Here is a 115,343-nt window from a genome sequence, read left to right as displayed (position 1 = left end):
ATCGAGATCGTGCGGACGCGCCGGGGCGTCCGCTGGATCAACGACAGCAAGGCCACCAACGTGGACAGCACGGCCAAGGCCCTGGTCGGTTTCGCGCCCGGCTCCGTCATCCTGCTGGCGGGCGGCGAGGCCAAAACGGACGACTACAGCACGGTGGAGGGGCTGGTGAGGGAGCGGGTGCGCGAGCTGGTCGTCTTCGGCCGCGACGGCGGCATCATCGGAGACTGGTTCGCGGACAAGCTGGCCGTGCACCGTGAGGACAACCTGGCCGGCGCCGTGGCCCGGGCCGCGGCCTTGTCCCGCCCGGGCGACGTCGTCCTGCTAAGCCCCATGTGCGCCTCCTTCGACCAGTTCGTCAACTTCGAGGAGCGGGGGCGGCGCTTCCGGGACCTGGTCTGTGCGCTGCCCGAGCCGAAGGAGTAGCCGCCATGCCCTCCCCCCAGCCCATCGGCGTGTTCGACTCCGGCGTGGGCGGCCTCACCGTCGTCGCCCAGGTGCTGGCGCAGCTGCCCCGCGAGGATCTCATCTACTTCGGCGACACCGCCCGCGTCCCCTACGGCATCCGCAGCCCGCGGGTGATCCGCGAGTTCAGCCGCGAGATCGCCGCCTGGCTGCTGGCCAACCGGGTAAAGGCCATTGTCGTCGCCTGCAACACGGTGAGCGCCGTGGCCCTGCCCGACCTGCGCAACGCGCTTCCCGTCCCCGTCATCGGCGTGGTCGAGGCGGGCGCCCGCCAGGCGGTGGAGGCCACGCGCAATGGCGAAGTGGCGGTGGTGGGCACGGCCTCCACCGTGGCCAGCCGCGCTTATCCCGATGCCGTGGCGCGGCTGGACGCCTCGGTGCGCACCTTGAGCCGGGCCTGTCCGCTCTTCGTGCCCATGGTGGAGGACGGCATCGTGGACGGGCCGGTGGCCGAGGCGGTCATCCGCCACTATCTGGGGGACATCCGCCCCTCGCGCATCGACACCCTGGTGCTGGGCTGCACCCACTACCCGCTCCTTCAACCCGCGATGGCCCGCGTCCTGGGGGAGGGCCTGCGCATCGTCGACGCGGCGGAGGGCACGGCGCGGGAGCTGGCGGCCATCCTGGCGGAACGCGACCTGGCCACCCCCAACCTGGAGCCGGGCCACCGGCGCTTTGTCTTCAGCGATCGCACCGAGGCCTTCCAGGCCCTGGCCCGCCGCATCCTGCCTGACTTCGTGGGAGACATGGAGCTGGTGGACGTGGAGGGTCCGGCCTTCCGGGACGCCCTGCGCCTGCTGGGCACATCGCCTCTGCAGAAAGGGAATTGACACGTCATGACCGACGACACCGCGCGCCCGGATGCTGCTGCGCTGGCCCGCCGCCTCAACTTCTCCATCGTCCTGCCCGGCCGCCTGGCCGGTCTGGGCTGGCCCTTCCGCCGCGAGGCAGGGCCTGAGGCCGTCGCCGCCCTCCTGCGGGAGGCTGGCGTCGCCGCACTGGTCAACCTGACCGGCGAAGCCTATCCCGCCGCCGCCCGCGCCACCTTGGACGGGCTGCACCTGATCGACCTGCCGGTCGATGACTACACGGCTCCGTCCCTGGAACAAGCCGACGAGCTGGGGCGCCTCTTCTCCACCCTGCCGCCAGGGCAGGTCCTGGCCCTGCACTGCGCCGCCGGTGTTGGCCGCACGGGCACCCTGCTCGCCTGCCTGCTGGGTCGTGAGCTGGGACTGGACGGCGCGACCGCCCTGGCCCGCATCCGCCGCCTGCGTCCAGGCAGCGTGGAGACGGCGGAGCAGGAGGACCTGGTTGAGCGTTGGCTGGGAGCCAACCGCCGGCGAGAGTGAAGCCGGGCGCCCACCCTTCGTTGTGGCGCATCCACCTGGTGTCGCTTCTCTCCTCCCCTCCCTGCCTGTGCATGATCTTCGGTCCTGCCCCCAGCTGCTGCAATGCGGCTGGATGCACATACATCATGTGGCCAGGGCACAAAAAGGGGCGGACAAGAAGTCCGCCCCACCTGCGTCGCCGCATCCACTGCGTGCAGTGTGTGAGCTGCAGCCCCCCGGTTCAAGTCCCACAACCTGACGAGTGCGACGACGCCATTTCCTGCCGCCCGCGCCAGGGCGGTGACGTGGTGGAACCGACCACGGGCTGTTATTGGCAAAACATGTGCCAAGACGTGGATTGTGCAGCTTGCGAGCCTGTTCTGACCCGACTTACTTTCATGAATCACGGTTCTGTCCGATTAATGCGTATATAGTTGTGCGATCCACCGCTAGCAATTCAGCACATCGTGTAACATTGCCCTGGCAGAGGCGCAGCACTTGCTGGATGTACTCCCGCTGGATGTCCTGCCGCCATTGGCGCAAGGGTTGGATTTCCTCGACGCTCTGTGGGAGGAATCCAACAGAGTCCGTGGATGCTCCGCCCGGCCAGGCTCCGTCCCATGGTCCGGCGTGGCCATGGTCGTGGATGGTGGACAGGAGGGGACGGATCTCGTCCACATCCACCACCGGGTGGCGCGAACCCGCCAGCAGGCCATCCATCAGATTGCGCAACTCCCGCACGTTGCCCGGCCAGTCATGGTCCTGCAGCAGACCCAGGGCTGCCCGGCTCAAGCTCCTGGTGGGCAGGTTGTTGCGCCGGGCGACCGCATCCAGGAAGACGTGGGCCAGTTCCTCCACGTCCTCCCGCCGCTCCCTGAGGGAAGGCAGGTTCAGCTTCAGCACGTCCAGCCGGAATCTCAGGTCGGGGCGGAAACGCCCCTCCAGCGCCCGTTGGGACAGGTTCTGATGGCTCGCCGTCACCACCCGGGCCCGGACATGGGTGTAGTCTGTTTGACCCACGGCCTGGACCTCCCCGGATTCCAGGAAGCGGAGCAGGCGCTTCTGCGCGTCGTGGCTGAGTTCGCCCACCTCGTCCAGGAAGAGGGTGCTGCCTTCGGCCTGCTGGATGATGCCGGGGTGGTCGTGGATGGCGCCGGTGAAGGCCCCTTTGCGATGCCCGAAGAGGTGGCTCTCGATGATGGACTCAGGAATGGCGGCGCAGTTGACAATGGTCAGGGGGCGGTCGGCACGGCCGGGAGCCTCCTCGTGCAGCGCCTTGGCCACCAGCTCCTTGCCGCTGCCCGTCTCCCCCGAGATCATCACCGGCATGTCCAGCGGCGCGTAGTTCAGGATCTGCTCACGCAGCCGGCGCATGGGGAGACTGCTCCCCAGCAGGCGACCCACCCCGCGCCGCTCGTCGGCCGGGTCCGGGCGGGCGGCATCAAGGGCCTTGCGCACAGTGTCCAGCAGCATGGTCTCGTTCAGGTCGCTTTTGGAGAGGAATTGGACCACGCCCAGACGCCCGGCCTCCAGCAAGTTCTCCGTGGTGTCCTTGCCGGAAACGACCACGACCGGCAGGCGGGGCGCCCGCGGGCGCAGCTCACGCAGGAAGTCCAGGCCGCCTTGGTGGGCGCCGGACAGGCCGATGTCCAGCAGCAGCAGATCGGGCACCCGATCCTGTGTCTGGCGACGGGCCTGGGCGGCATCCTGGGCGAGCCCCACCACGTAGCCTTCACTGCAGAGGGACTCGCGCAAGGACTCCGCCACGTTGCGGTTGTCCTCGAGGATCAGGATGTGGGGCGCTCCCATCAGACGTCCTCCAGCTTGTCCGACGGCTCCAGCCCAGCGGGAGCCTGCGGCAGATCGATGCGGACCAGGGTGCCCCCCGCCGCCGAGGGGTCGAGGCTGATCTGGCCGCCCAGGTCCTGCAACAGGTGGCGGGCGAAGTAGAGGCCGTAGCCATAGCCCCCCCGCCTCGAACTGAAGCCCGGCTCCCAGATGCGGTGCCGGATCTCGGCGGGCACGCCGCGCCCCGTGTCCTCGATGAAGATCGTCCAACCGCTCGTGGCCATGTCGCTGGCCGGCACCAGGCCGATCATCAGGCGGCCCCGGTGCTCCATGGCTTCAACGGCGTTGTTGAACAGGCTGCCGAAGACGAGGGCCAGGGTTTCGGCGTCGCCCACCACCTCCGCCTTGTCGGGCAGGTGCCAGCTGCACTGGATTCCGGGCATGCCGGCCAATTCGGCGCGCCGGGCGCCCGCGGCCAGAGCCGCCACCAGGTCCACTCTCTCCCGATGGCGGCGCTCGCCGGAGATGGCGGTGAAGTGTCGGATCAACTGGCGCAAGCGATCCAACTCCGCCCGCATGCGGCCGATGATCCGCTGCAATCCCTCCGGCATGGGTTGCAGGGCGCGCTCAACCTCGCGCTGCAGCTGGTCCAGGCCCAGGCCGATGGGCGCGATGGGCGTCTTCAGCTCGTGGGTGATCAGACCGGTCAGGGACCGGTAGCGGCGCCCGTCCTCGGCGGCCACCAGGGCCGTTTCGTCGATGCCGAAGATGACGCTCCCCACCTCCTGCCTGCCGGGGCGGACGGGCCGCAGGAGCCAGCGCATCCAGCGCTCACCCGATTGATGCAACTCGCCGGTACCGGGACGGAGGCGTTTTGCCAGCGTACTCAAGGCGGGTCCCTGCTGTGGATCCGTCAGCAGACGACGCAACTCCTGGTTGGCGAAGGTGAGGCGTCCTTGGGGATCCAGCAGCCCCACCGGCTGGGAGTTGTCGTCCAGGATGCCGCGCAGCAGGTTGTCCTGGCGGCGCAAGCGCAAAACCAGCAGCAGCAGGAAGAAGAAAGCCGCCACCTCGGCCGACAGGCGCGTGGCCGGGCTGCGCAGCAGGCGGCTCCAGACCGGCACGGCGTGCAAGGTGAAAGAAGTGATGGAGGATCCCTGCACCACATGGGCCAGGGCGTCGTCCAGACTGGAACCGCGGGATTCCATGCGCAGGTGGCCGGATCCGGCGTAGCGCACTACGACCCGCTGGCGGCCATCCAGGCTGATCACCCTGCTGGTCCCCGCCCCCTCGTCGCCGACCAGCCAGCCGTCCCGGTAGGACGGCAAGGCCCATTCCGGCGGCCATTCCCACAGTGTCCTGGCCGAATCCGCCGCCGCCAACGCCACCACCCGGGTCCCGGCCAGGCCATGCAGCGCAGGACTGGCGCTCCTGTCTTCCCGGTCGTCCCCGGCCAGCCACAGGGCCTTCAGCGTTGGTATCCACCAGGTCCGCAGCACCCGCTCCGCCCAGCTGTCCAAAAGGAAGGCGTGCCCGCGGCGTCCATCCGGCAACTTGATCTCCTGGCGCGAATGAAAGACGAGATGCCGCTGGTCGGGCAGGACCTGGACCTGAAGCGAATTGTGTTTATCGCCCGTGTCGATCACGCGGAAGCGGCCGTCGTGCGGCGAGAAAAGCAGGAGGGCGGCGCATGTGTCGTTGATGCCACCCAGGTCGTTGCCGTTGTGGGGCGCGAAACTGCTCAGGGCCAGCCAGGACCGGCCCTCCTCATCCACCAGGGACGGTCCTGGCGGAAAGTGGATCTCCAGGCCGCAGGGGTGGCGCTCCACGGTGACGGCGCCGGATGTCAATTCCAGCCGCACCACGCCCCGCCATCCCTGGAAGGCCGCGCCCACGGAGAGCAGGGCGCACCCGCGGCCTTCCGACTGATGGAAGCGCATGCTGGTCAGGCGCGGCACATCCCGCCAGGAATGGGGGTGGTGGGCCGGGGAGAACAGCACGCCCTGCCAGAAGGGCTTGCTCTCCCCGGTCGAGTCGGCCCGGAACAGGTTGAGCAGGATCGTCGTGCTGTCGCCGCTGGTGGACAAGGCGGCGATCCACCGGCTGCCATCGGTCGCGCGGGCCGTCACGACGCCCCCCAGCATGACCTTGCCCGCCAGGTAGAGCTGGCGGTTCGGGCGGGCCTGCGTCGGCGTGGTCGAGACAATCTTGAGGGAGGGGGGTTCGGAGGACCGCGGCTCGCTGTTGAGAAGTCGGTCCAGGCCGTCGTCGCCGGTCAGCTCGGCCAGCTCCACCTTGCCGAAGTGGGTGCTCGTGTCAAAGGGCCTGGCCAGCCAGCCCACCCCGGGGGACAGCGCAAACTCCATCAGCGCTCCCGCCAGCAGGGCCACGGTGGCGATGCACAGCAGGCTGATAGCCATCAGGCGGAACAGGCCACCGAAGATGAAGAGCCGGCGCCGGGGCAGCTCCAGAAGAGCGACAGGGCCTGGATCGACCTTCCCGGGCGACGGGTTCCGGCTTGCGGCCCAGTCTTCTGTGGGAAGGTGGCCCACTTGCACCTCTGCTTCAACTCTGGAGCTTCTGTGCTGTCAGGGACATGGCCGGCTTGGCCTGAATGGTCCGTTCCATTCATCCCGTCGGAGCATGGCGAAGTCCCTGGTCTTGACGCCGGCCGGCCCGGCAAGACTGGAGTGGCGGGATCCAGCCATGCGCGAACTCCGTCCAGGATCCAAGCCCGAAAGAGATCCAGCGCGGGGGGGACGCTGGCATTCGAAGGTACTGAATGGGGGAAGGTCCGACCAGCGGAATCATGTGAAGGAAAGGGCCGTCACCATCGGCGCCGACCCTTGCCGCACACAGCATGAAAAGCACGCTCAGGGCAAGAGGAGCACACGTTGCACGACGTGGTGTCCTCCTTGTCGCGCCTCCACCAGATAGACGCCGCCCGCCAGGCCGCCGGCGTGAAAGCGGAACTGGCGGTGCCCGGCCGCCACCGGGCCGTTGTGGAGCCGTCGCACCAGCTCGCCCCGAAGGTTGTAGACGCTGAGCTGGAGTGGAGCGGCGCTGGGCAGCTCCAGCCGGATGATGGTCTCCGGATTGAAGGGATTGGGGGCGGCCGGCGCCATGGCCAGGGCGCGGGGGCGCTCCCCGGCTGGCAGGGCTGTCTCCTCGAAGCGCTCCGCGGTGGTGATGAGCAGGGCCGTCTGGCTGGTGACGGGCTGCCCGGCGGGCGGGTACTGGCCGTTGAAGGTGTACTGCAGCCCGGCCGCCTCGTCCGGGCGCTCCACCCCCACCGTGAAGATGTGTTCGCCGAAGGTGGTGACGATGTCCTGATACTGCAGCAGGATCTCGCCGTCGCTGGTGGGCGTGGGCCACCAGGCGGGATCCCGCAGCACGGCTTGGAACCAGTTGTCCTGGTAGGGATGGCCCGTGTGGTGGAAGTTGTTCCACTGGATCGTGAAGGTGTGCTCCGCTTCGTCGTGATGGCGGTAGCAGCGGCCGAAGCGGGAGCCGCCGTAGTAGTTGTAGAGGTCGGTCCAGAACACGGCGACCATGGCGGCCGGCCCCTGGGCCGCGGGGATGGGCGTGTTGAGGCCGATGATGTGATCCGGCTGCGCGCCCATGGCGATCCAGCCGTTGGAGCAGACCGTGATCGTGTCGTAGTCCACGCCGTAGAAGCGAAAGGGGAAGGGCAGGGGCAGCACGCGGCTGACTCCGTCCACGCCGTCATCGTTGAAGATGGCGCCCTCGTCGTTCATGGGAAGCTCGGTCCCCAGCTGTGTGATGTCGTGGTAGTCGTAGACGGGGGCCCGCGGCGAGCTGTCGCCGTGATGGTAGATGAGATAGCCGTGGTCGTCAGGGCCCACCGGATCCGTGGGGCCGGCCTCCCCCACGGCCAGGGTGATGGGCAGGCGGGCCGCCATGGAGTGGTCGGCGCGGAAGCAAACGAGTTCCAGGTTGAGTCGCGCCCCGGGCAGCACGCCGGACGCCAGCAGCAGGCGGAAGGAGGCGGCACCCTCGGCGCCCGGTTCCAGCGGGTCGAGGGCGGCGTCGGCGTCCAACATCGTGCAGGCGGTACTGGATGGAAAGAGGCGGCAGCTGTTGGCATCCAGGAGCAGCGGGCCCGCATTGCGGAAGGTCAGGAGCAGCTCCACCACCGCCCCCGGCACGGGCGTGGGCGGCAAGGTCTGCAACTGCAGCAGCTCGGGCCTCGCCCCCGCCGCCACGGCCACCAGCCTCCGTTCCCACAGGAGCTCGCCCGCCGCCTCGCGCAAGGTCAGGCGCATGGGCAGTTCCCGGCCATGCTCCACACTGGGGGCAAGCCGCAGGGCCATCCCTTCCGTTTCCAGGATCTCCCCGGAGGCCAGGGCGGGCAAGTCCATCTCGTCCACCAGCACGGTCAGTCCGTCGTCCAGCGCCTCGACGGAGAGCCGTCGCCCGGCCGGACTGCCGGCCACGCCGGCCTCACGCAGCCTCAGCGCCAGGGCGAACTCGTCGCCGGCCGCCAGCAGGCTATCCTCCGCCGCGGCGGACCAGTTCAGCAGGACCAGGTTGGATCCAGCCGGGGCGGGCGTGAACTCCAGATCGAGGGGGATCCAGTCATCCCCGTGGATGACGAGGTGGGAGGCCTCAACGGCCAGCGGCGCGAAATCCAGCACGGCCCGTCCGTCCGCATCCGTCCGCGCCAGGGCCAGACGGCGGTTGTCGGATCCGCTCAGGCAGACCCACAACTCGGCGCCGGGCTGTCCCTCCGTGTCGCTCACCATCAGCTCGAGCTGGGTGGAGCCCGCCGGCGGCGGCGTCCAGGCGGGTTGGGCCACTGTGCGCTGGCTGCCCAGCCGCAGGCGGGTGCCGGGGTCGCCCAACAGGTTGTAGCAGTAGAAGTAGAAGGGTGCGTTCGTCGTCTGGCTGGGGGAGCCGGGGTCGTGCCAGATCTGGGTGCGGTGGTTGGGAAAGCAGTGCCACAGCTCGGCCTTGCCGCGATCCATCAAGGCCCCCACGTCACGGATGCCCTCTTCGAGCAGGCCTTGGTAGATCCCCATGTTGATGGTGTTGTTCCACCTGGTGTGGGTGTCCTCCTCGGAGGGCCCGATGAAGGCCACGGCCCCTTTCGGCTCGGAGGTCGAGCCCACGCGCAGGAAGGCCTCGCCCAGGCAGGGGTCGTAATTGGCGCTGGCGAAATCCCCGCCCCCGCAGACGATGCTGGTCACCAGCGGCCACCGCCCGTAGTTGGACAACTGGTTGATGTTGCTCACGCCGAAGAGCGGCCCGTTCCAGGAATAGCGATAGCCGTAACCGCGGTAGTTCACCACCACCCGGCCGTCATTGATGGCATTGGTGACCAGGGTGGGCGATTGCGGATTTGTGTAGCGGTTGTTGCGGATGGTGTCCACGGGAGCAATTCCCCGCGCCATCAGGTGCTGTCGGATGGACAAGGAGGTCTCGCGCCGGCTGGCGGCGCCCGCCACGTCGTAGACCATGAGGGCCTTGCTCAGCCAGGCATCCCCCGACACCGTCGGCTGCTGGTCGTAGAGCAGGGCGCGGCTGGCCATGATTGAGACCTGGGTGGCGTTGTCGGCGGAGAAGCGCCCCACCAGCACGTCGGCGAAGTAGTCGTCCCCCTCCAGCAGGGCCAGGGTGTGATCGCTGACGATGCGCCGTCCCCAGTTCGTTTCCGCGTACTGGCCGCCGGGCACCAGGTCGCCGGGCAGATGATAGCCGGATTGGTCGATGTTCATGTCGCCGATCAGGAGCAGGTAATCCAACCCCTCGTCCGCGGCCATGGCCTGGGCCGCGTCGCGGATGGGCGCCCAGTAATTGCCGGTCACGCCCAGGGACTCGCTGGAGACAAGGGCGACCTCGAAGCCCTGCTGGCGGCGCCAGGCGGCCCAGTTCGCCATGTAGGTCAGGGACGCCTCCTTGCCCACCACCAGATAACGGCCCAGGGGCAGATCCGCCGTGCGTCCGGCCAGTTGACGCAGGGTCAAGCCCGGATTAAGCACCTGGCGTCCGGCCCGCTCCAGTTGCAGCCACGACCCGGCGCGGGGCACGGCGCCAGGCTGGGCGGCCTCTCCCCCCACGAAGCGGATGCGCAGGGTCATCTCGAGCAGCACGGTCCCGTCATCGGCCACGGGCTGGATGCCCAGGCTGGCCATGCGCTGTCCCAGACGCTGCACGGGCGCCGACAAATCGCAGCAGTCAAGCGATCCCGCCGGGCTTGCCCGGGACCAGAGCTGGGACACCGGCTCCACATCCGCCACGGCGGAGGCGGGCAGCGCGATCCAGCGGCCCAGGACGAGGGGCGGATCGTCCTCGCCCCGCGCCTCCGGCCGCAAGCGGCCATCCGCCAGCTCCTTGGCCAAGCTCTCCTCCAACTGAAGGCTGAGGGTCAAACCCTGGTCGTCCTCGGCCACCAGCTTCATGTGCCAGTCTTGCGCCCGGGCCTGCCAGCCCTCGGCCCGGACCCGGGCGGTACCGACCAGGACAAGCAGGAGGGCGAAAAATGGGATCAACCTGCAAGGCATAATGATCTCCCACCAGGGGCCGGGAGCCAGTCGGCCCCTCTCGACGCGGTTTCCTTGCGAGTAAGTGCCGTTACGCGACGCGATTCCCCCACCGTATGGTCCTCGACATGGGCGTGATCCCGTCGAAGGTCCAAGCCCGGCAGGCTTTTGGGTTCACTGAACGGACTCATGGAAGCAAAGGCGGTGCCAGCTCGTGTGACAGCTTTGTGGCACCCGCGCGGCAGAACCCGGCTTCTGGGTTAATGAACACAATGCCAGAAGTCATGATCGGCCGTGTGGCTGGCCCTGCCATCCCGATGATTGGCATGGAGCCCCTCCCGGCGCCAGCTTGGTGAATGGAGACGACATGATGGCCGATAAGGGATGCGTGGTCGTTGGGGCCATCCGTGCGGGACCATCGCGACCCTCCCCCGGAGGACAGGATCCCGCCTCCCTACAGCAGCCAGGAGACGCCCGTGCTTCCTGAACATTCTCCCGCCGCCGCCACCCGCTTGCATCGGCTGGTCCGTGAGCGCTTCCGGCTTCAACTGACGGATTGCCGACCTCCCCACGAAGTGGGCGGACTGTTGCGCCTCGCCCACAGCCGGGGCTACCCCGCCTTTGACGACTTCCTGGATCTGGTGGAAGAGGACCGGACCGGAAAGCTGGCCTTTGAGGTGGTCAACCGCCTTGGCGCCACCGTCGGCGAGTTCCAGCCCGCGCGCATCCACCTTGACCTGCTCCGGCGCGAATTGCTGCCCACCTGGGAAGAGGGGCGGAGGAAGGGGCGCGTCCTGCGCTTTTGGGTTCCGGGCTGCGGCACGGGAGGGGATGTCTGGCTGCTGGCCTGCGAATTGGATGAGCGCCTCGGCCCCGCCGCGGCGGAATGCGTCTCGATCCTGGGGACAGATTGTTCGGCGCAGGCCCTGACCACCGCCATGGAAGGCGTTTACGACGACGACAGCCTGCGGCGCCTCCCCTGCGACCTGCGCACCCGTTGCTTTGATGAGGCGGATTCACAGAACTGGTGCGTGGCCGACCGGTTGCGCGGCCTGGTCCGCTTCCGCCGGCACAGCTCGGCCGCGCGGCTGCCCATTGTCACGCACGGCCTCGATGCCGTCTTCTGCGCCGGCGCGCTGCGCTATCTCGACCCGGAGACGCGTCGCGCCGTGGTGCGACGTTACGCGGAGGTTCTGCGTCCCGGCGGGTGGCTGCTTACGGGGGGAGTGGATCTTTGCGGCGCGGTCCTGGACGGTCACCAAGTCCACCCGGGAGTCTACCGCCGCCCGCGGTGCGATTGATGGAGGCCTGCGCCCCGGCGCAAGTTCAGTTGGGATGGTTGGCTCAGGGTCCTGGCGGTGAGACGGGCGGCATGGTCCAGCCTCCCCGCGCAGGATCCGGGAAGTCCGGATCGATGTTGCGCGGCCCTTCCTCGGAGAAGGCTTGCACCATGCGGCGCTCCAGTTCCGCATAAAGCTTGGCGGCGCCGGAGAGGATCAGCTTGATCGCCTCCGGGTCGGCTCCCTCCTGCAACAAGACGCTGGCCGCATTGTTGAGGCGGATGAGCGCGTCCGCGTAGGTTCGATAGCGGATGAGATCCTGTTTTTCCACGCCGTCGTTCTTCATGAGCTCCCCGACAGCAAACCGCGTACCATTTCACAATCAGTCCAGATCGCCATAGCCCGCAATCGCTTGCCCTGATTGAAGATTCGGGCTACTTGTTAAGATTGTTCAAGATGTGAGCAGTGTCCTCCCCCGCCACGCCACCCTGTTCAATTGCGGCCCAAGCTGCCTACCTTGCTCCCCATGAAGGGTGTCAGATATTGCACGATCCTGTCACTTGGGTTGCTGCTCGCCATGGCGCCGGTTGTGGGACTGCAGGCGCAACCAGCGGGCGTCTCCGGCCAGGCCGATGGTCTTGAGCCCGATGCGAGGCGCCAGAACGAGTTGCAGGACCGGGCCAACCGCCTCATCCAGCAAGGGCAGTTCCAGCAGGCGCTCCTGATCCTCGAGAGTCTGTCCGGGCGGCGTTCCGACGCGGGACCCCTGCTGCAGATGCTGGACCTCCAAGTGCGGCTGAACGACGAGGAGGGGGCGCGACGCAGCATGGAAGAACTCGCCGCCCGCTTGCCGACCGGTGGGCGCTTGGTCAGCTACCCTGATTTCCAGATCGCCGGCGCTCTCGCCGGCGCCCACTATCGCCTGGGCCGCCCGGCCCGGGCCGCCGACCTGTGGAAGCAGATGAAAGAGCAGGCAAGCTCCGAGCCCCTGGCCCTGGCCGTGTTTCACAGTTATCGTCAGGTTCGTCTGATTGATGAGGCCCATGCCTGGGCCACCGAACAGCGCCGGCGCGCCTCCTCCGTGGACCTGTGGGCCCTGGAGCTGGCCCAGATGCACGAGGAATCGGGCCACCCCCGCGAAGCCTTCGACGAGCTGGCCCTCTGGGGCTGCCGCCAGCAGGCGGCGGGACGCGTGCTGGAGCCGCGCCTGCTGGCCCTGGCCGAGGGCGCGACGGACCGCCGGGTCCTGATCGAGCACATGTTGAAGCGGGTGGAAGGCGGCAAGGAGACCTGCCCCGCCCTGGGCGAAGCCGTGCTGGGGATCCTGGTCCAGCACCGCTGGGTCGGCAAGGCCGTGCCGCTTGCCTGGCGGCTGGACACGGACGGGACGGGGGCGGCGCCCTTCCGCCTGGCGGGCGATCTGGTGCGGGACGGCAGCCACAAGGCGGCCCTTGCTCTGCTCGAGGATCTGGCCCGCCGGGGTCGGCACCCCGCCACGCAGCCCGAGTTCCTGTTGCTCAAGGCCGAATGCCTGGCCGCGCTGGACAAGCCCGAGGAGGCGCTCGCCCTCTTCCGCCAGGCCGCTGGCACGGGCGGGGCCAAGGGTCTTCCCGCCGCCATGAGGGCGGCCGACCTGCTCCACCGCCCCTTGGGGCACTTGCCGGAAGCGGCGCGGGAATTGGAGGGCGTCCTCGCGCGTCAGCCCTCCCACCGCGAGGCGGGGCGTCGACTGGTCCTGCTGCTGGGCTGTCAGGGTGAGCACGAGCGGGCCCGCGACGCCTTGCGCCGCCTGCGGGCGCAACAAGGTCCCGGCGCTGAGGGCGCGTCGGAACTTGACTGGCTGGGCCTGAGCCTGGACTGGTGGGCCGGACGCCTGAGCGCCTGCCGCGAAGGCCTGGGCGCCTTCCTCAAGACGAGCACCCGGCAGGTAGTCTTCAACGACGCCATCGAGCTGATGGACCTGATGGCCTTCGCCACGACGGATTCGGCGAAGGTGGTGGAAGCGGCCCGGGCGGACCGCCTGGCCTACGCGGGCCGCTGGCGGGAGGCCCTGGATCTGCTCCATGCCACGGCGGAGAGCTCCACCGGCCGCCTGGCTGAGTGGCTGGACTGGCGGGCCTGCCTGCTGGCCACCAGGGAAATGCCGCCGACCGAGGCCCGGGCCGAGTACGCGCGCTACCGGCTACGGCAACCGGAGTCGGTCCGCCTGGACCGACTGGCCTGGATGGAACTGGAGGCGATGGAAGGGGAGGGCCAGCCCGTGGACAGCCTGCGCGCCCAGGCCCTGGACTTGTTGCGGACCTGGCCCCAGAGCCTGCTGCAGGACGCCGTGCGGCGTCGCCTGCGCGGCTGGGAGGGCGGAAGTCCGGGCGAAGGCGCCGCGGTCAGTCCAGCTGAGCCCGTCGGCGACGGCCGACCGCGTTGATCCTGGCTGTTGAAGGAAACGAAGGCACAAGCGGCATGAGACCCACCACCCGCATCGCCACCGCCCTGGCGGCCCTTGCCCTGGCGGGGGCGCCGGCCCTTGAAGGCAAGATCCTCGTCCCGATGGATCCGGCCCAGCGCGACCACCTGAAGGCCTACGGCGTGGCATGGTGGACGCTGAGCCAGGGCGTGGACGTGGAATGGCTGCTCAACTATCGCGGCGGCAGCTTCATGATGGATGAGTTCCCCGCCCTCGAGGAGCGCCTGCGCCTGACCGGCGTGAGCTGGGAGTCGGTGGGCGGCGCCGCGGCGGCGGCGATCCATGCCACCATCGAGCAGGAGAACATGGATCGCATCCTGCTCGAGAAGGCGCCCAAGGTGGCCATCTACGCCCCGCCCGACAGCCAGCCGTGGGATGACGCCGTGACCATGGCCCTCGAGTACGCTGAGATCGAGTTCGATCGCATCTGGGACGAGGAGGTGCTGACCGGCAAGCTGCCCGACTACGATTGGCTCCACCTCCACCACGAGGACTTCACCGGCCAGTACGGCAAGTTCTACGCGCAGTACCACAGCGCGGCGTGGTACATCAGGCAGCAGGCCGAGGCCGAGGCCCTGGCCCGCCGGCTCGGCTTCGCCAAGGTCTCGCGGGCGAAACTGGCCGTGGCCCTGGCCATCCGCGACTTCATGGAGCAGGGCGGCTTCATGTTCGCCATGTGCAGCGCCACCGACTCCTACGACGTCGCCCTCTCCGCCATGGACACGGACATCTGCGACGCGGTGTTCGATGGTGACGGGATCGATCCGGGCTGGGCCGGCAAGATCGACTACAGCCAGTGCGTGGCCTTCACCGACTTCCAGATCATCACCGACCCCATGGTCTACGAATTCTCCGACATCGACCTGGGACCGGTCACCGGTCGAAACATCCCCGAGGAGCAGGACTGGTTCAGCCTCTTCGAGTTCAGCGCCAAATGGGATCCAGTGCCCACCATGCTCACCCAGAACCACGTCTCCTGGGTGCGCGGCTTCATGGGCCAGACCACCGCCTTCCGCCGCGACCGTCTCAAGCCGCACGTGCTGGTGATGGGCGAGATCGAAGGCAGCAACGAGACCCGCTACATCCACGGCAACGTGGGCAAGGGCACCTTCACCTTCTATGGCGGCCACGACCCGGAGGACTACCGGCACATGGTGGGCGACCCCGAGACCCAGCTCAGCCTGCACCGCAACTCGCCCGGCTACCGTCTCATCCTCAACAACGTGCTCTTCCCCGCGGCCAAGAAGAAGAAGCAGAAAACCTGAGCCCCGACCATGCGGCGAACGCCAGCCCAGCCCTTCCCCGATCAACCCGGCGAGGCCGGTTCCTCCGCGCCCGCCGCCTCGCCATGAGCCGCCGCCATGCCTGAGCCCGTGCGCCACTTCTCCGTCCAGGCCCTTTGCGAACTGGCCGAGGGCGGCCGCAACGACGGCGGTGGCTGGATTCCCGGCCGCGCCCGCCAGGGGCAGCGCCTGCACATGCAGCACCAGACGCGCGCCATGGCCGAGGGCGCCCGCGTCGAGCTTCCCCTCTCCTGGCGGGGCCGTTTGCTGGACCAGGAGGTCGAGCTCCAGGGCCGCGCCGACCTGGTGGACGCCGAGGGCGTGGTGGAGGAGGTGAAGACCGTGCTCGCCTCGGCCGAACGCATGAGGCGCTTCCGGGCCGAGGACTTCCCCGGCCACGCCCTGCAGGCCCTCTTCTACGCCTGGATGCTGAAGCCCGCCGCCACCGTGCAGGCCCGCCTGCGGCTGGTCAACCTGGGGGACGGGTCCGAGCGCGTGCTGGAGCTGGAGCGCCCCGCCGCCCAACTGCTGGCCGTGCTGGAGACCCAGGTCGCCCTCGCCCTGGCCCGCGAGGAGGCGCAGGACGGGGCAAGCCAACAACGCCGGGCGCGCTCCCGGCGGCTGGACTTCCCCTTTCCCGCTCCCCGGCCCGGCCAGCGCGCCCTCATGCAGGACGTGGAGAACGCCCTGGTCCGGAGCCGCCTCCTGCTGCTGAACGCCCCCACGGGACTGGGCAAGTCCGTCTCCGTCCTGCTGCCGGCCTTGCGCACGGCCATGGCGGCGGGCCGCCGCGTCTTCTTCTGCACGGCGAAGAACACGGGCCGCGAGGCTGCCCTCCAGGTGGCGCGGGCGCTCAACCGGGGGCAGACCTGTGTCACGGCCGTGGCCATGTCCAGTCGCGAGGGCATGTGCCCGGCCGAGGTCTACTTCTGCCACGAGGAGCATTGTCCCCTGCTCAAGGGCATGGCGCCGCGCCTGGAGGAGGCCCTGCGCGAACTGGCGGAGGTGCCGCTGGTGGATCGGGAGGAGCTGGTGGCGGCCGGCCTGCGCCACCGTGTCTGCCCGCACGAGATCGCCCTGGCCCTGACCGAGACGCGCGACCTGGTGGTGGGCGACTACAACTATGTCTTCGACCCCCAGGTGCGCATCCGCCGTCTCTTTGTGGAGGGCGATCCCCAGGATTTCGTGCTCGTCATCGACGAGGCCCACAACCTGGCCCCCCGCGGCCGCTCCTGGTTCAGCGGCGAACTTTCCCGCGATGCCGTGGCCGCGCTGTCCCGCCACCTGCAGGTCGAGCTGGCGGGGGGCGACCTTTTCCAGGGCGGTCCCCTCCAGCGCCCGCTGAGGGGACTGGCAAAGGCCGCGCAGCGTCTGGAAGACTTCTTCGGACGGGTCGAGGAGATGGTGGATGGCGACTTCGAGTTCGCCTACGATGACGGCGTCCGGGCCTTGTCGGCCCGGTTCGACCATGAGGAGCTGGAGGCCGTGCTGGCCCTCTATGAGCGCCATCTGGTGGACCTGCTCCTCACCCGAGTGTTGATGGGCCTGGTGGTGGAGAAGGATCCGGCGGTGGAGTTCTACCGCGGGCTGGATCGCTTCGTCACCCTGGCGCGGGAGGAGAAGGATTCGCGGCGCTCCCTCGTCCTGGTCAGGCCATGCCCGGAAGGACCGCCCGGACTGGTGCTCGAGATCCGCTGCTCATGGGCCGGGGACTGGATCCAGGAGCAGGTGGCGCGCTTTCCCGCCGCCGTGCTCTTCTCCGCCACCTTGCGCCCGTGGGACTGGCACCTGGGCGAGCTGGGCCTGCGCGGCGAGAGCCGGCTGGAAACGATGGCCGCGCCCTCCCCCTTCCCTCCCGGGCATCGCAACCTGGTCATCTTCGAGGGCATGTCCAGCCGTTGGCGCGATCGCCGCCGCGGCCTGCCGCTGCTGGGCCGCCTCGTGGCGGATTGTTTCCGCCGCGTGGGCGGCAACACGGCCGTCTTCCTCCCCTCCTTCGCCTACCTGCGATCCCTGCGCCAGCAGCTTCCCCCCGGCCTGCCCCTGCTTGTCCATGACGGCGAGCTGGAGCAGACCGCCCGCCTGGCCCTGTTGCGCAAACTGGAGCGGCGGAGTCCACACCTGCTCTTGACCGTGATGGGCGGCATTTTCGCCGAGGCTGTCGATTATCCCGGCCGCATGCTGGAGGCCGCCTTGGTGATCAGCCCCGGCCTGCCCCAGCTTTCCCACGAGCGGGAGTTGGCCCGCCTCTGGTACGAATCCCGCGGGGAGTCGGGCTTCGACCAGGCCTACCGCCTGCCCGGCCTCTGCCGGGTGCTGCAGGCGGCCGGCCGGGTCATCCGCCGGCCCGACGACCGCGGCAGCATCGTCCTCTTCTGCGACCGCTTCAGCCAGGCGGACAACCTGGCCGTCATCGAGGAGTTCTACGACGCCCGCCCCTTGCAGCTGGAATTGCCCGGCGAGCTGCTGGACAACCTGGAGGGCTTCCATGGCACCGGCGCCACGGGCTGACCGTCATCAGATCGGCCGGCTGAGCAGGATGCGCCAATAGCTCTGACGATGACGGGAGGCGCGCAGCCAGTCCAGGTCCTCTCCGCCCACGCCCAGGCCGAGACTGGCGATGGTGAGCTTCTTCACGACCAACCCCAGCTGCAGCTCCAGGCCGCTCGTCCACAGCCAGAGGGCGGGCTGGCCGGGTTCCAGGCGGGCGCGGTCCGCCACATGGCCGACGTCGGCGAAGGGCGCCAGCGTCAGGCGCCCGTTGGCCAGGTCCAACACTTGGAAGAGGGGGGGCGCCCCCGGACTGAGGCGCAGCTCCAGGCTGGCCTGGAATACCCGGTCGCCGGCCACGGTGCGCGGCAGGGCCCGCAGGTGGGAGACCGGCCCGCTGGGCAATCCCGCCACCCCGGCCGTCGCATCGCCCAGGTCCAAGGCGTTCAGCAAGGGGTCGGGCGAGAAGCCCAGGGCGCGCCAAGTGTGGCGCTTGCCGGTGAAGGCGTCGAGGCGGGCGGAGGCGACCAGGCGCGCCGCGGGGTGGAACAATGGCTGGATGCGGTAGAGGCCGGCCCGCCAGTAGTCCAGCTGCTCGTCGCCCAGGATCCAGGGCCGGGCCAGGGCGCCGTGAAGCTGGAGGCCATGGCTCCAGCTGGGCCACCAGACCGCGTCGGCCTCCAGCGGGCGGCCGCTCCACGCCGCGGTGAGGGAGACTTGGCCGCGACGGCCGTCCACCGGCAGGAAGGGTGAACTCAGCGTGTCGCCGGTGTCGCCCGTGCGCCATCCGTCCTCCAGCCGCAGGCCGATGCTGAGCGCCACCTGCTCATAGGGTTTGGCGAAGAAGGGCCAACGGCGCCCCAGCCAGGTCGAGAGGTGGGAGCTGTTCACCTCCACCACCCGGTCGTCGACCAGGACGAGACCGTATCCCGTGTTCCATCCCGCCGCCAGGCCCAGGGTCCAGTCCAGCTGCCGGTTCTCCCAGCCCACCTGGGCCACGGGCAGGTCATCGCCCAGCACGCCGCCCGTCACGGTCACCATGTTCTTCATCAGGGGGTCGGCCAGGGCCGCCACACCCATGCCGCCGCCCGGCAGGGGCAGCAGTAGCGCGGCCAGGGGCTTCAGCGCCCATGGGTTGTAGCGCCGATCGGCCAGGATCACCGTCCGCTCCCCGCGCCGCCAGTCGGGGACGCGGATCTCCGGCATCTGGTGGCGCCAGGACGTGTACCGCGCGTGCAGCGGCAGCTCCGCCGGCACCGCCTGCCGGGCCGGATCCACCAGCAGGGGGCGGCTGACGCGGGCCGAATCCAGGGCGAGGGTCAGCAAGCAAACCTGGTCCGCGTGCCCCACGGCGCCCAGGCTGCGCAGGCCCTCTCCGCTGTCACTGACGCGCCGCAGGCCGCCGTGCAGATCCCGGACTGCGAGGTTGGCCCGGAAGTCCGCGAAGACCGTGATCGCCAGCAGGCTGTCGGAGATCCAGACGGGATCGCGTTCGTCCTCGAAATGCGGTTCCAGGTGGGTGGCCCCGCCCCTGGCCCGGTCCAGCAGCGTGATGCGTCGGCACGACTCCGGATCGTCGGTGGCCAGGGCCAACCGGCGGCCGTCGGGGGAGAAATCCGGCCGCATCATCTCCCAGCCCGGTCCGGGATCCCACAGGACCCGCGTCTCGCCATCCTCCTCCAGCATGAGGCGATGGCGGTCCCCTGAAGTGGCCAGCCAGGCCAGGGCGCCGTCGGTGGCCAGGGCCGGGTCCTGCGCCCGCGCGCCGCTCGTCAGCCGCTCCTCGCGGCCCGTGGCCAGATCCAGTGCCCAGAGGTCGGGGATCCAGGAACCGTGCCGGTTTTGCAGGCTGCGGGCGAACACGACCCGCCCTCCGTCCGGTGACAGGGCCGCCCGGTCCAGCAAGCGGCCCTGGGCCAGCCTTTCCGCCCGGCCCATGGAGTCGCAGGAGATCCGGTAGAGAGCCCGATCCCGGCGGGAGAGGCTGTCCCGTCCCACCGCGACCCAGGCGCTGGAGTCGGGCAGGAGGGCCATCCAGTCCACGCGGGCCAGGGGCGTCTCCACCCGCCGGCCGATTTCGTCCAGGGCCTCGCCCAGGGCCAGCTCCGTGTGGTAGAGGGCGAAGACCAGGCGCGACCACTCCTCCTCGAAGGCGCTGAGCGACTGGCCGGTGACCTCCTTGAAGGCCCGCCGGAAAGAGTGGGTGCGCAACCGGGGATGCCGCCAGCGCGTGATCTTCACCAGCGTGCTGTCCCCGTCCCGCCAGGCCAGGTAGAGCACTTTGGCGTAGCCGGCGTCGTGCGCTTCGCTCTCCTTGAGGCGCCTGTCCAAGGTGGCCCGGCGCAGCGCCTCGTCCGAGCGCAGCAGGTTCCAGTGCTCGGTGTAGTACTCGGCCAGTCCCTCCATCCACCAGGCCGGCGTGCCGGAGAGACCGAGGCCCGCCGCGCCCCGCCAGTCGCGCAGGGCCTCGAAGGCCACCGTGTGCTGGAATTCGTGGGCGATGACCTGGTGCAGCCACTCCCGCCGCTGGGAGAAGTGCTTGATGTAGTCGTTCTGGTGCACCCAGATGGCGATGCGGTCACGGAAGGCGAAGCCGTTGACCACGGCGTCGACGTCGGTGATGGCCAGCTCCGTCCGGCCACGCGGTTCCACGCCCAGTTGGCGGGTGATGGGGCCATAGACCTGCTCGGCGATGTCGGCGCAATCCCGCGCCGTCTGCTCCAGGCCCTGGTGGTAGTGGATGCGGAAATGCTCGGTGCTGAGGCTGCGCCAAGCCAGCTCCGCGTGGTTGGCGCCGGTCATCAAGTGGAACATGGCGCCGCCGGCATGGGGCAGCAGCAGGATCAGGATGAAGGGAAGCAATCCCCAGGCCGCTTTGTTCATGAGCTGAAGTCCCTGGCTGATATGGACCGGTGGCGGCCGCCCCCGCGGATGGCCGGCGCGGCCACCAGACCGCGGGCCGCGGGCGCAGGTTCCACGCGTCAAGATTCCTGGACGGAAGGTGGCGATCGGGTCAGCCGAATCCACCTGCCACCCGGGATGCGCTCGGCCCATCATTGACCGGCCGGGGTGCAGGCGCTTCCCTACCTTCCGCCATCCTTGCCGGAAGGACTTCTCATGCGTCTGATCGCCCTGGGCCACATCGTGCTGGACCACCTGCTGCTGGTGGACCACTATCCCGCCATGGACAGCAAAGTGACCGCCCGCCGCGGCCGCACCTGCACCGGGGGGCCGGCGGCGCGGGCGGCCATCACGGCGGCGGCGCTGGGGGCCGAGGTTCACTTCGCCGGCTGTGTGGGTGACGACGAGGCGGGCCAGCGCATCCGCCGGGACTTCGAAGCGGCGGGTGTGGATCTGGATGGTCTTCAGGTCTGCGCCGGACAGGCCACGCCGCGCGCCTCGATCTGGGTGGAGGCGCGCCACGGCAAGCGCACGGTCGTGCTGGACCGGGGCGGCCTGCCCGACTATCCGGCCACCCTGCTGGAGCGTCTGCCCTGGGGGGAGGGCTGCCTGCTCCTGGACGGCAAGGAACCCATCGCGCGGGAGGCCGCCCGCCGCGCCCGCGCCGGCGGCATGACCGTGCTGCTGGATCTGGGCGGCCCGCGGGAGGAGATTGCGCCGCTGGTGGCGGCGGCGGACGTGGTGGCCGTCTCCAAGGCCTTTGTCATGAGCAGGCACCCGGGGCTGGACCTGCTGAAGGCCGCCGCCCAATTGGCCGAGGCCGGGCCGCGTCTGGCCATCATCACCATGGGGGCGGGCGGGGCCATCGTGTGCGAGCGGGGCGGCGAGCCCGGCTGGGTGCCTGCCTGGTCTCCGGGAACCGTGGTGGACACCACCGGCGCCGGTGACGCCTATCACGGCACCCTGGCCTGGGCCTTGCTGAAGCGCTACCCCTTGCGCCAGGCCCTGGCCTGCGCCGCGGTGGCGGGCGGCCTGGCCTGCCGGGATCTGGGCGGGGAAATCAGCGGGCTGGACGCGGAGCTTCTCCTGCGGGAAGCGGAGGCTGTGGCGGAGCAGTTCGGGGGATAGATCCTGTCCCGGGTCCGCCTTTCCTACATTCTGCCATCCCACGCACCATCCACGCGCACGGCGGCCCATTGGCGGCGGGCGGGAGCGCGGCAGACCATGGAAAGTGACGCACGATGCCAGAGGCCCGTCCCAAACCCATCAAGATCCCGGAGCGACTGCCCGCCATTCCCCTGCGCGATGTGGTGCTCTTCCCCTACATGATCTTCCCGCTCCTCATCGGGCGGGAGACCTCGGTCAAGGCGGTGGAGGCGGCCATGGTGCGGGACCGTCTCCTCTTCGTGGTGGCGCAGCGCAACGCCCAGGACGAGGAGCCCCGCCGCGACGGCCTTTACCCGGTGGGCACCATGGTGAAGATCCTCCAGGTGCTGAAAATGCCCAACGGCGTGCTGCGCGTCCTGGTCGAGGGCGTCACCCGCGCCCGCATCAGCCGCTACACCCAGGCCAAGGGCGTGCGTTTCGTCGAGATCAAGGCCCTGGCCGGCGAGGAGAAGGCGGACACGCCGCAGTTGCAGGCTCTCTCTCGCGTGGCGGCCACCCTCTTCCGGCGCTATGTGAATCTCAACCCCAATCTCCCCGATGAGATCCTGGCCAGCATCGAGCAATTGCCCAACATCAGCCTGCTGATCGACTTCATCGCCGCCCACATCGTCCACGGCGTGGACAAGAAGCAGCCCATCCTCGAGGCGGAAGAGCTGGTGGACCGGCTGGAGTACATCACGGCGCTGCTGGAGAGTGAGAACAGCATCCTCGAGCTGGAGCGCACCATCGAGGGCCAGGTGCGCGACAAGATCAGCAAGCACCAGCGTGCCTACTACCTGCAGGAACAGCTTCGTGTCATCCGCGAGGAGCTGGGGGAGCAGTCCGACGACGAGGACGGCGTGGTGGGCCGCTACAAGGAGCAGCTGGGGAAGACGGAGCTGCCGGCCGAGGCAAGGCAGCGGGTGGAGGAGGAGCTGGACAAGCTCCGCCAGATGCCGTCCATGAGTCCGGAGGCCCATGTCATCCGCACCTACCTGGACTGGATCTTCGCCCTGCCCTGGACCGGGCGCACGGCGGACAACCTGGACATCGCCAACGCCGAGCGCACCTTGAACGAGGACCACTACGGCCTGGACAAACCCAAGGAGCGCATCCTGGAACACCTGGCCGTGCTGCGGCTGGTGAAGAAGATGCGCGGGCAGATCATCTGTTTCGTGGGACCGCCCGGCGTGGGCAAGACCAGCCTGGGCCGCAGCATCGCCAACGCCCTCAAGCGCAACTTCGTCCGCATGTCCCTGGGTGGCGTGCGGGACGAGGCGGAGATCCGCGGCCACCGGCGGACTTACATCGGCGCCATGCCCGGCCGGCTGATCCAGGGCATGAAGAAGGCGGGCAGCCACAACCCGGTCATCCTCCTCGACGAGATCGACAAGATGTCCATGGACTTCCGCGGCGATCCCTCGGCCGCGCTGCTGGAGGTGCTGGATCCGGAGCAGAACAACAGCTTCAACGACCACTACCTGGACCTGGACTTCGATCTGAGCGAGGTGATGTTCATCACCACGGCCAATGTGGCGGCGGACATTCCTCCCGCCCTGCGCGACCGCATGGAGATCATCAATCTGCCCGGCTACCTGCTGCATGAGAAACAGCGCATCGCCACCGACTTCCTGGTGCCGCGCCAGGTGGCCCTGCACGGCTTGGATCCGGCCCTGGTCCGCTTCGAGCAGACCGCGCTGGAGGCCCTCATCATGCAGTACACGCAGGAGGCGGGGGTGCGTACCCTGGAGCGCCGCATCGCCAAGATCTGCCGGCGCGTGGCGCGCGAACAGGTGAGCCGGGCCGACGCCGCCGGTCGCAAGCGTGTCCGGCGGCCGCCGACGGTGGTGGTGGACGAGGCTTCGCTGACGGGTTATCTGGGTCTGCCCAACATCATCGAGAAGCGGGCTCCGCAGGAGGCGATGCTGGGGCGCGCCGTCGGCCTGGCCTGGACGCCCGTGGGCGGCGATCTGCTGCAGATCGAGGTGGGGATCTATCCGGGGCGTGGCCGCCTGACCATGACCGGCAAGCTGGGCGACGTGATGAAGGAAAGCGCCATGGCGGCACTGACCTGGCTGCGCACGCACGCCGACGAGCTGGGCATCCGGCCGGGGTTTTTCGACAAGCAGGATCTCCATGTGCACATCCCGGAGGGCGCCATCGCCAAGGACGGGCCCTCGGCCGGCATCACCCTGGTGACGGCCATGGCCAGCGCGGCCACGGGTCGCCTGGTGCGGCCCGACACGGCGATGACGGGGGAGGTGACCCTGCATGGCGAGGTGCTGCCCATCGGCGGGCTGAATGAGAAGGCGATGGCGGCCCTGCGGGCCGGAATCGCCCGGGTGCTGATCCCGGCCGACAATGAACGGGACCTGGTGGACATGCACGCTGCCATCCGCGACAAGCTGGACTTCGTGCCGGTGCGGCGGATGGAGGAGGTGCTGAAGCTCATCCTGTTGCCGAAGGGGCGGCGGCGCTTTCGGGGCATCGCCCCGAAAGCATGACATGTTGCTCTTGATCGACAACCACGACTCCTTCACGCACAACCTGGCGCATCTGCTGGCGCTGGCCTGGAAGGAGCCGGTGGTGGCGCGCGTGGACAAGGTGGATCCCGGCGCGCTTCCGGGGCATCGCCCCGAAGCCCTCATCCTGTCCCCAGGTCCCGGCCGACCCCGGCAATGCCGCGGGCTATGGGAGATTCTGGCGGCCTGCGCCGGGCAGATGCCCATTCTGGGCATCTGCCTGGGTCATCAAGCCATCGGCGAGTGGCTGGGCATGAAGCTGGTCCGCGCCCCCCGCCCCGTGCATGGCCATGCCGTGCCGCTGCGGCATTCGGGCCTGGGCTTGTTCGCCGGTTGTCCGCCGGACTTGTCCGTGGCCCGTTACCACAGCCTGGTGCTGTCAGGTTGCGGGGCGATGCCCCTTCCGGCCGTGGCCGGTCCCGGCCTGCTGGTGGATGCCGTGTGCCAACCCGGACTCCTGATGTCCCTGCGCCATGAGCAGATGGGACTGTGGGGCCTGCAGTTTCATCCAGAGTCCTTCTTGAGTGACGCCGGACCGCTCATGATCCGCAACTTTCGCCGCCACGCGGCCTCCTTTCGCCCCATCGGGGCGAAAGCCATCCCCTCAGGTTCGTCTTGCGGCAGGGGGCCGAATCTGCCTCATTGAGTCCGTCCCGAGTTCTCCTGCCTGGTCTCTGGCCGGGCGAGGTGCCGACGAGCACACGACGACCGCGAGCAGATTGGCATGTTCAGCCCGGTTCAAGGTGGAAAGGTCCCATGAGCGACACGACGATGACGGATCAGATCGCCCAGATCCTGGAAGAGAAGATCGCACCCGCACTGGCCATGGACGGTGGCTTCTGCGAGCTGGTCGAAATCCGCGACAAGGTGGTCTTCCTGCGCCTGGGCGGCGCCTGCTCAGGCTGCCCCTCCTCCACGGTCACGCTCAAGGCGGGGATCGAGCGCATCCTGCGCCAGGAGGTTGACCCGGAGATCATTGTGGAGCAGGCCTGGTAGGCGCCCGGCGGCAACCGATCCACACATTGGCGGCGATCCACGCGAGAAGGGACGATTCACCCTTCCGCCGCATGCGGTATTCAACGGCACCTGATCATGGCTCCAGGTGCGTTGTCGAGGAGGAACTTCCCATGGCCAAGCGGCGCGCTTCTGCATTGTGCCTCCTGCTGCTCCTGGCGGGACTTGCCCACGCAAGCTTCAGCCCCTTCCGGGTGGAGACGCGAGATTTCCCGCCCCCCGTGCAGCGGGATGCCAGCCGGACGGACACGACACTTTACGAGGTGAACTTCATCACCGGCTTTGACGGTTGGACCAGCCAGGACTTGACCGACCAGGGCAGCACCTGGCACATGAGCAGCTTCAACAGTTTCGATGGCTCCTGGAACTGGTGGTCCGCCAGCGTCGACGTGGGCGGCTACCTGGACCACACCCTGCTCTTCCTGGAGCTGCCGCCCCTCAATTTGAGCGCCACCACCAGCCCGCAGCTTACCTTCAACCTCTTCTGGGCGCTGGAGAGCCCGGCCGGTGCCCCCGCCCCCTACGATGGGTGGGATGCCTGCCACGTGGAAGTGAAGATGGGCGCCGGACCCTGGCAGCTGCTCACGCCCTCGACGCCGGCCTACACGGTAAGCAACGCCTTCGCCTTCGGGGAAATCTTCGGCCATGGCATCCGGGCGGGCTGGGCCGGGCTGGGCAACACCTGGCGCAATGCCGTCTGCGACCTGACGCCCTATCGTTCCACCGCCACCCGCATCCGTTTCGCCTTCGCCAGCGACGACTACACATCCTTTCCGGATGACGATGCCCTGACCGGCATGCAGCTGGACAACATCCAGGTGGCGGACGGAGCCCTCATCCTGCTGCAGAACAATGCCGACGGCGTGGACACCCCCGGACCCACCCTTCATTACTCCGGCGTGCCGGCGGCGGGCGACCACTGGGCCGTCTCCACCACCTTCCACAGCAGTCCCTTCAGCGTGCATTGTCAAGTGGCCAACCAGGCAGTGCCCATCAGCAACGTGATCTACAGCCCCCCCATCTTCCTGCCGGCCAACTACACCATGCTCATCGACTTCTGGACCAAGGTCGACCTGCTGGACTACGATGGCGACGGCGACAGCAGCCTGGACGACTACTTCCTGCTGGAGTACAGCCTGGATGGTTTCGTCTGGCGCTCCCTTTTCTATGACTACTACGACACGGAAACGGGCAGCGGGCAGTGGTACCACTTCATGGATGGGGGCGGCCACGGACGCTCCACCAACGTGAGCTTCCTGGGCGGCAATCTCGTCTTCTTCCGCTTCCGGGTCCAGACGGACAACAACCACGACGGCGGCACCGGAACCGGCTTCTTCGTGGACGATTTCCGCGTGGTGGGATCTCCCCTGTTGCCCAATGACGTGGGTGTGACGGAGTTCCGCCTGCCGTACCCGCGGACCCTGGGGCGGCCCATTCCCGGCACCGCCACCTTCCAGAACTTCGGTCTCAACCAGGCGCAGGATGTCCAGTGGTCCCTCTACATGGACAACCTGCCGACAGCCCTGGGCGGCACCTTCAGCCTGGAACAGCACCAGCACGTGGACGTCGCCTTCTCGCTGACCCCGGACGCCACCAGCCTGCACTTTCCACAGATCCGCCTGATGACGCCGGACGGCTACGCCCCCAACGATCGCCTCAATCTGCCCAGTTACATCGTGCGGCCGACCGGCGTCCTGGAACTGGCCAACGATTACGGCTGGGATGTCACCAATCCTGAATTCCTCCACACCACCGGTTCTGGTGACGCCCTGGGCCTGGGCTACGCCCAGCGCTTCCAGCCACCCCAGATGGGCCCCAGCATGGGCTACGCCCTCGACAGCCTGCGCCTTCGCTTCGCCAGCTTCAACATCCCCCCCGAGGATGCCAGTGCCTGGCGCCTGAAGGTTTGGAGCGGCCTGCCCGTCAATGGGACGCTCCTCCATCAATCCGACCACAACTATGCGCCGAGCTACGCCGGCGGCGATGCCAGCGAGGACTGGATCGGCGTCAGCGTGGCCGGCCTGTTGGAGCCCTTCACCCAGCCTTTCTGGATCGAAGTCCTGCCCCTGGAACTGAAATCCTTCCAGACGCCGGGTGATCCTCGACCTGTGCCCAACCTGACACTGGTGCCCCGCACCTGGGAGGAGGTGTCCAGCTACCGGGTTGTGAACAACGCCCTGATTCCCCTCAATAATTTCCAGTTCAATTTCCATTGTTTCGGCCACGAGGAGCTGATCGATTCCCTGCCGGATGGCGGCGCGCGTCCGGCGACGGCCCGCCTCGCCGGCGCCTGGCCCAACCCCTTCAATCCAATGACGACCATCAGCTACCAGTTGGATCGACCCGGCCGGGCCAGCCTGTCCGTGTTCGATCTCCAGGGCCGTCTGGTTGCGCGTTTGATGGATGGTCCGGTCGCAGCGGGCGAGCATCGGGTCGTGTTCAACGGCGCGGCCATGGCAAGCGGACATTACTTGGTGGAGCTGGCGGTGGACGGCGCCCGCATCGGAGCCGAAAAGGTATTGCTGGTCAAGTAGTTCGTCATAGTCACTTCAGAAGAAGAGGGTCCTTTGGGACCCTCTTCCCATGTCTTCCGAGCACAATTCAAGGTTGACACTGGTTCAGATCCTTACCACCCACACCGATACAGTCGACGAAGGACGAAGGGTTCGAATCATCGCAAGCAGAAGGCCGACATGGATCATGTCTACTCCATTCCGGGCAAGTTGACGGTGCGCTATGATCCGTCGAGCAGGGCCATCATCGACACCTGGACCAACTATGGCGTGACCTTGGCGGAGTTCCGGGCGGCCGTGTTGGAGAAGGGCTTGTCCCACGCCCGGGCCAAGGGGGGAAAGGCCTGGATTGTCGACAGCAGCGCGGCGCGGGGGTCTTTCAGCCAAGAGATCCAGGATTGCATCGACCGTGAGGTCTTTCCCGCCTTTGCCCATGAAGGCATCAAGCACTTCATCAGCATCACCTCCCATAGCGCCGTGACGCGCATGTCGATCCTGACCTACCAATCCAAGGTGGGTCCCCACGGCATCATCCTGGTGGAAGCATCCTCGGAGGAGGACGCGGTGGCCTGGTTGCTGAAGAACGCCTGAACCATCCCCGCGGAGTTGTCCACCACTTATCCACCAAGTGGGCGACTATCGTCGCGCGGTGCACGTATCCTTGCCGGACAAGACAAAGGCGGACCATGTCCGCCTTGTCAGAAAGATTTCTGTTGGTTCCTACTTGACCAGGGTCAAGCGACGCACGACCCGGTGCGGACCCGCCTCCATCTTCAACAAATAGACACCGCTGGCCAGGCGCGAGCCGTCCACCAGCAAGTGGTGTTCCCCAGCCGGCTGCCGGCCGCTGAACACCAATCCCACCATCTGTCCGGCCACGTTGAAGAGGCGGGCCTCCACCAACAACGGTTCTGGCAATTGATAGCGGATGGTCGCCGTCGGGTTGAAGGGATTGGGCCAGGCCGCGTCCACACTGAAGGCCCGGGCCTGCTCCCGCCCCTTCTCCAGTTCCGTGTCCGCCACCATCAGAGTCACGGGGATGCTGAGGGAGGCCTGTTCCGGATCGTTGCACTGGAAGAGCACGGTGGCCACGTATTGGCCGCTGGGCAGGAGCAGCCCCTGCACATCGTTGCGGACCCTCAGGCGCAATTCGCCCTCGGCGCCCGGCGACACCATGCCTGCCACGTCCTCCAGCTCCAGCCAGAAGGGCGGCAGGATCTGGATGCTGATCCCGTCGCGGGTGATCTGCATGTGGCGGATGACGAAGCCCGTGGCCTGGTCCCACTGCACGCCGATGCTGCCGGAGTCGCTGTCCGGGTCGTCGGCCGCCATGTCGCCGTAGTTGCAGGTGATGCGCCCGTTGGCCTCCAGCACGACCTGGAAGGTGAAGGGTCCGCCGTAGGAGGCCTGGTTGAAGTGGGGGGCCTCCTGCCAGGTGACCACCAGGCTGTCCTGATCGTTGGTCCACCAGCGGATGAAGCCCTCATGCTCCGCGTTGTTGAGCAGATCGTCCCACCAGACGAGCAGGCTGCGATCGGGGGCGTCGGCATGGGGAATGCCGGCCAGGTTGTTCTGCCAGTACTGGCCGTCCGGCTCCTGGAATGAGACAAAGCCGTTGGCCGCCACCCAAAGCCGCGTTTGCGGAACACCATAAAAGGGGAAGGCGAAGGGCAGGTCGATGGGATCGCTGAAACCGTCGTCCGCCGTGTCGGGGCCGCCATTCAGGTTGAGCACGATCTCGTTGCCGGCCTCCCACATGTCCACCCATCCCGCCGGCGGACCGATGGCCTCGCCCGAGTCCCGCCAGGTGTAGCCGAAGGAGTCGGGCCCTCCCGCGTCGCGGCCGGCGGGCGCCTGCATGCCCTGGGGCGGCCAGGCCTCCGGCGGGAAGATGCGCGCTTGCCAGAGGAGCGGGGCTTGTCCGGTGTTGCCCAGGGTGATTTGGCCCGTGGTCGCTTCCACCTCCGAGCCGGACAGGTTGAAGGTCAGTTCCGTGTCGCTGATGTCCAGGTGGGCCGGTTCCACCGTGAGACCGATGGAGGTTGTGATGCGCACGGCCTTCCCGGCCGCGAAGGGTGAGGCGGTGGCCGGCCGCTGCCGGTAATTGAGCAGGGTCAGACCGACGGTGGCATCCTGGTTCTTCAGGCCGATGGTGCAGTAGGGGAAGTCCTGGCTGTTGCTCTGGTTGTCGCTGAAGGTGTGGTACTGGAAGACGACCTCGCCGTCGCCGGTGGGTGTGGGGTGCAGGGCGGGGTCAAAGAGCAGCAGTTGGAACGTGTTGATGATGTTGTTGGAATTGGTGCGCACGCGATACCACTCCACCACGAAGATCCCTTCCGCCGCCAGGTGCTGGACGCAAACCTGCGCATCGCCCGTCAGCTTGAAATCATCCCACATGGGCGCCAGCATGGGTTCCGGCCCCATGCCGCAGGGCAGGAAGTGGTTGCGGAAATCAGTCTGCAAATGGGCCAGGGGGCCGAACGCGACGAAGCCGTTGGAGCAGACCGCCATGCTGGAATAGCTCTGGCCATAGAGGGTGAAGGGGAAAGGCAGCTCCACGCGGCGGCTGTCGTCGCCCTCGTCGCTGTAGTCGTGCAGATTGACCACGCTGCCCGTGCCTCCACCGTTGGGGGCGATCTCGATCCAGTTGTAGACGGGAGCCTGCAGCCACTGGCTGTCCGTGCTCTCGAAGGCGTAGTAGCCCCAGCCGTCGGGGCCGGTGGGATCCCCCGCCTGCTGGTTGCCCAGCACGATGGGGGCGCGCAGCTCCCCCAAGGCTCCACTTCCCTCGTCCTGCCAGGTCACGATCAACGGGCTGGAGTAGCCGGGCACGAGACTGACTGAAGCTGTGATATCCAGGGTGAGCATGACTTGCTCATCCACGCGCAGGCTGTCCAGTTCGACCAAGGGCGGGTCCACGGATAGACCGCTGCCGGCCGCGAAGGAGAAGTTGAAGCCTACCTGGCCGGCGGGCCGGCTGCCCTTGTTGGAAAGGTGGAGGGTCAGCGGGACCGTCTGGCCTGGATACAGGCCGCCGGCAGGGAAGCTTGCGCCGGCGATCTCCGGCACCGGCGTGCTCAGGGGCAGGGTGGCGCGCGCCAGATAGCTTGCTGTTCCGCTCTCCAGGCGCAGGTTCAAGCGCACGGCCAATCCCTCTGTCCAGTTGGCGGCCGCACGCAATTGGATCAAACCGGTGGCCTGGACCGTGCCCTGGGCGGGCAGTGCGGGCACGGCGCCACTGGACGCCAGCAGCTGTGCCGCGCCGGCGTCGGCCAGCTCCGCCGAGAGGGAGAGGCCAGGCAGATCCTGGCTGGGGGAGGGGTTGTGGAAGCTCAGGTGCAGGGTGGCCACCTCCCCGGGCGTCCACTGGCCATCGCCATCCTCATCCTGGACAATGGCCTGCGCCAGGACCGGCATCGCCACCTGGTCGTCCAGATCGATGCTGGCGCGGGCGGGGACACAGAAGGCCTTGCTGGCCGTGATGGACAGCTCGCCGGGCACCAGGGCCGGCAGTTCGAGCACGACCCGGCCATCGGCATCGGTCAGGCCCAGGGCGCGGGCATCCACGCTCCGCCAGGCGCACACCGCCGCTCCGTCCACCGGTTGGCCGTCCCCGTCCTGCACGCGCAGCTCCAGGGCCTGGGCCCCGCTGCCCAACAGGGTCGGGGCGTGGTCGAAGGAGAGCACGGCGGGCACGCCGCACCATTGCTCCATCCCGGGATCGCCCATCAAGTTGGCCCAGTACGAGAAGCTGTTGATGTTGGAGTCCCCGGGCGGCAGGGTGTTGACCAGCTCCAGCTTGCCCCGGAACATGTTGGTTCCCACCTGGGGAATCCCGAAGTCCAGCAGGGCGCTCCAGGTGCCGCCACAGACCAGGTTGTTGTAGGCCGTGTGGGTGCCCAGCGTGCAGAAGCCCATGGCGGCCACGGCGGCCCCCGGCTGCGTGGCGTTGCCGCCGCGCAGGAAGGCCTCCGTGTAGGCAAGGCCGGTGGAGAAGTCCCCCGATCCGCAGGTGAAGACGTTGGCCACGGGCGTGTTGGAATTGGTCATGTTGAGGAGTGTGTTCGTGCTGAGGTTCTCCATCCCCACCCAGCCGCGGTAGGTGTAGTGGCTGACGCCCTGGTTGAACCAGTTGGCCACCCAGGTGGGGCTGTTGGCGCAGAAGGCCGTGTCCACCTGCATGTAGCCACGCTCCTGCATCAGCTGGAAGCCGAAGTCCCGCGCCATCTGGCTCATGGACTCGCCACAATGGCCGGAGCCCGTCAGCCAGCCGGCCCGCCTCAGCCAGTTGGTGCTGGCCAGATTGGGGCTTTGCTCATAGGTCAGGATCTTGTTGAAGACAGTGGCCATCTGGGTGGCGTTCTCCACGGAGACGCGCCCGACCACCACATCGGCCAGGATGTCGTTGCCGGAGATGGTGGCGTAGTAGTGGTCGTACTGGCTGCCGTGGGTGGGCAGGGCGTAGCTGCCGCCCGTGTCGCCGATGAGAGCCACGTAATGCGGCGGCGTGGGGCTGTTCTGGTACAGGTCGATGATGGCGTTGCGGATGCCTGTCGTCGTCCAGCTGGTGATCTCGGCCTCGCCCAAGATGGTCACGTGATGGCCCTTCTGGCGCTTCCAGGCCACCCAGCTCTGGAAATGCGGCTGGCTTTGCGCGGCGGCCTTGGCGATGACCAGGTAGTTCAAGGGCAGTTGCGGCGCATGCCAGGAGATGTCGGCCAGCGCTCCCTGGCCGCCCGACTCCGGGACGGAGGGATCGATCAGACGCCCGCCCAACATTTGTCGCAGGAACTGGTCTTCACCCTTGCGCCAGGAGTAGACCAGGCCTTCGCCGTCCTCGGACAGGCCCTCCTCCTCGGTCGGCCGCAGGGGAACATTGACGCTGCTTTGCCCGCTGAAGGTGAGGCGCAGGGTGAGAGACTCCAGGTGCTGCAGCTCCCGCGTCACCGGGTTCCAACGCACCGGCGCCACCGAGACCGTGACCAGCCGCGTCTCCCGCAGCAGCATGGGCTCGGAGAGATTGAGCCAGCTCTGGGGCCAGAGGCGCGCCTCGTGGAAGACCTGTTCGTCGCGGATCCAGGGCAGGGGCAGGTCCGCCTCGGTGTGCAGGCGTTCCTGCAAAGGGGCGACACTATGCCAACCCAGGCTGCTCCACTGCGCCGCCACCACCTCCAGCTGCACATTCTTGGTGGCGGGAATGCGCACATGACGGTTGGCCAGGGGCAGGTCCGGACAACCCGCCATGCCCAGCAGTCCCTCGCCCGGCATGCGGACGCTGAAGCCGCCCTCGGATGGGCTTAACACGGGCGCCGGGAACTCCAGCACCAGTTGCAGGCCTGCGTCGGCCGGCAGGGGCGTGGTTTGGCCGGAGGACGGGAAGGGGCTGGCCAGGGTCGGCAGTACCCACAGCAGCAAAGCAATGGCACGATGCATGGTTCGCCTTTCTGTCGTTTGGCCCTTGGTGTTCAGCAATCTTCGTGCCATGCCCAGGAAGGCGCTCTGCTTGATCAGCATGGACCTCGCATCATTCATTTGTTCGCGGCTGACATGCCCGCTTAACAAAGTGATGGGTGGATGTGTCAGGCGCCGTCAAAGGATGCCGGGACGGGCCGCCAAAATCGCCGGCGTTTCGTGGATAACTGGTGGATAAGCGGCAGGCGACCCGCCCGGGGCCACCCGCCTTTCAAGGATTGATCGTGCCGCGGGTTGCCGCTATCGGAGTGCGATCACCCGCAGCAGGCGCAGCGGTTGGGCCGGGTTGATGTTCACCTGCAGGTTGGTGTCCGGGGTGGTGGCCAGGGTCGTGAAGGCGCCGCCCAGGACATCAGCCGCCTCGACGCGGTAGGCCAGGGCTTCCTCGACCACCGTCCAGGTGAGGATGATCTGCCCGCCATCGTAGGCGATGGACAGAGCGGGTGGCACCAGTGCCGCTGGGTGGTTGTCCGTTCCAGGCGTGCCGCAGGGCTCGGCCGAAGCCGCCCAGTTCTCGCCCAGACTGTTGTCCAGGGCAGGATCGATGAGGCTGAGGGAGGGGCCGCTTCCAACGGGCGGGCCGGGCCAGGGCGCCGACACGCCGTAAGTCACGGCATCCACCAGGACCAGGTTCACATCGAAGAGGCGCACGGCGTCGCCACCGCTGCCCAGGCCGAAGGAGACATTGCCCACCACATTGGCGATGCCATGGTTGGACATGACCTGCGCCGCGTCCTGGGCCACCACCAGGTAGCCCCCGGCTGAAATCGTCGTCCCGCCGGGGATGGTGAAGATGTGATCGTCCTGATCGTCCTTCACGGTCCAGAAGCTGAGATCCAAGGGGGTGCCAGTGGTGTTGTGCAATTCGAACCAGTCCAGCCCGCCGTAACAGGCGTCCGTGTACTGGATCTCGTTGATGACGATATCGCTGTCGGTGGGATGGTGGTCGCTGATGAAGATGTGGTAGGCTTCCGGCCCCAACGGCGCAGGATGGACGGTGATCTGACCCGCCGTGTCTTCGGCCTCCACGATCACCTCCAGCAGGGTGCCCTCGGCGAAGGGGCCGATCTGGACGCTGTAGTGGCCACCGCCCTGATCCGCCAGGACGGCGGTCAGCTCCGGGCCGCCCGCCGTGTAGCGCAGAAGGGCCGTGGCAACCCCGGCGTCATCGGTGATGGACACGCTCACGGTGAGCGGGTCGGCGGTCCCGGGGGATTGCGGCAAGTGGCCCAGGTCCTGGACCTGGGGCGGCGTGTCGGCCGCGAAAACACTGTTCCGGGCGCCGGGCGTGCCATTGGCCACGGCGCTGGCTGCCCAGCTCTGGCAGAGCGAGTTGTCCAGCGCGTGATGGACCAGCTCCAGACTGGGGCCGTCCCCGTCGGGGGCGGTGGGCCAACAGCCGGCGTCGTCGTAGGGCACCTCATCCACCAGGTTCTGACCTGCGTCCGCCAGACGGAGTGTCTCGCCCCCATTGTCCAGGGCGCCGCTCGTCCACTGGACCACGCCGCTGATCCCGTACCAGGCTTCCAGGGAGGCGGCGTTGACGCCCACCACCAGATAGCCTCCCGCCGGGATCTGGATGCCGGCGGCAAAGGTGTGGGCGATGCCCGCGGTGAACTGCCACCCGGACAGGTCGACCGGTTCCGGAGCCGTGTTGTACAACTCGATGAACTCGTAGGCGGTGTCCGCCCCCTGCGCGGCGGCCGGGTTGTAGTGGATCTCGTTGATCACAACGCTGGCCTGGGCGGACAGGGCGGTCAACAGGGAGGCAAGGGCGAGGCGGTGCAACATGGGAGTCCTCATCTATTTCTGCGTGTCGCTATCGGATGTAGAGCAACTTGATCGTGTCGCCAGCCCCGCCGGCCTCGAGCTGCAACCAGTAGCTGCCACTGGCCAGGCCGGGTGCGGGAGTCCATTGCCAGGACCCTTCACCGGCCGGCTGGCGGCCCAGGTCGGCGGCGGCCACCTCCCGCCCGAGCAGGCAAAGCACGCGCAGGCGCGGCGCGGCCGGAGCAGCCAGCCGGTAGCGCACGGTGGTTGCGGGGTTGAAGGGATTGGGCTGCGCGCCCAGCAGTTCGAGACCCGCCGAGCGAGGGGCCGGCAAGGCCACCGCCGTCGGCTGATTGGACGCGCCGGAGGCGAGGAACTCGTTGATCGCCAGCGTCTGACCCAGCAAGGCCCGGGTCAAGAGCAGTGGCAGCACAAGCATGACCAAGCGCATGTCTTCTCCTTTGGCATGTGGCATGTCACGGGGTTGGCCCTATTCAGCTGTATGCGATAGAGCCTGGACAGGGCATCGGAGACAAGCCAAGCCGAGTCACCGGCCACGGCCACACCCTCCAAACGCTCAAAGCCAAGCTTGTATTCCACCAGCCCTTCGCCTTCGCGGAGAAAACACAGGGCACGGGATTCGTCGCTGAGCACCCACAAGCCCTGCCGCCCCTCATCCCAGCAAAGCCCTGAATAGTCCCGGGCAAAGTCCAGGTCCACGCCCGAGACCTTTCCGGTGGCCGGGTCCAGGACGAGCAGGCGGCCTGGATTCTTCTCGATCGCAAGCAGGACGCGCCCCTGGCCGTCCACCATGCGCCCTCGCAAGCGGAGTTCGTCCCCCCCGCCGAGCCGAGCTGGTGGCCCTCCCGCACCACGCCGGACCGCCTGGTTGCGGCGCTCCTCCGCCACCCAGAAGTTCCCGCTGGCGGGATCGATGGCAATGCCCTCCAGGTCCTCGCCCCCGAAGGCCAGGCTTTGCACCAGACGGCCCTCCAGGTCCAGGCGGTGGATCAGCCCCGTCTCGCCGCTGACGATCCAATGGTGCCGTCCGTCGGGATCCAGGCACAAGCCGGATGGCTCCGGCACCGCGAGCGCGTGGACCGACACCAACTCCCAATCCCCCTGCGCCAGCGACTCCCCCCGCTCGTAACAGCCGCACAGGAAGGTCAGGGCCGACAGGGCCAGGATCCAGGCGACAACCTTGGCATGGCGGGCATTGGTCATGGGGCTCCTTGCCATCAAAGTTGGGCCGGGTTGGGGGCGCCCGGAGTGGGCGTCGTGAAGGAGGTCCAGGTCTCGGCGCCAGCAGGCTGTCGCCGGCGGGTTCAGCCGCCACTTGAGCGGTTCGGAAGCGCTGTCGTTGAGATAGAGGCCGTTGAGGCTGTCGGGGGCATCGCCGGTGTTGTGGAGCTCCACCCAGTCGTCGAACTCGCCGGGCTCGTCGCTGCAGCAAGCGTCGTTGGAGGCAAGGAACTCGTTGATCAGGAGCCGCGTCTGGCCGGGCGGCGGAACCTCCAGGTTGGCGGCTCCCGGCGTGGGGGTGGCGACGCTGCGCCAGGGGGCCCCGCCGTCGGGACTGCGCCCTTCGCTTACATCGGGGCTCTGCGGTCCGAAAGTGCACGGGTCGAGAAAGCGGCCCGCGGGGTCGGACAAGCCCACTACCTCCCCGCCCGCCGACAGCGCGAAGGGGGCATGGAAGGCGCCCTGCTCGGGCTGGTTGTCGCACCAGACCATGAATCCGCCCGGCGGCACCAGGGAGTGGCCCGCCTCCCGTTCGAGACCGCGGTGCGTCCAGCCCATGCGCAGGCGTCCCTCCACCTCCAGGCGGCCGTCGGGCCAGGAGATGCCGTACTGGGCGTGGACGGTGGCGGCCAGTGCCAACAGCGGCAGCAGGATGCGCAGAATGGACATCGGACTTTCATGACAGCGAAGGCGGCGGCTCCGTGTTGGCATCGCATGAGCATGGCCCGCGGCCATCGGCCGCCTTCCCGCGCCGCCCGACCTCACACTGTCTGGTGGCATTTTGCGTATTAGACAGGACACCCTAAGTTGCTGCCTGCTTTTTCATTGAGCCTTGACCGAAAGAGGGCCTGTTGATGTTCACGATGCGTGTCTGGATCCCGGGTGTCCTTGCGGCGGGACTGATGTTGTTTTCGACGGCGATGGCGGCCCGCCTGCACGGGCGGGTGGTGGACGCCGCCAATGGCGAGCCGCTCATCGGCGCCAACCTCAAGGTGCCGCCCCGCTCCGACCTGCCGGGACGGGCGCCCCTGCGCGGCGCCGCCACCAATCTGGACGGCTATTTCGTCATCTCCGGCCTGGAGCCGGGGGCCTGGACGGTGGAGGCCTCCTACCAGGGCTACCAACCAGCCCGGATCGTGTTCGAGGTGGAGGAGGGGGCCAGCCCCCTGCGCGAGATCCGCCTGACCCAGGCCACCCTCGCCCTGCGCGAGGTGGTGGTGACGGCGGAGCGGACGGAACAGGAACTGCAGCAGGAGCAAGTCTACGCCGGCAATGTCCGCCTGGACCGCCGCCAGATGGATCTGGCCCCCGTGCTCATCCAGCGCGACCTGCTGCGCAGCCTCTTCACCGTGCCCGGCGTGCTGCCCACCAACGATTTCTCCAGCGACCTCAATGTGCGCGGCTCCCGCGCCGACGAGAACCTCATCCTGCTGGACGGCGTGGAGGTCTACAACCCCAACCATCTGGGCGGTCTCTTCTCCTCCTTCATCCCCAGCGCCATCAAGCACACCGACCTGCTGCGCAGCTCCTGGCCCGCCCAGTACGGCGGGCGCCTGGGCGCGGTGTTGCAGGTCACCTCGCGGGAGGGCAACCGCGAGGAGCTGGATGGCGAGGTGAGCGTGGGCGTGCTGGCCACGTCGCTGCAGCTGAGCGCCCCCACCTGGCAGCTGGACAAGTCCTCCTGGCTGGTGGCCCTGCGGCGCACCTACGTGGACCTGGCCACCCGCGCCTTCGCCGAGGACGAGGTCCCCTACCACTTCACCGACGCGCAACTGCGCGCCAACTGGGACCTGGGGCCGCGGGACCGCCTGTCGGTCACCGGTTATTGGGGCGACGACGTCTTTAGCGCCGCCTCCCTGAAGTTCGTCTTCGGCAACCGGGCCGCCAATGTCAACTGGCGGCATGTCTGGAACAACAAGTGGTACTCCCGCGCCATCGTCGCCTTTTCGCGCTTCCGCACGGAGCTGGACTTCGGCGGCAAGGAGACCGTGCTGCAGACCAACCACATCAACGACTGGTCCACCCGCCTGCAGTTGGAGTACCATCACAATGACGCCCTGACCCTGGAGTCCGGCCTGGTGGTCAAGACGGTGGAGACCGAGTTCCAGGCCTGGGTCTTCAACAACCACAAGTGGGACATATCCAAGCACATGGCGGAAGTGGCCACCTATGTGCAGGCCAGCTGGAGGCCGCATCCGCTGCTCATCGTGGAGCCCGGCCTGCGTGGCGCCCTCTTCCAGGATGGACGCCTGGCCGAGGAGGACCGGCACCGCGTCACCCGGCTGGAGCCGCGCCTGGGGGCCAAGGCGCTCCTGAGCGAGCATGTGCGGCTGAAGGCGGCGTGGGGGCTCTACAACCAGGGCCTGCAGCAGTTCCGCCGGGATGGCAGCACCTTCAGCTTCATCTGGGTGGCCATGGACTCCACCTCGCGGCCCGCCCGCGCCGAGCACTGGACCGCCGGCGTCGAGGTGGACCTGGCCCAGGGAACGCTGCTTGAGCTGGAGGGCTACCACAAGCGCCTGAGGGGCGTGGCCGAGGCCCAGTCGGAGATGGAGGACCACGAGGCGGACGACCCTTCCACCAACAAGGACCTCTTCTACAGCGGCCGGGGCGAGGCCTTCGGCGCCGACCTCAGCCTGCGTCGCGCGGAGGGCCTGTGGACGGGCCAGGCCGGCTACAGCCTGTCCTGGGCCGTGCGCCAAGTGGACGAGCTGAACGAGGGCAAGCCCTTCTACGCCGCCTTCGACAAACGGCACAACCTGAACCTGCTGGTCAACCGCGCCTTCCCGCACGAGCAGGTCAAAGGCTGGCCCTTCCGCCGCGGCCTGCGCTTCTTCCGCTACAACGAAAGCGGCGTCAGCCTGGCCTGGCGCCTGGCTTCCGGGCCGCGTTACACGGAGCCGCTGAGCGCCACCTGGCTGGGTGACGACGGCCTCAACACGGAGGAGAGCGTCCTCCACACCTATGGCGGCTACAACGCCCAGGAGCTGGACGCCTACAGCCGGGTGGACCTCACCTGGACCTTCACCCACCGGCGCCCTGCCCGCAGCTTCGAGTGCCGCATGGGCGTCATGAACCTCTTCAACAGTCCCAACCAATGGGGCGTGGACTTCGACTACACGAAGAACCCCGGCGGTCCGCCGGAGAAGACCCTGCTGGAAGGCGTGAGCCGGCTGCCCAGCCTTGAACTGACCTGGAGGTTCTGATGCGTGCCGCGTGGATTCCCGCCCTGGCCCTGATTCTGCTGCTGGGCGCCTCCAGCTGCGATGAGCAACCGGAGAGCGACCCCGGCGCCGCGGATCTGGTCACCCTGGTGGCCCTGCTGGAGCCGGGGAGCGAGGGGCTGCAGGAGGTCCTGCTCTCGCAGCCCCTGCCCCTGGGTGTGCTCATCAACGACAGCACGGCCCATCTGCCCGGCGCCACCCTGCTCCTGCGCCGGGTGCCGGGCGGCGAGGAGATCCAGCTGGAGGAACAAGCCGCCCGGTGGCGCTACGCCTTCTCGCGGGCCGACTTCCCCTTGCAGCCGGGGGACAGCCTGCTCCTGGAGATGTCCGGCACCTGGGCGGGCCGCACCTTCCACGGATCCGCCGCCACGCGCATCGTGAGCGCGGAGGGCCTGGCCTTCTCCTTCAAGCCCAATGACCGCAGCCATGGCTTCGACGCCGACACGCTCATGGTCTACGACCCCTCCGCCGAGGACAACCTGGCCAACCCCAGCGCCTTCTACGTCGACTGGTGCCAGGATTGCGGCGACGGCTGCGACTACCGCTATCAGCTGGAATTCAACGCCGTGGTCCTGGACAGCGCCGCCGGGCGCTGGATCTCCACACCCAAGCCCAGGCTGCACTGGCTGCGCGACGACAAGGAGCTGGCCTGGCAGGTGGGCCCCTACCCCGACCTGCGCCTGCCCCCGGGCCGCCGCGTGGCGCCGCAGCCGGTGTCCTGGGGCTTCTTCGTCTTCGTGGATTCGGCGGACACCTACCGCCAGGCCAGCCAGCGCGACCGCCGCATGGGCTACTACGACATCACCCTGCGCCGCCTGAACGATCCGGCCTCGCGTTTCTTCTTCAGCACGCACTGGTGGATCCGTGAACGGGGCTACGACCCGGTGGACTTCAACCTGGTGGGCGAGCATTGCCAGGGCGTGGTGGGAAGCTGCGCACGCACCAACTTCCGGGTGGCCATCGTGGACGACACGCCGCGCTGAGCCCCAACACTGCTGGTGGACAGCCCTCGCCCGCTGTGCTGTCCGATTTCGCTCCCGACCGCGAGCGCCAACGGCTGGACGTGCTCTTCTCCATGGACTGCGCCAATCCCGAGCATCGGCGCATGATGGATCTGGAAGGCCTGAAGGCCTGGCGGCCCGGTCGCCTCTCCGGCTTCCAGGCGTTGGAGAAGTCCGCCCGCGCGCTGGACTTCTTCGCTCGGCGGGATGCCGGCGAGTCCGGCGGGATCACGCCTTGACCAACCCTGTCAGGAAGCCCATGAGACACCCCCTGCCCCTCCTTCCCGTGACCATGGTCGGCAGCTGGCCCCGCCGGCGGGAGTTGCTGCTGGCCCAGCGCCGCCTGCAGGCGGGGACCTGGATCCGGTGGACTTCCGCCAGGTAGCCCGCGCCGAGATCCGTCGCTGCGTCGAGCTGCAGGAGGAGGCCGGGGTGGACATCGTCACCGACGGAGAGCAGGCCCGCGACAACTTCTATTCCTTCGTGGCGGACCGTCTGGCGGGCGTCCGCCTCATGAGTCTGGCGGAGATGCTGGAGCATGTGGAGGATCGCGAGGGATTCGAGGAGTTGCTGGAACGGCTGGATGTGCCCGCCACGGCCATCCGCAATCCCATCTGTGTCGGGCGCGTGTCCCGGCGCGAGTCCCTGGCCGAGGAAGAGGCGATCTTCCTCAAGTCCGTCACGCGGCGGCCCGTCAAGGTGACCTTGCTCGGCGCTGTGCGCCCTGGGCGTGGAGATGATCCAGCTGGATGAGCCGGTGCTGACCGAGCTGGTCTTCACCCAGGGCAGGACCCGCACCTTCATGTGCGCCGCCCTGGCCGCCCGGCAGGATCCGGCGGAGGAACTGGACTTCGCCGTGGGCCTGATCAACCGCGTGACCGATCTCGTCCATGAGCTAAGCGCGGCGCGCAGCGCCCTGCACGTGTGCCGCGGCAACTGGAGCACGAGGGAGGAGACCCTGCTCGCCGGATCCTACCGGCCGCTGGCCCCTGTCTTCGAGCGCATCCGGGTCAGCCAGCTGGTCCTGGAGTACGCCACCCCGCGTGCCGACGACCTCATGCGCTTCGGCTCGAAGGAACTGGGGCTGGGCGTGGTCAATCCCCGCACGACGGCAGTGGAGCCGGTGGAGGAGATTGTCGAGCGGGTGCTGCAGGCGATGGAGCTCTACCCATCCGACAAGCTCTTCCTCAACCCCGACTGCGGCTTCGCCACTTTCAGCGAGCATCCCATGAACGCCGAGGAGACGGCCCTGGCCAAGGTGCGGGCCATGGTGGGAGCGGCGCGGTCGCTGCGCAGCTCAATCGGTTAGGTGCCGGCGGCGCAGGCCCAGCTTCTTCATCCGGCTCTGCAGGGTGGTGGGCTTCAGGCCCAGCACCTGCGCCGCGCCGCCGGGGCCGTAGACGCGGCCGCCGCAGCGCTCCAGGACGCGGACGATGTAGTCCCGCTCCCAGTTCTCCAGCGTGGGCAGGATGTCCTCGTCCTGGCCCGGGTATCGCTTCCGCGGCGATGCCGCGGCTCCCGCCCCCTCCTCCAGCAGCCTCCGCGTGATCCAGCCGTCGCCGCTGAAAATGGTGGCCCGTTCCAGCACGTTGCGCAACTGGCGGATGTTGCCCGGCCAGGGCTGGGCGGCCAGCCAGTCCGGCACGTCGCGGGCCAGGTGCCAGCGCGCCACGCGGCCACGCGCCAGCTCGGCCAGGATGGTGCGCGCCAGCAGCTCCAGGTCCTCCGTCCTGTCGCGCAGGGGAGGCAGCAGCAGGGGCACCACGTGGAGGCGGAAGAAGAGGTCCTCGCGGAATCGCCCGGCCCGCACCGCCTCGGCCAGATCCAGGTGGGAGGCGGCCACGATGCGCAGATCAACCGGCCGCGGCGCGCTGGTCCCCACCGGCGTCACGGTGCGCTCCTGCAGGGCCCGCAGCAGCTTGGCCTGCACCTCCAGCGGAAGGTCCCCCACCTCGTCCAGGAGCAGTGTGCCTCCCTCCACCGCGACGAAGAGGCCGGGGCGGTCGCGCACGGCGCCGGTGAAGGCGCCCCGCACGTGCCCGAAGAGTTCACTCTCCGCCAGCTGTGATGGCAGGGCGGCGCAGTTGACGGCGAGGAAGGGCCGGCCCCGCCGCAGACTCCACTCGTGGATGGCGCGGGCCAGGACTTCCTTGCCGCTGCCCGTCTCGCCGCTGATGAGGACGGGCGCGTCGGACGCGGCGGCCTGACGGGCCTGCTCACGCACGGTGATCATGGCCGGGGAGCGGGAGGACTCCAGCCAGGCCACGGCATGGCACTCCCCCGTGCGGGATTCCCGGTAGGACCGGTTCCTCTCCTCCAGCAGGGCGCTCAGCTCGTGGAGGCGGGCCGCCTGCCGCGCGAAAAGCACGGCCTGGGCCAGGATGCGGGCCGTGAGGCCGGCGATGCCCACCGCCGGATCCTCGTAAGGTCCGCAGGCCTGCCGATCCATCGTGATCAGCCCCAGCCGCTCGCCCGCCGCCTGCACAGGCAGCAGCAGGCAGCTGTGGCCGTGGGGCAGGTCCAGCACGCCGTCCCAGGGATCGCCCTCGGCCTCGTGCTCGGCCTCGCTCAGCACCCAGGGGCCGCCCCGGGCGAAGGCCCGCTCGATGCTGGGCAGCTCGCGCGGGTCCAGCACCCGGCCGCCGCCGGCGGCCCGGGCAGCTTCGGCCAGCGAACCGCGCAGCACCCGCGGCTGAAAGGCCTCCTGGCGCCACTCGAAATAGGCGGCCAGATCATAGGGCACCAGGCGGCCCAGCTCGTCCAGGGCGGCATGGATGGCGTCATCCAGTCGTTCGGGCTGTCCGGCCAGGTCCAGCAGGTCATCGAGGAAGGCATTGCTTGACATGGCTCACCGAGATATCGTTGACAACCGAAATTTCGCTTCCGTCACACCGAAATCTCGGTTCTTCCTGCGGGCTTCGCAATTCGACCTTGCGCCCTTCAAGAGAAAGCTCTTAATTGACAACGGATTCGCCTTTGCGACGCCAGCTGGCACGGCCCTTGCCAACACTCCCGGCAACGACGGCCAAGGCAAAGGAGCACCTCATGAGCGACCTGATGAAATGCCGCGCCGCGCGCCTGCTGCGCCTGGCCGGCTAAGCTCGGCTCCCGGATCCCATCACCGATCGATCAAAGTCCAAATCAACAGGAGAACACGAGGAAGACACGACACACCGTCCCATGCCCTGCAGCTTCGAGGCTGTCCTGCTCTGCTCCAAGGCCGTTTTGCGCTGCGGCGCCGGGCTGGCCCGGCTGGCCGGCGACGAGGAGACGATCCGCAAGCAGGACGAAAGGGTCCGGGCCGCTTTCTCGCTCAGACCCCGTGACATATAAGCCATTAGAAAGGATCATCCCATGAGACTTGAAGGAAAATGCCCGGTTACCGGCCACCATGGCGCCCGCACCACGATGGGCATGCAATCGAACCGCGACTGGTGGCCCCGGCAGCTGAACCTCAGGATCCTGCACCAGCACTCGGCCTTGTCCAATCCGCTGGGTGCGGATTTCAACTACGCCGCGGAGTTCAAGCAGCTCGACCTGGCCGCCGTCAAGCGGGATCTCCACGCCCTGATGACCGCCTCCCAGGACTGGTGGCCGGCCGACTGGGGGCACTACGGCGGCCTCTTCATCCGCATGGCCTGGCACAGCGCGGGCACCTATCGCATCGCCGACGGCCGGGGCGGCGCCGGCCATGGCAACCAGCGCTTCGCGCCGGTCAACAGCTGGCCCGACAACGTCAACCTCGACAAGGCGCGCCGGCTGCTCTGGCCCATCAAGCAGCGTTACGGCAACCGGCTCTCCTGGGCCGATCTCCTCGTCCTGGCGGGCAACGTGGCGCTGGAGTCAATGGGCTTCAAGACCTTCGGCTTCGCCGGTGGCCGCGAGGACATCTGGGAGCCGGAGGAGGACGTCTACTGGGGCGCCGAGGCGGAGTGGCTGGGCGACCAGCGCACCGGCGCGGACGGCGAGCTGGAGGATCCCCTCGCCGCCGTGCAGATGGGCCTCATCTATGTGAACCCCGAAGGGCCGGGCGGCAAGCCCGACCCGGTCGCCTCCGGCCGCGACGTGCGCGAGACCTTCCGCCGCATGGCCATGAACGACGAGGAGACGGTGGCGCTGGTGGCGGGCGGCCATACTTTCGGCAAAGCGCACGGCGCGGGTGATCCCGCCCTGGTCGGCCCCGAGCCGGAAGCCGCCCCCCTCGAGGAGATGGGCCTGGGCTGGAAGAACCGCTTCGGCTCCGGCCTGGGCGCGCACACCACCACCAGCGGCATCGAAGGCGCCTGGAAGCCGCATCCGACGCGCTGGGACAACGGCTACTTCGACATGCTCTTCGGCTACGAGTGGGAGCTGGTGAAGAGCCCGGCGGGGGCCTGGCAGTGGCTGGCCAAGGACGTGCGCGGGGAGCACATGATCCCGGACGCCCACGACCCGTCGCAGAAGCACCGTCCCATGATGACGACGGCGGACCTGTCCCTGCGCCTGGATCCGGGATTCGAGCCCATTGCGCGCCGCTTCCACCAGCACCCCGACCAGTTCGCCGACGCTTTCGCCCGCGCCTGGTTCAAGCTGACCCACCGCGACCTGGGTCCGCGCCCGCGCTACCTGGGGCCGGAGATTCCCGCGGAGGTCCTGATCTGGCAGGATCCCGTCCCCGCCGTCGACCATCCCTTGATCGACGCGGCGGACATCGCCCGGCTCAAGGACCGGATCCTCGCCGCCGGCCTGTCGGTGTCCGACCTGGTCACCACCGCCTGGGCCGCGGCCTCCACCTTCCGCGGCTCCGACAAGCGCGGCGGCGCCAACGGCGTGCGCCTCCGCCTGGCGCCCCAGAAGGATTGGGAGGTCAATCAGCCCGCCCGTATGGCCCGGGTCCTGGCCACGCTTGAGGAGATCCAGCAGGAGTTCAATGGAGGGCAGAACGGCGGCCGGAGAGTCTCCCTGGCGGATCTGATCGTCCTGGGCGGCGGCGCCGCCGTGGAGCAGGCGGCCCAGGCCGCCGGCCACCCCGTCGAGGTGCCATTCTCCCCCGGCCGCACCGACGCCTCCCAGGAACAGACCGACGTGGACTCCTTCGCGGTGCTGGAACCTGTCGCCGACGGCTTCCGCAATTACCTCAAGGCCTCCTCCCGCGTGCCGGCCGAGGAGCGGCTGCTGGACAGGGCGCAACTCCTGACCCTGACGGCGCCGGAGATGACCGTGCTCCTGGGCGGCCTGCGCGCGCTGGACGCCAATGTGGACCAGTCGCCCCATGGCGTCCTGACCAGGCGGCCCGGCGTTCTCACCAACGACTTCTTCGTGAACCTGCTCGACATGGGCACCGTCTGGACGCCCACCTGCGAGGCGGCGGACCTGTTTAAGGGCCGCGACCGCGCCACAGGCACGCTGAAGTGGACCGCCACCCGGGTGGACCTGGTCTTCGGTTCGAATTCGCAGCTGCGGGCCTTGACGGAGGTCTATGCGCAGGACGACGCCCAGGCCAGGTTCGTGCGCGACTTCGTGGCGGCCTGGGCCAAGGTCATGGAGCTGGACCGTTTCGACCTGGCCTGAGCGTCCTTCCGCGGGAGGCAGTCCCGAGCATTCTCCGACAAGCGAACGGGGGTCGTCCGCGCGGGGACAATCGTGCCGCTCGCAAGAGCGGAGAAGGGAGCGGCGGCGGCGAGGGCCGCCGGCCATCCAGCCGACAACGCGAGGGTCAGCAGCCACAACAGCCGCCGCCTCCTGCCAAGGCCACTGCGCCCGCGGCGGATGCGGCCGGACCGGGTGCGTTCCTCCCTGCCGCGCAATGATGTCCCAGAGGTTCGCATGGGTGTTCGCATCCATTCCCCCTGGCTGACATTGAACACCAGGTTCAACTCATCACGTCGAACTCGCCGTCCCAGACACGGTCGATCCGGCCACTGCGCCAGCCGTGGACCTCGTCGCGCACCAGCGGGGTGGGGCGCTCGCGGTAGCGTCGCACCACCGCCGGGCTGCTCTTGTCCAGCTCCAGCGAGGCGCATGCCTGGGCGACCAGCTCACGGTGCCCGGCGGCGGGCGCCTCAGGTTGGGGGGCTACCCGCACACGGAGGGACAGGCGCTTGAACTGGCCGTTGGGCAGGGGCACCTCCAGCACGTGGTAGCCTGCCTCGGGCAACAAGAGGCGGTGGGCGCCGAAGCCCGAAATCGCCAGCAGTGTCCGCTGGCCGTCGCGCGCCGCCTCGTCCGGGACATCCAGCTTCGTCAAGCGCATGCCGCGCCGCTGCGCCCAGGCGTGGTACATGCGCGCCAGCTGGTCCTGGAACATGACCAGACGCTGGGCTTCGCGCAAGGCCGGATGGCAGGCCTGGATCAGGATGAAGGCGTCGCTCGGGGCATTCTCTTCGACCGTGGCCACCGCCGCCTGCAGAAGAAAGAGCTGCTGCGCCAGTCGCTGCGCGGTCTGGGGTGGCAAGGACGGCCGGTTCGCGCCCGTCAGCGTGAGCCGCGTCAGGAGGGACCCGGCACTCTCGAGGCTGGTCTCGATGCGGTCCAGCAGCTCGATCCTCCCCAGCACGGTGAAGCGCCCAAGATCCTCCCAAAAGCCGGACGCGTTCAGGCGGGCGAAGGCGTCCTCCTTGCGCGCGGTCCAGCCGGCGCCCGCCACCGTCTCGGCGAGCTTCCGGTGCACGCTGGCGAGACGCTCGATCTCTTCAGGCCGGCTGGAACCTTCGAGCACCAGGGAGCGGAGATCGTCCGCCTCGTCTGTTTGGGGTGGCGCGGTGGACTGCAGCGCCACCGCCGGCGTGTCCGGATCGATAAACTCGACGCGCAGGCGCTGGCCATCACGGTGGATCAGCAGGAACTGCCCGCCCTCTGGCGCGCGCCGTTCCACGATCGCCAGCGCCAGCGGCGTCAGGAGATGGCGCTCGATGGCGCGCTTCAGCGGCCGGGCGCCCAGATCCACAGTGAAACCCTCCTCGAGCAGGAACTCGATCACCCCGTCTTCCCACTCGATGGCCCAATCGCGGCGGCGCAGGCCGCGGCGCGCCAAGGCCGCATCCAGCTCCTTGAGCAGGATCAGGCGCATGGCGTGACGGTCCAGCGGACGGAAGATGACGACCCGATCCAGGCGATTGATGAACTCCCGCGAAAAGGTCTCCGTGATGGCGCGCTCCACCAGGGCCGTGGAGAAGGCCGCCACGGTGCCGCTGAAGCCCATGCCCGCCCCCGTCGGCTGGGTCGCCCCCAGGTTCGACGTCAGGATGATGATGGCATTGCGAAAGTCGGCCAGCCGCCCGCTACGGTCACTCAGGCGTCCATCATCGAAGACCTGCAGGAACAGGCTCCACGTCTCGGGATGCGCCTTCTCGAATTCGTCCAGCAGGACGACGGAAAAGGGCTGGGCGCGGATGCGGTCCAGCAGCGAGTCGCCACCTGTCCCCAGCAGCCGGCCCAGGTCTTCGTGGGTCTTGAACTCGCTCATGTCCAGCCGCAGCAAGCGTTCGGGAGTGCCGAAGAGGAACTCGGCGAGGGTCTTGGCGATCTCGGTCTTGCCCGTGCCGGAGGGTCCCGCGAAGAGGAAGACGCCCGTGGGGCGGGTGGGATCGGTGAGCCCCGCCTTGTAGAGGGCAATGCGCTCGATCAGGCACTCCACCGCCTCCGGCTGCCCAATCACGCGGTGGCGGAACAGCTCTCGCAACTCGTCCAGGTTCAAGGAGCGACGCTCATCCAGCATGTCGCGCGACAGGCCTGTCAGGCGCGACAGAGCGCCCAGCAGATCATCGTGCTGAAGGGCCGCCACCGGCTGATCTCGTTCAAGGGCGACCTCCTGGGCAGACGCCAACAGGTCCAGCAACTGTCCGGGAAGGGCCCGCTGTCCGCAGAGCTGGGCGGCGTAGCGCTGGCCCTCCTGGATCAGGGCATCCGGGATGGCCGGCCAGACGGCCGGGTCGCGCCCGGCGGCCCAGTCGTGCGCCAACTGCAGCATGTCCGCGGCAGATGGCTCCTCCAGGCGGATGATGCGGAAGAGGGGTTCAAGTCTGGGCGCCGACCGAAAAACGGCGTCCAGGGACTCCCTGCGGATTTCCGCCAGCAACAGGTACTTGCCCGCCACCAGCGCCGGAAGCAGCTTGGGCAGGACGCCCGTGGGGTCATGCTCATGGCTGCCCGCGGTCAGGAACGGGATCAGGTCCTGAATCCGCCAGACGATGGGGGTGCTGGACCTCAGGGCCTCGGCTACATCGAGCAGTCGCTGTTCGAGCTCGCCCAGGTGTTTCATGTTGGCGATGATGTCCTGGGCCTCGGCACTGAACACGCGCCAGCCCCGCTGCGCCAGGCTCCGCACAATCATGTTGCCCAGGGCCGTCTTGCCCACTCCGGCAGGGCCCGTCAGCAGGACGGAGCGACCTGGACTGGACAGCAGCGCATCGAGTGCGCCATCCTTCAGGCTCTCCATCTCCGCGGTGGAGACGGGCTCATCTGGCAGCGGCGCTGGAGGCAGGAGACGGCCGATCGTGTCCAGGAACTGGGCCTGCTCCAGGCGGGCCAACTCGCGCCGCAGCGCGTCGGCTCCCGCGTGCGAGACCTCGCCGACCAACTGACTGATGGTTCTCAGCACGTCGGCATCCGACAGCTGCCGATCCGCATCCGCATCCAGATGAGGGATTTCACCGCGTTCGAGCATGATTTTCAGAAAGCGCTTCAGGGCTTTGCGGTGATCGTAGGAACCCAACCAGTGCCGGGCCGTGGCCATCAGGACCTTGACCACGATGGGAGTCTCGGCAAGTTCCACCAGGAGGCTCAGGGCCTGGCCGCCCGCCCGGGCATCCAGCAGGTGCAGCCTGTCGATCAATGCGTCCACATCCTCGGCGGTGGCGACACGGTGCAGGGCTGTCAGCACGGCTGAATCGATCACGGAATGGCTCTCTTCGTCGAGACAACCGAGCAACTGGCTCGCCGGAGCGCGGCTGAGCTTGTCAACAGCCCCCAGAAAGACCTTGTGACGCCGGAGTTCTTCGGCATCCAGCGAGTCCGCCAGTTCGATCAGCGGCGCGCACACCTTCAGCAGTTCCTCCTTCGGCCCGGGAGCGCCCTCACGGCGCGCGCGCGAGCTCTCTGCCTCAACTCTCGTCAACTTTGGAGCGACAGGTTCACCCGACACGTCAATGGCTCGTCTTCCGCCCCGTTGCCCATGGCGCAAGGCCATGACGATCAGCGCCGCGAGAAGGACGGTGATCAGGACTTCCATACTCCTCTCTCCATTCGGCGGCGGCCTGATCCCGGACCGGGCCTGCCGCCACTCCAGATTCATCCGCTCGATGCAGACGCCGACAGGTCGTGGCGGATGACACTCGGCACATCCCCCGTGCCCCGCACCGCTTCCGCTCCAAGACTGGACAGGCGGGACCTCGCACCAGGAGGTGAGTGGTCTGCGCCGCCGGGGGGGGTATCAGCGCAGATGCCGCACGCGCAGCACAGCGCCGCGTCCGCCGGTCTCCACGCGTGCAAGGTAAAGGCCCGCGGGCAGGCCCGTCCCGATCGGCCCGAGGTTGAGGCGCAGCCAGCCGGGGCTCGGCGCATCGCGCATTTCATTCAAGACCTGCTGGCCCAGCAGGTTGTAGACGACGACACGCACCGGTCCGGTGGCGGGGGCCTCCACCCGGAAGGACCAGTCGGCCTGCTCTACCCTCAGGCGGCCGTCGTCCCCGCTGGACTCCCGGCGAGTCAGGGGCGGTGAGAGGGCGATCAGGTCCACGGCCAGCGTGTCATTGGCGGGGTTTCCGTCCTGTGTCCAGGACGTCCAGGCCCTGATGCGGTGTCGCCCTTGCAGGACAGGGGTCCAGGTGGCCAGGACGAGGGTGTCGAGGTCGGCGAAGTCCAGATCGACCTGCCCCGACGACACCACGCCGTCCACCTCCAGGCTCACTGTGACGCCGGCGGCCGCCTCCAGCCCGTGGTTGGCGACGATCACCGCCAGCTCCCAGGGCTGTCCCTGCACGACCACCTCTTCATCCACCAGGCCGTGCAGGCGCAGGGGGGCGGCATCCCGCACCGGCGGCTGCCCGATGAGCCGGGCCAGCCCGAAGCGGGCCAGGTAGCAGGTCACCCAGCTCATGTCCTCTGTGTCGGGATCGTGGCTGTCCGCCATGATGCCGCCGTCGTCGTCCGTGTCCAGGGAGAGCAGGCCCTCGGTGATGCGCCGCGCCCGCTCCGCGCTCACCGGGTCGCCAGTGGCGTCCTGCACGGCGAAGAGGCCGTTGGCGTAGGCCACGTTCCAGCTGCTGTCCCAGTCGTAGCCCGCCACGTTGTGCCAGTCCGTCCAATCCGGCACGTGAAAGACATGGTCCGGCAGCCAATGCTGGCCGTAGAGCGGCGCCTCGGTGAAGACGCTGCGGCACAGGCCCCACAGGATGGTGCCGCCGCTCATGGCCCACTCGTCCCAGGCCAGCCATTGGGCGGGGTTGGCCTCCACCCAGTCCAGCAGGTCCAGACCCTGTTCCAGGGCGGCCGCGCGCCAGTCCTCCCGGCCCACGGCCACGGCGTGCTCGTAGAGGCTTCCCGCGCACCAGCCCGTCACCAAGGCGTTGAGGCTGGCGTTGGCGGGCAGCGGCAGGGGATGCTGGGCGATGTAGGCGGCGCAGGTTCGGGCGTAGGCCCGCCTCGTCGTGTCACCGGTGGCCGCCTCGTACTCCCGGCAGGCGCCCAGGGCCCAGGCGCAGTTGTGGGCGCGGTAGTAATTGTCGCCCGGCGCGCCCTCCTCGGCCCAGGCCGGGTAGTTCGTGCAGTAGGTCCAGGCGGCGGCGATGTTGGCGTCGCGGTCGGTGCGGCCGGTCCAGGCGCGGCGCTTGGACCACACCCAGATCGCCTCCAGCGTGTTGTCGGTCTGGATGACGCCGCCCAGCGGCCCCGCCTCCGCCTCGATCATGCCCCCGTAGTTGGGGCTGGCCGGGTTGCCCACCTGCCAGACGGCCAGGAAGTCGCTGATCTGCTCGTATTCGCGCAGCCAGCAGAAAGGCCCCAGCGGCGCCGGCATCTCGCGGGCGGGGCCGGCCTCCCGCCGGGGGCGCTCGACCACAGGGCCCTCCCAGAGCTGTTCCGGGCGCTGGGGAACGGTGGCCCGGACCTCCAGGGTGGACAGCGCCAGGCAGAAGAGGGGCAACAGGGATCTCATGGGACGCTCCATGTGACAGGCGTGAAGTGCCGCCAACATGGGAATTGCCCTTTAGGGAAGGAAGTCTTGGGCCACTCGCAGGAGCCCGACTGGGCACAAGCTGCCGAGGTGTCCGACCATGGGTCGGACACCTGTCCAAAAAGTTCGACAGTCGATCTCCGGTGATGGAGCCGCACACCATCATTGTCCAGCCAGCCAATGGCCCACAGGGGCGGCCTCTCTGTCCAACCTCGGCCCCCCGGCCGTGTCCGCGACACGCTGACCGGGCGCGACTCGGCCACCGGACGACCTCCGCGCCTTACCCGATCGACAAGCTGATTCCCGGGCGGGGTTCCCGGCAAAGTGCCGGCGTCGGCATATCTTGCCGGAGTGTCCGACCCTTCGTCCGACACCTGTCCAAGGAGGTTGACATGTTCTTTGCCCTGATGGGACTCACCCTGGTCATCGCCCTGGTTCTTTCCGCGGCCGTGGCGCGGGCTTTCCGCAATCCGGTGGGGCGCATCCTCCAGCGCATCATCGCGGACGAGATCGCCGCCGCCTGGGAGCGCTACCTGTCCTTCGCCATGATCGTGGTGGGCGTCTCCGGCGGCGTGCGCGTCCACTCCCTGGAGCGCTACGTCATGCCGGAGGACAAGCTGGGCCAGGCCCTGGCCCTGACCAGCGAGCGGCTGGTGCTGGAGAACTACCAGACGGCCATCGGCACCCTGGGCGCCATCGCCTGGATGCTCCTCCTCTTCTTCGCCGTCGCCCTCATCGCCTTTGTCATCGTCAAGGGGCGGGAGCTGCGTCGGGAGGGCTAGCAGCCAAAGGCTTGGTCAAAACATCCGGGAGGCAGATGAATCGCATCTGGGTCAAGGAAGCGGCTCGTCCAAAGGTGGGGACGCCGGCGCAATCCGCCGCCCTGGCGGCTCTTCAGCAGTTGGTGGAGGAGCGCTACCGGCCCACCCTGCCCGCCTTCGATCCAGCCTGCCCCTTCAATCAGCGGGTGGACTACATCACCCGGCGGCGAGGGCGATTCCTCTACATCATGACCATCTACGAGACTCCGGAGCGCGACGGCGTCCGAGAACGTTTCGAGTCGTCGGTGGCGCGGCTGGAGAACAGCACCGGCCCCTGGTTCACCCTGGCCTGGCAGCGGCACACGGGGCAGTGGATCTCGATCGAGGCGGGCCTTGCCCTGGACGATGCCATCCAGCTGGTCCGGAAACTTCCTCTTTTCGAACCTGAGCTCTGACGATCAGCCGACGGAGACCGGCACAAGGATCATGGTGTCGTTGCCGAAGATGTCGATGACCTTGACCGCCAGCGTGTAGCGCCCGGGCTTGTGGTAGCGATGCGGGGCGCTGACCAGCTCCAGGTTGCGCTCGCGGCGGGTGCGGAAGCTTTGCCACTCGTTCTCGAAGATGTAGCCGCCCGTCCAGCGCTCTTCGAAGTCCTCCAAGGGCAAGGGCGGGGCGACCGCGCTCTCGTCCAGCAAGGAGTTCAGCGGCTTCTCCTCCTGCACGCCCTCGTCCTTGCGCACCTGGATGATCTCCTTGCGGCTCATGTAGTTGAAGTCCACGGCCCAGTAGTCGATCCAGTCTGTCCACTGCTTGGTGAGGCGCTCGCGGGTGACGACGCCCTCCTTGCTCTTGCCCACCTTCCAGAGCTGGCCCTCGTGGCAGAGGATCTGGCTCTTGCCCTCCTTCAGCTCCTTTGTCACCTCGTCCAGGCCGGCCTGGGTGTAGTACACGGAGAAGTCCGTCAGCTCCACGCGCAGGACGAGCTTGTCCGCCGGGTCGTAACGCGGCGTGGCCTCCACGAAACTGATGTCGTGGAAGACGACCTGGCCCTTGTCCACGGCGCGCTTGTCGAAGACCTCCGCCGGGATGTACTTGGGCTGGAGATCGATGCCCTTCTCCTTGGCCTCGCCCAGCGCCGCGGGGAAGAGGCCCATCTCGAACTCGAAGGCGAGGATGTCCGCCCGGCTGGCGCCGCGCTTGCGGCACTCCGTGATCACCTCCTCCACGAAGAGGCGGCCGACGGGCAGGTTGATGGGGCCGGTGACCACCAGGCGCCCGGCCTTCTTGCCGTGGAAGAAGCTCTGGTCGGCCAGGGGCTCGGCCTGGTAGGCGCGCAGGATCAACTCGCGGAACTCGCGTTCTCTTTGGAGTGCGACGGCTTGCCGTCGCTTTGAAAGCGGCAGCGAGCTGCCGCACTCCAAACCGATATAAGCCTGGCGCTCGTAGCGGCCCAAGTTGAGGATCTCGAAGGCGCGGAAGCCCTTGCCTTCCGCCTGGAGCTGCCGCTGCACGCCGATGAGGCGCTTGCGCGTGGTGTGGATGGCGAACTTGCCCAGGTCCGTGGCCAGCCACTTGCGCCCCAGCTTTTCCGCCACGGCGGCGGTGGTGCCGCTGCCGCAGAAGAAGTCGGCGACGAGGTCGCCGGGGTTGCTGCTGGCCTGGATGATGCGTTCTAGCAAAGCTTCGGGCTTCTGAGTTGGGTAGCCAAGTCGTTCTGATCCTGTGTTTGTCACGCGTGATACATCCGACCAAATCGTTTGAGGAGCTTGGCCTGCCTTATCGTCGAGATAAACAATCAGACCATCCATCCTTGGTGTGCCGTCGCGCTTTGTTGCGATTCGACCTTCTGCCCACCACGACTCAAGTTGATCGATTGTGTAGCCCCAACCTCGTGTTTGAGATGGGAGGGTTCCGCGCCACTCAAATTTTCCCGAATTGCTGTTAGGGCGTGGTGCCGTCATATCCTGCATCGTGTAGTAGCGGCCAGCATCGTCCTGTTTATAGCGCGCCAGTTGTTCCTCAGAGAATGACACAAGGTCCGGATGCCAGATGTAGCCGACGGAGGACTTTGATGCGAAGTGGATTGTGTCATGCACGCGGCCATACTGGCCAGTTTCGTTATGCGCATTTGTTCGCTGCCAGACGATCTCGTTGCGGTACGCGTCGCGGCCGAACGTTTCTTCCAATGCCAACCTTAGGTATCCACTTACCCGCCAATCACAATGCACATAGATGCTCCCATCTTCCGCCAGCAGATCACGCATCAGGATCAAGCGCTCATAGATCATGGCGATGAAGGAGTCCGCGCCGCGTCCCCAGGTGTCGCGGTAGGCGATCTGCTCCAGGAGGTTGGCCTCCTTGTGGTAGCTCTCGCCGCCGATCTCGATGTCCACGCTGAAGTCCGCGCCCACGTCGAAGGGCGGATCGATGTAGATCAGTTTCAGCCCGCCCGCCTCCTCGATCTGGCGGCGCAGCGCGCCGCCCTTCAGGCTGGAGAGGATGAGCTTGTTGTCGCCCCAGATGAGCTTGTTGGTCCAGCCCTGCACCTGCCGGCCGCGGGTGTCGAAGAGGCCGAACTGGGGATCGGCCGGCGCCTCCTTGCGTGGCTCGTCGATGTGCTCCAGACTCTGGAAGGGCAGCACCGTGGTGCAGACCTCGCGGCTCTTGCCGTTCCAGACCAGCTCCACCTGCCGCTTGTCCTCGAAGAGAAGGAAGCGGTACTTGTCGGGCAGGGGCCGGTCCTTCTGGATCAACTGGATGATGTCGCGCTTCTCGCTGTCGCTCAAGTCCAGGGTGGGGATGCGGGCCATGGGTGCTCTCGGTTTTCGGGTCCGTTCTTGTCAGTGAGTTACCAGAGGAAGGCCGTTGATAATCAAAATGTTATCCCATCGACTCGGTTGCTTGCTTCGGTTAATCAATGCCTGTCAGTTGGGTTCAACCGTGACGCAAGCCTCCACTTGGCGCTTTGGTAGCCCCCGACTCGTTCGATTTTTCCCATGCGTTTTAGGGCGGTCAGGAGATTGTGGAGCTTGTCTTCACGTTGCTTCTCGGAGAGAATTTCGGGCCACTTGCCAGCAAGCATGGTGCGCAACTCATCGCGACTAGCTGCCCTGAACTGCTCGATGAAGTCGAGGATCAAACGCTGATAGTGTGCGTCATCCTGCCGCTTGGTCAGGATGTAGTTGGCCCTGTTCCCCGTGGCGGCGGCGACTCCGGCCGACACGTGGAGAGCCGGCTTGCGCCCCTCCACCAAGCCTTTCCGCCGCAGGTCCCGCAAGGTGGCGTCGTCAATGGGCAACCGCTTCTGCACGCGGTCCAGGGCCAGGATCTCCTTCAGCGAAAAATCCCCGTTGACCAGCAAGGCGCGGCTGTAGTTCTCATCGATGAAGCGTCCGGGCAGAGTGAGCTTCACGTTGGCGGGGTCGCTCAAGTCATAATCCGGCAGCGGCAGCCGACGCTGGGCCTGCTTGAGGAAAAGCAGCTGCTGAATGCCGAGACCCATGCGATCCACCATGCGGAGCTGACCCATGGCCTCGGCCAAGAAACGATTGCGGTAGCGCTGCGGCACTCGATCTCCAAGGACATAGTCCAGCGGCTGGCCATCGAAGAAGGAGCCCGCGTTTACAAACACAAGTTCACCTGGGCGCTCGATGACCACGACCCGCGCGCAGCTGTGATAGTCTTGGTGTGCGATGCAGTTGTGCAGCGCCTCGAGAACGATCTGCTGATCGTACTTAAGAACGTCAACAGGGACCAGCTGGCCCGCGGGCAAGAGGGAAAGACGCAGGTTGCGAATACGCTGGAACAAGCGGGAGGTACTGAGCAGGAAGGGCGGAGCGAAGTGCTCGTAGTCCTGCTGTTCGCCTTCCAACTTCCAAGTCATCTCGGCGACGTAAGGACTCAAATGGTGTGTTGACTGCGGGTTCCCCAGTAGAATCAGGGTTGCCCGCGTCAACCGGCCATCAATCGTCAGCCGCGCGCGGTTCAAGAACTCCAGATTGCTCCAGCCACGGATCTCATCGTCCGGTAGGTTTCCTCCACCCAGCACGCCATGCTTGGTTAGGAACACACTGCGAGCCTTCTCCAGCGCAGCGGGATCAAGATCATCTAATGTGGCCCGCTCACAGACCGCGGCCGACCAATCCTCGGAAGCCGCCTGCCTACGAATCTCGTCGAGCTTGGCGATATCCAAGGCCACAAGGCTCTCGCCACTTCTGGCATAGTAGTGCCCATTCCACGGGACTGGAATGCCACGAGGCGCGGGTGGAATCTCGAAGAGCAAGACCCGACCCTTGTCAGTCTGCAACTCATGAATCTCGCGAAACGTGAAACCGGATCCCTGCTTCATGGAGTGCTTGAGAGTGTGCAAGTACGCGTGGTCGCGGCGGTAAACTGTGCCGACGACCGCTTTGGTCTTGTTGTCCACGCCCAGGACCAGCCACGCTGACTCCCGGCTCCTCAAGTTGGCCTCGTTGCTTAGCGCCGAGAAGTACTCGCCCATCCGCGCCGCGTTGGAGTCCTCCATAGTTCGCTTGAACTCCACACACTCGCCCTCCCAATCGACCAGGAGCTTCTTAAGCAAATCATGGAGCTGGGTCGACGTCATGGCAGATCCTTGTACTCCCGGAATCCCGCCGCCAGCGCGGCAAAGGTGGTGGGCCTGTGCTTCGTGAAGCCCTCCTCGTCAACGTAGACGAAGTCGTAGCGGCGTCCATCTGTTTCGGCGACGCTGGCGTCGGCGCACCACTGGGCCAGGCGAGTCATTTTACGCGGCAGCTCCAGCTCCTCGCGGCCCTTGGTCTCCACGATCCAGACCGTGCCGTCCACCGTCTTCACCAGGAAGTCCGGCAGGTAGGCGGAGATGTCGCCGTCGCTCTTCACGTAGTCAATCTTGAAACCGACGGCGTGATAGTTCTTGGCGAAGGCGACCACGTCGGGGGCCTCGTCCAGAAAGCGGGCGAAGGCCAACTCCAGGCCCTCGGCGTGCGCCTCGCCGACGATACGGTTGAAGAGCGACTTGCGCGGCGTCAGGTGTGGGCGCCAGTCCGTGCGGAAGGGTCGGACTTGACGCAGGCGCAGGCGATCCTCGATGCGGCAGTTGCCCTGGTCGCGCACAGTGAGGGCGTTGATGGCGGCGCGGAAGATTTCCAGGACGCGCTTGACCACCTCCGGCTCGGCCAGGTTGCGCAGCACCACCGGGTCCTCCAGCTCCACCGGAGCGGTGGCGAAGAGACTGTCGCGGAGGTACTGTTTGAGCTTGCCGAAGAGGATGTCGTAGCCGCCCACGAGGCGCAGGTCGTTCAGCAGGGAGCGCGCGAAAAAGCCCACCACGGAGCGGTAGTCTGCCACGCCCAGGCCGTCCAGGGTGATCGTGTGATCGATCTCTCCGTCCAGCAGGGTCTTGAAGACGATCATGCGCAACTCGTCCGCCGAGAATGGCTTCAGGGGAAAGCTGGCGGCGGGCAGCGCGGTCGGTTCCAGCTCCTCCAGGTCGCGGTAGTCGCGCTGGAAGCGACGGCTCAGGCGGGGCAGATCAATGTCCAGGGTCTCGAGATCCTTGGTGGACGACTCGTTCTCGACCTCCACCAGCAGCGAGTCCTTGCGCTCCACGTCCTCGCCCATGGGCACGCGCTCGAAGGTGACGCCTTCGCTCTGGATCGACTCCACGAATTCCATGAAAGCCGGCGTGCCCATCACGGAAACGGTCTCCCGCATCCCGGTGCCGGGATACATGCAGCGCAGGCCGCGGCCCAGCGTCTGCTCGGGCAGGATGTTGGACTTGGAGGAGTAGGCGCGCAACCCGACGATGGTGGTCACGTTGCGCACGTCCCAGCCTTCCTTGAGCATCAGCACGGAGACGATTGCCCGATAGGGGCTCTCCCAGGAATCGATGTTGCGGGACTCCCGCCGCAGCTTGTCCAGCTCGTCCTTGTCCCGGCCGCTGGAGGCCTCTGAGATCTCGCCGTTCTTCTTGGTGTGGATGACAAGCACGGCGCCCTGCAGTTCGGGGCAGAGCTTCTGCAGCTCCTCGCCCACCTCGTCACAATTCCTCGTGTCGTCCACCATCACGAAAAGGACGGCCTTCTTGCCAAGCCGCTCATGCTCTTCCCGGCTCTTGCGCCACTCCTCGATGCCAAGGCGCAGGAAGTCGACATACTTCTCGGAGAAGATGGCGCTGGGCACCTCTTGCAGGCGGTCGCGGCTGGCGGCGTCAGGTAGGACGGGATGCTTGACCACGCCCTGGTGGATGGCCTCCACCAAAGGATAGTCGGAGACGGTCTGCACGAAAAGACTGCCGTTGTCGTGCTTGGGCGTGGCGGTGACGTCCACCTGCAAGGCCAGGCGGCGGTCCCGCTGCAGGAGTTGGTGGTGGATGTCCTGCAGGCTCTTGAACCAGGCCATCCGCGGGTCGTGGATGTGGTGTGCCTCGTCGTTGAAGATGGCCAGTTCGTCGATGTCGCGGACGATCTCGCCCAAATCCGCGCGGCTGTCCGTGGTCTTGCCCGTCGGCCGATCGCCAAAAGGAGCGAGGAAGTAGTCGCGGAGGTCATCGTCATCCAGCGATGGCTCCGGTACATCGGACAGGTAGACCCGGTGGATGTTGGTCAAAAAGAGGTTGCCCACGTCGCGCACGACGCGCACGTCGTCCTGGATGTGCAGGGTCAACTGGAAGTCGTCGCGCCAGGCACGACCCTCGTGGCCGTTGTCGGGCAGAATGGGATCCGTGAAGAAGATGCGGTGGCCGTCGAAGTCCACGCGCAGTCTGTCCAGGACGATGATGTTTGGCGCGATCACGAGGAAATTGCGCGACAGGCGGGAGTCGGACTCGTAGAGCTTGTGGAAGTAGCTCCAGGCGATCAGCAGGGACAACACTTTCGTCTTGCCGGCGCCCGTGGCCATCTTGATGACATAGCGCGGCCAGTCCTCGTCGAACATGCCGGCCGATACCTGTCCGGTGGCGTCGAAGCGCAAGAGGTCGAACGTGTCATGCACCTGCCGGACCTCGTGGAGCCAGATGACGGACTCCACCGCCTCCCGCTGAGCGAAGTAGTAGTGGAACTCCTTCAGGCTCCCGTCGACCAGCTCGATCTGATGGTCCCGACCGAACCACCAGTTCAACAGGGCGGCTGACGTCGGGGACGCGCCAGGATAGCCGGTTTCCCTCCAGGCTTTCACCTCACGGCGGATCTGGCTGACCAAGGGTGGCAGCAGCTTGCCCATGGACGCGGTGCGCAGATCCTCCGCTGCAGGAAACCAGCGGTGTTCTGGATCCAGCACGGCAAAGGGGGAAACAGGAAATGCAGGATGTAGTGCCATGGCAGAAGGTACGGATTCAGTGAGTGGTCCGCCCTTGAATCAACTTGGCAAGAGGACATCGCCCTCGTCCGAGTTGCTGTCTTGTCTTCGGGACAGCAACAGGTCCACGGTAGAGAGCCTTCTGGCCGGATCGGCGCGAAAAGGGCTCCCCGGCGGGAGCCCTTTTGGCGGGAACGTCTGGGAATCGAACCCAGCCAGGACAGGTGCACTGCCCCGCAACGGCTTTGAAGGCCGCGGCCTCCACCAGGTCGGCATCCATTCCCGTGGCTGGAACATAGCCATCCCCCACTGGCGCCGCAAGGGAAGCTGTCCGCCGCGCGGCGCAGCTTCCTCTCGTGCCACCGGGCCCGCCTTGGTAGGTTGCGGGCGGGCCGCGCCAGGGGCCCGTCACACACGGACAGCCATTGGGAGGACAGATGAACGAGCGTCTGACACCGCAGGGCGGATTCTGCTGGGAGGAACTGCAGAGTGCGGACCTGCCCGCCGCCGTGCCCTTCTACCAGGACTTGATCGGTTGGGCCACGCGGGACTGGCCGCTGCCGGGCGGCGGCGTCTACACCCTCTTCGGTCCCGAGGGGGCCTACGTCGCCGGCGCCCAGCCCCATTCGCGGCAGGAGACCGGCGAGTGGACCGGCTGGCTCTGCTATGTCAACGTGGCGGATGTGGACGGGACCGCCCGCCGCGCCGTGGAGCTGGGGGGATCCGTGGTGATGCCGCCCCACGATATCCCGGAGGTGGGTCGCAGCGCGGTGCTGAAGGATCCGGAGGGCGTCCTCTTCGCCGCCATGCGCTTCCTGAAGCCGTCCACCGAACCGGAACAGCACCTGGGCGCATTCTGCTGGCGGGAATTGATGACGCGCGATCCGGCGCGGGCCGTCGCCTTCTACTCCGCGCTGCTGGGCTGGACCACGAAATCCATGCCCGTGGCCGGGATGGGCGAATACACCCTTTTCCTGGCCGGCGAGACCCAGGTGGGAGGCATGATGGCCCTGACGCCGGAGATGGGTCCGGCTCCCGCCATGTGGACGCCTTATGTCTCGTTGCCCGACGTGGACGCCGCGGCGGCGCGGGTGGAGGCCCTGGGCGGCGGGCTCTGCGTGCCGCCCATGGACGTGCCGGGCGTGGGCCGCTTCTGCACGGTGACAGATCCGGCCGGGGCGGCGCTGGCGCTCATCACATTCAAGTAGGGTGAGTGGTCTGGCCCAGAGGGTGTCGGTGCATCTTTGATCGGCGCAACCGGTGGGCGGGAGTTGTCTGATACCAGGCCGGTGGCAGGCCTTGCCCTTCCGTCGGGACTGGTATCTCCGCTGCCACGCACCATCGCTCCGGCAAAGTGATCGACCACCTCCACACAAAGTCGAATCAATGGCGACAGGGTGAGCGGCTTGGCTGTCCTGCCGCGGCCAGCCAGGGTTGTGCTAAGTTGGCGCTGCCTTAACGGGAGTCGAAATGTCGCTTGTCCGTCGATGCGTCCTCCTGGCGCTGCTGTTGGTCATGGGCCTGTCCTGCTCCAATTCGGCGCCGCCCGCCGAGGAGCCGCCTCTTCTCATGGCGTTCACCCTCTCGCCCCACCTGTTGGGCGAGTCCTTCTCCCTGGCGGAACCGGCCTTCAGCTTCCAGGCGCCCGCGGGCTGGGACAAGGTGGACTCCACGCGTCTGGGCCAGCTGGCGGGCCTGCTGCGGGAGGACCAGGATCAGTCCGTCATCTTGAACCTTGAAGCGGTCTTCCTGAATGCGAGGCAGGGTTGCACCCTGGTGCTCTCGCGCTGGCAAAGCGACAGCGTGCGCACCTGGCGGGAGGAGGAGCGCCGACAGCGGCAGCGGCTTGACGAGAGGTTCGCCGGAAAGGCCCTGCAGCACGCCACCTACCTCCTGCAGGACCAGCTTTGTCTGCAGAGCCTGGTGCAGGACAGCCTGATCGTCAACTTCAAGTTGATGCTGGCGAACGGCCTGCTCCTGGACTTCCTGGTGCCTCGCCAGATCTACGAGACCCAAGTGGAGCTGATCGAATCCTCGCTCGGCTCCATGTCCTTTCCATCCACTTCCACCCCAGAGTAGGAGGCTGTTCCATGAAGCTGGCCAAAGTGTTCGCCCCGCTCCTGATCCTTGCCCTGCTGGCAAGCTGCACGGCTCACGTCCACAAGATCGGCGCCGGTTCCCAGAAGGGTGATGTCGTCAAGAAGAAGCAGAAGCAGTGGTACGTGCTCTTCGGCCTGGTGCCGCTGAACAACGTGGATTCGGCCGTCCTCGCCGGCGATGCCAAGGACTACCAGATCAAGACGGTCTACAACGTCGACGACGTGCTCATCAGCTTCTTCACCTCCTACGTGACGATCTCCTGCCGCTCGGTCGAGGTGACCAAGTAGCTCCACCCCCATCCATGGCAAAGGCCCCGGCTGGTCCGGGGCCTATTCATTCCAGGCCGCTGCGCGGTTTGCGCATTGCTCGTGATCAATCAGTCGTCGATGCGTCGCACCCGGAACTTCAGGTAAGACTCCTTTCCAAAAGGCAGCAGACCGTCTTTCCCGGCAAAGGGCCACTCATTCAATCGGGGAGTGGGGGGCAGTTCCCATTTGGCTCGTCGCGAGGCGAAGCCCTTCTCCACGACAAGCACCTGGTATGTGCGCTGAGGATCGTAGCGGATCAGCCAGGCCATTGGCTGATCCAGAATCCGCTGACCACGGCGGCCGGAGAGGCGCTCCGGGCCGGAGGCCTTGAGTGCTGTTCCATCCTCTAGGACCCGGACCGCCAAGTCCAGTGCTTGACCCCTCCTGGACACGTGGAAGTCCGAAGCGCCCACCTGCAACTCGACGAGTTCCACCACCCAATCCCCCGGTGCGCGCGGCTGGATTCGGTGGGCGCCACACCCTGCCAGGAGGAGCCCGACGACGAGGAGGCCGATCCATCGTCCGCCGGTGCTTGACGTGTTTATCCATGTCATGTCACACCTCATCGTCCGCTTCCCGTGATGTTTCCTGACCCTCGATCCATTCCTGGGTGGGACGGGACTCCGCCCCGGGCAGCGCCTCCACCTTGCGCAACTTGTCCCCCATGATGCGCGTGTCGTCCTGGGCGTCGGCCAGCACCTTGCCGGCTTCGCCGATCTTCTTCTGCGCCTTCTCCAGCGTGTCGCGGAAGCCCTCGAACTTGCGCTTGACCACCGCCAGCATGCGCCACACCTCGCTGGAGCGCTTTTCGATGGCCAGGGTGCGAAAACCCATCTGCAGGCTGTTGAGCAGGGCGGCCAGGGTCGTTGGGCCTGCGATCATGACCCGGCTCTCGCGCTGCACCTGGTCGGCCAGTCCCGGTCGCCGCAACACTTCCGCGTAGAGACCTTCGGTCGGCAGGTAGAGAATGGCGAAGTCCGTTGTCTGAGGCGGCACGATGTACTTGTCGCGCATGCCGCGCGCCTCCTGCCGAATGCGTTGCTCCAGCTGGCGCACGGCCGCCTCGACGCCAGCCACATCGCCCTGTTCGGAGGCGTCCACCAACCGTTCGTAGTCCTCCTTGGGAAACTTGGCGTCAATGGGCAGGAAGACGGGGTCGTCCCCCTCACCCCTTCCGGGAAGCCGCACGGCGAACTCCACCACCTCCGCCGAGCGGGGCCGGGGCTTGTATTGGCGCTGGTACTGGTCGGGAGTCAACATCTGCTCAAGGAGGCTGCCCAACTGCACCTCGCCCCAGGTGCCGCGCGTCTTCACGTTCTGCAGCACCTTCTTCAAGTCGCCCACGCCGGCGGCCAATCCGCGCATCTCCCCCAGCCCTTGCTGGACCTGCTCCAAGCGCTCGCTGACCTGTCGGAAGGATTCGCCCAGTCTCTTCTCCAGCGTGTCGTGCAGCTTCTCATCCACCGTGCGCCGCATCTCCTCGAGCTTCGTCTCGTTCAACTCCCGCAGCTTGTCCAGCTGCTCGGCGACGCCCGTCCTGATCAGGGTCAACTGACCGGCGAGTTCCTGGCGAAGCGTGTCCAGGCGGTCGGCCTGCTCCTTGCGCTGCGCGCCGGCCTGGTCGGACAACGTGACACGCAACTGCTCCAGGCTCGTCCCGAAGTCCGTCAACTGACGCTGCTGGATCTCGCCCAGAGCGCTGATCGGCTCCCGCAGCGTTCGTCCCAGTTCCTGCACCATGCGCCCCAGTTCCTCGCGCAGGGCGCGGGCGCCCTCCTCCGCTTCCCGGCGCTGGGTGGCGCCCTCCTCCCGAAGTCTCTGCCCAAGCCTGTCCAGCTCATCGCGCAATGCTGTGTGGTCCAGCTCGACTCGCGGACGGCGCAGGAGCCCGATCACCAATAGGATCACGGCCAGCGCGACAAATGCCAGAGTCAGGATCCCGATCATTCCATCTCCTCAGCGGCCGCCCACCGCCTTTTGCTCGATCTCCAGCACCAGGGCTTCAAAGAGGTGAAGGACATCCCGATTGGTCTTCTGCAGATGCCCCGCCAGCAGGTGCGCCACGTGGCGGAGCAAGGCCAGTCCCACGCGGGGGTGCTGGTCGCCCAGCCTTTCGAAGGCCTCCCGGCGCAGCACCCAGCAGAGACAGTTCGTGCGCGCCTCCACCGTGGCAATGCGCTCGCCGTCTCCCACAAGCGCCACCTCGCCGAAGAGCGGATGCTCCGCCGAATCCAGGACGGCCCGCGTGTAGGGCTCCCGGTCCATCGTGTAGTCCAGCACTTCCACCTCGCCGTCCACCAGCAGAAAGGCGCAATCGCCCCGCTCCCCCTTGTGCACGATCTGGTCGCCGGCACGGTACCGGCGCTCCTCCAAGATCCCGGCCAGCAACTCCAGCGCGGCGGGATCGCCGGCCAGCGGCGCTGTCAGGGGAAAGGCGCCGAGCAGCGGCAGCGTCTCCGGAGTAATCCTCATGTCGGGTCCTCCCCGGTGGAACGCCGCACCACCACGGCCAAGGTGTGCGGCCGCAAGGGATGGTCGGGCGCGGGGCAGAGGACGGGATGGTGGGCTTGCACTTGTTTGGCCTCCCGCAGGCGGTTGACCAAGCGGCTGACATCCGGTGTCTTCTGCGCCTCGCGCAGGGCCTCCCGCTTGATCTGCAGCGGGCTGCCCACATTCTCCAGCAGGCCGATGAGAGTCACGCCCTCCCGTTCCACATAGCGACGATTCAACTCCGTGTAACTCTGTCCAACCAGCGAGGCGGGGATCTCCTCGAAGCCCATGCGGACGCCGTGATCCACCCGCAGCAGGTCCTCGAAGACGCGGCCCATGCCCGGCGAGGCCAGGACCTGGGCCGCCATGGCCCGGCGGAAGGCTCCGGGGTCGATCAGCTCGTCGGCCCCGGCTTCCACCACGTAGCGCACGAAGCGCTGCTCGCGCACCTCGGCGCAGAGATGGGCTTCGCGGTTGAGTTGACGGAAGGCCATGACGGCAAGGAGGGTGCGCGAGTCGGGCGCCGGGTCCAGGTCGTCGGCCAGGATCAGGGCCGTGGCCGCCCGCGCCGCCCCGGCGCGCTCCAGGTCCGCCACCCGGGTGACGTCGCCGGAGACAAGATGGAGGCCGGACAGCTCGGGCCGGCTCTTCAGCGCCGTCAGGCGGTCCAGTTCCTGGCCGCACACCAGCACGATCTGGTCGGCGCGGATGCCAGGGCCATGCTCCACCAGGGCCTGGAGAATCCCGTCCAGGTCTTCGCTCCAACCGCAGACAAGCGTGTGTCCGCCCAGATGGTCCATGCGTCCGAATCCTCTCCATTGCAGTAGCCGCTTCTGCAGGAAGGCGCCTCCTACCCGGGCCGCCACGGTGGCCACCACTGTCACGCCGGCGAGGACGACCAGGATGACCACCAGTTTGCCGCCCTGCGTGTGCGGCGAGATGTCGCCATATCCCACGGTGGTGGTGGTGACAACCCACCAGTAGACAAGATCGAGCGGGGTGCGCAGTTGACCCTGGCCGCGCTCCAGCCACCAGAACAGGGCGCAGCTGCCGACGATGAGAGCGGCCAGCGCCGCGCCCAGCCGCCACGCGCCGCGATGGTCCGCGAACAGCCGCTGTCGTCTCATCGATCCTGTCCGCGGCAGCCGGGTTGGGGCGGACCCACCTCGCCAAATGGGTTTGCCTGGACTGGATCCAATGGCGCGTCCTGTTCGCCGACCCTGGCCGGCGCATCGGACGGGACCGCCCGGCGAATCGAGCCGTGAAGACGGTGGGTGAGGCGTGGCGTGTCCATTCACTCTCCTGCTGGCGCCTGCAAGATAAGGCCATGGCGCGACCCCGGCTCTGACCGGACCAGGCTTGGCACGGCATGTACAGACCGATTGGCCTGTGTTTGGTTCAAATCAGCAGATCCGACCGCGACCTTCCTTCATTGCGGCAGGCCAGGAGCGCAGGAGCACGGCGCAGCCTCCCTTCCAAAGTCCGCCGATCAGACAAGGATCCCCCCCCGTCTGGATCAATCTGGTTGCTGGACAACAAGATCATCATGCGTATAACGACGCCAGCCTTCCTTTGGCCCTTACTTGGCCCTCCCTCCAATGGTTGATCGCCACCGCCATGGCCCCATTTCTCATCGTCCAGAGAGGCGAGAATTCGCGAGTCCGCAAAAGTTTGGCGCATTTGAACCAGACCCCTCTCAGCTTTGTTTGGCTCATCTGCGCCATATTCGGACGAGTTCACGAGGTGTTCCCCTTGTCTATCAACGGCTTGTCTCGGGTGAAAACTGGCATGATCCTCGCCTCTAGCGGGTCCGTAACCGGGAGGAAAACATGACACGCACCACGATCACCCGCACCTTGGCCACCGCCGGCCTGCTGACCACCCTGACCAGCGCAACCCTGGAGGCCGCGCCCGTGGCGGCCAATGATGTGCGCGTCATGGCCGAGCGCTTTGCCGCTGGCAGCGACCTGCTCTCCAATCATCAGGTGGGTCAGCTGCGGCCCCTGGCCTGGGACGCCGACCAGCCGGTCTTCTACCTGGCAGCCCTGGTGGGTGGCGGCTGGGTGCTGGCCAGCGGCGACGACGCCCTGCTGCCCGTCATCGGCTGGTCCGACCAGCCCCTGCCGGAAGGCGACCTGCCCCCGCAACTGGTGGACTGGTTGCAGGCCGAGGAGCAGGAAGTGCTGAAACTGCGCGCCCGCGGCGGTGAGAGCGAGCCGGCCCGCGTCCGCTGGGAAGATTTGTTGTCGGACGGCGGAACCGGTGCCGACGGCGCCCTGCGCACCGAGCCCGGCGACGACGTGCCGCCCCTCATCCAGGCCATGTGGAGCCAGGGCTCGGCCTGGAACAGCCAGTGCCCGGCCGATGCGGCCGGACCCGGCGGCCATGCCTACGTGGGTTGCGTGGCAGTGGCGCTGGCCCAGGTGCTGGACTATTGGAACTGGCCCAACCAGGGACAAAACGTCCAGAGCTACGAGCACAGCACCTACGGCCAGATCACGGTGGACTTCAACACCGTCTCTTACGACTGGGACGCCATCACTCCCGCGGCGAGCAATCCGGATGTCCGCCAACTGCTCTACGAGGCCGGCGTGTCGGTTCGCATGAACTACGGCCCCTCCGGCTCCTCGGCCCAGAGCAGCATGGTGGTGACGGCCCTGCGCAACCACTTCCGCTACGGAGACACGACCCGCATGGTGTGGCGCTCCTCTTATGCCGCCGACACCTGGCAGTCCATGCTGCTCTCCGAGCTGGCGGCGGGCCGCCCCATGGTTTATCGCGGCCAGGGTCCCGCCGGCGGCCACGCCTTCAACGTGGACGGCGTGCAGAACGGCACCTGGTTCCACATCAACTGGGGCTGGAGCGGGAGCTACAACGGCTACTTCGAATTGACCGACCTGAGCCCGGGCAACTACACCTTCAACAGCGTCCAGGGCGCCGTGGTCGGCATCGCCCCCATTGGCGTGTCCGTCAACCGCGTCCCCGTCGTGCCCTCCCTCTTCTTCCAGTGCGCCGAGAACGAGACGATCACGACCACCCTGGTGGGCTACGACCTGGACAACGACCCCCTGAGCTACCGTGTCAACGGGCAGGCGCTGGCTGGCGATGTGTGGACCTGGACCCCGCCGCTCAACACCAACGGCACCTTCACCTTCACCTACCAGGCCTGCGACCAGGGCGGCTGCAGCCAGCCGGCTGGCATTGTCGTAATCGTGTCAAGCGTCAACCAGCTGCCCACGGTCCAATCGGTGGCCCTCGCGGCGGTGGTGGGAGAGCCCATCAGCCTGACCCTGGCGGGAAGTGATCCGGACGGCGACGCCCTCTCCTACACCGTCAACGGTCTGCCCATCTTTGGCAACATCTGGAGCTGGACGCCAACCTCCGCCGGTGTCCATGTCTTCACCTACGCGGCCTGCGACGGCAGCGGTTGCAGCGATCCGGCGACCATCACCGTCACCGTGTTGCAGACCAATCAACTGCCCATCGTCGCCACCATCACGGTGGAGACGCTGGAGGATGAGGAGCTGGTGGTCCAGCTGAGCGGCCACGACCCGGACGGTGATCCGCTGACCTACACCGTGAACGGCACACCCCTGGCCGGCGACCTCTTCACCTGGATGCCCGCGGCCAACTTCCACGGCCAGGTTGTCTTCATCTACCAAGCCTGCGACGGCGTCGGCTGCAGCCAGCCCGCCAGCCTGATCGTCAATGTCCTGTCCGTGAATGACGTGCCGCAGGTCCGCCCTGTCTTCACGCACCTCCAGAACCCGGGCATGCAGCAGATCCAGCTGGTGGCCTGGGATGCCGACGGCGATCCCTTGACCTACGTGGTGGACAGCCAGCCCATTGAGGGCGATGTCTTCACGGTCTACGCCGACAACGCCGGGTCCGCCCTCAACTTCACCTACTTCGTGACCGATGGCGTGGCCAACTCCGACACCGTCTCCATCGAGTTGACCTTCGCCCCCAAGACGACCCCCAAGCTCCGTCGCGATCCGAACTCCCTTCATTCCGGCGCCAGCGGCGACGCCTTGGCCGCAACGACGGACCTGCCCCAGGCCACGGCCCTCGGCGCGGCCTACCCCAACCCCTTCAACCCGGCCACGACCCTTGTCTTCGATCTGGCCGAGACCGGCGCCGTGCGCCTGGCCGTCTACAACATCGCCGGCCAGCAGGTGGCCGAACTGGTCAACGGCCTGGTGGCCCTCGGTCGCCACGAAGTCCGCTGGGAGGCCTCGCACCTGGCCAGCGGCGCCTACCTGGTCGCCCTGCAGACAGCCCAGGGAGTTGAGACACAGATTCTTCACCTGCTGAAATAAAGACGCGTTGAGGTGCATCCCCCCCCGGGAAGCCCGCGCCAGCTGCGCGGGCTTCCCACTTGTTCCGCCCGCCCGGCGGGGGATCAGGGCGCTGCGTAGGGAATGGGATCCGGCCGCCCAGCCAGCCGGAAGCCCCGCAGGCGCAGCAGGCAGGAGTCACAGGTTCCGCAGGCCTCCTCCTGGGCGCGATAACAGCTCCAGGTAAGGTGGAAGGGCGCTTCCAGCGCCATGCCGCGGCGAACAATGCCGGCCTTGTCCAGCTTGATGAGGGGCGTCTCGATGCGAATCCCGCCGGCGCCGGCGGTGCCCAGGCGCAAAGTCGACTCCATGGCCCGGATGAAGTCCAGGCGGCAGTCGGGGTAGCCGGAGCCGTCCTCCTCCACCACGCCCAGCCAAATAGTGGTGGCGGCGATGACTTCGGCCCAGCTGCCGGCAATGGCCAGCAGGTTGCCATTGCGGAAGGGCACGTAGGTGCGGGGGACACCGGGGGCATCCAGGCGCCCGTCGCTGACGGCTTCATCGGGGTCGGTCAGGGAGGAACCGCCCATGGCGGCCAGATGGGAGATGTCCACCACCAGGCGGCGGCGGTCCGGGATGTGGTAGAACTCGGCCAGCGCCTCGAAGGCCTGTCGCTCTCGGCGCTGGGTGCGCTGTCCGTACTGCACGTGCATGAGCCAGGGCTCACGACCCGAGGCCAGGGCCTCCGCCAGGGTGACACAGCTGTCCATGCCCCCCGAGACCAGCACGACCGCCCGCTCCATCATACGCCCCGGGCCTCCGCTCCCCAGATGAGTTTGTGTTGCTGCAGGGCCAGGGACACATCCTGACCGCTTGCCAGGATGCGGCGCGCCAATTCGGGAAGGTCCAGGGCGCCCCAGGCCGGTGAGATGCGACTGGTCACGCCGGCCGGTATCTGGCGGCTGCGGCAGAATTCAAGCGCGAAATCCAGGTCGGCCCAGTCCGCCACCACGAACTTCAGCTCGTCGCCTGGTTTGAGCAGACGCAGGTTCTCCTCAAGGAAGCGGCCGCCTTCGCCGGAGCCTGGACATTTCACATCCACCACCAGCGTCAGGCGGGCAGGCAGGGTGGCAAGCGGGCGATGTCCCCCTGTCTCCACCGATACAAGCAAGCCATTGTCCACCAGGGCTTCCGCCAGCCGGGGCAGATCCTTCTGCAGCAGGGGTTCGCCGCCGGTGAGACAGACGCGCCGGCACCGGAAGGCCATCACAGCCGCCAGGATTTCCTCGATCGTCATGGCGCGTCCGCCATGGAAGGCATAGGCCGTGTCGCACCAGGAGCAGCGAAGGTCGCAGCCGGTGAAGCGCACGAAGACGGTGGGAAAGCCCTGGTGGGGGCCTTCGCCTTGCAGGGAGTGGAATATCTCGGTTATGTTCATGGGGGGAAGTTAGCACGGATGTGGAGCGAAGCGACCGTAGGGACACGATGCATCGTGTCCCTACGGTGCTGGTGTCATGCAAGTCCGACGGCTCCTGCGGAAGGCTGGAATTCCCCGGGCACCATCAGAACCAGAAAGACCGGGCCGCGGTTGGCGCCCCATGCACAATCGACGCAGCATCCGCCTGCGCGGCTTTGATTATGGCCAGCGTGGCGCCTACTATGTCTCCATCGGGACCGCGGCGGCCCGTCCCCTGTTCGGCTCGACCGTGGGGAACCGCATCAGGCTGTCAGAGCTTGGGCAACTGGTGGATCGTCTCTGGCAGACCCTGCCCGAGCATTATCCCGGCCTGCGTCTGGACCTTCATCAGGTCATGCCCACCCATTTCCACGGCATCCTGATGATCATCCAACCAGGGCAATCCCGGCAGTGCGAGGCCTTCGGCGCCCCGACCCGTCAGACTTTGCCCACCATGATCCGCGGATTCAAGGCCGCCTGCACCAGGGAGTGGCGACGAGGACCCGGCCGGCCAGATGATGTCATCTGGCAGGGTCGTTTCCTGGAACGGGTGATTCGCAGCAGGCGGGAGCTGTCCAGCATGAGGGCCTTGGTGGGGGACAACGTACTCTGGCACCGCCTCTGCGACCGCGACACCTGGTAGGGACGCGACGCGTCGCGTCCCTACCGCAACCCCAGCGCCTCCCCCGCCTGCCTCAAGTGCCGCGCCTGATGCGCGGCCACCAGCCTGAACCCGGCGTAGAGGTTATAGGATACCCGACCGTCAAAGGGCGAGATGACCCGGGCTTGATCGATGGCCAGGCCATCGGCGGCCCGCAGGCAGACTCGCAGCTCATCTTGCAGCGCCAGGAAGCGGTCCCGCACGTCCCCCACGGAGCCATGATGACGCGGCTCGAATCCAGTGCGCGTCTTCACCCGTGGGCTCCAGCCGGGCCCCGATCCTTTCACCAGCAGCCAACCCGTCAAACCCAGGCGAAGGGGACGCGGCGTCGCCTCGCCGGCGGATCGCGCCCTCTCCATGGCGCGCCAGAACTCGGGCAGGATGGCTTCCGAACTGAGGTTGAGATGCTCCACACATTCTGACGCCGACCAGCGCCGCGGCCCTGGCCGACGGTTCCACCCATCCTCATCCGCCCCGGCCGCAAAGGCATGCAGTTCATCTTCGGACCGTTGCAGGTCCTCCATCACCGACTGCAGCTGGGCGTGCATGATTGTTCGCTCGGCACTCATGCTTCAGTTGACGCCGCGCATCAGGTCCAACACAGCCTCCGGCTTCTGGTAGCCCATGAAGCGCTTGACCTCGCGCCCTTGGCTGTCATAAAAAACCACGGTGGGCATGCCCACCACCCGGAAGGCGCTGTTCTGCGCCCTGGCCCACTCGCTGTCGGATTTCGACATGTCCATCTTGATGCGCCGGAAACGCTGCCCCTCGGCAAAGACCGCCGGATCGTTCCAGGTCTTGTGGTCCAACTCGCGACACTGGACGCACCACGTGGCCCAGAAATCCATCAGGGCCGGTTGTCCGGCCGCGGCGGCCTCGGCAAGCAGCCTTTCATGGCGGTCGGCATCGGGGGAGGAAATCTCCCATTCAAGTTCCGGCCGCGCGTCAATGGTAAGACCAGGCCCCGCCGAGACAGGGCCGCCGAAACCGAAGAGCAGGAAGCGGGCGCCGATGAGCAGGGCGATCCAACCCATTGCCTTGAAAAGGCGCGGGCCCGTGCCGCTCTCCTCCGGCACGGGATCGAAGGCGCCGGTGAAGATGCCGAACACCACCAATCCGGATCCGGCCAACCAGGACATCCAGCCGGCGGGAATGATGTCCCGCAGGAAGTAGATGGCCATGGCCACCATCACCACGCCGAAGAACTTCTTCACGGTCTCCATCCAGCCGCCGGCGCCGGGCAGGCTGTTGAGCGCCCCGGCGAAGGTCCCGATGACGAGGAAGAGCACTCCCATGCCCAGCGCGTAGCTCAGCATGAGAAAAAAGCCCAGGGCGAGGTTCTGGGTGGCGGCGATGAAGACCAGCAGCGCCGCGATGATGGGCCCCACGCAGGGCGCGGCAATGAAGCCTGTGATCGCCCCCATCAGCACGGCGCCCATGGGTCCCGACCGGCTGCCTCCTTGCAGCTTCTCCGACACGCTGGAGGGCAATTGCATCTCAAAGGCGCCGAACATGCTGGCGGCGAAGACAAGGAAGATGGCCGCGATGACCGCCTGCACCACGGGCGATTGACCGATGGCGCCGAAGCTGCCCCCCGTCGCCGCCGCCGCCACGCCCAGCGCGCTGTAGACGAGGGCCATGCCCGCCACGAAGAAGAGCGATTGGATGAAGCCGTGCAGCCGGCCCTTGCTGCGCGCCCCGATGAAGGAGATGGTGATGGGAATGACCGGATAGACACAGGGCGTCAGGCTGCTGAGCACGCCGCCCAGGAAGACGAGCAGGAAGGCCAGCCACGAGCCCGCCTCCAGGGCGGCCTGCAGCCGACCCTCCAAGCCTTCCGCCGGCGTCCCAAGATCGGATGCGCCCCTTGCCCTTTCATTCCAACCAAAGATCTCGGCATGCCGGGGCTTCATCTCCGCCGTTGACGCCGCCACCGGCACCATCAGCTTGAATTCCTTGTCCACCGGCATGTAGCAGGTGAGGTCGCCCGTCTCGCTGCAGATCTGATAACCGGCGCGCAAGGTCCATTCCAGATCCTCGGCCGGACCTGGTTGCAGGGCCACTTGGCCGAAGACGGTGACATCGCCCCGATAAATCTGCTCCTCGTGCTCGGTCACGCCCATCGGGTAGACAAGGCTGTCCAGGCGAAGCCGCTCCGTCGTGTCGGCCTCGACGTAGAACATCTCGTACTTGATGTCCGTGATGTGGTAACCCTTGGGCACCCGGAAGACGACGGCCACGCGGGCCGGCTCTCCCGGGGCCACTTTGTCGTGGGAGAGGAAGGCCTCGACGGGCACGGCCTGCACCGGATCGAAGGCGGGCGCCGCAGCCGGCACCGCCTCCGGCGAGGGACCGGCCAGGACACGGAAGGCGAGCATGGCGCTCAGCAGCAGGATGTGGATGCTTCGCATGGCGGCGTCCTGAATTGAGTGTGCCCGGCCAGTCGCGCCGGATCGCCTGGATGTGCTGCTTGACCCGCTGTCCGGCTAGTCGGTCTCGGGCGTCCGCACGAAGCGGTAGCCCACCCGGTAGACGGAGAGGAAGTGACGGGGTTCGGCCGGGTCCGGCTCAAAGTACTTGCGCAGATGCAGCACCAGATTGTCCACCGTCCGCGTGCTGGGGTAATGTTCGTAGCCCCAGATGCGATCCAGGATCTCGGCCCGTTCCACCACCATGCCGTCCTTTTCCGCCAGCAGCTTGAGCAGCATGCATTCTTTCTGGGTGAGGCGGACCCGTTCGCCGGAGGCCAGCTTCGCTTCGTAGGATTCGAAGTTGACCTCATGCCCCCCAAAGCGGAGACTTGTGCCGACGGCGGGAGGCTGATTGTACCAGGATTGCCGCCTAAGCATGACGTCGATGCGGGCCAGCAGCTCCCTCGTGCTGAAGGGTTTGGTCAGATAATCGTCGCCGCCCAGTTCCAGGCCAAGGACGCGATCGCTTTCCAGATCCTTGGCGGTCAGGAAGAGGATGGGGAGCCGGGCGCCCTGCTCGCGGGCCCTCCGGCAGACCTCGAATCCATCCAGCCCGGGCAGCATGACGTCCAGCAGGACGATGTCGTGGCCCCCCTCCATGATCACGCGCAGCGCCGTGTCGCCGTTGTCCACGTGTCGGCAGCTGTGCCCGGCGGCCTCCAGGTGCAGCTGGAGCGCCTCGGCGATATGCTCCTCGTCTTCCACGATGAGAATGCCCGCCATGATCAGACCTTTCCATTTGGGTGAAGCGGCAGCAGCACGGCGAAACGGGCCCCGCGCCCGGGACCGTCGCTTTCCGCCAGCACGCGGCCATTCATCGCCTCCGCGAACTCCCGCACAAGGTAAAGCCCCAGGCCCGTACCCTTGGCGCGGCGGGTCATTTCGCTTCCTCCCCGGTAGAAACGGTCAAAGAGACGACGACTCTCCTGCGGTTCGAAACCCACGCCCTCGTCGGCCACCCACAGCTCGGCCCAGGGCCCTTGCCGTTCCAACCCAAGGCTGATCCGCGATGGGCGCGGCGAATATTTGATGGCGTTGTCCACCAGGTTGCCGATCACCAGGTCCAGCGCCTCCTCGTCGGCCAGCACCCAGAACGGCCCAAGGCTCTCGGGAAGAGCGGCCCCGGACCGCTCCAGCTGGCGCTCATGGACGCGCAGACGGCCTTCGATGGCGACGGCGCGATCCTGCAGCCAGGCCTGCAACTCCAGGGGCCGCAACTCCAGGCGCATTTCACGGGCGTCCAGCGCCCTGGCCCGCAGGATCTGCTCCACCAGCGCGGACAGGCGGTCCGCCTCCTCGCGAATGACGGCCGCCCCCCGCAAGCGGGCCTCGGGCTTGATGTCAGGATTTTCCAGGAGCTCCGCATAGAGCCGGATGGAGGTGAGGGGCGACTTCAGCTCGTGGGTCACGCCGCTGATGAAATTGGATTGCTGTCGCACGGCGTCGCCCAGGCTGCGCTGCGCTTTGAGTTGGTAGCGGACGGCCAGCATGATGAGCAGGGTGAAAAAGGCGCCCTCCAGCACGAACATGCGGGTGCGTCGCGCCGCCTCGGACCAGGCCTGGCGTAAACGCTCGCTGCCCACCACCGGGCTGAGGCCGGTGGCCGAGCTGTCGGTGGCCATCAGGGCCAGGCCGGGAAAGCGCCGGAGGAAAACTGTTTGCTCGTCGGCATCCAGGGGTCGACCCACCGCCTGCAAGTCCCGCTCCGCCAGCCGGGCCCGCTCCTCGAGGATCTTAAGCTCCAGGTCGCGGGTGCGGGCGCTTTCCCCCACTTGGTAGATCACCCACCAGGTGGATTGGGCCAGCGCCAGCGTCATCAGTCCCACGAAGACGTAGGTGGGAACACGGTGCCCGATGCGGCCGCCTTTCTTCACGTCAGCCCTTTCTGGAAACAGTTGCCACGACAGGGGATCGCACCTCCTGTGCGCCTTATCATATCACCTGGAACGGGACCGGGCAAGAAAGCGCCGTCGTCGACTGGCATATTGGCCGGGCGCGGCGGAACCGCGCCCAGGAAGGAGCACGCCATGTCCTACAAGGCCCTTGATTTCTACGCCCACGACGCCCTCTTGCGCGAGGAGGAGCTGGCCGTCGCCCTGGAAGTGCGCCGCTGGGTGGGCGAGCGTTTCATGCCGCTGGTGGCGGATTGCTTCGAGCAGGACCGCTTTCCGCTGGAGTTGGCCCGCGAGATGGGCGAGCTGGGGCTCTTCGGGGCCACCATTGACGGCTGGGGTTGCGCCGGCCTCAGCCACACGGCCTACGGCCTCATCAACCGCGAGCTGGAACGGGGGGACAGCGGCCTGCGCAGCTTTCTCTCGGTCCAGAGCGGTCTCGTCATGTACCCCATCTGGCGCTACGGCAGCCGGGAGCAGCAGGACCTCTGGCTGCCCGCGCTGGCGAGGGGCGAGGCGGTCGGTTGCTTCGGACTCACCGAACCCGACCATGGGAGCGACCCGGGCGGGATGGAGACCCGCGCCGAGGACCGGGGCGATCATTTCCTGCTCAACGGCGCCAAGATGTGGATCACAAACGGCAGCATCGCCGACGTGGCGGTGGTTTGGGCCAAGCTGGACGGCGTGGTGCGGGGCTTCCTCGTGGAGCGGGGCCAGGCGGGGTTCAGCGCACCGCTGCAGAAGCGCAAGTTCAGCCTGCGCGCCAGCGTCACCAGTGAGCTGGTCTTCCAGGACGTGCGTCTGCCGCGGGAGGCCATCCTGCCCGGCGTCGAGGGGCTGAAAGGGCCGCTGTCCTGCCTCAACCAGGCCCGCTACGGCATCGCCTGGGGGGCGGTGGGTGCGGCCCAGGCCTGCTTCGACGAGGCGCTGCGCTACCAGCAGGAGCGCCGCCAGTTCGGCCGGCCCTTGGCCTCCTTCCAGCTGCAGCAGGCCAAGTTCGCGGACATGCTGACGGCCATCACCGCCGCCCAGGGCCTCGCCCTGCGGCTGGGCCAGCTCAAGGACGAGGGCAAGGTGACGCCCGCCCAGATCAGCCTGGCCAAGCGCAACAACGTGGCCATGGCGCTGGAGACGGCCCGCACCTGCCGCGCCATGCTGGGCGCCAACGGCATCAGCCTGGAGTACCAGACCGGTCGACACCTGCTCAACCTGGAGAGCGTCCTCACCTACGAGGGGACGCACGACATCCACGGCCTCGTTCTGGGCCAAGCCGTGACGGGCATCGCCAGTTTTGCTTGACTGCCTACAAGGAATCGATGGGCGGATTCGGACTCTCGCTCTCGATGACAGGCGCTTCGCCTGAGGACTCTCCATACCCCGCGAACAACGTGTTGTAAGGCCAGCGCAGCAGGTTGCGCTCGGCGGCAAAGGCCAGCGCGGCCGTGCCGATGATGCTGAACAACACCACGGCATACACAGCGTCCTGAATTGCGGCGCCGGAGGCCATCCCCGCCTGGAGCGGAAGGGACGCCAGCGCGGCCGCGGCCAGGCCCTTGGGAATCATGATCGAGGCGATGGTGGCGTCGTAGCGTGGCGTGATGCGGCTGACGGCCAGTCTCACGACGAACAGGCGGATGACATAGAGCCCGAAGGTCATCACCAGTCCAAGCAGGATCAACCACTCGTGCGTCAGCCGGATGGACAAGCCCAGGTAGACAAAGAAGAAGGTCTTCAGCAGGAAGACGATCTCGCATAGAAAGAGCTTCTCCGTCTCATTGAGGTGCTCCCTCTTCACCTCCGCAAGCCGCTGGATGAAGGCAACCCGCCATCGCATGTCCTGCACGTTGCCCAGGATCAGTCCGAACACCAGAGCGGCGATGGCGCCGCTGAACCCGCTCAGCTCCGTCACGCCAAAAACCACGAAGACGAAGGCCGGCGTGAGAAAGATGCTGTTGTCCAATTTTCTGGCCCGCTGCAGCAGGTAGGACCACGCCAGCGAGGCCATGCCACCAATCACGGCCGCCACCAGGAAGGACAGTCCGATCTGTCTGGCCATCAGCGCCAGTTCGTAGCGCTGGAGTGCCGCCGCCTTGATCAGGGCCAGCGCCAGGACAATGCACAGCACGTCGCTGATCGCTGACTCCAGCAGCAGCGTGGTGCGCGCCCGAGTCGTGATGCGCAGCTTGTTGATCATCGGGATCACCACGGCGGAGGACGTGCCGCCCAGGATGGCGCCCAGCAGCAGGCCGTCCAGCAGGGTCAAGCGCAACAGGGTGAAGGAGAGGACCGTGGTCACCACCATCGTTCCCAGCAGGTTGAGCACGGTGAGCAGCATGCCGCGCCCCAGAGAGGCGCGCAGGGTGGCGAACTTCAAGCCCAGGCCGCCCTCGAACAGAATGATCACGAGGGCCACCGTGGTGAAGATCTGGCCAATGCGGCCGAAATCCCCCGGCGAGATCAGGCCGGCCACCGGGCCGATCACAACTCCGATCAGGACAAGGGGAAGCACATCGGGAATGCGTGTTGCCTGGAAGAGTCCGGAGAAAAGGTGGGCAAGAAAGACAAGCATACCGACAATAGTGATGAAGATGGCGGTCTCCATGTCCGGCTACCTCACGCCATGCAATGATTGGAACTGGACCCTCAATGGGCTTCGTGCCCGTGTCAAGGGTCCTTCGGCGGGGCAGTGAAGACCGCGCCGCGGCCCGTTCAGCCTTCTCCCGGGGATCCGGCCGTCGGGGACCATGAATAAAAGCCAATAGCCCGGGGGGAGTGTCGCATTTCTTGCGCTCTCAATGAGGCCGTTGCCAGGACAGCGTCACGCCTCAAGGGTCCTGGAGCCGCAGTGCCGCTCCGCCATTTCGTCCAGCAGGGACAGCCACTCGGCGCGTAGTTCCGGCCCTTCCACCACCACGTCGGGCACCCAGGATAGCAGGTAGCGGAGCAGCGGGTCGCCCGCTGTGTGGCGGAGATCAAGGTAGAAGCGCCCACCCTCCTCGCGGAGGTCGGGCCAGGACTGCTCCCGCGCCAAGCGCCCCAGCGAACCTTCCAGCCGGACCCGTGTGCGTCCCGGCCCGTCGTCCTGGAAGAGCCGGCACTGCTTGAGGCGCTCCGCGGGCGGCTCGGGGAAGCTCTCGGCCAGGACACTCAACTCCACGATGCGGTCCAGGCGGAAGATCCGCTCCGCCTGCTGGTCCCGGTCGAGGGCCTGCAGGTACCAGATGCCGTGCTCCTGGAAAGGCTTCCAGGGTTCAACCAGGCGCGGGCGCAGACGATCCGAGTTGCGGCTGTAGTACCACATCCGCAACAGGCGTCGCTCCCGGGCCGCGTCCAGCACCTTGTCCAACAGGGCGGCATCCAGGGCGGGGTCCACTTGCGAGCCCACCTGCTGGCGAAGGCGCTCGGCCACGCCCGGCTCGTCGCCGCCCAGGCCGTGCTCGATGCGGCCCAGCAGCGTTTCCAGGTCCAGGTCTGCCGCCAGTCCGGCCGCCGCCAGCTGGGCGGCTCCCAGGCGCAAGGCGAGCAGCTCCGGCGGCAGCAGGCGCACGGCCCGCTCGAAGAGGCCGCCCGTGTGGACATGGAGGCGGCCCTCCTCCTCCCACACGTCGATCAATTCCCCCTCGTCATGGCCGCCCCAGGCCAGGGAGCTGGCGCTCTGGATGAGGGCGAGCAGCTCCGGCCGCGACAACTCCAGCTCGGTGCAGGCTTCTTCAATGGGACGACCGTCCAGGTGGGCCAGGCGGGGCAAGAGGTTGAGGATGGTGCGCAGATCCAGCGTCCTGCTCATGCGGCCTCCTCGCCGCGGGAACGGCTCAACCAGCGAGCCAATTCTTCCTGCAGGGCGGGCGGTCTCAGCAGCCGCGCCTGTCGTCCCCAGGCCAGCAGCCAGCGGAAGAAGGCTCCGGCCTCCTCCACCGGCAGGACCACGTGCAGGCGCCCATCGGTCCTGCGCTCCAGGCGGCAAGGCGGCGTGACGGAGGCCAGGCCCCGCTCCACCAGACCGGCCACGGCGGCCTCGAACTCCACGGTTGCGTCGCGCCCCTCCCCCAGACCCAACTCCCAGGCGGCCACCCCCGACGCTTCTTCGTGGGGCGGGGCCGGGCGGGCGGGCCGGTCGGTCAGTTCCAGATCTTGCATGCGGCGCAGGAGAAAACTGCGGGGTTCCTTTCGCAGGTCGCAGAAAGCGCGCAGCAGCCAGTTGCCCCGCCACGCCAGCAAGCGCCAGGGATGGACCGTGCGGGTGTCCGCCCGGTCGTGATGCAGCCCCTGGTATTCAAAGCGCAGGCAGGTTCCCCGCTCCAGGGCCGTCAGCACGGGCTCCAGCACGGCCAGCTCCTCGCGGTCACCCAGCCGCGGCAACGGCGGCAGACGCCGGACCAGCGCCTCCTCGACGGGCTGCCCGCTGCGGGCGGCCAACAGTTTCTGTCGGGCGGAGTCAATCCACTCACGAAAGGGGAAGTCAGGCCATTCCATCAGGGTGTCGCAGAGAGCGACGAGGCCGCGCTGCTCGCCTGGCGAGAGCCGCAGTCCCCGGGCGAAGACCTCGCGGCGGTCCAACAGGTAGACGTAGCGCAGGTTGCCGTCCTCGCTCAAGCCCTCCTGCTCCATGCAGTGCAAGGGCAAGCCCAGCTCCTTGAGCAGGGACCGGTCCCGCTGGAATTTCTTGCGGCCGGATTCGCCCGCTCCATAGGCCGGGATGTCGGTGAGGATCTCATCCAGCGTGCGCCCGAAGCGGTGATGCTGCAGGTAGGCAACCAACGTGAGTTGGCGTTCTTGCGGCGTCATTCCCCTCCCGGGACTTTCTCGATCACCTCCGGATGCCCGCAGCGTCACGAGAACAGTCCATGCCGGCGCCGCAGGTAGAAGAAGATGGCAAGCAATTGCTTCTTCGGCATGTGGGCAAAGGCCTGCTCCTGCCCGCGGTAAACGCTGGACAAGCTGCGCACCAGCTCCTTCTTGGTGGCCGGCACCCAAAGGTCTTTCTGCGGTAGCATCCCTGTCTCCTTTCCTGGATTTCAACTACAGGACAAGTAACAGGGGGGTGGGACATCGCGCAGAGGGCGGCCGCGGCCGCCCTCTGGATTCCTGCTGTTGAAGATCGGGATCAGAAGGCCAGGCTGACACCCATGCTGACGGCCGAGTAGGTGGCGATGCTGTAGTCCAGATTCCAATTGATGATGCCCAGGCGGATGTTCGTGCCCAGGGTGAGTCGCATGGTATTGTCGCTGGCCAGGTCGAGACTCACCGGCTGCACCACCTGTCCGGCGGGATCCACATCGGTGGGAACCTCGACGATGAAATCGTAGGACACCTTCATGCTGGCGTCCTCGTACATGAGGCCGGCGTAGGGCGTCAGGTTGAGGAAGCGCCAGCCAAAGGTCTTGCTCGCGTTCAGGCCCAGGGCGAAGGAGCTGCAGTCGAAGATGTCGCCCACCTGAATGCTCTGCGTGAAGAGGCTGGCCGCCACGTCCACCGGCAGCTTCATGTCCAGCCAGACCGCCGGGTTGTGCTGAATGCCGAATCCCAAGTACTTGAACTCACCCAGGTCGCTGTCCAGCTCGACGGCCGGCAGGTAACGCAGGGTGAACTGCGTCCCGTAGAAGGTGCCCAGGGTCAACTGGGGCGCCACGAAGGGAAGCAGGCTGATGTCGGCCAAGCCCCCGAAACCGCCGAAGGGCAGTTTCAAGTCGTAGGCGGGCAGGGTGTAGGGGTTGCCGAAGGCCGTGTAGGTGTCCCCACCGAAAGCGACGGTGACCGAGTCCGTGGGCGCGCCAATCACTGTCGCCCCCGAGATGCGCACCGTGCTGTTCTGGCCCGTCAGCTGCCGGACCAGCTCGTTGCGCACGCTGGCTGGCAAATATCCCTCGGTCCGCTCGTACTCGTCAACCAGTTGTCCGGCCTGCCCGTTGGAAAAACGGAATTGGCCCTGCACGTCGAAATGGCTGGCGTCGGTTGGGAAGAAGGAGCCCATGAGGGCGACGCCTGCTTCAAGGTTGAAGCCCAGCTTGTCGGCCTTGGGAGCGCGGTGGAACCAGCCGGAGTTGAGATTGGCGCCAAGGGCGGAGGAGATGGGGGCGACATACTGCGCCGCCGCGTCGGCTGACAGGTCGTTGAGGGTTTCTTCCAGCGTCTGCCCGCGTGATGCCCCGGCCTGCAGGAGGACCGCCAAGGCGCCGGCGATCAGAGTCCGTCCAAGGGAGTCGGATCCATGCTTCATTTGATTGTTCCTCTCATTGGGTGCCGCAATTATCGACACCCGCCGAGAGAACATGCAGCAGTCAAATGAAAATGTGCCGCATCAGGCGCCACGGGGTCTGACGCCCGGCGTAGGGTTACTTGTTGCGGGAGATGAGGTCCAGGATGTTCTGCTCGCCCGTCATGCCCACCAGCTGGTCCACCGGTTGCCCGTTCTTGAACAGGATCATGGTGGGGATGCCGCGGATGTTGAAGCGCGAGGCAAGGGCCTGGTTCTCGTCCACATTGACCTTGCCGACCCTGGCGCCCAGGTCCGGCGTGGCCGCCACCTTCTCCAGCACGGGTGCCAGCATGCGGCAGGGTCCGCACCACTCGGCCCAGAAATCCACCAGGGTCAGGCCACTGTCAACCGTGCCCTGGAAATTGCTTTCGTCCAGTTTGATGATGCTCATTGGATCTCCTTATGGATTGGCTCTGTCAGCATTCCTCTGGTTCACCGCCCGCTGTCTCCAACATCATGGGCAGGATGTTCTCCAGGGCGGCGAGATAGGTCTCCATGCCTTTCCTCACCAGCTCCCGTTCAGCGGGGGGGATCTGCTCAATCAGCTTGCGGGTGATGCGTCCGGCATGGCCCATCTGGCTGCGCACCCGGGCCGAACCCTCGTCCGTGATGCGGATGAGAATGACCCGGCGGTCGTCCGAAGAGGGCTCGCGATGAATCAGGCCCTTGCCGCGCATGGCGCCGGACAGTGAATCGCGCTCGTCGGAGAGGGTGTCGCCGATGCGCGTCATGCGGCTGCAAGCCACTCCAATCTCATCGGCCAGCGCTTTCATGGACATGTCCCGGGGCAGCGTTTCCAGCTGTTCCTTGCGCAGCATGCCATCTCGGTAGCTCTGGCGCATGCAGCGCGGCAGATGCTGGTTCTCCTCCGTGGACGACAGCTGGCGCAGGGCGATGCGGCGGCGGATCTCCGGTTTGTTTTGGCGGAAACGCTCAAGCAACTGAAGGGTGAGGCACTCCATCCGGCCCAAGCCGCTGCAGCGCTGCCGGACGAAGTTGGCGCGGTCCGTCAGCAGGGTGAACTGGTCCATCAAGTGCTGGAAGGCCGTCACCTGGGCTTCTGAGGGTGATTTTGCTTTCATGGGTGAAATATAAAGAGCCGAAACTTTTCCTGCAATCAATCGTCAAGCGGCTTTTCCTGGCAGAGCGACTGGACCCAGGCCAGGTAGGCCTCGCCCACCGCGGCGGGCTCCAGTGCCACGAATTCCGGCAGTTCATAGGGGTGGATGGCGGACAGGCGCTGCTCCAGCGCCTCCAGCCGCTCATCCACGGTCTTGATGAACATGAGGCACTCCGGCTCCTCCTCCAGCCGGCCCTCCCATGGATAGATCGAGACACAGCCCGGCTGCAGTGTCACGCAGGCGGCCAGGCCCTCCTCCACCAGCTGCCGCGCCATGTCCTTGCCCTGGCGGGCGCTGCCCACCGTGGTCAGCACGATCCGCATTCCTCTCATGATCCATCCTCATGTGGCTGGTCCGCCGCCTCTTCATCCTCAAGGTCGTTTCCTAATTTCACATCATCGAAGGAAGCGTCGGCATGAAGTTCTCCCAGCTTTTGCGACCCGAACACGTCCTGGTCGGCGCCAAGGCCGCCGACGCCAGCCATGCCATCAGACAGCTTGTGCAGCTGCTGGCCGCGACCGGCGCGCTGAAGGAACCGGAGCGGGCCCTGCCCCTGGTCCTGGAACGGGAGCGGGAGTATGCCACCGGCATCGGCGCCGGGGTGGCCATTCCCCATTGCAATTGCCTGCTCTTGCCCGAGGGCCTGGTGGCGGCCGGACTCTTCGACAATGGCGTCGATTTCGGTGCGCCCGATGGCCCGGCCCGGCTCGTTCTCCTGCTGCTTAGTCCGCCGGGCAATTCGGGCGGCCATCTCAAACTGCTGGCGCGCATTTCCCGCCTGGCCCGCCACGGCCTCTGCCAGCGCCTCGCGGAGCAGGCAACGCCCGAAGCGGTCATCCTGGGCTTCGCGGAGGCGGAGCGGGATTTTCTGGACCTTTAGCCCGAGCGTGCCCTGACCACGACGCCGGCGCATCCGGCGGAGGTGCCATCTGCGTCGTCTTGCCAAGAACGAATTCCTGTCCCTGGGTGCGTTGCTGCGGCCGGCCGGCCGGAGCGAGGCGGGCTGTGTGCTGGTGCCGGGCATCAAGTGCGCGGTGGAGTACCTGCGGGCCGGAGCCTGGCCTGACCTGATCCTGGTCGGGGAAGAACTCGAACCTGAATTGAAGGGTCTGCTGGGCGAGGATGTCTGGCAGCGGGCCGATCGCGAGGATCGCCTGCGTCGCCCGCGCCCCCACGAGTTGTCACGCCTGGCGGACCAACCGCATCCGGAGGGCCTTCTGCTGGCCGGCCCCATGCCCCGGCGGTCGCCACCGGATCGATCCCCGCCCCGGGTGGTGTTCGACGGCGTGCAGGATCCTGGCAATCTGGGGACCATGCTGCGCACCGCCCTGTGGTTCGGCCTCGACCGCGTCTGGCTGCTGGCGCCCTGCGCCGATCCCTGGAGTCCGCGCGGCATCCGGGCGGGCATGGGCGCCGTCTTCCATCTGGCGGATTGCCGTGTGTGGGAGCCGGCGGACTTCGCGGCGTGGGCCAGAGAGCAAGGAGTCCGTCTGCTGGGTCTGGACGCCGGCGGCGACCGGCCCCTCCACGAACACCTCTTCCAAGAGGGAGAGGTGCTCGTCCTGGGGAGCGAAAGCCATGGCCTGCGCCTGCCGGCGGAGCTGCTCGCCGGCCGTTTGCGCATCCCCGGCGCCGGACAGGCGGAGAGCCTGAACGTGGGACACGCCTTGGCCATCTGCGCCTGGCAGCAATGGTTGGCCCGGCATGGCGCGCCCTGACCTTCCGCCCGCCGTGTGGCTCATCCCCTGGGCCGGGCTGCTCATTCTGCCCGCCGCAGGCAGCGGTCCCATCGGCAGCCGCCTGGGCGTCCTGTTCGCGGAGCTGTTGCTGGGCCTGCCCGCCCTGCTGGCCACTCCGCCGATCCTGCGGCCGGAGATCCTGCCCTTTCCCCGCCTCCCGCGGAATTGGCTGCTGGGCGCCGTCCTGCTGGCGCCGCTGGCGGCCGTGCTGCACGCCCTTGTCGCCCTGCTTGTCAACCACCTGTTTCCCATGCCATCCGACCTGGAGGAGACCCTCCGCCAGGCCCTCGTGCCCGGCAGCCCGGCCGAAGCCCTGCTCATCGGCGCATCCTTGTTGATCGTGGCGCCCATCATGGAGGAGATCTTCTTCCGCGGCTTGCTTCCCTGGCTGTGGAAGCGCCACTTCCCGCGCGGGGCGGTGGCGGTCCCGGCCCTGCTGTTCGCCGTGTCACACGCAAATCCCTGGGCCTTTCCCTCCCTCCTCCTGCTGGGACTGCTGCTGGGCCTCCTGCGCGAGCGCAGCGGCTCCCTGCTGCCCGGCATCCTGATCCACGGCGCCGTCAACCTGCTGGGCTACGGCCTTCTGCAGTGGCCCACGCCGCCGGGAAGCTGATGGCGCGGCCGGCGCGCCGGGGCAACTGCTACCTTCCCGCCACGGATTCCTGCCTTGATCCATAATGAACAGGTGAGCATGGAGCGCGTCCGCATCGGCTTTCTGCACCAGCGCGAGGATGTCCAGCTAAGGCTCCCGGCCGGCACACGGGCCTGGAGTGACGGCCGGGATTGGCCGCTGTCCGGCGACTGGCGCTTGGCGTGCTCCGCAACTCGCACGGGACAGATCCAGCAAGCCATCAAAGTTCTGGAGTGCGCCGACCTGCCTCTGGCCGAGGAGGCCGCCGACCAGCTCAGGCGGGCAGGTCTGGCCGTCGAGCTGCGCGCCCATGCCCGGGGCGCCGCCTGGCCGCTGGCGACCGCGCCAGCCACGTGGCTGCTGGCCCTTCCCCTGGGTGAGCCCTGCGCCGCCCAGCCCGGCGAGCACATGCTCCGCGAGCAGCCGTGGCCAGGGGACGACCCGCTCCTCGAGCGGGTGCGAAGGGCCCTGGGCGACCTGCCGACCCGCACCGCTGGAATCGACCCGCCCCTCTGGCACCTCCAGGCCCCGGCCCGCTGTCGGTGGACGGTGCTGGCGGCGGAGGGCACGTTGGCCTTGTGCGACAAGGACGGGCGCCGCGTGGAGGCGGCGGGTCCCCTCCGTTTCCTCGTGCCGCAGGGCGAAGCAGCGCGGGTTGGCGAGGTGCGGGTCGGCATCGGCTTCCACTGGGATCACCGCGAGACGCTGGCCTACGAGGACACGCTGGAGGCGTGGATCGAGCCGTCGGGGCGGATCGGCCTCATCAACGAATTGGACCTCGAGCGCTACCTGGCCAGTGTCAACTCCTCGGAGATGACGGCGGACTCGCCGCCCGACCTCTTGCGGGCCCAGACGGTGGCGGCGCGCAGCACCCTGCTCGCCACCCGCGGCCGCCATCACGCCGGGGAGCCTTTCGACATCTGCGCCGACGACCATTGCCAGTGCTTCCGCGGCTGCGGCGCCATCGCCGCCGCGAGCGATGAGGCGGCCCAGGACACGCGGGGAGTGGTGCTGACCCACGCCGGCCGCGTGTGCGACGCCCGCTACTCCAAGAGCTGCGGCGGCATCGTGGAAGCCTACGAGCACGTCTGGGAGGACCAGGCGGTGCCCTACCTCCCAAGCTTCCGGGATACCTGCGTGCCGGATCCCGGCTTTGTGCGGCCGGCCAGCGAAGAGGCGTGGCGGGACTGGATCCTGGCGGCCGAGTCCGTCTGGTGCAACACCGAGGAGTTCAAGCTGCCACCCGGCCTGGCTTTCAGCGACGGCTTCTACCGCTGGCGCGTCGAGCTTACCCGCGACGAGGCGGCCGCCCACATCCGCCGCACGACCGGGAAAGCCTTCCGGCGCTTGTTGGATCTGACGCCCCTGGAGCGCGGCGCCTCCGGCCGCCTGCGCCGGCTGCTCGTCCGCACCGATGCCGGGGACTTCACCCTGGGCAAGGAGCTGGCCATTCGCCTCGCCCTGTCCGCCACCTGCCTCTACAGCGCGGCCATCGTGCTGGACTGGGAGGGGGACACGCTGCTGATCCGCGGCAAGGGCTGGGGCCACGGCGTGGGCCTTTGCCAGTTGGGCGCCACGCGCATGGCGCTGGAGGGTCGCCCCTGGCGGGAGATCCTGGCCCATTACTATCCGCACACCGCGCTGGTGGCGATCAGACAAGCGGAGGCCCCATGATCCACGACTCCATCCTCTCCCTGGCCAACAACACGCCCCTGGTGCGACTCAACCGCGTCTGCGCGGACTTGGCCCCTGTCTTCCTGGCCAAGGTGGAACGTTTCGGACCCACCGGCAGCGTCAAGGACAGGGTGGCCGTGGCCCTGGTGGACGATCTGGAGCGGCGCGGACTGCTCAAGCCGGGTGGCACCGTGGTGGAGGGCACCAGCGGCAACACGGGGATCGGTTTGGCCATGGTTTGCGCCCAGCGGGGCTACCGCTGCGTGATCGTGATGCCGGAGAAGATGAGCCGGGAGCGCGAACTGATGCTGCGCGCCTTCGGGGCCACCGTCATCCGCACCCGCACGGAGCTGCCCCACGACCACCCTGAGAGCTACTCGGGGGTGGCGGAACGCATCGCGGCGGAGACGCCCGGTGCGGCCCTGGCCGGCCAGTTCAGCAACCAGGCCAATCCGGACTGCCACTATCGCTTGACGGGGCCGGAGATCTGGCGTGACACGGATGGGCGGGTGGACGCCTTCGTGATGGGCATGGGGACAGGCGGCACCATCAGCGGCAGCGGCCTCTTCCTCAAGGAGAGGAACCCGGCCATCCGCATCATTGGCGCGGATCCGGCGGGCAGCAGCCTGAAGCGCTTCTTCGACACGGGCGACCTGGTGGAGGGGGGGCCTTATCAAGTGGAGGGCATCGGCCTGGACTACAAGCCCGACACTCTCAACCTGGGTGTCGTGGACGAGGTGCATGAGATCCGCGACGCCGAGAGTTTCCACTGGGCCCGCCGCATCATTCGCGAGGAGGGCATCCTGGTGGGCGGCAGCAGCGGCACCATCCTCGCTGCCGCCCGCCGCGCGGCCCGCACCATGACCAGGGAACAGACGGTCGTGGTGGTGCTCTGCGACAGCGCCGAGCGCTACCTGAGCAAGTTCCTCGACGATGACTGGATGTGCGCCAACGGTTATGATCCCGAGGCGGTCTTCCCCTGAGCGGGGCGGCACTCAGAAACAGCAGCGGTTGCGGCCGTCCGCCTTGGCCTTGTAGAGCAGGGTGTCGGCGCGCTTGAGCAGCTCCTCCGGGGTCTGGGCGCCCGAGCTGCCATCGTAGACGGCGATGCCCAGACTGATGGTGATGGGCAAGCCCTGCCCCGACACATGGCGGAAGGGCTCCACCGCCACGGCGCGACGGATCTTCTCTCCGGCGACCCGCGCCGCGTAAAGGCCCGTTTCCGGCAGGAGCACGACGAACTCCTCCCCGCCGTATCGCACTGCCACATCCGATCCGCGCAGCAGGGCCAGCAGGCGCTCGCCCAGTTCGCGCAGGACCTCGTCCCCCTGCTGATGCCCATAGGTGTCGTTGACTCTCTTGAAGTGGTCGATGTCGATGATGATGCAGGCCAAGGGGCGCTTGTAGCGTTGGCAGCGGGTGAACTCCCGGCTGAAGAACTCGTCGAAGTAGCGGCGGTTGAAGAGCCCGGTCAGCTCGTCCACGGAGGCCATCCGCTGCAGCTTCTCGTTGGCCGCCTTCAGGCTGTGCGCCAGCTCCTCGGCCTGCCGGCGCGCCGTGGCCAGCTCCCGATTGAGCTGCTCGTAGGTCTTGTTGATTTGGGTCAGCTCCTGGTTGGCCACGTCCAGGATCTCCGTGTAGCTCTTCAGTCCCGGCAGGTCCAGCCCGTATTGCCGGGCAACATCCAACACCTCTTCTCGGATGGAGCGGAAGAACTCGTCCACCTCGCCGGGACTCATCGAGATCATGCGGGCGGCCTTCACTTTGTAGTCGGCGATCGCCGCCCCTTTGGCCGGGCTGTAGAAGATGTTGGCGGCCTGCCGGGCCAGGTGCACCACGCGGCAGATGGCGCGCACATCCTCGGGCTCGCCCTCGCTGCCGGCCAGGTCGTGGTGATAAAGGATGGGTCGGGAGAGCAGGTCCGGGATGTCCCAACGCTCGAGCAGACACTGTCCCAGGCGTTCGTGCGACACGGCGAAGTCCTGCACTTCCGCCAGCACGATGTCCTGCCCGCCCGCCACCTCGTCGTGGATCACCTGGGCATAGGTCTCGCCGTGCAGCTTGAGTTGGGCCAGCATGCCCACGTCCATGAGCAGGGCTGCCATGAAGCACTCGTCCAGAGGCGGACGACCCAGGACCTGGGCGATCTTGCGTGCCGTCACGGCGGAGAACAGGCTACGTTCCCAGATGATCCGCATGTCATGCAGCGCCGTGCCCGTCTTGAACATGACGTCCACCACGCCGGCCGAGATGACGATGGATTGCACCGTGTCGAAGCCGAGAATGACCACCGCCCGCTGGATGCTGCTCACCTGGTGCTGCAGGCCGTAGAAGGCGGAGTTGACCACCTTGAGGATGCGCGAGGAAAGGGCCGGGTCGGCGCCGATCAGCTCGGCCACTTGTTTGGCCTGGGAGTCCCCGCTGTTGATGAGCTGGGTGACCCGGTTGATGACGGGCGAAAGGGAGGGGAGATCGTCAATCCGGTCGATGAGGATCTGCGGATCCGTCGCCCGGTTCCCGCCTTTGTTGAAAGAGGCTGATCGTGCTGCGCCCAAAAGCCTTGGCCCTCAACAAAATCAATCCTTCGGCCGCTGGCTTCAGCTGCGACGGGTGCTCCACCACCAGCAGTCCTTTGTTGGTCAGGATATCGGCTTGGCCAAGGGCTGTCATCAGTCGTGGATAGTCCGTTTCGTCATACGGAGGGTCGACAAAAATCACGTCCCAGCGCTGGGTCGGACGGCGCCGCAGGAAGCTGCCGACCTCAAGGCGCAGGACGACCCCGGTGGACTCCTCGCCAAGATGGCGCAGGTTGTGTTCTATCAGCCGCACGGCCAGCGGCGCCCGATCTACAAAGGTGACCTGCCGGGCCCCCATGCTGAGGGCGAGCAGACCCAAGCCCCCGCAGCCGGCAAAGAGGTCCAGTACCATGGACTCGGGGAAGTGGTCGCGCAGGACGTTGCCCAACCAGTCGCGCATGCGCCCCGTGGTGGGTCGGATGCGCTCATCGGGCGGCGTCTTCAGGCGGCGCCCCTTGTGCTGGCCGAACAGGATCTGCATCAGGGCCGCCCGGCCTTGCCCGGGAGAAGGGTGACCTGCCACCCCAGGGCGGCGCCGCGCGGATGGTCGGGGGAGAAGCGCCAAGCGGTACCCTTGCCCGGTTGCTCCGCCCGGCGCCGCTGAAGGGTAAGGCGCACCGGCGGAGGATCAAGCTGGCCGGCCAGTTCCGCCAGACTGGCCACGGCGAAGCGTCGCACGGGGCGGGTGGCGTCCTCACCCGCCATCCCGCCAGGCAGGACCTCCGAGAATTCCAGGAAATAGGTGGTGGGACCCACGCGGCTCACGCGGGAGGGCCTGCCCAGCACCTCGGTCAGGCGACGACCGGGCGGATGCTCCACCCGGACGAGCATGCCGCCGGCATCCAGCACCATGAAATCCGGCAGCTCCGTCTCGTGGGCGGCCAGTTCGCGCAGCAAACCGACCCAGGTCCCCGTGTCGCCCGTCGGCGCTGGCTCCAGTGATGCTGGCAGGGTGTCGGCCACAGCCGGCTGTAGCGGCTGGACGTGCAGGGACTCGGCGGGGGCTTGCGACAACGCGGCCACCACCGGCGCCTCGTCCCTGGACGAGCTGCCCCGGCGCATGATCATCCATCCGGCGGCGACGGTCAGCAACAGGATCCCCGCCAGAACCGGCGCCAGGCCGCGCCAGGGCGTCACAGGTTCAAACCGTTCGGCCGCAAGCCGTTCTTGCAAGTTCCGCGCCCGCTCAAGATCCAGGCGGAAGACAACCGGCTCGTCGCCCAGGGGCGCCAGTTCCACCAGGATCCAGCCCAGCTCGTCGGCCATCGTCCGGCAGAACTGGACCAGGTTGTGGCGCACGGCCAGGAGGCGTGTCTCGCCGGCGACGGCCTGGACCTGATCATCTCCCGCGACTTCCTGGAAGTCGAAGAGGTATTGCTCGGATTGTTCCGGGGCGTTGCAATCAAGCTCCCAGGCCACGTGATGGATTGGATGCCGCAGGGATTCTATGCCTGTGTAGGGCAGGCGCAGACAGACCTGGCCCCAGACGGGCGGCAGCCGAAGGCGGATGCGGGTGCCGGCCCCGGGCAATTCGATGCCATGGTCATCACGCAGGTGTTCGGCGATGAGGCGGGCCAGTTCGCCGGTCTGGATCAGCTTGGAATGAATCTGGTAGGCAAGAGGGGCCTCCACGGCACCTTCGGCGCCGTGGAGGACAATCCGATCTTCAAACAGCGCAACATCAACCAGATGGTTGATCATTCCCACGATTTGGTGCCGTTGTAGATGTACCCGTGGTTCTCCGGCGGCTTCACCTCGAAGAGCCGCTTCAGACCTCTCTGATACTTCTCCTCGCCCGTGATCGGGCTGTACACGGCCAGGCCCACCGTGTCAACCTTGACCGCATCGAGGGCCGGCTGCATGCGCACTCTTGCCACCAAATCCTTGATGCGCTCGTCGGCCAGCAGCCGGTTGAAGGGCTCCGCCAGCTTGCCCTGGAACTCGGGGAAGAGCAGGTCCGTGCGCAGGGCGTCCGCTGTGTAATAGTCAAGAGAATCCACCCCGGCCACCCGGGACTGGTCGGCCGTGGCCACCAGCTCCTGGCGGGGCTTAAGCTTTGGCAGAAGGGCCAGTGTCTCCTTCACCGTGACCGCAACCTGGGTTTCATCGGGAATGCGGTACTGGGCGTTGCCAGCCGTCATGGCCGAATCCGCCAAGACGCCAAACACGGTTCCGATGGCCGTCGAGGCTAGATCCTTCAAGGCCCCCAGGAAGGCGTGCTGTTGGCCGGGCGTGGTGATGGGCTCGCCCGCGGCGCCGTCAATGGTGAAACGGTAGGCGCCCTTGAAACCGTACTTGCAGACGTGTTTCATCAGGAAGGGCTGCTTCGTGGTCGGGCAGACGCCGATCTCGTCCAGGGGCAGGCTGAGGCTGTAGGATTTCACCGGCATTCGCGCGCTGGGTCCCGCGGCGAAGAGTGATGTCGTACCGGGACGGGCAATGAACTTGCCCTGGGTGGACGCCCACAGGTCGCGGCTGAGGTCGCCCGCCTTGCGTTCGATGACGGTGATGGGGTGCTCGGAATCCAGGCAGAGGGTGTCGGAGCCGATGCCCGCGTAGAGCGGCTTCACCTGGGCCACGATGCGCACCTGGTAGAGGTCCAGGCCGCCACCATCCGGTTGAGCCACGGTGTTGCGGCCCAGGTCATGAATCGTGAAGTCCTTGATGCGCATCGTGTCTTCCGTGGTCACCAGGAGGCTGTCGCGAATCAAGGCCTGTAATTGAGTCAGGCGTTGTTCGTCCTCCTCCGTGCGGAACTCGACCCGAAGCAGGTCCTCCCGCTCCGCCATCAGATCCATGTTCATTTTGACTTCGATCTCAAAATGGACCGGCTCGGCATCAATGAAGGTCGTGTCGAGGGCGCTCACGATCTCATCGATGGAATGGGGATAGCGCTTGTTGAAATAGACGAAGAGACTGCCGGCGTTGTGGAGGTTCTCCAGCCGCAGCTGGGCGGTCTTCAGATCCCGCGCCTGCTGTTGCCATTGCTGCTTGGGGAACCAGATGGTGTAGCCCAGCACCACGATGAGGATCGCGATCAGCACTTTCAGCACGATGCTGCCACCCGGGGACTTCTGCACGGCCGCCATGGGCGCTCCTGTCATTTTGCGTCGCGGCGGCCGGCGCCGGCTGGTTGAGGCGGCGAAGCCGGGGTTCCGGACGCGACCTTGTCGCTGCCAATCCCCACCTGACCCTGTAGTCGTGCGAAGGTGGCGGGTCCGATGCCCGGCACTTCCATCAGATCCTCCACCCGTCGGAAGGCCCCGTGTCGACGCCGCCAGGCCAGGATGCCGCCGGCCTTGGTCGGCCCGATGCCGGGCAGCTCCAGCAGGGCCAGGCTGTCGGCATGGTTCAGGTCCAGCGCTTGTGTCGGTCCGGCCAGGCTGGCCGCGGCCGGCCCGGCGCCACTCGGCGCGCCACTGTCGGCGGCCAGTGCGGCGCCTGTCCGCATGAAGGCAAGGTCAAGGCTGTCAAGCGGAAATGGAGGGTCCGGCTCCCGCCAAACCCGCCACCCAAGCATCAAATATCCCGCGCCCACCAGGGCGATCACCACCGCGGCGGCGCGGCGCTCCTCAGGCGTCAACCACTGTTTCAAACCTACCAATCCCCGTCTGAACTTGCCTTTCAGCCGAAGATGTGGTTGACCAGCTTTTTGAAAAAGCTCTTGCTCGTCCCTTGGGGCGAAACATCCTCCATGCCGCGCAGCTTCTCGAACAATCGCCGCGTTTCCGCCCCGAGTTCCCTAGGTGTGTAAAGGTGGATGCGCACCACCTGATCGCCCCGGCGACCGCCCCGGCCCTGGATGCCCTGGCCTCTCATGCGCAGCAGCGTGCCGCTTTGCGTGCCGGCGGGGACCTTGAGCGAGGCCTCGCCTCCCAGCACGGGGACCTTGATTTCGCCGCCCAGCACGGCCACCGGGATGCTGACCGCCTGCTCCAGCAGGATGTCGTCGCCGTGGCGCTCGAAGACGTCGTGTTCCTGCTCGCGCAGCACCACCACCACGTCGCCCCGCGCCTTGCCGCGCGGCCCGTGGTTGCCCTGCCCGCGCAGACGGATGTAATTGCCGTCCTCCACGCCGGGCGGAACCTTGATCAACACGGTGGTGTCGCCTTTTTCCAGGCCGCTGCCCTGGCAGCTCCGGCATGGGCTGCGCACGACGCGCCCCTCGCCGCCGCAGTTCTGGCAGACCACGATGTTCTCGATCATGCCGAGAAAACTGCGGGACACCTGACGCACGCGGCCCTGTCCATGGCAGACAGGACAGGGCTCCGGTCGCGAACCATCGGCGGCGCCGCTTCCGTTGCAGGTGGAGCAGGGCTTCTGGATCTTGATCTTGATCCGCTTCTCCACGCCCTGGGCGATCTCCTCCAGGCTGAGATGCAAGGTCAACTGGAGATCCCGCCCGCGCTCCTGTGTTTGCCCACCGCCGCGGAAGAGCTCCTCGAAGCCGCCCATGCCGGCCTGCGAGAAGAAAGACCGGAAGAGGTCGAAGGGGTCGAAGTCGGGCTGCGGCCCGCTGTCGAAGCCCTGGGTGGCGGCGTGGCCAAAGCGGTCGTACTGGGGGCGCTTCTGCTCATCCGAAAGGACGGAGTAGGCCTCCGACACTTCCTTGAACTTCTGCTCGGCGTCCGGGTCCTTGTTGCGGTCCGGATGATAGGTGAGGGCCAGCTTGCGATAGGCTTTCTTGATGTCCGCCCCCGACGCGTCCCGCGGCACACCCAGGATTTCGTAGTAGTCGCGCTTGGACATGCCTTACCGCTTGTTGACAATCACCTGGGCGTGGCGGATCACCGTCTCGCCGTGCAGGTAGCCCCGCACATGCTCCTCAACCACCACGTCGTCCTCCCGCGCGGGATCCTGACTGATGGACAGGGCCTCGTGCCGCGTCGGGTCGAATGGCTCGCCACAGGCGCTGAAGGCTCGCACGTCCACCTGCTCCAGTTGGGCGGCGAATTTGTCCAACACCAGGTCCAGACCGCGGAAGAGGGTCGCCAGGTCCATTTCGGGAGTGGCGGTCTGCCGCACCCGCTCCAGGTCGTCCAGTGCCGGCAGCAAGGCCAGCACGACCCGATCCACCGCCTGGTCGCGCACGCGCAGCTGGTCCAGCTGGGTGCGGCGGCGATAGTTGTCAAACTCGGCGCGCAGCCGCAGCAGGCGGTCGTTGGCCAGGGTCAGTTCCTCGCGCAGGCGGAGGGCTTCCTGCGCCCCGTCCATCGGGTTGGCTGGCGGCACCTCCTCCGTCCAGGCCTCCGCCGCGCCATTGGCCAAGTCCTGTCCTGAGCCGGCGGGTGGCGGACCGGGGTCCGGGGGAGGACTTCCTGTGTGTGGTTTCTTGTGCTTGCTCATCCGATTCTGGCCGTATCCTTGTCTCTGTCCTGGGCGAATCTGCTGCTGATGAGATCCGCCGTGTACTTGACGAGATGCATGAGCCGCGAATAGTTCATGCGTCGCGGTCCGATGATGCCCAGGGCTCCCGGCAGGCTGCCCACGTGGTAGGATGCCGTGATCAGGCTGTAGTCGGCGGCGCGCTCCTCGGCGTGCTCGCGGCCGATGAGGACGCTGATGTCCTCGCCGATCTTGCTGGTCAGCAGGTGAAGGATGATGTCGCGATCCTCGTAGATCTCAAGGATGCTGCGAAAGCCGTCCTCACGGAATTCCGGGATGTCCGGGATGTTGCGCGCCCCATCCATGATCACGCCCTGGGACGCGCTGGGTGCGAAGAGGCGGTCGGCGCTGTCAATGAAGAGCCGCGCCACGCCGGCGCCTTCCCGCACGTCCGCCAGCCGGTCGGCGATGGTGTCGCGGATCTGGCGCAGGGTCAAGCCAGCCAGTCGCTGCTGCAGCATGCGGGCGAGCGGGAGAAGATCGGCCCCATCCACCCGGCTTTCAATCTCCAAGGTGACGGTACGGGCCAGCCCCGACGCGACGGTGATCACGACCAGCACGCGCGACCCGCCCAGCGGCACCAGATCAAGCCGTTCCAGCACCCCTTCCTCGAAGGCGGGGGCCAGCACGATGCCCAGGTTCCGCCCGATGCGGGACAAAAGCTGGGCGGTGCGCTCGAGGATGGCCTCCACATCGGGCATCAGCTCGTCCACGTTCTGCTGGATCAGTTGACACTCCTCCCGGGAGATGCGCTCCTGCTCCATCAGGTGGTTGACATAGACCCGGTAACCATGATCCGTCGGGACGCGACCCGCGGAGGTGTGGGGATGGGCCAGCAGGCCTTTTTCCTCCAAATCGGCCATGGCATTGCGAATGGTGGCGGCGCCGAGGTCCAGGCTCTGAATTTTCGAAAGTGTACGGCTTCCAACTGGGTTGGCCGTCATCACGAAATTATGAATAACATAACGGAGCACTTCGGCTTCCCGATCAGTGAGACCGGGGACATGCTTCGCCGGTATGGCGGTCGTGCTCTTCATGCATCCACGTCCTTCCGTGATGGAACTGGAAATAATAGAGGAATGCCCTGCGCCAGTCAAGTGATGGCGATCATGTTGATGAGGAGCAGCTTGCATTGCCAGTGGAGGGATTGTAAACTCTTGGTCTTTGCTGATCAACGACCTGGATACGGAGTCATGTCATGAAGCGCACCTTTCAGCCCAGCAACCGCAAGCGCCGCAACAAGCACGGTTTCCGCGCGCGCATGGCTACACCCGGCGGTCGCAATGTGCTGTCCGCCCGTCGTCGCAAGGGGCGCAAGCGCCTGACGGTCAGCCTTGCTCGATGAGCGGCTCCCCCGGTGCCGGATCCTCAAGGACTCCAACCGGATCCGCGAACTGCTGCAGCACGGTGGCCGTCGCCGCGGGCGGTACATCACCATCTACCTGGCACCATCGGAGCGGCCGCGGGCCGCTTTCCTTGTGCCCCGTCGCTATGGCAACGCCGTGCGGCGCAACCTGCAGAAGCGGCGGCTGCGGGAACTCTACCGCCGACACCGGGATCGCTTTCCGACAGATCGCGATTTGCTTTTCCTGCTGAGGGCTTCGGATCGCCGTCAACGTGGCTCGGAGCCGCTCGCCGTGGCTGACTGGCGCGGCCTGTTGAGGGACCTGAATGAGCTTTTCCCTGCCCCGCCGGGCCATGCAAGGTCTCATCCGCCTCTACCAGGTTAGCCTGTCGCCCCTGCTGCCGTCCCGCTGTCGGTTCCATCCGACGTGTTCCGCCTACGCCCACGAGGCGTTTGGCAAGTATGGTTTCGCAACCGCTCTGAGGAAGACCTTGTGGCGTCTGCTGCGCTGCCACCCGTTCTCCCGCGGCGGTCTTGACCTTCCCTGACAAAGGAGCCTCCATGGGAAGCGGCCTCGACAAGCGTTCGGTGCTGGCCTTCATCATCATCGGCATCATCGCTCTCTTCATGAGCACGGATACCTATCGCCGCTGGATCGGCATGCCCACCAGCGAGGAGCTTGCCGCAGCCAAGGCGGACAAGGTGGCCGAAGCGACGGTCCGACCCGATGAGGCACCCGGCCTGGCGACCAAGGACGCTCGACAAGAAACGGTGGCCGGCCTTGAGGCGGCGCCGGATCCTGTGGCCATCAACCCCGGGTCCGGCCAGGGTTTCGACTTCCCGGCGGGCCGGCCGGAGGAGCGCCAGCTTCGCGTGTCCACCAAGCTCTACGACGTAGTGTTCAGCACACGTGGCGCCACGATTGTCCGCCACGAACTGAAAGGACTCAAGAGCTACTGGGGCGACACCGTTGTGTTGATCGACGAAGGTCGCGCCAATCTCATCCCCGAATTCAATCTGGGCGGCCGCCAGGTGGACACAGCCACCTTCCTCTTCGAGTGCCCCCTGCCGGACATCACCATCGTGCCGGCGAACGGGGAGCAGCTTGTCGAATTTGCCTACACCGGTTCCGACGGCGGGCGCCTGGTCAAGCGCTACGTCCTGCGGGACGACAGTTATCGCATGGATGTGCTCATCCAAGTGCAGGATTTGAGTGAGCCGATCCGTCATCTCCGCTGGGGCCTGCGCTGGGAAAGCGGCCTCCATCTGACCGAGTCCAGCGCCATGCAGGACAACATGTACACAGAGGCCCTGGCGCTGGTGGGCGGCGAGATGGCCAATTTCCGTCTGGGCCGCAAGGCGGAATCCGGTGAAGACATCCGCAAAGGCAATGTGCATTGGGTGGCCACCCGCAACAAGTACTTCCAGCTTGCCTTGGTGCCGCTGGACGTCAAGGCCGACCAAGTCCGTTTCACGGGGCGCCAAAGCGACCCGGGCGGCGCCGATGCCCACGGGGAATACGCCTTCGACCTGGAGTTGCAGCTGGATCTGGACCACGCCCTCAGCCAGAGCTTCGCCCTCTATCTGGGACCGCTTCAGAAGAACGCGCTGGCCGACATGGACCCCTCCCTCCAGCAGAGCATCATGACCCGCACCAGCCTGGGCTTCATGGGTTTCATGTGGCCGTTGATCAAGCCCTTTGCCGCCATTGTCCTGTGGGTCTTCACCAAGCTGAATCTATTCATCAGCAACTACGGCGTCATCATCATCCTGTTCTCCGTTCTCGTGAAGCTCGCCGTCTGGCCACTCACCGCCAAGAGCCATCGCAGCATGAAGGAGATGCAGCGGATCCGGCCGCTGCAGGAAGAGCTCAAGCGCAAGTACGGCAGCAACCCCAAGAAGCTGCAGGAAGAGACGATGAAACTCTTCCGGGAGCACAAGGTGAACCCTTTCGGCGGATGTCTGCCCAACCTGCTGCAGATGCCGCTGCTCTTCGCCCTCTACTTTGTTTTTCGCGGCGCCTTCGAGTTGCGCGGCGCCAGTTTTGTGGGGTGGATCACCGACCTGTCGGTGCCCGACTCGGTCCTGGCCTTGCCGTTCTCACTGCCCCTGTATGGGAATCATGTCTCTCTGCTGGCCATCATTTTTGGTGTGTCCAGTTTCCTAATGATGCGCATGACCATCACTGACCAGACGCAGAAGACCATGTTGTACATCATGCCCGTCATGATGTTGTTCATCTTCAACCAGTTACCCTCTGGCTTGACTCTCTATTATACTCTTTTCAACCTCTTGTCCGCTGCCCAGCAACAGTGGATGACCGGCGGAACCATGCCGCCGGCCCCGGTCCAGGCGCCCGCGCCGGCCCTGACCATGAAGCGGAAGCAGAAGGCCGGTTGATGCATCATGCTGTCCGGACACCGCGATACCATCGTGGCCTTGTCCACGCCTCCGGGCAGGTCCGGCATCGCCATTGTCAGGATGAGCGGGCCACGGGCCCTGGACATTGCGTGCCGACGGATCGTCGCTCCACTGACTGAACAGCCCCGCCCCGCCTCGCTTCTCCATGCCCGCGCCAAGTTATGCTGGCTGAACGATTTGGAGGGCCAGCGCCTGGACCAGGCCATCGTCCTCGCCTTCCACGCGCCCTGCAGCTACACGGGTGAGGACGTGGTGGAGTTCCATCTCCACGGGTCGCCCTGGATCGTCGGCCGCGTCCTTGAGGATTTGGGCCGCGAGGCGGAAATGGCCCTGGCGGGGGAGTTCACACGACGAGCCGTGGAGCATGGCCGCATGTCCCTCACCCAGGCGGAGGCGGCTCTCGCCCTGATCGAGAGCCGCTCGTCCCTTTCCCACCAATTGGCCTTGCGCGGCTTGGCGGGACAACCGGGGCGCCTGATGCAGGAGTTTTGCGATCAGCTGCTCAACCTAATCAGCCTGGTGGAGGCCGAGTTGGACTTCGCCGAGCATGAGATCACGCCGGCGCCTGATGATGTCCTGATTGATGCGGCGCAGGCCTTGAGCGGGAAGGTTCGCGCATGGCGAGAGTCCTGGCGGATCGGACGCTTGGCTGATGGCGCCAATGTGGTGCTTGCCGGTGCGCCCAATGCAGGGAAGTCCACCTTGATGAATGCCCTCGTCGGCCACGACTGCGTGCTGGTGGATGCCGAACCCGGCACCACGAGGGACTCAGTCTCCCAATCGCTGCGTCTGGGCGACCTCAGTGCCACGCTGTGGGACACCGCCGGCTTGCACGAGGCTGATAATCGGGTGGAACGACTGGGCATGTCACGGACACGGGAGCTTCTGGTGCGCGCGGACTTGGTCCTGCACCTGGTTGCACCGGGTGGCCATCCCCTGGCGGAATTGCTCGATGATCCCCGCGCCCTGTTGGTGTGGACCAAGTCCGACTTGCTGCCCCCCAACGCCGACATGGGCGGCTTCGTCGTCTCCGCCAAGGACGGTGTCGGGCTTGAGCAGCTGAGAGCCGAGATGGGGTCCCGCCTGCTGAGCGAGGATTGGCAGCACTTGGAGATGGTCGTCTCACACTCCCGCCATCATCAATTGTTGGGTCTGGCACTAGAGGCCCTACAGCGGTTCATCACGTCCATCAGCGAGGGTGAGGATCGCGCCCTGACCGCCGCCAACCTGCACGAGGCCCTTGGTTGTTTGGGCGAGATTCTGGGCTGGGATAATCTGGAAGAGATCTACCCTCGCATCTTCGCCCGCTTCTGTGTCGGGAAGTGAGGCGACACGTGACGAGCGCCTCTAGTGTGTACCCGCCCCACCCATGTTCCACGTGGAACATTCCCGGCCCGCCTTATGACTTGGTGGTTGTCGGAGCCGGTCATGCCGGTATCGAGGCGGCCCTGGCCGGTGCCCGCATGGGCCTGCGCACTCTGATCATCACCATGTCCTTGCAAACCATTGGGCAGATGTCCTGCAACCCCGCCATTGGGGGCGTGGGCAAAGGCCAGTTGGTGCGCGAGATAGATGCACTGGGTGGAGAGATGGGGCGTCTGGCCGACCTCTCGGGAATCCAGTTCCGCATGCTGAATCGATCCAAGGGCGCCGCCGTCTGGTCGCCCCGCGCCCAGTGCGACAAGTGGCATTATGCGCGGATGGCCACACAAATACTGTTCAATCAACCCGGGCTGGATCTCCGTCAGGGCCAGGTTGTGGATCTCGCGTTTGATAAGGGGCGGATTCGTTCCGTTTTGCTGGACAACGGCACCGAGATACCAGGGCGCGCCTTCATCCTCTGCGCCGGCACCTTCCTCAATGGCCTCATCCATGTTGGTGACAAGCAGCGCGCCAGCGGGCGGGCCGGCGAGCCTCCAGCCCACGGACTCAGCGCCGCACTGGAGCGGATGGGCGTTGCCGTGGCCCGCTATAAGACGGGGACGCCACCGCGGGTGGACCGCGAGTCCATCGATTTCTCCTCTTTCGAGCTTCAACCGGGCGACACACCCTCCAGGCCTTTTCGTTTCTATGAGCACCTGGTGAATCTTCCCCAGTTGCCATGTCATCTCACTTGGACAACCGAGGAAACCCACCGTCTCCTGCGGGAGAATCTCCATCTCTCGCCCATGTACTCGGGCCGGATTGAGAGCATCGGTCCCCGCTACTGTCCCTCCGTCGAAGACAAGGTTGTTCGATTCGCCGACAAGGACCGGCATCAGCTTTTCCTTGAGCCAGAGTCACTTGACGGGCGCGAGATGTATGTCAACGGCTTCTCCACGTCGCTGCCAGAGGAGATCCAATGGCGGGCGCTGCGCACGGTACCGGGCTTCGAACATGTTCGACTGATTCGACCGGGTTATGCGATCGAGTATGATTATTTCCCCGCCTGGCAGATCAACATCGGCTTGTCCCTCCATGAGATTCCGAACCTGTTCCTGGCTGGTCAGATCAACGGGACATCGGGTTATGAGGAAGCAGCGGCCCAAGGCTTGCTGGCCGCCATCAACGCCGCCGCCCTGCTTGACGGCAAGGACCCCCTGGTGCTGGGCCGCGATCAGGCCTACATAGGCGTCCTGGTTGACGATCTTGTCAACAAATCCCTGCTGGAACCCTATCGCATGTTCACGTCAAGGGCGGAGTTCAGGCTTCTGCTGCGGCAAGACAACGCTGACGAGCGTTTGATGGAGTACGGTCGTCGATGCGGCCTGCTGGAGGAGTGGCGTTGGCAAACACTGTTGCATCGTCGAAGCCTGCGCGAGCGTATTGTGGACTGGCTGATGCGAAGCAGCCTGCCGGCGGGCGTCATCCGCCAGATTCTTTCGACCGGGGAGCCAGATGGCCCAGAAAGTCCCCAATCCATGCTGGACCAGCCACCCTGCTCAGGATCCCAACGTGCGGCGGAGTGGTTGCGTCGTCCGGATGTCAAGCTGAATGCGCTGCTCACCGCGGCTGGTCCTGATTGGTCGGCGGAGGCAGACGAGGATCTGCTTGCTGGCATTGAACTGGATGTCAAATACGCAGGCTACATCGAGCGACAGCATCGGGCTGTGGCGAATTTTCGCCGCAATGAAGGCGTGGCCTTGCCAAAGGATCTGGACTATGCATCCGTCTCCTCACTTTCCACCGAGGCACGGCAACATCTGGGCCGCGTGAAGCCACACAGCCTTGGCCAAGCCTCGCGCATTGGAGGCGTCAATCCGACGGATGTCCAGGCCCTTTGGGTACACCTGCAGCGGCGACTGCTCCCAGGGGCCTGATCTCCACAGTGCAAGGAGTGTTCCACGTGGAACCAAGTCCCTCCCTTCCCACCGGCGGCCAACTGGAGCAACTGGCTTCATTTGAGCTGATGCTCCTCGCCGACAATGAACGGTTGGGCCTTGTATCACCAACGGCACTATCCCGCTTCAAGCAGGATATGCTGGCTCCCTGCTTGAAAATGGCCAGCCTGCCCATGCTCAATGCGGAGCCGCTTTCCGTGGTTGATCTTGGCTCCGGGGGCGGCCTTCCGGGAATCCCCCTGGCCATCATGCTGCCCGCTCATCGTTACCTGCTGATCGACCGGTATTTGAAAAAATGCCAGTTCCTCACCCGTGTGACTGAGTCCCTTCAATTGAATCATGTGGACGTGCTGCACGCCCGGATCGAAAAGGTGCGCGACCGTCCTGCCCCGGACCTCTTCGTGGCCCGCTTCGTCAAGGATCCCCGCATGTTGGCTGCTTGGACCCGCCGCTGGCGCCGCCCCGGGGTCCGCTACCTGCTCATGGGTGGCGCCGAGGCGCCGACCCCTGCCCGCATCTATGATCTTGAGCTACAGGCATCCCACCCCTTGGCTGCGGAAAAAGTCGCCCATGAATATCTCGCCAAGTAGCTTCCTGGACCATCTGCGCTCGCTGGCCGCGGCGACGCCTCCTCTGGACCGCCTCACCAGCCTGCTTGAGCAGGGAATGCTGGCAGAGGTGGCCGGTGCGGCCGCTTCGTTGCGTGCTGTCATCCTCGCTAATGCCCTGGCCAATCGACCGGGGCTGGTGATGGCCATAGACAGCCACGAGGCAGAGGAACTGGTGGACGACCTGGTTTTGCTCATGGGTCAGGATCGTGTCTTCGCGCTTCCGGCCCGTGACACCGCCCATCACGATGAGCGGGGCCTTCCCCTTGAACAGCGCAGCGCCCTTATCGAAATCTACCGCCGTCTGCGTCTGGGCGACCCCCTGGTTCTGGTCGCAAACCTTCGCCAGCTGCTGGAGCTCCATCCTCGCCCGCAAACCGTGGATGGTGGCATGCACATGCTTGAGCCGGGCATGTCTCTATCCCGCAATGACTTCATTGAAACACTGGAGCGAGCAGGCTTTGAACGGGTATCCACCGTGGAGGATATCGCACAGTATGCCGTACGCGGCGGCATACTGGATCTATATCCGTGGGGTCACGAACATCCTTTGCGTTTGGAGTTCTACGGCGACGAGATAGAATCCATCCGCGCATTCGATCCCAGCCAGCAAACCAGTCTTGCCCTTTTGGCCAATGTGACCTTGGCCCTCCATGACGACGAGGCGGAGGCAGAGGCCGATCTGTTCTGCTTGCTGCGCAAGGATACCCTGGTCGCCGGTCCGCCTCTGGATCATGTGAAATCCCAGCTTGAACTCGTCGCGTCCGGCGGCTCGGAGCCCAGGTTGGCCGGGGACCAGCCCCGACTGTCCACTGGCGAGGTGATCGGCCATCTCCTGCGTCACTCTCGTCTGGTGTTTCATGCGGGCCGGCGCCCGGATGACGAACAGGTCCTCAATCTTCGCGCGCGAAGCCAGGAATCCTTCATGCGCAATCTGGCGCTGCTGACCGCCAACCTGCGCGGCCTGCATGACGAGGGCTATCGCACGGCCATCCTCTGCGACAATCTTGGCCAGCGGGAGCGCCTGCGGGAGATCCTGGAGGAGGTGGGCCTGTCGGAGGAGCGCGTGCCGCTCTCGGTGGGCACCTTGCACCGCGGATTCGTCTGGCATGACGCCCGGCTGGCGGTTTACACCGATCACGAGATCTTCAGCCGACCGCGCGTCCGGCGTCACATCAAGCGCTTCCGGCGCGCCACGGCCTTGCGGCGGATCGAGAACCTGGAACCGGGCGATGCCGTCGTCCACGTCCGATTCGGCATTGGCATCTTCGAGGGCCTCACCGCCATCAAGGTCAACGGCCACGAGCGGGAGGTGCTCAAGCTGCGCTATGCCAACGACGATCGCGTCTACGTCCGCCTGGAGCATTTCCGCGACGTGGAGAAGTACTCGGCGGGCGAGGAGACCGTCGTCAAGCTCTCGCGCCTGGGCACCGGCGAATGGGAGCGCACCCGGCGCAAGACCAAGGCTTCGATCCAGAACGTGGCCAAGCAGCTGATCGAGCTGTACGCCCGCCGCCGCATGAGCCAGGGCATCTCCTTCGGCGCCGACACCATCTGGCAAAAGGAGATGGAGGCTGCCTTCGAATTCGAAGAGACGACGGACCAGTTGGCCGCCATTGCCGCCTGCAAGGAGGACATGGAGGCGACATGGCCGATGGACCGCCTCATCTGTGGCGACGTGGGCTTCGGCAAGACCGAGGTGGCCGTGCGCGCCGTGTTCAAGGCGGTGAGTGACGGCCTTCAGGCCGCCGTGCTGGTGCCCACCACCATTCTGGCCCAGCAGCATTACAACACCTTCTCTGCGCGCTACGCCGAGTATCCGGCCCGGGTCGAGGTGCTCAGCCGCTTCCGCACGCGCAAGGAGCAGGAGCTGGTGCTGGCCGAGCTCAAGGCCGGCAAAGTGGACGTGCTGATCGGCACCCATCGCCTGCTCTCAAAGGATGTTGTCTTCCACAAGCTGGGGCTGCTGGTGGTGGACGAGGAGCAGCGCTTCGGCGTCCTGCACAAGGAGAGAATCAAGCAGCTCAAGGCCAACCTGGATGTCATCACGATGACAGCCACGCCCATTCCCCGCACTCTGGACATGGCCATGCTGGGCATCCGCGACCTCAGCCTCGTCAATGTGCCGCCATCCAACCGCCTGCCCATCGAGACGGAGATCCTGCCCTGGAACCCGCGGGTCATCCGCAGCGCCATCCTGCGCGAGCTGGACCGCAACGGCCAGGTCTACTTCGTGCACAACCGGGTGCAGAGCATCGACACCATCGTGACGCAACTGCGTGAGCTGGTACCCGAGGCGCGTTTCGCCGTGGCGCATGGGCAGATGAGCGGCGTCCAGCTGGAAAAAGTGATGTACGAGTTCATGCGGAGGGACTTCGACGTCCTGGTCAGCACGATGATCATCGAGACGGGCCTGGACATCCCCAACGTCAACACGATGATCGTCAACCGCGCCGACACCTTCGGCCTGGCCCAGCTCTACCAGCTGCGGGGCCGCATCGGCCGCAGCCACCGTCAGGCCCATGCCTACCTGCTCACGCCGTCCGCCTTCCAGATGACGCCCGACGCCAAGAAGCGCCTGCACACCATCGGCGAGTTCACTGATCTGGGCAGCGGCTTCAAGCTCGCCATGCGCGACCTGGAGATCCGCGGGGCCGGCAATATCCTCGGCTCCGAGCAGAGCGGTCACATCTCGGCGGTGGGCTACGAGCATTACAACCGCTTGCTGGAGGAGGCCATTCTCGAACTCAAGGACGAGGAGAGCCGAGTGGAGCGGCCGGCCCGCATCGAATGCCAAGTGGAGCTGCCCGTTGACGCCTTGCTGCCCGCGTCCTATGTGGAGGATGCCGGCGAGCGCGTCAATCTCTATCGCCGCCTCCAGCAGGCGCAAGGCGCGGACGAGGTCCAGCGGCTGCGCGGCGAAGTGGCCGACCGCTTCGGCAGCCTGCCCGCCGAGGCTTGGATGCTCTTCCAGCTGGTGGAGTTGCAGGCCCTGGGTCGCGCCGCGCTCTGCGCCCTGGTCGATCTGCGACAGGAGCGTTTGCTGCTCAAGCCGGCCGCCCCCGATGAAAGCACCGCCCAGGCCTGGCTGGGTCGCGTGCGGCACCTGGACGCCGCCTGGCCCGTGCAGATCGCGGCCCAGGGCCAGATGGCCCTGCAGCTGGATCAGCGCGGATTGGACTGGCCCAGCCGCCTTCAGCAGGCACGCGAGATCCTGCGCGAACTGGGCGAGTCCGCACCTTCCTGACAACATGCCGGGCTTGGGTCTTCGCTGGGCTTCGCGCCCGTGTCGAAGACCCTGGGCGAAGGAGACCGAGACGAGACCAAGCCCGCCTGGCTGCCAGCAGTCTGTCGGGCTTGGACCTTGGATGGGATTCGCGCCCATGTCGCGGACCATTCGGCGGAGATTTCGCGTCGCGTAATGGCATTTACTCGCAAGAAACCTGCGTCGAATGGGGCCGGCAGGGGCGATGAAGACCGCGAAGCGGCCAAGCCCGACAGACTGCTACGCGTCTTGTCCCGCTGGCCGGCCCTTCCGCGACTCCCACAGGCGCAGGATCCAGGCCGCCCCGTAGAGCAGACCCGCAAGGAGGAGCGCGCCGCCCAGGCCCGCCTTGGCGCTCCAGTGCCCGGACCAAAGGGCAAGACTCCAGGCGCCGGCCCCCAGGGATACGATCGCTCCAATCCATTCGCGCCGCCAGGACGCCACGGCCGTCAGGACCACCATGCCGGCGGGAATGAGATGAAGGGCGAGTGTCAGCGCCCGCCTGACAGCTCCCTGTCCCGGCTGAAGAGCGTCCAGCGCGAAGACAGAGAGGAAGGCGGCGATGATCAACATGAGGACCCGCGGCAACCATGTCAACCGGCGGCGCAATCCCGCATCCATGTTATCCTCCCACTTCATTGAACCGTCGCGCGCACCTGCCTGGGGCGCCACTCCCGGGCGCCGGAAGCAAATGTTCGGATGGGCGCCGCTGAATCAGGGTGACGGAGCCTCTGGGGCCCGGGCGGGCACCAGCTCCCGCCGCAGGGCCGTCAGGGCCAGCTGGACGCACTCTTCCGCCGATTGCGGCGCCATGTCCTGATAGAGTGGATCGTCCTGCCCCAGGAGCAGGCCACAGGCCAGCCGGCCCGCGCGGTCCACCACCAGGACGTGGACGGCGCCCACCACCCGGGTCCCCATCAGGCATTCCACCAGCAGGGCGTGATTGGTGGCAACCGGGTGATGGCGGCGCCAGGTCCGGAACTCCCGGACACTGCGCGACCACATGCCCGCGTGCCCCCTGTCCCAACCCGGCGACAGGGCAACGGCCTCCGGATGCAGGTGCACGAGGGCGCCGGCTTCCAGCCCTTCGGCCAGCCGGCTGGTGAGAGCGGTGTCGGGGGCGACCTCGTCGAGGTTCCGCACCATGACCGGCAACACCGTGATGCCCGGTGAGCCGGCCTCCATGCGCAGGGTTTGCGCCGCCTCGTGGTCCACGCGAACGCCGCAGGCCGACACCAACAGGCAGATCATGATGGGCACATGATTGAAGCGCGACATGGGCCGCCCCTTCGTTGTGGTGCGAACGCGTGGTCCCATGATGCGGAAGACCGGGCACGAAGGCAAGAAGTGGGGCCGGCCCCAACTCCGTGGAACCGGCCCCGTCCTCCCCTGATTAGGAAGGAGAAAGATTCATCGTAGCAGCAACATGCCGCGCGTCTCGCTCCGCCCCCCGGCTTCCAGCGTGTAGGTGTAGCGACCGCTGGGCAGGCCGGCCGCATCGAAGGTCAGCTGGTGCTCGCCCCGCTCCAGCAGGCCGTCAATCAGAGTGGCCACGGTCCGTCCCATGATGTTGTGCACGGCCAGGCGGGCCGGACCCGTCTCGTCCATCACGAAGCGCAACGTGGTGGCCGGATTGAAGGGATTGGGATAGTTCTGCGCCAGCACAAAGAGAGCCGGTCCCTCATTGGCGCTGGTCACCACCTCCTCCAGGAGCTGGCCGCGGATCTCGCCGCCCGGAAACTGGGTGCTGTGCACATTGACGTAGAACAGGCCGGTCTGGAGTGCCGTCAGCTGGGCGGCACTGAGGAGGAAGGTGTTGCCCGCCGGATCGTAGCTCCCGGCGGTGGGGCTGTCCGGTGTCGGCGTCAGGCCGAAGACCACCCCGCCATTCACGCCGGCCGGCGCCTGGTGGATGTGCGACGCCGTGTAGCTGGCGACGAGATCGCCGTAATGGCCAGACACCGCCAAGGAATTGCCGGTCAGGACGGCGGTGATCATGCCGTGGGCAGGAGAGGCGTTGGGCGGCACTTCGTTCAACCCGCTCAAATGGGCGACATAAGTCTCAGCCAACGCCGCTGAGGTCCCCATCCCCATGGTCACGAACAGCGCTGCAAGTGCGTTCGTTTTGGTGGTCATCGTCTTTCCCTTTCTGCTGTGATGTTTTGTTGGACTTTTTCGGTCCATATTCAACCTACGACCATGGCACAGTCATGTCAAGAATTATCTCCATTGGTGAACCGTTTCACAGCCACCACCTTCCCCGCCCCTACTTGAATATTTGTTATCATTTATCGTGTTTGAGGGGAGCCTGATGATCCGGCTGGTCCTTGCCCTGGCCCTTGTCCTTCCTGCGACAGCCACCATCTTGGACAGCTGTTGGCTCCACCAGCTGGAGTCTGTCACCGTGACGGCCCCCGCCCCGCGTCCCGGCCAAACAAGCACGGCCCTGGGCGGCTCGACGCTGGACCACGCCCTCGAAGAGGCCGGCATCGACCTCATCAGGCGCGGCGATCTGCTGTCCATGGATCTTGGTGTGGAGGGACTCACCCGGCAGGATCTCGAGATCCGCATCGATGGCGAGCGCCATCCGCCCGCCTGTCCGAACCGCATGGACAATGCCCTGACCCGCTTCAGCGGCGATGAGATGGAATCCCTGGACTTGCACCGCTCCGGCCAGGCGGCGTCGGCCGGCTTGGGCGGCCTGGTCCAATACCATCGGCGGCGCCCGGGCCGGGACATGGCGGCCATGGCCGGTCTCAAGACGACAATTTTGGCGGGAAGCGCGCGCGAGGTCGGCGCGGCGGTGGAGGGCCTGGGCCACCGGTTGTCCATTCGCGCGTTGGAAAGTCGCGCCTACAAGGACGACGAGGGCCGCGTTTTCGTCGGGCTCTACCCTTATGTCGACCTTCCCGACCTGCGTGCCCGTGAGGGCCACTGGACCGGCGCCCTGGGTCGCCTGGAGGTCGGCGCCTTCCTCCAGCGGTCCCGCGACGTGCCCTTTCCCTATCTGAAAATGGACGAGCGGCGCACCAGCCATTGGGGCGGCTATCTGGCCCAGGGCGACCGCCGCGTCTACTTCAACCGGACCGACCACCTGATGGACGATGGCCTGCGCCAGCCCACGGCCCAGTCGCCCCTGCGCCCCTCGATGATTTCGGATGCCGACATCACGACCCTCGGCTGCTCGACCCCGCGCCTCGACTTCTGGTGGATGCGCTGGGATCTCGTCAACCGCATTCCCGCGGCGGGCATCCGCAACCACATGATCCCCGACCTGCGGCGCTTTTCCGGAAGTTGGCAACAGGAGCTGGCCCTGGGGCGATTCGGCTGGCTGTCCGGACGAATGGGTCTCGTGCTGGACCAAGTGGGCGACATCGACCGGGTGGATGCGCAGCAGGGCCGCTTGCGCGTGGATCCGCCCCATCGCCGCCTTTTCCTGCCCGCCGCCCTGGCGTGGGGAGCACAGCACCGCACGGGCGGAGGCTGGTTCGCCGGCGCCCTTGAGGCGGCCAGCGCAGCCTGCTGGACGGCGACACGGCCCTGGGCTGGCAGGGTGTGCGCGCCACGATGTTGGGCGCAGTCCTGACGGGGGAAGGCGCCCGCTGGCGCCTACGCGCGTCCTGGAACTGGGGAAGGAACGAGGATGCGGACCAGCCCCTGGCCGAAGTCGCTCCGGCTGATCTCAATCTGCTGTTCCGCCTGCCGGGTTGGGCGGGCTGGCGACCTTGGGTCCGCGGCGTCTGGACCGCGCGGCAGGGACGGGTGGACCCGGCTCTGGGGAGCGACCCGCCGAGTCCTGGAGTCGCGTGGATCTGGGGGTGGGCTGGGCGGGCGGACGTTGGTCCCTGGCGGCGGAGGTGGAGAATCTGCTGGATCGCACCTACCATCGCCACTTGTCCTGTGCGCGGGATCCCTTCGCCGTGGGCCAGCCGGTCATGGAGCCCGGCCGTCTGCTGCGCTTGGCCCTTGCCTGGTCCATGCAAGCACCCAACCCTTGAATGACCCACGGAATAAGAAAAAGCCCCGGCGGCGGACCGTCGGGGCTTCGTTGTGTCAGGAGGGGGCGGATCAACGCTCGTCCGGCGTGGCCTCCGCCTCGCGGGTGGCGCGGTCTCCCTGCTCGCCCATGTCCTTCACGTCGGCAAACAGGGTGGTCAGTTTCTCCTTGTAGAGCACGACGGGCACCTTCTGTTCGATCTCCTGGCGCCAGGCATCGTGGCGGTTGGCGCGCGCCTCCCGCTCCAGCTTCATGCGGATGGAGGTGCGGGCCTCGTCCAGCGCCTTGGGCTTGGGGGGAATCACTTCCAGCAATTTGATCACCGACCAGTTGCGGCCGATGGGCAGCGGGTCGCTCACATCGCCCACGGCCATGGCGAAGGCCGCTTCACCCATCTTGCCATAGCGGCCGGCTTGGAAGGGTTCCAGCGTGCCGTCCGTACCCTTGCGGTCCGGACGTTCCGTGTACTGCTTAGCCAGCTTGCCGAAGTTCTCGCCCTTGCGGGCCCGCTCGGCCAGCTTCTGCGCCAGGTCGCGGTCCGCGACGTAGACCTCCTGCACGCGGACCATCTGCGGATGCATGTAGTCGTTGGGGTTGGCGGCAAACCAGGCGGCGATCTGGTCCTCGCCCACCTCCACCTTGCCCTTGATCCGCTCCCGCTCGTAGGTCATCACCACGTTGTTCTCAAGCTGCTGCTGGACGTTCTTCAGCACGTCCTTGTCCTTGTCCAGCCCCTCCGCCTTGGCCCGCGCCGTCAGCATGGGGTGGATGGAGGCGTTGTTGACCATGTCTTCCACGTCGCGGGGTGTGGTGATGGAGGAGGCCGGTCGGAAATTCCGCTCCATGCTCTTGGCCAGGCCCGCCATGTCCATCTGGCCGCCCTTCCAGGACGCGATGACCTGGTCCTTCCAGGCGCCCTCGGCCAGGCTTTGGAAGATTTCCTGCAGCTTGAGCTCAGGTTGCATGTTGGCCTGGATGTCGGCCAACAACTGCGGCACGCGCGCCTCCTCCAGCTTGTAGCCCAGATCCCGCTTCATGTCCTCGAGATAGGTGTTGCCGGCCGCCATGATCTGCTCGCGCATGTTGTTACGGGCCATCTCCTTCAGGCTCTCCTTCTGCTCCTCGAAGGTGGGCCGGCTCTCCACCGTGCGGCGGCCGGTCAAATGAATGAGATGAATGCCGTAACGCGTCTCCAGGGGAGCCGAGATCTCGTTCTCCTGCAGGGCCCAGCAGGCCTCTTGAAACTCCGGCACCATGCGGCCCCAGCTGAACCAACCCAGGTCTCCCTTGCGCTCCTGGCCGCCCGGCTCCTCGGTGTAGCGGGCCGCCGCGTCGGCGAAGGGAAGCCCGTTGCGGATCTCGCGCTGCACCTCTAGCGCCCTCTGGCGCACGGAGGCGCTGTCCGTCACCCACTTGAACAGGATGTGCGAAGCCTGCACCTCGGTCGCCTGCCTGTCGTAGGTGTCGCGCAGCACCTGGTCGGAAACCACCGCCTCCAGGATCTTGACCTCGTAGAGGCGATTGATGATCGTTTCGGTGAGCAGCGTGGCCTCGCGCTCCTTGACCTCCGGTGTGTCGAAGTAGCCCTCGGCGCGGGCGCCGGCCACTTTCAGCCGCCGCTCGATCAAATTCTCCAGAGCCTTCTCCCGTTGCTCCAGCGACTTGCGGGCCGCCTCCTTCTCGGTGCGGTACTGGCGGACCATTTCCTGGCGCAGGTCGTCCACCGTGATGATCTCGCCGCCCACCGTGGCGACGGCGCTTTCCAGGTTCTTGCCGCATCCCGTGGCCAACGTGAAGATTACGAGCGTGATCACGCTGGCCCGCAGGGTCAGCAACTTGGACCCCCACATGGTTGATTTCCTCCTTCACTATTCGAAAACCACGGCATATCCCGTCACAAGCCGCACAAAATAAGGAGTGACCGGCTGATTGCGAACGAAAGCGCAAAAGGAATGGCGACAATCGCCGACTATACGCCCACGCGGATCACCACCTTGCCGACCACGCCGCGGCTTTCCAGCTCCTCATGCGCGGCGCGGATCTGCGCCATGGGGAACACGCGGTGGACAACCGGATGCAGGCCGCCCCCCGGCGCCGGCCCCATGTGGGCCAGCAGGGCCTGGAAATCCCCGGCGTCGCCCATGGTGCTGCCGATGATGCGCTGGTGCTTGATGAAGAGATGGCGCGCGTCGAAGGTCAAGCCGGGGCCCGTCGTGGCGCCGCAGGTCAGATAGGTGCCCTCGCGGGCCAGACAGGACAGGGAGAGCGAGAAGGTCGTGGCCCCCAGGTGGTCCACCACAACCGTGCAGCCGCGGCCGCCCGTGGCCTCCTTCACCACCGCCTTGAGGTCCTGCTCACGATAGTTGACCGTCCGCTCCGCCCCCATGGCCACCAGCCGGGCGCACTTCTCCGCCGAGCCGGCCGTGGCCAGCACCCGCGCCCCGAACAAGCGGGCGATCTGCAGGGCGGCCAGGCCCGTGCCGCTGGCCGCGGCCTGGATCAGCACCCAGTCGCCGGGCGCCAGCGCCACCTTGCGCGCCAACATGTGCCAGCTGGTCAGCCAGGCCAGCGGGAAGGCGGCCCCCTCCTCGCTGGACAGGCCGGCGGGAAGCGGGTAGAGGTTGCGTTCGGGCAGCAGGATCTGTTCCGCCAGTCCACCCGGGGCGTGCTCGCCCAGGATGGCGAAGCTGCGGCAATGGTTGTGGCGGCCGGCCAGGCAGGCGGCGCAGCCATGGCAGTAAAGCGCCGGGAAGGCCACCACGGGCTGTCCGGGCGCCACGCGCGTGACGCCCTCGCCCACGGCGCCCACCACGCCGCAGATGTCGCTGCCGGGCACGTAGGGCAGCTCCACCCGGAGGCCGGCGTGCCCGCGCCGCACCCAGAGGTCCAGGTGGTTGAGGGCGACGGCGCGAACGTCCACCCGGACCTGGCCGGGTCCCGGATCCGGCACGGGCGGCAGCTCGCGCAGCTCCAGCACCTCCGGCCCGCCGTGGCGGGGAATGACAACGGCCCTCACGGCGCACCTCCTTGTCTCACAATCCGCCGGTGTCTTCCGTCCAGCGACGCGCCAGCTCCCCCCAGACGACCGCGCGATCCGGCGCGCCGGGCGGCAGGTCGGCCGCCGTGACACAGTGAGTCCGCGTCCAGACGAAGAGGGCTGGTCCATCCACGGGGGCGGCCGGGTCGATCCCCGCCGCCGCCGCCCAGCCCCGCGCCAACAGACGGGTGCGCGGCAGGAGATGCAAATGGAAGCGGCGGTCCACCTCGGCGAAGGCCAGCAGGTAGACCCGCTCCGCGCCCGTGGCCGCCTCCAGGGCCGCCACCACCCGTGCCAAGGCGGGACCCAGGGCGGCCGCCTCCGCCGGGGAGAAGGCCGCCGGCGACGCCACGCCGGACGCCGGCCGCAGCAGGGCGTAACCGGGCCAGGCGCAGAAATCCGCCGCCTCAAGCTGGAAAAGCCCACCCGGCAGACGCAGGGCGGGCAGGGCTTCCAGGGGGCTCGTCACGTCACACCAGCACGTAGGCCGCGGCCTTCACCCCGCAGATGGGGCAGGGCGCCTCGGGCCGTCCGAACTCGATGTGGCCGCAGACCGGGCAGAGGTAGAAGTCCTCCACGTCCAGATCCTTGCCCTGGCGCACGGCCTCCAGCGCGGCGGTGTAGAGCCGGGCGTGCACGGCCTCCGCCTCCACGGCGTACTTGAACATCTTCGCCGCCTTGTGGCCGGCCGCCTGGGCTCGCTGCAGCATGGGCGGGTACATGCTCTCGAACTCGTAGGTCTCGCCGTCGATGGCCGCTTCCAGATTGGCCGCCGTGGCGCCGATGCCGCCCAGGGCGCCCAGGTGCCCCTCGGCGTGGATGCGCTCCGCCTCCGCCGTGGTGCGGAAGAGCCTGGCCACGTTGGGGAAGCCATCCCTCTCGGCCTGCTTGGCGAAGGCCCGGTACTTCTGGTTGGCCTGGCTCTCGCCGGCGAAGGCCTCCTTCAGGTCATGGGTGGTTTCGCTCATGGGATCCTCCTGTGGGAAGGCGTCGCGGGAGTGCGGCGCCGTGGGCAATGTGGCAAAGGCGGAAATGGCGACGACGGATTGAAGACAGCGGCGCGACACCCGTCCTTCTCCAGGCCGGCGGCGAACTGCTGGAGCAGAGCGGGGACGATGTCCGCCGTGGACGGCCGGAAGGGCTCCCTGGGCGCTGCGGCCACGGTGGAAGACCTGCTCACCTGCTTGGACAGGAGAGGATGCAGACGCCAGATGCGTGCATCATCTGGCGGGCACTTGGTGCGCGCGGACATGGCCGCCCTTGGCGATCCGGGGCAAGCGCCTGAAGCGCGGTCGCCAAGATTCGTGACGACGCATGTCCGATTGATGGCAATAATGGTTGCCGTCTGGTATTAATTCGGCACCAAGGGGTGAGGGGCAAAGGACTTCGAACTCGACGCCAACAAGAGCCGCGCCAACCTGGCCAAGCACGGCATAGACTTCATCTCGGTGCGGCGCTAATGGGAATGAGGAGAAGAAGCTTTATGAAAGCCAAGGCGCTTGACCAGCGCTTCGACAAAGGCGAGAGCGCGCTGGAGGCGCTGGACTTGAAGACGGCCCGCCGCCCCGGCCAGGAGCACCGCCGTGTCAACGTGGACTTCCCGGTCTGGATGATCGAGTCCCTGGACCGCGAGGCGGGCCGCCTGGGCGTGTCGCGGCAGGCGATCATCAAGGTCTGGCTGGCGGAGCGGCTGGAGCGAACGAAGAGCCCCAGCTTGTCCAACGGATCTTCCATCAACAATGGGGACAACCCGTGAAGCGCTTGACCCTCCTGCTAATCGCGCTCTTCCTGGCCTGTGAAAATGAAGACGAGACCACAACGTCCGGTCTACCCTCCGACGAGGTGGCTTGGCTGAGTTTTGATATGTCCAGCGTGGGATGGATGGTCGCCGGCACGGATGACAGCCTCCGGTTCACCTCGCCAGGACGCCCGGTCTACTGGGAAGAGGCGTGTGTAGAAAGTGTCATTCCCTACACGTTGCGCGGGGACAGCCTGATCATCAACCCGGACACGGAGGACGAACACTCATACTCGATCGCCCTGCTGGACTCCGGTCGGGTTTTGCGTCAATCCTGGGAAGTTGGCGACCGTCGCTGGTATTGGGATTCCTCTCTGGACGCGCCGACCGATTGCGAAGCCTTTGACGCTCTTGCCGGCATAGGTGGCGAGTTTTCCGGATCCGGACGGCTTGTTCAGGGCGAGGCGCCCCCGGACACACTGGAGCTTGACGTGTGGGCCGAGCACGGATTCCTCTGGCTCAATGCCAAAGCACCCAGCGCTTCCCGGCTCTTCCAGTCGGGTGCCCGCGCCCAACCCGGTGCTGACACCGTGCCATTGCGGGCCGGCGCTGGCGCTTACCGCGTCCCGATTACGCAGGAGAATCAGCCAGTCGTAGGGTCCTCAGGGGTCGCTGTGCCGATCTTGCTGCCAGGCGCAGAGTGCCGGTGATGAGGCAGACCAGATTCATGCGGCGGTTGAACCGGTATTGGAACAAGGCAAAGAAGCGATGGACATACTTGCGGTTTGCCTGGTGATACACTCCCAACAAGCTGGTCTTCAGGTTGGCCAGCACGGTGCTGGTCCAGTAAAAAATCGTGTTCATGATGGTCCGGTCTCCCTTGACGAGCACGGATTGGTGATCGCAGCCTTGAACCCTGACTTCGCTGAAGCACGACAGGCCATCGCTGGTGACGAGGCTTCC

Annotated in this window: 91 protein-coding genes, 1 tRNA gene and 1 pseudogene (1 of these 93 running past the window's edge); 44 read left to right on the top strand and 49 right to left on the bottom strand. The window is 66.8% G+C overall.

The features are described from left to right. The 3 genes in view from murD to Q8O14_08320 are tightly spaced (at most 6 nt apart) and all read left to right on the top strand, a layout consistent with a single transcriptional unit that may run on beyond the window. On the top strand, positions 1–423 hold the 3' end of the coding sequence (gene murD, locus Q8O14_08330) for a UDP-N-acetylmuramoyl-L-alanine--D-glutamate ligase (GenBank protein ID MDP2360745.1). Its footprint begins 912 nt before the window's first position; the window shows 423 of its 1,335 coding nt (coding positions 913–1,335); its start codon lies off the left edge, out of view; the stop codon is at positions 421–423. A 5-nt stretch (positions 424–428) separates the two neighbouring features. Next, positions 429–1,292, top strand: a complete 864-nt coding sequence (gene murI / locus Q8O14_08325) for a glutamate racemase (GenBank protein MDP2360744.1) — start codon at positions 429–431, stop codon at positions 1,290–1,292. A 6-nt stretch (positions 1,293–1,298) separates the two neighbouring features. Then, on the top strand, positions 1,299–1,811 hold the full coding sequence (locus Q8O14_08320; protein MDP2360743.1) for a hypothetical protein: 513 nt from the start codon (positions 1,299–1,301) through the stop codon (positions 1,809–1,811). Between the two features lie 375 nt (positions 1,812–2,186). Here the strand turns inward: Q8O14_08320 and Q8O14_08315 are convergent, their stop codons facing one another. The 3 genes from Q8O14_08315 to Q8O14_08305 form a co-directional block, all read right to left on the bottom strand. Next, positions 2,187–3,599 carry a sigma-54 dependent transcriptional regulator gene (locus tag Q8O14_08315; protein ID MDP2360742.1) on the bottom strand — a complete coding sequence of 471 codons (1,413 nt, stop codon included), beginning with the start codon at positions 3,597–3,599 and terminating at the stop codon, positions 2,187–2,189. Further along, a complete protein-coding gene (locus Q8O14_08310; GenBank protein MDP2360741.1) occupies positions 3,599–5,998 on the bottom strand; it encodes a HAMP domain-containing sensor histidine kinase in 2,400 nt (799 codons plus the stop codon). The genes Q8O14_08315 and Q8O14_08310 overlap by 1 nt, the downstream gene beginning before the upstream one ends. 453 nt (positions 5,999–6,451) lie before the next feature. Continuing rightward, on the bottom strand, positions 6,452–10,102 hold the full coding sequence (locus tag Q8O14_08305) for a C25 family cysteine peptidase (protein ID MDP2360740.1): 3,651 nt from the start codon (positions 10,100–10,102) through the stop codon (positions 6,452–6,454). 455 nt (positions 10,103–10,557) lie between these two features. Between Q8O14_08305 and Q8O14_08300 the strand changes: the two genes are divergently transcribed. Then, positions 10,558–11,382 carry a CheR family methyltransferase gene (locus Q8O14_08300; protein MDP2360739.1) on the top strand — a complete coding sequence of 275 codons (825 nt, stop codon included), beginning with the start codon at positions 10,558–10,560 and terminating at the stop codon, positions 11,380–11,382. A gap of 43 nt (positions 11,383–11,425) precedes the next feature. On the opposite strand, the gene Q8O14_08295 is transcribed toward Q8O14_08300, so the two are convergent. Continuing rightward, positions 11,426–11,707, bottom strand: a complete 282-nt coding sequence (locus Q8O14_08295) for a hypothetical protein (GenBank protein ID MDP2360738.1) — start codon at positions 11,705–11,707, stop codon at positions 11,426–11,428. A gap of 180 nt (positions 11,708–11,887) precedes the next feature. Here Q8O14_08295 and Q8O14_08290 point away from each other — a divergent pair, with 180 nt between their 5' ends. The 3 genes from Q8O14_08290 to Q8O14_08280 all read left to right on the top strand — a co-directional run bounded on the left by Q8O14_08290 (position 11,888) and on the right by Q8O14_08280 (position 17,619). After that, the gene (locus Q8O14_08290; GenBank protein ID MDP2360737.1) at positions 11,888–13,786 is read left to right on the top strand and encodes a hypothetical protein; all 1,899 of its coding nucleotides are present in this window, start codon (positions 11,888–11,890) and stop codon (positions 13,784–13,786) included. Positions 13,787–13,821: 35 nt separating this feature from the next. Then, on the top strand, positions 13,822–15,090 hold the full coding sequence (locus Q8O14_08285; GenBank protein ID MDP2360736.1) for an asparagine synthetase B: 1,269 nt from the start codon (positions 13,822–13,824) through the stop codon (positions 15,088–15,090). A 96-nt stretch (positions 15,091–15,186) separates the two neighbouring features. Then, positions 15,187–17,619: an ATP-dependent DNA helicase gene (locus Q8O14_08280; protein ID MDP2360735.1), complete on the top strand. Its 2,433-nt coding sequence runs from the start codon at positions 15,187–15,189 to the stop codon at positions 17,617–17,619. A 6-nt stretch (positions 17,620–17,625) separates the two neighbouring features. Here the strand turns inward: Q8O14_08280 and Q8O14_08275 are convergent, their stop codons facing one another. Next, positions 17,626–20,481 (bottom strand): hypothetical protein, encoded by a 2,856-nt coding sequence (locus Q8O14_08275; GenBank protein ID MDP2360734.1) that lies wholly within the window; start codon positions 20,479–20,481, stop codon positions 17,626–17,628. 234 nt (positions 20,482–20,715) lie between these two features. Here Q8O14_08275 and Q8O14_08270 point away from each other — a divergent pair, with 234 nt between their 5' ends. The 6 genes from Q8O14_08270 (at position 20,716) to Q8O14_08245 (ending at position 28,285) form a co-directional block, all read left to right on the top strand. After that, entirely contained in the window at positions 20,716–21,627 is a 912-nt protein-coding gene (locus Q8O14_08270; GenBank protein MDP2360733.1) for a PfkB family carbohydrate kinase, read from the top strand. 113 nt (positions 21,628–21,740) lie between these two features. Beyond that, on the top strand, positions 21,741–24,149 hold the full coding sequence (gene lon, locus Q8O14_08265; protein ID MDP2360732.1) for an endopeptidase La: 2,409 nt from the start codon (positions 21,741–21,743) through the stop codon (positions 24,147–24,149). 1 nt (position 24,150) lies between these two features. After that, positions 24,151–24,813 (top strand): aminodeoxychorismate/anthranilate synthase component II, encoded by a 663-nt coding sequence (locus Q8O14_08260; protein ID MDP2360731.1) that lies wholly within the window; start codon positions 24,151–24,153, stop codon positions 24,811–24,813. Positions 24,814–24,923: 110 nt separating this feature from the next. Next, positions 24,924–25,163, top strand: coding sequence for a NifU family protein (locus tag Q8O14_08255; GenBank protein MDP2360730.1), 240 nt, complete (start codon positions 24,924–24,926; stop codon positions 25,161–25,163). Positions 25,164–25,294: 131 nt separating this feature from the next. Beyond that, positions 25,295–27,715 (top strand): hypothetical protein, encoded by a 2,421-nt coding sequence (locus Q8O14_08250; GenBank protein ID MDP2360729.1) that lies wholly within the window; start codon positions 25,295–25,297, stop codon positions 27,713–27,715. Positions 27,716–27,874: 159 nt separating this feature from the next. Beyond that, the gene (locus tag Q8O14_08245) at positions 27,875–28,285 is read left to right on the top strand and encodes a hypothetical protein (protein ID MDP2360728.1); all 411 of its coding nucleotides are present in this window, start codon (positions 27,875–27,877) and stop codon (positions 28,283–28,285) included. Positions 28,286–28,414: 129 nt separating this feature from the next. On the opposite strand, the gene Q8O14_08240 is transcribed toward Q8O14_08245, so the two are convergent. The 4 genes from Q8O14_08240 to Q8O14_08225 all read right to left on the bottom strand — a co-directional run bounded on the left by Q8O14_08240 (position 28,415) and on the right by Q8O14_08225 (position 36,847). Continuing rightward, complete coding sequence (locus Q8O14_08240; protein MDP2360727.1) at positions 28,415–33,127, bottom strand: C25 family cysteine peptidase; 4,713 nt, start codon at positions 33,125–33,127, stop codon at positions 28,415–28,417. Between the two features lie 279 nt (positions 33,128–33,406). Next, positions 33,407–34,957: a lamin tail domain-containing protein gene (locus tag Q8O14_08235; protein MDP2360726.1), complete on the bottom strand. Its 1,551-nt coding sequence runs from the start codon at positions 34,955–34,957 to the stop codon at positions 33,407–33,409. Between the two features lie 28 nt (positions 34,958–34,985). Next, positions 34,986–35,387: a hypothetical protein gene (locus Q8O14_08230; protein ID MDP2360725.1), complete on the bottom strand. Its 402-nt coding sequence runs from the start codon at positions 35,385–35,387 to the stop codon at positions 34,986–34,988. Beyond that, positions 35,351–36,847, bottom strand: a complete 1,497-nt coding sequence (locus Q8O14_08225) for a hypothetical protein (GenBank protein MDP2360724.1) — start codon at positions 36,845–36,847, stop codon at positions 35,351–35,353. The genes Q8O14_08230 and Q8O14_08225 overlap by 37 nt, the downstream gene beginning before the upstream one ends. 233 nt (positions 36,848–37,080) lie before the next feature. Here Q8O14_08225 and Q8O14_08220 point away from each other — a divergent pair, with 233 nt between their 5' ends. From Q8O14_08220 to Q8O14_08205, 4 genes and pseudogenes are all read left to right on the top strand, one after another. Next, positions 37,081–39,384 (top strand): TonB-dependent receptor, encoded by a 2,304-nt coding sequence (locus Q8O14_08220; GenBank protein MDP2360723.1) that lies wholly within the window; start codon positions 37,081–37,083, stop codon positions 39,382–39,384. After that, positions 39,384–40,385, top strand: a complete 1,002-nt coding sequence (locus Q8O14_08215; GenBank protein ID MDP2360722.1) for a hypothetical protein — start codon at positions 39,384–39,386, stop codon at positions 40,383–40,385. Before Q8O14_08220 ends, Q8O14_08215 begins: the two co-directional genes overlap by 1 nt. A 35-nt stretch (positions 40,386–40,420) precedes the next feature. After that, positions 40,421–40,642, top strand: a complete 222-nt coding sequence (locus tag Q8O14_08210; protein ID MDP2360721.1) for a hypothetical protein — start codon at positions 40,421–40,423, stop codon at positions 40,640–40,642. A gap of 20 nt (positions 40,643–40,662) precedes the next feature. Beyond that, positions 40,663–41,712: pseudogene (locus Q8O14_08205) on the top strand (cobalamin-independent methionine synthase II family protein). Here Q8O14_08205 and Q8O14_08200 read toward each other — a convergent pair. Beyond that, positions 41,701–43,248 (bottom strand): sigma 54-interacting transcriptional regulator, encoded by a 1,548-nt coding sequence (locus Q8O14_08200; GenBank protein ID MDP2360720.1) that lies wholly within the window; start codon positions 43,246–43,248, stop codon positions 41,701–41,703. The pseudogene Q8O14_08205 and the gene Q8O14_08200 overlap by 12 nt on opposite strands. 335 nt (positions 43,249–43,583) lie before the next feature. On the opposite strand from Q8O14_08200, the gene Q8O14_08195 reads away from it, so the two are divergent. After that, positions 43,584–43,736, top strand: a complete 153-nt coding sequence (locus tag Q8O14_08195; protein MDP2360719.1) for a hypothetical protein — start codon at positions 43,584–43,586, stop codon at positions 43,734–43,736. Between the two features lie 21 nt (positions 43,737–43,757). Further along, entirely contained in the window at positions 43,758–45,953 is a 2,196-nt protein-coding gene (gene katG, locus Q8O14_08190) for a catalase/peroxidase HPI (protein ID MDP2360718.1), read from the top strand. A gap of 301 nt (positions 45,954–46,254) precedes the next feature. Here the strand turns inward: katG and Q8O14_08185 are convergent, their stop codons facing one another. Then, on the bottom strand, positions 46,255–49,422 hold the full coding sequence (locus Q8O14_08185) for an AAA family ATPase (GenBank protein MDP2360717.1): 3,168 nt from the start codon (positions 49,420–49,422) through the stop codon (positions 46,255–46,257). Positions 49,423–49,812: 390 nt separating this feature from the next. Beyond that, entirely contained in the window at positions 49,813–51,534 is a 1,722-nt protein-coding gene (locus Q8O14_08180; protein ID MDP2360716.1) for a T9SS type A sorting domain-containing protein, read from the bottom strand. 410 nt (positions 51,535–51,944) lie between these two features. On the opposite strand from Q8O14_08180, the gene Q8O14_08175 reads away from it, so the two are divergent. Both Q8O14_08175 and Q8O14_08170 read left to right on the top strand, forming a co-directional pair. Next, positions 51,945–52,334, top strand: a complete 390-nt coding sequence (locus Q8O14_08175) for a hypothetical protein (protein MDP2360715.1) — start codon at positions 51,945–51,947, stop codon at positions 52,332–52,334. Positions 52,335–52,369: 35 nt separating this feature from the next. Beyond that, positions 52,370–52,768: a hypothetical protein gene (locus tag Q8O14_08170; GenBank protein ID MDP2360714.1), complete on the top strand. Its 399-nt coding sequence runs from the start codon at positions 52,370–52,372 to the stop codon at positions 52,766–52,768. Positions 52,769–52,771: 3 nt separating this feature from the next. On the opposite strand, the gene Q8O14_08165 is transcribed toward Q8O14_08170, so the two are convergent. The 4 genes from Q8O14_08165 to Q8O14_08150 form a co-directional block, all read right to left on the bottom strand. Next, complete coding sequence (locus Q8O14_08165; GenBank protein ID MDP2360713.1) at positions 52,772–55,126, bottom strand: site-specific DNA-methyltransferase; 2,355 nt, start codon at positions 55,124–55,126, stop codon at positions 52,772–52,774. 104 nt (positions 55,127–55,230) lie between these two features. After that, positions 55,231–56,922 carry a putative DNA binding domain-containing protein gene (locus tag Q8O14_08160; protein ID MDP2360712.1) on the bottom strand — a complete coding sequence of 564 codons (1,692 nt, stop codon included), beginning with the start codon at positions 56,920–56,922 and terminating at the stop codon, positions 55,231–55,233. Continuing rightward, entirely contained in the window at positions 56,919–59,633 is a 2,715-nt protein-coding gene (locus Q8O14_08155; GenBank protein MDP2360711.1) for a DEAD/DEAH box helicase family protein, read from the bottom strand. The genes Q8O14_08160 and Q8O14_08155 overlap by 4 nt, the downstream gene beginning before the upstream one ends. A 165-nt stretch (positions 59,634–59,798) precedes the next feature. Then, a tRNA-Sec gene (locus Q8O14_08150) sits at positions 59,799–59,896 on the bottom strand. Between the two features lie 153 nt (positions 59,897–60,049). On the opposite strand from Q8O14_08150, the gene Q8O14_08145 reads away from it, so the two are divergent. The 3 genes from Q8O14_08145 to Q8O14_08135 all read left to right on the top strand — a co-directional run bounded on the left by Q8O14_08145 (position 60,050) and on the right by Q8O14_08135 (position 61,999). Further along, positions 60,050–60,820, top strand: coding sequence for a VOC family protein (locus Q8O14_08145; protein MDP2360710.1), 771 nt, complete (start codon positions 60,050–60,052; stop codon positions 60,818–60,820). A gap of 262 nt (positions 60,821–61,082) precedes the next feature. Continuing rightward, positions 61,083–61,691, top strand: coding sequence for a hypothetical protein (locus Q8O14_08140; GenBank protein ID MDP2360709.1), 609 nt, complete (start codon positions 61,083–61,085; stop codon positions 61,689–61,691). An 11-nt stretch (positions 61,692–61,702) separates the two neighbouring features. Continuing rightward, entirely contained in the window at positions 61,703–61,999 is a 297-nt protein-coding gene (locus Q8O14_08135; protein ID MDP2360708.1) for a hypothetical protein, read from the top strand. An 89-nt stretch (positions 62,000–62,088) separates the two neighbouring features. On the opposite strand, the gene Q8O14_08130 is transcribed toward Q8O14_08135, so the two are convergent. The 4 genes from Q8O14_08130 to Q8O14_08115 form a co-directional block, all read right to left on the bottom strand. Next, entirely contained in the window at positions 62,089–62,454 is a 366-nt protein-coding gene (locus tag Q8O14_08130; GenBank protein MDP2360707.1) for a hypothetical protein, read from the bottom strand. Between the two features lie 121 nt (positions 62,455–62,575). Then, the gene (rmuC, locus tag Q8O14_08125; protein ID MDP2360706.1) at positions 62,576–63,967 is read right to left on the bottom strand and encodes a DNA recombination protein RmuC; all 1,392 of its coding nucleotides are present in this window, start codon (positions 63,965–63,967) and stop codon (positions 62,576–62,578) included. Between the two features lie 9 nt (positions 63,968–63,976). Beyond that, the gene (locus Q8O14_08120) at positions 63,977–64,492 is read right to left on the bottom strand and encodes a cyclic nucleotide-binding domain-containing protein (protein ID MDP2360705.1); all 516 of its coding nucleotides are present in this window, start codon (positions 64,490–64,492) and stop codon (positions 63,977–63,979) included. Then, entirely contained in the window at positions 64,489–65,637 is a 1,149-nt protein-coding gene (locus tag Q8O14_08115) for an ion channel (protein ID MDP2360704.1), read from the bottom strand. Before Q8O14_08115 ends, Q8O14_08120 begins: the two co-directional genes overlap by 4 nt. A gap of 702 nt (positions 65,638–66,339) precedes the next feature. Here Q8O14_08115 and Q8O14_08110 point away from each other — a divergent pair. After that, positions 66,340–68,829, top strand: a complete 2,490-nt coding sequence (locus tag Q8O14_08110) for a C10 family peptidase (GenBank protein ID MDP2360703.1) — start codon at positions 66,340–66,342, stop codon at positions 68,827–68,829. A gap of 83 nt (positions 68,830–68,912) precedes the next feature. On the opposite strand, the gene queC is transcribed toward Q8O14_08110, so the two are convergent. Both queC and Q8O14_08100 read right to left on the bottom strand, forming a co-directional pair. After that, positions 68,913–69,590 carry a 7-cyano-7-deazaguanine synthase QueC gene (queC, locus tag Q8O14_08105; protein ID MDP2360702.1) on the bottom strand — a complete coding sequence of 226 codons (678 nt, stop codon included), beginning with the start codon at positions 69,588–69,590 and terminating at the stop codon, positions 68,913–68,915. Next, positions 69,590–70,225, bottom strand: coding sequence for a radical SAM protein (locus Q8O14_08100; GenBank protein ID MDP2360701.1), 636 nt, complete (start codon positions 70,223–70,225; stop codon positions 69,590–69,592). Before Q8O14_08100 ends, queC begins: the two co-directional genes overlap by 1 nt. Before the next feature lie 160 nt (positions 70,226–70,385). Between Q8O14_08100 and Q8O14_08095 the strand changes: the two genes are divergently transcribed. Then, positions 70,386–70,886: a hypothetical protein gene (locus Q8O14_08095; protein ID MDP2360700.1), complete on the top strand. Its 501-nt coding sequence runs from the start codon at positions 70,386–70,388 to the stop codon at positions 70,884–70,886. A gap of 20 nt (positions 70,887–70,906) precedes the next feature. Here Q8O14_08095 and Q8O14_08090 read toward each other — a convergent pair whose 3' ends face one another. From Q8O14_08090 to Q8O14_08075, 4 genes are all read right to left on the bottom strand, one after another. Beyond that, complete coding sequence (locus Q8O14_08090) at positions 70,907–71,452, bottom strand: DinB family protein (protein MDP2360699.1); 546 nt, start codon at positions 71,450–71,452, stop codon at positions 70,907–70,909. A gap of 24 nt (positions 71,453–71,476) precedes the next feature. Next, complete coding sequence (locus Q8O14_08085) at positions 71,477–73,315, bottom strand: cytochrome c biogenesis protein CcdA (protein MDP2360698.1); 1,839 nt, start codon at positions 73,313–73,315, stop codon at positions 71,477–71,479. A 75-nt stretch (positions 73,316–73,390) separates the two neighbouring features. Then, positions 73,391–74,098 carry a response regulator transcription factor gene (locus Q8O14_08080; protein ID MDP2360697.1) on the bottom strand — a complete coding sequence of 236 codons (708 nt, stop codon included), beginning with the start codon at positions 74,096–74,098 and terminating at the stop codon, positions 73,391–73,393. A gap of 2 nt (positions 74,099–74,100) precedes the next feature. Next, entirely contained in the window at positions 74,101–75,249 is a 1,149-nt protein-coding gene (locus tag Q8O14_08075) for a HAMP domain-containing sensor histidine kinase (GenBank protein MDP2360696.1), read from the bottom strand. Positions 75,250–75,402: 153 nt separating this feature from the next. Between Q8O14_08075 and Q8O14_08070 the strand changes: the two genes are divergently transcribed. Next, the gene (locus Q8O14_08070) at positions 75,403–76,566 is read left to right on the top strand and encodes an acyl-CoA dehydrogenase family protein (protein ID MDP2360695.1); all 1,164 of its coding nucleotides are present in this window, start codon (positions 75,403–75,405) and stop codon (positions 76,564–76,566) included. Positions 76,567–76,570: 4 nt separating this feature from the next. On the opposite strand, the gene Q8O14_08065 is transcribed toward Q8O14_08070, so the two are convergent. The 8 genes from Q8O14_08065 to cutA form a co-directional block, all read right to left on the bottom strand. Next, entirely contained in the window at positions 76,571–77,869 is a 1,299-nt protein-coding gene (locus tag Q8O14_08065; GenBank protein MDP2360694.1) for a cation:proton antiporter, read from the bottom strand. Between the two features lie 216 nt (positions 77,870–78,085). Next, entirely contained in the window at positions 78,086–79,054 is a 969-nt protein-coding gene (locus Q8O14_08060) for a WYL domain-containing protein (GenBank protein MDP2360693.1), read from the bottom strand. Then, on the bottom strand, positions 79,051–80,052 hold the full coding sequence (locus Q8O14_08055; GenBank protein MDP2360692.1) for a WYL domain-containing protein: 1,002 nt from the start codon (positions 80,050–80,052) through the stop codon (positions 79,051–79,053). The genes Q8O14_08060 and Q8O14_08055 overlap by 4 nt, the downstream gene beginning before the upstream one ends. Positions 80,053–80,096: 44 nt before the next feature. Continuing rightward, positions 80,097–80,261 carry a hypothetical protein gene (locus tag Q8O14_08050; GenBank protein ID MDP2360691.1) on the bottom strand — a complete coding sequence of 55 codons (165 nt, stop codon included), beginning with the start codon at positions 80,259–80,261 and terminating at the stop codon, positions 80,097–80,099. 110 nt (positions 80,262–80,371) lie between these two features. Next, entirely contained in the window at positions 80,372–81,484 is a 1,113-nt protein-coding gene (locus Q8O14_08045) for a hypothetical protein (GenBank protein ID MDP2360690.1), read from the bottom strand. 115 nt (positions 81,485–81,599) lie between these two features. Then, the gene (gene trxA, locus Q8O14_08040; protein MDP2360689.1) at positions 81,600–81,914 is read right to left on the bottom strand and encodes a thioredoxin; all 315 of its coding nucleotides are present in this window, start codon (positions 81,912–81,914) and stop codon (positions 81,600–81,602) included. Between the two features lie 25 nt (positions 81,915–81,939). After that, positions 81,940–82,575 (bottom strand): hypothetical protein, encoded by a 636-nt coding sequence (locus Q8O14_08035; GenBank protein MDP2360688.1) that lies wholly within the window; start codon positions 82,573–82,575, stop codon positions 81,940–81,942. Between the two features lie 65 nt (positions 82,576–82,640). After that, positions 82,641–82,976, bottom strand: a complete 336-nt coding sequence (gene cutA / locus Q8O14_08030) for a divalent-cation tolerance protein CutA (GenBank protein MDP2360687.1) — start codon at positions 82,974–82,976, stop codon at positions 82,641–82,643. A gap of 83 nt (positions 82,977–83,059) precedes the next feature. Between cutA and Q8O14_08025 the strand changes: the two genes are divergently transcribed. The 5 genes from Q8O14_08025 to Q8O14_08005 all read left to right on the top strand — a co-directional run bounded on the left by Q8O14_08025 (position 83,060) and on the right by Q8O14_08005 (position 87,671). Next, the gene (locus Q8O14_08025; GenBank protein ID MDP2360686.1) at positions 83,060–83,524 is read left to right on the top strand and encodes a PTS sugar transporter subunit IIA; all 465 of its coding nucleotides are present in this window, start codon (positions 83,060–83,062) and stop codon (positions 83,522–83,524) included. Between the two features lie 91 nt (positions 83,525–83,615). Beyond that, positions 83,616–84,362 (top strand): RNA methyltransferase, encoded by a 747-nt coding sequence (locus tag Q8O14_08020; GenBank protein ID MDP2360685.1) that lies wholly within the window; start codon positions 83,616–83,618, stop codon positions 84,360–84,362. After that, the gene (locus Q8O14_08015; GenBank protein MDP2360684.1) at positions 84,349–84,996 is read left to right on the top strand and encodes a type II CAAX endopeptidase family protein; all 648 of its coding nucleotides are present in this window, start codon (positions 84,349–84,351) and stop codon (positions 84,994–84,996) included. Before Q8O14_08020 ends, Q8O14_08015 begins: the two co-directional genes overlap by 14 nt. A gap of 78 nt (positions 84,997–85,074) precedes the next feature. Then, positions 85,075–86,688, top strand: coding sequence for a SpoIID/LytB domain-containing protein (locus Q8O14_08010; protein MDP2360683.1), 1,614 nt, complete (start codon positions 85,075–85,077; stop codon positions 86,686–86,688). Further along, positions 86,685–87,671, top strand: a complete 987-nt coding sequence (locus Q8O14_08005; protein MDP2360682.1) for a cysteine synthase family protein — start codon at positions 86,685–86,687, stop codon at positions 87,669–87,671. Before Q8O14_08010 ends, Q8O14_08005 begins: the two co-directional genes overlap by 4 nt. Positions 87,672–87,683: 12 nt before the next feature. Here the strand turns inward: Q8O14_08005 and Q8O14_08000 are convergent, their stop codons facing one another. From Q8O14_08000 to hrcA, 8 genes are all read right to left on the bottom strand, one after another. Then, positions 87,684–89,243: a GGDEF domain-containing protein gene (locus Q8O14_08000; protein MDP2360681.1), complete on the bottom strand. Its 1,560-nt coding sequence runs from the start codon at positions 89,241–89,243 to the stop codon at positions 87,684–87,686. Beyond that, complete coding sequence (gene rsmD / locus Q8O14_07995; protein ID MDP2360680.1) at positions 89,164–89,745, bottom strand: 16S rRNA (guanine(966)-N(2))-methyltransferase RsmD; 582 nt, start codon at positions 89,743–89,745, stop codon at positions 89,164–89,166. Before rsmD ends, Q8O14_08000 begins: the two co-directional genes overlap by 80 nt. After that, on the bottom strand, positions 89,745–90,896 hold the full coding sequence (locus Q8O14_07990) for a hypothetical protein (protein MDP2360679.1): 1,152 nt from the start codon (positions 90,894–90,896) through the stop codon (positions 89,745–89,747). The genes rsmD and Q8O14_07990 overlap by 1 nt, the downstream gene beginning before the upstream one ends. A gap of 65 nt (positions 90,897–90,961) precedes the next feature. Next, a complete protein-coding gene (locus tag Q8O14_07985; protein ID MDP2360678.1) occupies positions 90,962–92,353 on the bottom strand; it encodes a hypothetical protein in 1,392 nt (463 codons plus the stop codon). Positions 92,354–92,364: 11 nt separating this feature from the next. Next, positions 92,365–92,859, bottom strand: coding sequence for a ComEA family DNA-binding protein (locus Q8O14_07980; protein MDP2360677.1), 495 nt, complete (start codon positions 92,857–92,859; stop codon positions 92,365–92,367). A 29-nt stretch (positions 92,860–92,888) separates the two neighbouring features. Further along, the gene (gene dnaJ, locus Q8O14_07975) at positions 92,889–94,013 is read right to left on the bottom strand and encodes a molecular chaperone DnaJ (GenBank protein MDP2360676.1); all 1,125 of its coding nucleotides are present in this window, start codon (positions 94,011–94,013) and stop codon (positions 92,889–92,891) included. 3 nt (positions 94,014–94,016) lie between these two features. After that, entirely contained in the window at positions 94,017–94,532 is a 516-nt protein-coding gene (locus tag Q8O14_07970; protein ID MDP2360675.1) for a nucleotide exchange factor GrpE, read from the bottom strand. A 74-nt stretch (positions 94,533–94,606) separates the two neighbouring features. Then, the gene (hrcA, locus tag Q8O14_07965; protein MDP2360674.1) at positions 94,607–95,686 is read right to left on the bottom strand and encodes a heat-inducible transcriptional repressor HrcA; all 1,080 of its coding nucleotides are present in this window, start codon (positions 95,684–95,686) and stop codon (positions 94,607–94,609) included. 161 nt (positions 95,687–95,847) lie between these two features. Here hrcA and rpmH point away from each other — a divergent pair, with 161 nt between their 5' ends. The 7 genes from rpmH (at position 95,848) to mfd (ending at position 105,590) form a co-directional block, all read left to right on the top strand. After that, positions 95,848–95,994 (top strand): 50S ribosomal protein L34, encoded by a 147-nt coding sequence (gene rpmH, locus Q8O14_07960; protein ID MDP2360673.1) that lies wholly within the window; start codon positions 95,848–95,850, stop codon positions 95,992–95,994. A gap of 353 nt (positions 95,995–96,347) precedes the next feature. Beyond that, a complete protein-coding gene (yidD, locus tag Q8O14_07955) occupies positions 96,348–96,542 on the top strand; it encodes a membrane protein insertion efficiency factor YidD (GenBank protein ID MDP2360672.1) in 195 nt (64 codons plus the stop codon). A 13-nt stretch (positions 96,543–96,555) separates the two neighbouring features. Further along, positions 96,556–98,394 (top strand): membrane protein insertase YidC, encoded by a 1,839-nt coding sequence (yidC, locus tag Q8O14_07950; GenBank protein MDP2360671.1) that lies wholly within the window; start codon positions 96,556–96,558, stop codon positions 98,392–98,394. A 6-nt stretch (positions 98,395–98,400) separates the two neighbouring features. Then, complete coding sequence (locus Q8O14_07945; protein MDP2360670.1) at positions 98,401–99,741, top strand: tRNA modification GTPase; 1,341 nt, start codon at positions 98,401–98,403, stop codon at positions 99,739–99,741. 26 nt (positions 99,742–99,767) lie between these two features. Continuing rightward, positions 99,768–101,714 (top strand): tRNA uridine-5-carboxymethylaminomethyl(34) synthesis enzyme MnmG, encoded by a 1,947-nt coding sequence (gene mnmG, locus Q8O14_07940; protein ID MDP2360669.1) that lies wholly within the window; start codon positions 99,768–99,770, stop codon positions 101,712–101,714. Between the two features lie 26 nt (positions 101,715–101,740). Continuing rightward, positions 101,741–102,325, top strand: a complete 585-nt coding sequence (locus Q8O14_07935) for a class I SAM-dependent methyltransferase (GenBank protein ID MDP2360668.1) — start codon at positions 101,741–101,743, stop codon at positions 102,323–102,325. Beyond that, on the top strand, positions 102,306–105,590 hold the full coding sequence (mfd, locus tag Q8O14_07930) for a transcription-repair coupling factor (GenBank protein ID MDP2360667.1): 3,285 nt from the start codon (positions 102,306–102,308) through the stop codon (positions 105,588–105,590). The genes Q8O14_07935 and mfd overlap by 20 nt, the downstream gene beginning before the upstream one ends. Positions 105,591–105,848: 258 nt before the next feature. On the opposite strand, the gene Q8O14_07925 is transcribed toward mfd, so the two are convergent. The 3 genes from Q8O14_07925 to Q8O14_07915 all read right to left on the bottom strand — a co-directional run bounded on the left by Q8O14_07925 (position 105,849) and on the right by Q8O14_07915 (position 107,678). Continuing rightward, positions 105,849–106,229 (bottom strand): hypothetical protein, encoded by a 381-nt coding sequence (locus tag Q8O14_07925; protein MDP2360666.1) that lies wholly within the window; start codon positions 106,227–106,229, stop codon positions 105,849–105,851. A gap of 93 nt (positions 106,230–106,322) precedes the next feature. Next, positions 106,323–106,886, bottom strand: a complete 564-nt coding sequence (locus Q8O14_07920; GenBank protein ID MDP2360665.1) for a hypothetical protein — start codon at positions 106,884–106,886, stop codon at positions 106,323–106,325. Between the two features lie 132 nt (positions 106,887–107,018). Then, the gene (locus tag Q8O14_07915; GenBank protein ID MDP2360664.1) at positions 107,019–107,678 is read right to left on the bottom strand and encodes a CHRD domain-containing protein; all 660 of its coding nucleotides are present in this window, start codon (positions 107,676–107,678) and stop codon (positions 107,019–107,021) included. A gap of 241 nt (positions 107,679–107,919) precedes the next feature. Between Q8O14_07915 and Q8O14_07910 the strand changes: the two genes are divergently transcribed. Further along, a complete protein-coding gene (locus Q8O14_07910; protein ID MDP2360663.1) occupies positions 107,920–109,194 on the top strand; it encodes a hypothetical protein in 1,275 nt (424 codons plus the stop codon). Positions 109,195–109,333: 139 nt separating this feature from the next. Then, a complete protein-coding gene (locus Q8O14_07905; protein MDP2360662.1) occupies positions 109,334–109,606 on the top strand; it encodes a TonB-dependent receptor in 273 nt (90 codons plus the stop codon). 70 nt (positions 109,607–109,676) lie between these two features. Here the strand turns inward: Q8O14_07905 and Q8O14_07900 are convergent, their stop codons facing one another. From Q8O14_07900 to Q8O14_07885, 4 genes are all read right to left on the bottom strand, one after another. Beyond that, positions 109,677–111,455 carry a peptidylprolyl isomerase gene (locus Q8O14_07900; GenBank protein MDP2360661.1) on the bottom strand — a complete coding sequence of 593 codons (1,779 nt, stop codon included), beginning with the start codon at positions 111,453–111,455 and terminating at the stop codon, positions 109,677–109,679. 119 nt (positions 111,456–111,574) lie between these two features. After that, the gene (locus tag Q8O14_07895) at positions 111,575–112,621 is read right to left on the bottom strand and encodes a zinc-binding dehydrogenase (GenBank protein MDP2360660.1); all 1,047 of its coding nucleotides are present in this window, start codon (positions 112,619–112,621) and stop codon (positions 111,575–111,577) included. 16 nt (positions 112,622–112,637) lie between these two features. Then, on the bottom strand, positions 112,638–113,111 hold the full coding sequence (locus tag Q8O14_07890) for a hypothetical protein (GenBank protein MDP2360659.1): 474 nt from the start codon (positions 113,109–113,111) through the stop codon (positions 112,638–112,640). A gap of 1 nt (position 113,112) precedes the next feature. Then, positions 113,113–113,610: a rubrerythrin family protein gene (locus tag Q8O14_07885; GenBank protein ID MDP2360658.1), complete on the bottom strand. Its 498-nt coding sequence runs from the start codon at positions 113,608–113,610 to the stop codon at positions 113,113–113,115. A 515-nt stretch (positions 113,611–114,125) separates the two neighbouring features. Between Q8O14_07885 and Q8O14_07880 the strand changes: the two genes are divergently transcribed. The 3 genes from Q8O14_07880 to Q8O14_07870 all read left to right on the top strand — a co-directional run. Further along, a complete protein-coding gene (locus Q8O14_07880; GenBank protein MDP2360657.1) occupies positions 114,126–114,398 on the top strand; it encodes a ribbon-helix-helix protein, CopG family in 273 nt (90 codons plus the stop codon). Beyond that, positions 114,395–115,090 (top strand): hypothetical protein, encoded by a 696-nt coding sequence (locus Q8O14_07875; protein ID MDP2360656.1) that lies wholly within the window; start codon positions 114,395–114,397, stop codon positions 115,088–115,090. Before Q8O14_07880 ends, Q8O14_07875 begins: the two co-directional genes overlap by 4 nt. Positions 115,091–115,127: 37 nt before the next feature. Next, on the top strand, positions 115,128–115,343 hold a 216-nt coding region (locus Q8O14_07870; protein ID MDP2360655.1), incomplete at its 3' end, for a hypothetical protein.

The organism is bacterium, from assembly GCA_030685015.1.
GTDB lineage: Bacteria > CAIWAD01 > CAIWAD01 > CAIWAD01 > CAIWAD01 > CAIWAD01.
This window is presented reverse-complemented; position numbering and strand designations above follow the sequence as displayed.

Coding starts and splice junctions, on each gene's coding strand:
- murI (MDP2360744.1), top strand. CDS start 429: ATGCCCTCCCCCCAGCCCATCGGCGTGTTCGACTCCGGCGTGGGCGGC.
- Q8O14_08320 (MDP2360743.1), top strand. CDS start 1,299: ATGACCGACGACACCGCGCGCCCGGATGCTGCTGCGCTGGCCCGCCGC.
- Q8O14_08315 (MDP2360742.1), bottom strand. CDS start 3,599: ATGGGAGCGCCCCACATCCTGATCCTCGAGGACAACCGCAACGTGGCG.
- Q8O14_08310 (MDP2360741.1), bottom strand. CDS start 5,998: ATGGCTATCAGCCTGCTGTGCATCGCCACCGTGGCCCTGCTGGCGGGA.
- Q8O14_08305 (MDP2360740.1), bottom strand. CDS start 10,102: ATGCCTTGCAGGTTGATCCCATTTTTCGCCCTCCTGCTTGTCCTGGTC.
- Q8O14_08295 (MDP2360738.1), bottom strand. CDS start 11,707: ATGAAGAACGACGGCGTGGAAAAACAGGATCTCATCCGCTATCGAACC.
- Q8O14_08290 (MDP2360737.1), top strand. CDS start 11,888: ATGAAGGGTGTCAGATATTGCACGATCCTGTCACTTGGGTTGCTGCTC.
- Q8O14_08285 (MDP2360736.1), top strand. CDS start 13,822: ATGAGACCCACCACCCGCATCGCCACCGCCCTGGCGGCCCTTGCCCTG.
- Q8O14_08280 (MDP2360735.1), top strand. CDS start 15,187: ATGCCTGAGCCCGTGCGCCACTTCTCCGTCCAGGCCCTTTGCGAACTG.
- Q8O14_08275 (MDP2360734.1), bottom strand. CDS start 20,481: ATGAACAAAGCGGCCTGGGGATTGCTTCCCTTCATCCTGATCCTGCTG.
- Q8O14_08270 (MDP2360733.1), top strand. CDS start 20,716: ATGCGTCTGATCGCCCTGGGCCACATCGTGCTGGACCACCTGCTGCTG.
- lon (MDP2360732.1), top strand. CDS start 21,741: ATGCCAGAGGCCCGTCCCAAACCCATCAAGATCCCGGAGCGACTGCCC.
- Q8O14_08260 (MDP2360731.1), top strand. CDS start 24,151: ATGTTGCTCTTGATCGACAACCACGACTCCTTCACGCACAACCTGGCG.
- Q8O14_08255 (MDP2360730.1), top strand. CDS start 24,924: ATGAGCGACACGACGATGACGGATCAGATCGCCCAGATCCTGGAAGAG.
- Q8O14_08250 (MDP2360729.1), top strand. CDS start 25,295: ATGGCCAAGCGGCGCGCTTCTGCATTGTGCCTCCTGCTGCTCCTGGCG.
- Q8O14_08245 (MDP2360728.1), top strand. CDS start 27,875: ATGGATCATGTCTACTCCATTCCGGGCAAGTTGACGGTGCGCTATGAT.
- Q8O14_08240 (MDP2360727.1), bottom strand. CDS start 33,127: ATGCATCGTGCCATTGCTTTGCTGCTGTGGGTACTGCCGACCCTGGCC.
- Q8O14_08235 (MDP2360726.1), bottom strand. CDS start 34,957: ATGTTGCACCGCCTCGCCCTTGCCTCCCTGTTGACCGCCCTGTCCGCC.
- Q8O14_08230 (MDP2360725.1), bottom strand. CDS start 35,387: ATGCGCTTGGTCATGCTTGTGCTGCCACTGCTCTTGACCCGGGCCTTG.
- Q8O14_08225 (MDP2360724.1), bottom strand. CDS start 36,847: ATGTCCATTCTGCGCATCCTGCTGCCGCTGTTGGCACTGGCCGCCACC.
- Q8O14_08220 (MDP2360723.1), top strand. CDS start 37,081: ATGTTGTTTTCGACGGCGATGGCGGCCCGCCTGCACGGGCGGGTGGTG.
- Q8O14_08215 (MDP2360722.1), top strand. CDS start 39,384: ATGCGTGCCGCGTGGATTCCCGCCCTGGCCCTGATTCTGCTGCTGGGC.
- Q8O14_08200 (MDP2360720.1), bottom strand. CDS start 43,248: ATGTCAAGCAATGCCTTCCTCGATGACCTGCTGGACCTGGCCGGACAG.
- Q8O14_08195 (MDP2360719.1), top strand. CDS start 43,584: ATGCCCTGCAGCTTCGAGGCTGTCCTGCTCTGCTCCAAGGCCGTTTTG.
- katG (MDP2360718.1), top strand. CDS start 43,758: ATGAGACTTGAAGGAAAATGCCCGGTTACCGGCCACCATGGCGCCCGC.
- Q8O14_08180 (MDP2360716.1), bottom strand. CDS start 51,534: ATGAGATCCCTGTTGCCCCTCTTCTGCCTGGCGCTGTCCACCCTGGAG.
- Q8O14_08175 (MDP2360715.1), top strand. CDS start 51,945: ATGTTCTTTGCCCTGATGGGACTCACCCTGGTCATCGCCCTGGTTCTT.
- Q8O14_08170 (MDP2360714.1), top strand. CDS start 52,370: ATGAATCGCATCTGGGTCAAGGAAGCGGCTCGTCCAAAGGTGGGGACG.
- Q8O14_08165 (MDP2360713.1), bottom strand. CDS start 55,126: ATGGCCCGCATCCCCACCCTGGACTTGAGCGACAGCGAGAAGCGCGAC.
- Q8O14_08160 (MDP2360712.1), bottom strand. CDS start 56,922: ATGACGTCGACCCAGCTCCATGATTTGCTTAAGAAGCTCCTGGTCGAT.
- Q8O14_08155 (MDP2360711.1), bottom strand. CDS start 59,633: ATGGCACTACATCCTGCATTTCCTGTTTCCCCCTTTGCCGTGCTGGAT.
- Q8O14_08145 (MDP2360710.1), top strand. CDS start 60,050: ATGAACGAGCGTCTGACACCGCAGGGCGGATTCTGCTGGGAGGAACTG.
- Q8O14_08140 (MDP2360709.1), top strand. CDS start 61,083: ATGTCGCTTGTCCGTCGATGCGTCCTCCTGGCGCTGCTGTTGGTCATG.
- Q8O14_08135 (MDP2360708.1), top strand. CDS start 61,703: ATGAAGCTGGCCAAAGTGTTCGCCCCGCTCCTGATCCTTGCCCTGCTG.
- rmuC (MDP2360706.1), bottom strand. CDS start 63,967: ATGATCGGGATCCTGACTCTGGCATTTGTCGCGCTGGCCGTGATCCTA.
- Q8O14_08120 (MDP2360705.1), bottom strand. CDS start 64,492: ATGAGGATTACTCCGGAGACGCTGCCGCTGCTCGGCGCCTTTCCCCTG.
- Q8O14_08115 (MDP2360704.1), bottom strand. CDS start 65,637: ATGAGACGACAGCGGCTGTTCGCGGACCATCGCGGCGCGTGGCGGCTG.
- Q8O14_08110 (MDP2360703.1), top strand. CDS start 66,340: ATGACACGCACCACGATCACCCGCACCTTGGCCACCGCCGGCCTGCTG.
- queC (MDP2360702.1), bottom strand. CDS start 69,590: ATGGAGCGGGCGGTCGTGCTGGTCTCGGGGGGCATGGACAGCTGTGTC.
- Q8O14_08100 (MDP2360701.1), bottom strand. CDS start 70,225: ATGAACATAACCGAGATATTCCACTCCCTGCAAGGCGAAGGCCCCCAC.
- Q8O14_08095 (MDP2360700.1), top strand. CDS start 70,386: ATGCACAATCGACGCAGCATCCGCCTGCGCGGCTTTGATTATGGCCAG.
- Q8O14_08090 (MDP2360699.1), bottom strand. CDS start 71,452: ATGCACGCCCAGCTGCAGTCGGTGATGGAGGACCTGCAACGGTCCGAA.
- Q8O14_08085 (MDP2360698.1), bottom strand. CDS start 73,315: ATGCGAAGCATCCACATCCTGCTGCTGAGCGCCATGCTCGCCTTCCGT.
- Q8O14_08080 (MDP2360697.1), bottom strand. CDS start 74,098: ATGGCGGGCATTCTCATCGTGGAAGACGAGGAGCATATCGCCGAGGCG.
- Q8O14_08070 (MDP2360695.1), top strand. CDS start 75,403: ATGTCCTACAAGGCCCTTGATTTCTACGCCCACGACGCCCTCTTGCGC.
- Q8O14_08065 (MDP2360694.1), bottom strand. CDS start 77,869: ATGGAGACCGCCATCTTCATCACTATTGTCGGTATGCTTGTCTTTCTT.
- Q8O14_08060 (MDP2360693.1), bottom strand. CDS start 79,054: ATGAGCAGGACGCTGGATCTGCGCACCATCCTCAACCTCTTGCCCCGC.
- Q8O14_08055 (MDP2360692.1), bottom strand. CDS start 80,052: ATGACGCCGCAAGAACGCCAACTCACGTTGGTTGCCTACCTGCAGCAT.
- Q8O14_08050 (MDP2360691.1), bottom strand. CDS start 80,261: ATGCTACCGCAGAAAGACCTTTGGGTGCCGGCCACCAAGAAGGAGCTG.
- Q8O14_08045 (MDP2360690.1), bottom strand. CDS start 81,484: ATGAAGCATGGATCCGACTCCCTTGGACGGACTCTGATCGCCGGCGCC.
- trxA (MDP2360689.1), bottom strand. CDS start 81,914: ATGAGCATCATCAAACTGGACGAAAGCAATTTCCAGGGCACGGTTGAC.
- cutA (MDP2360687.1), bottom strand. CDS start 82,976: ATGAGAGGAATGCGGATCGTGCTGACCACGGTGGGCAGCGCCCGCCAG.
- Q8O14_08025 (MDP2360686.1), top strand. CDS start 83,060: ATGAAGTTCTCCCAGCTTTTGCGACCCGAACACGTCCTGGTCGGCGCC.
- Q8O14_08015 (MDP2360684.1), top strand. CDS start 84,349: ATGGCGCGCCCTGACCTTCCGCCCGCCGTGTGGCTCATCCCCTGGGCC.
- Q8O14_08010 (MDP2360683.1), top strand. CDS start 85,075: ATGGAGCGCGTCCGCATCGGCTTTCTGCACCAGCGCGAGGATGTCCAG.
- Q8O14_08005 (MDP2360682.1), top strand. CDS start 86,685: ATGATCCACGACTCCATCCTCTCCCTGGCCAACAACACGCCCCTGGTG.
- rsmD (MDP2360680.1), bottom strand. CDS start 89,745: ATGCAGATCCTGTTCGGCCAGCACAAGGGGCGCCGCCTGAAGACGCCG.
- Q8O14_07985 (MDP2360678.1), bottom strand. CDS start 92,353: ATGGCGGCCGTGCAGAAGTCCCCGGGTGGCAGCATCGTGCTGAAAGTG.
- dnaJ (MDP2360676.1), bottom strand. CDS start 94,013: ATGTCCAAGCGCGACTACTACGAAATCCTGGGTGTGCCGCGGGACGCG.
- hrcA (MDP2360674.1), bottom strand. CDS start 95,686: ATGAAGAGCACGACCGCCATACCGGCGAAGCATGTCCCCGGTCTCACT.
- rpmH (MDP2360673.1), top strand. CDS start 95,848: ATGAAGCGCACCTTTCAGCCCAGCAACCGCAAGCGCCGCAACAAGCAC.
- yidD (MDP2360672.1), top strand. CDS start 96,348: ATGCAAGGTCTCATCCGCCTCTACCAGGTTAGCCTGTCGCCCCTGCTG.
- yidC (MDP2360671.1), top strand. CDS start 96,556: ATGGGAAGCGGCCTCGACAAGCGTTCGGTGCTGGCCTTCATCATCATC.
- Q8O14_07945 (MDP2360670.1), top strand. CDS start 98,401: ATGCTGTCCGGACACCGCGATACCATCGTGGCCTTGTCCACGCCTCCG.
- mfd (MDP2360667.1), top strand. CDS start 102,306: ATGAATATCTCGCCAAGTAGCTTCCTGGACCATCTGCGCTCGCTGGCC.
- Q8O14_07925 (MDP2360666.1), bottom strand. CDS start 106,229: ATGGATGCGGGATTGCGCCGCCGGTTGACATGGTTGCCGCGGGTCCTC.
- Q8O14_07920 (MDP2360665.1), bottom strand. CDS start 106,886: ATGTCGCGCTTCAATCATGTGCCCATCATGATCTGCCTGTTGGTGTCG.
- Q8O14_07910 (MDP2360663.1), top strand. CDS start 107,920: ATGATCCGGCTGGTCCTTGCCCTGGCCCTTGTCCTTCCTGCGACAGCC.
- Q8O14_07900 (MDP2360661.1), bottom strand. CDS start 111,455: ATGTGGGGGTCCAAGTTGCTGACCCTGCGGGCCAGCGTGATCACGCTC.
- Q8O14_07885 (MDP2360658.1), bottom strand. CDS start 113,610: ATGAGCGAAACCACCCATGACCTGAAGGAGGCCTTCGCCGGCGAGAGC.
- Q8O14_07880 (MDP2360657.1), top strand. CDS start 114,126: ATGAAAGCCAAGGCGCTTGACCAGCGCTTCGACAAAGGCGAGAGCGCG.